This is a genomic window from Bradyrhizobium sp. HKCCYLRH2060 (assembly GCF_051168135.1).
Classification (GTDB): Bacteria; Pseudomonadota; Alphaproteobacteria; order Rhizobiales; family Xanthobacteraceae; genus Bradyrhizobium.
The window spans coordinates 113177-226817 of sequence record NZ_JBNPUK010000005.1 but is presented as its reverse complement, the minus strand read 5'-3'; the positions used below and the strand labels follow the sequence as shown (position 1 = coordinate 226817).

The 113641-nt window shown below is 66.2% G+C and carries 101 protein-coding genes and 2 tRNA genes (2 of these 103 cut by a window edge); 56 read left to right on the top strand and 47 right to left on the bottom strand.

Annotation, left to right across the window (positions count from 1 at the left end):
- Positions 1-2315, bottom strand: partial view of a sensor histidine kinase gene (locus tag ACQR10_RS13575; protein WP_316217922.1) — the 5' portion only. Its footprint begins 1015 nt before the window's first position; only the first 2315 of its 3330 coding nucleotides appear in the window; the start codon lies at positions 2313-2315; its stop codon lies beyond the left edge, outside the window.
- Between the two features lie 332 nt (positions 2316-2647).
- Between ACQR10_RS13575 and ACQR10_RS13570 the strand changes: the two genes are divergently transcribed.
- The 5 genes from ACQR10_RS13570 (at position 2648) to ACQR10_RS13550 (ending at position 5611) form a co-directional block, all read left to right on the top strand.
- A complete protein-coding gene (locus tag ACQR10_RS13570) occupies positions 2648-3028 on the top strand; it encodes a phasin (protein WP_316217921.1) in 381 nt (126 codons plus the stop codon).
- A 204-nt stretch (positions 3029-3232) separates the two neighbouring features.
- Entirely contained in the window at positions 3233-3667 is a 435-nt protein-coding gene (locus tag ACQR10_RS13565) for a phasin (protein ID WP_315802633.1), read from the top strand.
- A 262-nt stretch (positions 3668-3929) separates the two neighbouring features.
- A tRNA-His gene (locus tag ACQR10_RS13560) sits at positions 3930-4006 on the top strand.
- Between the two features lie 299 nt (positions 4007-4305).
- Complete coding sequence (locus ACQR10_RS13555; RefSeq protein ID WP_315802634.1) at positions 4306-4659, top strand: hypothetical protein; 354 nt, start codon at positions 4306-4308, stop codon at positions 4657-4659.
- A gap of 274 nt (positions 4660-4933) precedes the next feature.
- A complete protein-coding gene (locus tag ACQR10_RS13550; protein ID WP_231327589.1) occupies positions 4934-5611 on the top strand; it encodes a ParA family protein in 678 nt (225 codons plus the stop codon).
- Positions 5612-5722: 111 nt separating this feature from the next.
- Here the strand turns inward: ACQR10_RS13550 and ACQR10_RS13545 are convergent, their stop codons facing one another.
- The 4 genes from ACQR10_RS13545 to trxB all read right to left on the bottom strand — a co-directional run bounded on the left by ACQR10_RS13545 (position 5723) and on the right by trxB (position 9329).
- Positions 5723-5893, bottom strand: coding sequence for a hypothetical protein (locus ACQR10_RS13545; RefSeq protein ID WP_315802635.1), 171 nt, complete (start codon positions 5891-5893; stop codon positions 5723-5725).
- A gap of 169 nt (positions 5894-6062) precedes the next feature.
- The gene (gene dapA / locus ACQR10_RS13540) at positions 6063-6986 is read right to left on the bottom strand and encodes a 4-hydroxy-tetrahydrodipicolinate synthase (RefSeq protein ID WP_315802636.1); all 924 of its coding nucleotides are present in this window, start codon (positions 6984-6986) and stop codon (positions 6063-6065) included.
- A 446-nt stretch (positions 6987-7432) separates the two neighbouring features.
- Positions 7433-8356, bottom strand: coding sequence for a LysR family transcriptional regulator (locus ACQR10_RS13535; RefSeq protein WP_315717522.1), 924 nt, complete (start codon positions 8354-8356; stop codon positions 7433-7435).
- Positions 8357-8363: 7 nt separating this feature from the next.
- Entirely contained in the window at positions 8364-9329 is a 966-nt protein-coding gene (gene trxB / locus ACQR10_RS13530) for a thioredoxin-disulfide reductase (RefSeq protein ID WP_315802637.1), read from the bottom strand.
- Positions 9330-9617: 288 nt separating this feature from the next.
- Between trxB and ACQR10_RS13525 the strand changes: the two genes are divergently transcribed.
- A complete protein-coding gene (locus ACQR10_RS13525; RefSeq protein ID WP_015664493.1) occupies positions 9618-10097 on the top strand; it encodes an Lrp/AsnC family transcriptional regulator in 480 nt (159 codons plus the stop codon).
- Between the two features lie 126 nt (positions 10098-10223).
- On the opposite strand, the gene ACQR10_RS13520 is transcribed toward ACQR10_RS13525, so the two are convergent.
- From ACQR10_RS13520 to ACQR10_RS13500, 5 genes are all read right to left on the bottom strand, one after another.
- Positions 10224-10628, bottom strand: coding sequence for a DoxX family protein (locus tag ACQR10_RS13520; RefSeq protein ID WP_315802638.1), 405 nt, complete (start codon positions 10626-10628; stop codon positions 10224-10226).
- 248 nt (positions 10629-10876) lie between these two features.
- Positions 10877-11353 carry a transcription elongation factor GreA gene (greA, locus tag ACQR10_RS13515; RefSeq protein ID WP_315717519.1) on the bottom strand — a complete coding sequence of 159 codons (477 nt, stop codon included), beginning with the start codon at positions 11351-11353 and terminating at the stop codon, positions 10877-10879.
- 207 nt (positions 11354-11560) lie between these two features.
- Positions 11561-15025: a carbamoyl-phosphate synthase large subunit gene (carB, locus tag ACQR10_RS13510; protein WP_315802639.1), complete on the bottom strand. Its 3465-nt coding sequence runs from the start codon at positions 15023-15025 to the stop codon at positions 11561-11563.
- 234 nt (positions 15026-15259) lie between these two features.
- Positions 15260-15336 (bottom strand) — tRNA-OTHER (locus tag ACQR10_RS13505).
- Positions 15337-15443: 107 nt separating this feature from the next.
- Positions 15444-16148: a class I SAM-dependent methyltransferase gene (locus ACQR10_RS13500; protein ID WP_315802640.1), complete on the bottom strand. Its 705-nt coding sequence runs from the start codon at positions 16146-16148 to the stop codon at positions 15444-15446.
- Positions 16149-16256: 108 nt separating this feature from the next.
- On the opposite strand from ACQR10_RS13500, the gene ACQR10_RS13495 reads away from it, so the two are divergent.
- On the top strand, positions 16257-16784 hold the full coding sequence (locus tag ACQR10_RS13495) for a Dps family protein (protein ID WP_316217920.1): 528 nt from the start codon (positions 16257-16259) through the stop codon (positions 16782-16784).
- Positions 16785-16856: 72 nt separating this feature from the next.
- Here the strand turns inward: ACQR10_RS13495 and ACQR10_RS13490 are convergent, their stop codons facing one another.
- From ACQR10_RS13490 to ACQR10_RS13475, 4 genes are all read right to left on the bottom strand, one after another.
- Complete coding sequence (locus ACQR10_RS13490; protein WP_316217919.1) at positions 16857-17651, bottom strand: sulfite exporter TauE/SafE family protein; 795 nt, start codon at positions 17649-17651, stop codon at positions 16857-16859.
- A gap of 104 nt (positions 17652-17755) precedes the next feature.
- On the bottom strand, positions 17756-18649 hold the full coding sequence (locus tag ACQR10_RS13485; RefSeq protein WP_316179745.1) for an MBL fold metallo-hydrolase: 894 nt from the start codon (positions 18647-18649) through the stop codon (positions 17756-17758).
- Positions 18650-18660: 11 nt separating this feature from the next.
- The gene (locus ACQR10_RS13480; protein WP_316179743.1) at positions 18661-19128 is read right to left on the bottom strand and encodes a DUF6691 family protein; all 468 of its coding nucleotides are present in this window, start codon (positions 19126-19128) and stop codon (positions 18661-18663) included.
- 6 nt (positions 19129-19134) lie between these two features.
- Positions 19135-19683 (bottom strand): YeeE/YedE family protein, encoded by a 549-nt coding sequence (locus ACQR10_RS13475; RefSeq protein WP_316179742.1) that lies wholly within the window; start codon positions 19681-19683, stop codon positions 19135-19137.
- Here ACQR10_RS13475 and ACQR10_RS13470 point away from each other — a divergent pair.
- Positions 19646-19972, top strand: coding sequence for an ArsR/SmtB family transcription factor (locus tag ACQR10_RS13470; protein WP_315802866.1), 327 nt, complete (start codon positions 19646-19648; stop codon positions 19970-19972). The two genes, ACQR10_RS13475 and ACQR10_RS13470, sit on opposite strands and share 38 nt — an antisense overlap.
- On the opposite strand, the gene ACQR10_RS13465 is transcribed toward ACQR10_RS13470, so the two are convergent.
- From ACQR10_RS13465 to carA, 3 genes are all read right to left on the bottom strand, one after another.
- Positions 19973-20515 (bottom strand): cupin domain-containing protein, encoded by a 543-nt coding sequence (locus tag ACQR10_RS13465; protein ID WP_316217918.1) that lies wholly within the window; start codon positions 20513-20515, stop codon positions 19973-19975. It lies immediately after the preceding gene.
- A gap of 63 nt (positions 20516-20578) precedes the next feature.
- Positions 20579-21070, bottom strand: coding sequence for a PaaI family thioesterase (locus ACQR10_RS13460; RefSeq protein WP_316179739.1), 492 nt, complete (start codon positions 21068-21070; stop codon positions 20579-20581).
- A gap of 147 nt (positions 21071-21217) precedes the next feature.
- Positions 21218-22414, bottom strand: coding sequence for a glutamine-hydrolyzing carbamoyl-phosphate synthase small subunit (gene carA / locus ACQR10_RS13455; protein ID WP_316179737.1), 1197 nt, complete (start codon positions 22412-22414; stop codon positions 21218-21220).
- A gap of 205 nt (positions 22415-22619) precedes the next feature.
- Between carA and ACQR10_RS13450 the strand changes: the two genes are divergently transcribed.
- The 4 genes from ACQR10_RS13450 (at position 22620) to ACQR10_RS13435 (ending at position 26488) form a co-directional block, all read left to right on the top strand.
- Positions 22620-23075: a GatB/YqeY domain-containing protein gene (locus ACQR10_RS13450; RefSeq protein ID WP_316217917.1), complete on the top strand. Its 456-nt coding sequence runs from the start codon at positions 22620-22622 to the stop codon at positions 23073-23075.
- A gap of 138 nt (positions 23076-23213) precedes the next feature.
- Entirely contained in the window at positions 23214-24821 is a 1608-nt protein-coding gene (locus ACQR10_RS13445) for an acyl-CoA synthetase (RefSeq protein WP_434911973.1), read from the top strand.
- A 355-nt stretch (positions 24822-25176) separates the two neighbouring features.
- Entirely contained in the window at positions 25177-25953 is a 777-nt protein-coding gene (locus ACQR10_RS13440) for a DUF2189 domain-containing protein (RefSeq protein WP_316179733.1), read from the top strand.
- A 112-nt stretch (positions 25954-26065) separates the two neighbouring features.
- A complete protein-coding gene (locus ACQR10_RS13435; protein ID WP_315802649.1) occupies positions 26066-26488 on the top strand; it encodes a hypothetical protein in 423 nt (140 codons plus the stop codon).
- A 13-nt stretch (positions 26489-26501) separates the two neighbouring features.
- Here the strand turns inward: ACQR10_RS13435 and ACQR10_RS13430 are convergent, their stop codons facing one another.
- Positions 26502-27041, bottom strand: coding sequence for an SRPBCC family protein (locus ACQR10_RS13430; protein WP_315802650.1), 540 nt, complete (start codon positions 27039-27041; stop codon positions 26502-26504).
- Positions 27034-27348: an ArsR/SmtB family transcription factor gene (locus tag ACQR10_RS13425; RefSeq protein ID WP_316179731.1), complete on the bottom strand. Its 315-nt coding sequence runs from the start codon at positions 27346-27348 to the stop codon at positions 27034-27036. Before ACQR10_RS13425 ends, ACQR10_RS13430 begins: the two co-directional genes overlap by 8 nt.
- Before the next feature lie 142 nt (positions 27349-27490).
- On the opposite strand from ACQR10_RS13425, the gene ACQR10_RS13420 reads away from it, so the two are divergent.
- Complete coding sequence (locus ACQR10_RS13420) at positions 27491-28111, top strand: LysE family translocator (RefSeq protein WP_315802652.1); 621 nt, start codon at positions 27491-27493, stop codon at positions 28109-28111.
- A gap of 59 nt (positions 28112-28170) precedes the next feature.
- Here ACQR10_RS13420 and ACQR10_RS13415 read toward each other — a convergent pair whose 3' ends face one another.
- On the bottom strand, positions 28171-29007 hold the full coding sequence (locus ACQR10_RS13415; protein WP_316217914.1) for a PhzF family phenazine biosynthesis protein: 837 nt from the start codon (positions 29005-29007) through the stop codon (positions 28171-28173).
- 25 nt (positions 29008-29032) lie between these two features.
- Positions 29033-29236: a hypothetical protein gene (locus tag ACQR10_RS13410; RefSeq protein WP_315802654.1), complete on the bottom strand. Its 204-nt coding sequence runs from the start codon at positions 29234-29236 to the stop codon at positions 29033-29035.
- Positions 29237-29262: 26 nt separating this feature from the next.
- On the opposite strand from ACQR10_RS13410, the gene ACQR10_RS13405 reads away from it, so the two are divergent.
- Positions 29263-30672, top strand: a complete 1410-nt coding sequence (locus ACQR10_RS13405; protein WP_316217913.1) for a PLP-dependent aminotransferase family protein — start codon at positions 29263-29265, stop codon at positions 30670-30672.
- A gap of 4 nt (positions 30673-30676) precedes the next feature.
- On the opposite strand, the gene ACQR10_RS13400 is transcribed toward ACQR10_RS13405, so the two are convergent.
- Positions 30677-31480 carry an N-formylglutamate amidohydrolase gene (locus tag ACQR10_RS13400; RefSeq protein ID WP_315802656.1) on the bottom strand — a complete coding sequence of 268 codons (804 nt, stop codon included), beginning with the start codon at positions 31478-31480 and terminating at the stop codon, positions 30677-30679.
- 250 nt (positions 31481-31730) lie between these two features.
- On the opposite strand from ACQR10_RS13400, the gene ACQR10_RS13395 reads away from it, so the two are divergent.
- From ACQR10_RS13395 to rpoD, 4 genes are all read left to right on the top strand, one after another.
- Complete coding sequence (locus ACQR10_RS13395; RefSeq protein ID WP_315802657.1) at positions 31731-32555, top strand: transglutaminase-like domain-containing protein; 825 nt, start codon at positions 31731-31733, stop codon at positions 32553-32555.
- 37 nt (positions 32556-32592) lie between these two features.
- Positions 32593-33003: a gamma-glutamylcyclotransferase family protein gene (locus ACQR10_RS13390; RefSeq protein ID WP_315802658.1), complete on the top strand. Its 411-nt coding sequence runs from the start codon at positions 32593-32595 to the stop codon at positions 33001-33003.
- Between the two features lie 167 nt (positions 33004-33170).
- Positions 33171-35177 carry a DNA primase gene (gene dnaG / locus ACQR10_RS13385; protein WP_434911972.1) on the top strand — a complete coding sequence of 669 codons (2007 nt, stop codon included), beginning with the start codon at positions 33171-33173 and terminating at the stop codon, positions 35175-35177.
- A gap of 428 nt (positions 35178-35605) precedes the next feature.
- On the top strand, positions 35606-37714 hold the full coding sequence (gene rpoD / locus ACQR10_RS13380) for an RNA polymerase sigma factor RpoD (protein WP_315802660.1): 2109 nt from the start codon (positions 35606-35608) through the stop codon (positions 37712-37714).
- A gap of 121 nt (positions 37715-37835) precedes the next feature.
- Here the strand turns inward: rpoD and ACQR10_RS13375 are convergent, their stop codons facing one another.
- The gene (locus ACQR10_RS13375; protein ID WP_410051448.1) at positions 37836-38084 is read right to left on the bottom strand and encodes a DUF6881 domain-containing protein; all 249 of its coding nucleotides are present in this window, start codon (positions 38082-38084) and stop codon (positions 37836-37838) included.
- Between the two features lie 181 nt (positions 38085-38265).
- Here ACQR10_RS13375 and ACQR10_RS13370 point away from each other — a divergent pair, with 181 nt between their 5' ends.
- From ACQR10_RS13370 to ACQR10_RS13360, 3 genes are all read left to right on the top strand, one after another.
- Positions 38266-38388, top strand: coding sequence for a hypothetical protein (locus ACQR10_RS13370; RefSeq protein ID WP_315802661.1), 123 nt, complete (start codon positions 38266-38268; stop codon positions 38386-38388).
- Positions 38389-38429: 41 nt separating this feature from the next.
- Positions 38430-40613: a tetratricopeptide repeat protein gene (locus ACQR10_RS13365; protein ID WP_434911971.1), complete on the top strand. Its 2184-nt coding sequence runs from the start codon at positions 38430-38432 to the stop codon at positions 40611-40613.
- Between the two features lie 405 nt (positions 40614-41018).
- Positions 41019-41954 carry a DUF817 domain-containing protein gene (locus ACQR10_RS13360; protein WP_434911970.1) on the top strand — a complete coding sequence of 312 codons (936 nt, stop codon included), beginning with the start codon at positions 41019-41021 and terminating at the stop codon, positions 41952-41954.
- Between the two features lie 147 nt (positions 41955-42101).
- Here ACQR10_RS13360 and ACQR10_RS13355 read toward each other — a convergent pair whose 3' ends face one another.
- Complete coding sequence (locus ACQR10_RS13355; protein ID WP_316217907.1) at positions 42102-42338, bottom strand: hypothetical protein; 237 nt, start codon at positions 42336-42338, stop codon at positions 42102-42104.
- 207 nt (positions 42339-42545) lie between these two features.
- On the opposite strand from ACQR10_RS13355, the gene ACQR10_RS13350 reads away from it, so the two are divergent.
- Positions 42546-42920: a thiol-disulfide oxidoreductase DCC family protein gene (locus ACQR10_RS13350; RefSeq protein ID WP_315802867.1), complete on the top strand. Its 375-nt coding sequence runs from the start codon at positions 42546-42548 to the stop codon at positions 42918-42920.
- A 98-nt stretch (positions 42921-43018) separates the two neighbouring features.
- On the opposite strand, the gene ACQR10_RS13345 is transcribed toward ACQR10_RS13350, so the two are convergent.
- The 3 genes from ACQR10_RS13345 to ACQR10_RS13335 all read right to left on the bottom strand — a co-directional run bounded on the left by ACQR10_RS13345 (position 43019) and on the right by ACQR10_RS13335 (position 45039).
- On the bottom strand, positions 43019-43339 hold the full coding sequence (locus ACQR10_RS13345; protein WP_316217906.1) for a hypothetical protein: 321 nt from the start codon (positions 43337-43339) through the stop codon (positions 43019-43021).
- Positions 43340-43495: 156 nt separating this feature from the next.
- On the bottom strand, positions 43496-44011 hold the full coding sequence (locus ACQR10_RS13340) for a hypothetical protein (RefSeq protein ID WP_316179714.1): 516 nt from the start codon (positions 44009-44011) through the stop codon (positions 43496-43498).
- Between the two features lie 83 nt (positions 44012-44094).
- Complete coding sequence (locus ACQR10_RS13335; protein ID WP_316217976.1) at positions 44095-45039, bottom strand: OmpA family protein; 945 nt, start codon at positions 45037-45039, stop codon at positions 44095-44097.
- A 278-nt stretch (positions 45040-45317) separates the two neighbouring features.
- On the opposite strand from ACQR10_RS13335, the gene ACQR10_RS13330 reads away from it, so the two are divergent.
- The 5 genes from ACQR10_RS13330 to ACQR10_RS13310 all read left to right on the top strand — a co-directional run bounded on the left by ACQR10_RS13330 (position 45318) and on the right by ACQR10_RS13310 (position 53398).
- Entirely contained in the window at positions 45318-46124 is an 807-nt protein-coding gene (locus tag ACQR10_RS13330) for a lytic murein transglycosylase (RefSeq protein ID WP_316217905.1), read from the top strand.
- 76 nt (positions 46125-46200) lie between these two features.
- Positions 46201-49854 carry a trifunctional transcriptional regulator/proline dehydrogenase/L-glutamate gamma-semialdehyde dehydrogenase gene (gene putA / locus ACQR10_RS13325; RefSeq protein ID WP_316217904.1) on the top strand — a complete coding sequence of 1218 codons (3654 nt, stop codon included), beginning with the start codon at positions 46201-46203 and terminating at the stop codon, positions 49852-49854.
- Between the two features lie 120 nt (positions 49855-49974).
- Positions 49975-51222: a metal-dependent hydrolase family protein gene (locus ACQR10_RS13320; RefSeq protein WP_316217902.1), complete on the top strand. Its 1248-nt coding sequence runs from the start codon at positions 49975-49977 to the stop codon at positions 51220-51222.
- Positions 51223-52254: 1032 nt separating this feature from the next.
- A complete protein-coding gene (locus tag ACQR10_RS13315) occupies positions 52255-52944 on the top strand; it encodes a hypothetical protein (RefSeq protein ID WP_316217223.1) in 690 nt (229 codons plus the stop codon).
- Positions 52945-53116: 172 nt separating this feature from the next.
- Positions 53117-53398, top strand: coding sequence for a hypothetical protein (locus ACQR10_RS13310; protein WP_315802670.1), 282 nt, complete (start codon positions 53117-53119; stop codon positions 53396-53398).
- Between the two features lie 172 nt (positions 53399-53570).
- Here the strand turns inward: ACQR10_RS13310 and ACQR10_RS13305 are convergent, their stop codons facing one another.
- Both ACQR10_RS13305 and ACQR10_RS13300 read right to left on the bottom strand, forming a co-directional pair.
- A complete protein-coding gene (locus ACQR10_RS13305; RefSeq protein WP_316217222.1) occupies positions 53571-56723 on the bottom strand; it encodes an efflux RND transporter permease subunit in 3153 nt (1050 codons plus the stop codon).
- Complete coding sequence (locus tag ACQR10_RS13300; RefSeq protein WP_316217221.1) at positions 56716-57723, bottom strand: efflux RND transporter periplasmic adaptor subunit; 1008 nt, start codon at positions 57721-57723, stop codon at positions 56716-56718. Before ACQR10_RS13300 ends, ACQR10_RS13305 begins: the two co-directional genes overlap by 8 nt.
- Before the next feature lie 767 nt (positions 57724-58490).
- On the opposite strand from ACQR10_RS13300, the gene ACQR10_RS13295 reads away from it, so the two are divergent.
- From ACQR10_RS13295 to ACQR10_RS13265, 7 genes are all read left to right on the top strand, one after another.
- Entirely contained in the window at positions 58491-63776 is a 5286-nt protein-coding gene (locus tag ACQR10_RS13295) for an AAA family ATPase (RefSeq protein ID WP_316217220.1), read from the top strand.
- A gap of 32 nt (positions 63777-63808) precedes the next feature.
- Positions 63809-65266, top strand: a complete 1458-nt coding sequence (locus ACQR10_RS13290) for a formylglycine-generating enzyme family protein (RefSeq protein ID WP_316217219.1) — start codon at positions 63809-63811, stop codon at positions 65264-65266.
- A gap of 9 nt (positions 65267-65275) precedes the next feature.
- Complete coding sequence (locus ACQR10_RS13285) at positions 65276-65884, top strand: DUF4399 domain-containing protein (RefSeq protein WP_316217218.1); 609 nt, start codon at positions 65276-65278, stop codon at positions 65882-65884.
- Between the two features lie 1074 nt (positions 65885-66958).
- Positions 66959-67237 (top strand): PepSY domain-containing protein, encoded by a 279-nt coding sequence (locus ACQR10_RS13280; RefSeq protein WP_315802676.1) that lies wholly within the window; start codon positions 66959-66961, stop codon positions 67235-67237.
- A 10-nt stretch (positions 67238-67247) separates the two neighbouring features.
- Entirely contained in the window at positions 67248-68021 is a 774-nt protein-coding gene (locus tag ACQR10_RS13275; RefSeq protein ID WP_316217229.1) for a cytochrome b/b6 domain-containing protein, read from the top strand.
- Positions 68022-68636: 615 nt separating this feature from the next.
- Positions 68637-68978 (top strand): cupredoxin domain-containing protein, encoded by a 342-nt coding sequence (locus tag ACQR10_RS13270; RefSeq protein WP_316217217.1) that lies wholly within the window; start codon positions 68637-68639, stop codon positions 68976-68978.
- 96 nt (positions 68979-69074) lie between these two features.
- Complete coding sequence (locus ACQR10_RS13265; RefSeq protein WP_316217216.1) at positions 69075-70931, top strand: outer membrane beta-barrel protein; 1857 nt, start codon at positions 69075-69077, stop codon at positions 70929-70931.
- A gap of 278 nt (positions 70932-71209) precedes the next feature.
- On the opposite strand, the gene ACQR10_RS13260 is transcribed toward ACQR10_RS13265, so the two are convergent.
- From ACQR10_RS13260 to ACQR10_RS13230, 7 genes are all read right to left on the bottom strand, one after another.
- The gene (locus ACQR10_RS13260; protein ID WP_315802679.1) at positions 71210-71998 is read right to left on the bottom strand and encodes an energy transducer TonB; all 789 of its coding nucleotides are present in this window, start codon (positions 71996-71998) and stop codon (positions 71210-71212) included.
- A gap of 26 nt (positions 71999-72024) precedes the next feature.
- Positions 72025-72474, bottom strand: a complete 450-nt coding sequence (gene exbD, locus ACQR10_RS13255; protein WP_315736414.1) for a TonB system transport protein ExbD — start codon at positions 72472-72474, stop codon at positions 72025-72027.
- 4 nt (positions 72475-72478) lie between these two features.
- Entirely contained in the window at positions 72479-73525 is a 1047-nt protein-coding gene (exbB, locus tag ACQR10_RS13250; RefSeq protein WP_316217215.1) for a tonB-system energizer ExbB, read from the bottom strand.
- Positions 73526-74481: 956 nt separating this feature from the next.
- Entirely contained in the window at positions 74482-75171 is a 690-nt protein-coding gene (locus ACQR10_RS13245; RefSeq protein ID WP_434839619.1) for a Fe2+-dependent dioxygenase, read from the bottom strand.
- A gap of 40 nt (positions 75172-75211) precedes the next feature.
- Positions 75212-77743, bottom strand: coding sequence for a TonB-dependent receptor (locus tag ACQR10_RS13240; protein ID WP_316217213.1), 2532 nt, complete (start codon positions 77741-77743; stop codon positions 75212-75214).
- 399 nt (positions 77744-78142) lie between these two features.
- Positions 78143-80536, bottom strand: a complete 2394-nt coding sequence (locus tag ACQR10_RS13235; protein ID WP_316217212.1) for a TonB-dependent receptor — start codon at positions 80534-80536, stop codon at positions 78143-78145.
- Between the two features lie 271 nt (positions 80537-80807).
- A complete protein-coding gene (locus tag ACQR10_RS13230) occupies positions 80808-81926 on the bottom strand; it encodes a ring-opening amidohydrolase (protein ID WP_316217211.1) in 1119 nt (372 codons plus the stop codon).
- 120 nt (positions 81927-82046) lie between these two features.
- On the opposite strand from ACQR10_RS13230, the gene ACQR10_RS13225 reads away from it, so the two are divergent.
- The 4 genes from ACQR10_RS13225 (at position 82047) to ACQR10_RS13210 (ending at position 85919) form a co-directional block, all read left to right on the top strand.
- On the top strand, positions 82047-82850 hold the full coding sequence (locus ACQR10_RS13225; RefSeq protein WP_316217210.1) for an MBL fold metallo-hydrolase: 804 nt from the start codon (positions 82047-82049) through the stop codon (positions 82848-82850).
- Between the two features lie 220 nt (positions 82851-83070).
- Positions 83071-84675: a hypothetical protein gene (locus ACQR10_RS13220; protein WP_316217209.1), complete on the top strand. Its 1605-nt coding sequence runs from the start codon at positions 83071-83073 to the stop codon at positions 84673-84675.
- A gap of 119 nt (positions 84676-84794) precedes the next feature.
- Positions 84795-85283 (top strand): DUF427 domain-containing protein, encoded by a 489-nt coding sequence (locus ACQR10_RS13215; protein ID WP_316217208.1) that lies wholly within the window; start codon positions 84795-84797, stop codon positions 85281-85283.
- A 153-nt stretch (positions 85284-85436) separates the two neighbouring features.
- Positions 85437-85919, top strand: a complete 483-nt coding sequence (locus ACQR10_RS13210) for a hypothetical protein (RefSeq protein WP_316217207.1) — start codon at positions 85437-85439, stop codon at positions 85917-85919.
- Between the two features lie 707 nt (positions 85920-86626).
- Here the strand turns inward: ACQR10_RS13210 and ACQR10_RS13205 are convergent.
- From ACQR10_RS13205 to ACQR10_RS13185, 5 genes are all read right to left on the bottom strand, one after another.
- Positions 86627-87037: a hypothetical protein gene (locus ACQR10_RS13205; protein ID WP_315802690.1), complete on the bottom strand. Its 411-nt coding sequence runs from the start codon at positions 87035-87037 to the stop codon at positions 86627-86629.
- 126 nt (positions 87038-87163) lie between these two features.
- Positions 87164-87814 carry an Mpo1-like protein gene (locus ACQR10_RS13200; RefSeq protein ID WP_315802691.1) on the bottom strand — a complete coding sequence of 217 codons (651 nt, stop codon included), beginning with the start codon at positions 87812-87814 and terminating at the stop codon, positions 87164-87166.
- A gap of 247 nt (positions 87815-88061) precedes the next feature.
- A complete protein-coding gene (locus ACQR10_RS13195) occupies positions 88062-88256 on the bottom strand; it encodes a DUF2783 domain-containing protein (RefSeq protein WP_315802692.1) in 195 nt (64 codons plus the stop codon).
- Positions 88253-89890, bottom strand: a complete 1638-nt coding sequence (locus ACQR10_RS13190; protein WP_316217206.1) for an FAD-dependent oxidoreductase — start codon at positions 89888-89890, stop codon at positions 88253-88255. The genes ACQR10_RS13195 and ACQR10_RS13190 overlap by 4 nt, the downstream gene beginning before the upstream one ends.
- A 51-nt stretch (positions 89891-89941) precedes the next feature.
- The gene (locus tag ACQR10_RS13185; protein ID WP_315802694.1) at positions 89942-90484 is read right to left on the bottom strand and encodes a VOC family protein; all 543 of its coding nucleotides are present in this window, start codon (positions 90482-90484) and stop codon (positions 89942-89944) included.
- Between the two features lie 139 nt (positions 90485-90623).
- On the opposite strand from ACQR10_RS13185, the gene ACQR10_RS13180 reads away from it, so the two are divergent.
- Positions 90624-91142: a MarR family winged helix-turn-helix transcriptional regulator gene (locus ACQR10_RS13180; RefSeq protein ID WP_316217205.1), complete on the top strand. Its 519-nt coding sequence runs from the start codon at positions 90624-90626 to the stop codon at positions 91140-91142.
- A 68-nt stretch (positions 91143-91210) separates the two neighbouring features.
- The gene (gene htpG / locus ACQR10_RS13175) at positions 91211-93082 is read left to right on the top strand and encodes a molecular chaperone HtpG (RefSeq protein WP_316217204.1); all 1872 of its coding nucleotides are present in this window, start codon (positions 91211-91213) and stop codon (positions 93080-93082) included.
- 24 nt (positions 93083-93106) lie between these two features.
- On the opposite strand, the gene ACQR10_RS13170 is transcribed toward htpG, so the two are convergent.
- Positions 93107-94087 carry a Bug family tripartite tricarboxylate transporter substrate binding protein gene (locus ACQR10_RS13170; protein WP_316217203.1) on the bottom strand — a complete coding sequence of 327 codons (981 nt, stop codon included), beginning with the start codon at positions 94085-94087 and terminating at the stop codon, positions 93107-93109.
- 174 nt (positions 94088-94261) lie between these two features.
- Between ACQR10_RS13170 and ACQR10_RS13165 the strand changes: the two genes are divergently transcribed.
- The 5 genes from ACQR10_RS13165 (at position 94262) to ACQR10_RS13145 (ending at position 100932) form a co-directional block, all read left to right on the top strand.
- On the top strand, positions 94262-96067 hold the full coding sequence (locus ACQR10_RS13165; protein WP_316217202.1) for a long-chain-acyl-CoA synthetase: 1806 nt from the start codon (positions 94262-94264) through the stop codon (positions 96065-96067).
- A gap of 127 nt (positions 96068-96194) precedes the next feature.
- Positions 96195-96440: an acyl carrier protein gene (locus ACQR10_RS13160; protein ID WP_315802699.1), complete on the top strand. Its 246-nt coding sequence runs from the start codon at positions 96195-96197 to the stop codon at positions 96438-96440.
- On the top strand, positions 96427-97815 hold the full coding sequence (locus ACQR10_RS13155; RefSeq protein ID WP_316217201.1) for a class I adenylate-forming enzyme family protein: 1389 nt from the start codon (positions 96427-96429) through the stop codon (positions 97813-97815). The genes ACQR10_RS13160 and ACQR10_RS13155 overlap by 14 nt, the downstream gene beginning before the upstream one ends.
- Positions 97808-98539 carry an SDR family NAD(P)-dependent oxidoreductase gene (locus ACQR10_RS13150; RefSeq protein WP_316179664.1) on the top strand — a complete coding sequence of 244 codons (732 nt, stop codon included), beginning with the start codon at positions 97808-97810 and terminating at the stop codon, positions 98537-98539. The genes ACQR10_RS13155 and ACQR10_RS13150 overlap by 8 nt, the downstream gene beginning before the upstream one ends.
- 98 nt (positions 98540-98637) lie before the next feature.
- Entirely contained in the window at positions 98638-100932 is a 2295-nt protein-coding gene (locus tag ACQR10_RS13145; RefSeq protein WP_315802702.1) for a heavy metal translocating P-type ATPase, read from the top strand.
- A gap of 10 nt (positions 100933-100942) precedes the next feature.
- Here the strand turns inward: ACQR10_RS13145 and ACQR10_RS13140 are convergent, their stop codons facing one another.
- Positions 100943-101350 carry a hypothetical protein gene (locus ACQR10_RS13140; protein ID WP_315802703.1) on the bottom strand — a complete coding sequence of 136 codons (408 nt, stop codon included), beginning with the start codon at positions 101348-101350 and terminating at the stop codon, positions 100943-100945.
- A gap of 157 nt (positions 101351-101507) precedes the next feature.
- Between ACQR10_RS13140 and ACQR10_RS13135 the strand changes: the two genes are divergently transcribed.
- Positions 101508-102224, top strand: coding sequence for an MgtC/SapB family protein (locus ACQR10_RS13135; protein ID WP_315802704.1), 717 nt, complete (start codon positions 101508-101510; stop codon positions 102222-102224).
- A gap of 203 nt (positions 102225-102427) precedes the next feature.
- On the opposite strand, the gene ACQR10_RS13130 is transcribed toward ACQR10_RS13135, so the two are convergent.
- Positions 102428-103228: an RMD1 family protein gene (locus ACQR10_RS13130; RefSeq protein WP_315802705.1), complete on the bottom strand. Its 801-nt coding sequence runs from the start codon at positions 103226-103228 to the stop codon at positions 102428-102430.
- Between the two features lie 155 nt (positions 103229-103383).
- Between ACQR10_RS13130 and ACQR10_RS13125 the strand changes: the two genes are divergently transcribed.
- Positions 103384-104532 (top strand): DUF3095 domain-containing protein, encoded by a 1149-nt coding sequence (locus tag ACQR10_RS13125; protein WP_316217200.1) that lies wholly within the window; start codon positions 103384-103386, stop codon positions 104530-104532.
- Positions 104533-104539: 7 nt separating this feature from the next.
- Here the strand turns inward: ACQR10_RS13125 and ACQR10_RS13120 are convergent, their stop codons facing one another.
- Positions 104540-104974 carry a DUF2147 domain-containing protein gene (locus ACQR10_RS13120; RefSeq protein ID WP_315802707.1) on the bottom strand — a complete coding sequence of 145 codons (435 nt, stop codon included), beginning with the start codon at positions 104972-104974 and terminating at the stop codon, positions 104540-104542.
- 402 nt (positions 104975-105376) lie between these two features.
- The gene (locus ACQR10_RS13115) at positions 105377-105910 is read right to left on the bottom strand and encodes a GNAT family N-acetyltransferase (RefSeq protein WP_316217199.1); all 534 of its coding nucleotides are present in this window, start codon (positions 105908-105910) and stop codon (positions 105377-105379) included.
- Positions 105911-106015: 105 nt separating this feature from the next.
- Here ACQR10_RS13115 and ACQR10_RS13110 point away from each other — a divergent pair, with 105 nt between their 5' ends.
- The 9 genes from ACQR10_RS13110 to ACQR10_RS13070 all read left to right on the top strand — a co-directional run bounded on the left by ACQR10_RS13110 (position 106016) and on the right by ACQR10_RS13070 (position 112783).
- Positions 106016-106615 (top strand): superoxide dismutase, encoded by a 600-nt coding sequence (locus ACQR10_RS13110; protein WP_315801788.1) that lies wholly within the window; start codon positions 106016-106018, stop codon positions 106613-106615.
- A 175-nt stretch (positions 106616-106790) separates the two neighbouring features.
- Entirely contained in the window at positions 106791-107177 is a 387-nt protein-coding gene (gene crcB, locus ACQR10_RS13105; RefSeq protein ID WP_315801789.1) for a fluoride efflux transporter CrcB, read from the top strand.
- A 330-nt stretch (positions 107178-107507) separates the two neighbouring features.
- Positions 107508-107729: a hypothetical protein gene (locus ACQR10_RS13100; RefSeq protein WP_315801790.1), complete on the top strand. Its 222-nt coding sequence runs from the start codon at positions 107508-107510 to the stop codon at positions 107727-107729.
- Between the two features lie 2 nt (positions 107730-107731).
- Entirely contained in the window at positions 107732-108490 is a 759-nt protein-coding gene (locus ACQR10_RS13095; RefSeq protein ID WP_315801791.1) for a metal ABC transporter ATP-binding protein, read from the top strand.
- Complete coding sequence (locus tag ACQR10_RS13090) at positions 108487-109359, top strand: metal ABC transporter permease (RefSeq protein ID WP_316217197.1); 873 nt, start codon at positions 108487-108489, stop codon at positions 109357-109359. Before ACQR10_RS13095 ends, ACQR10_RS13090 begins: the two co-directional genes overlap by 4 nt.
- An 11-nt stretch (positions 109360-109370) precedes the next feature.
- Positions 109371-110240, top strand: coding sequence for a metal ABC transporter substrate-binding protein (locus ACQR10_RS13085; RefSeq protein ID WP_315801792.1), 870 nt, complete (start codon positions 109371-109373; stop codon positions 110238-110240).
- A 69-nt stretch (positions 110241-110309) separates the two neighbouring features.
- Complete coding sequence (locus ACQR10_RS13080; RefSeq protein ID WP_410051432.1) at positions 110310-111350, top strand: CobW family GTP-binding protein; 1041 nt, start codon at positions 110310-110312, stop codon at positions 111348-111350.
- Positions 111350-112369, top strand: a complete 1020-nt coding sequence (locus ACQR10_RS13075; RefSeq protein WP_316217195.1) for a WD40 repeat domain-containing protein — start codon at positions 111350-111352, stop codon at positions 112367-112369. Before ACQR10_RS13080 ends, ACQR10_RS13075 begins: the two co-directional genes overlap by 1 nt.
- Before the next feature lie 105 nt (positions 112370-112474).
- Positions 112475-112783 (top strand): hypothetical protein, encoded by a 309-nt coding sequence (locus tag ACQR10_RS13070; RefSeq protein ID WP_316217194.1) that lies wholly within the window; start codon positions 112475-112477, stop codon positions 112781-112783.
- 302 nt (positions 112784-113085) lie between these two features.
- Here ACQR10_RS13070 and ACQR10_RS13065 read toward each other — a convergent pair whose 3' ends face one another.
- Positions 113086-113641: the end of a homospermidine synthase gene (locus tag ACQR10_RS13065; RefSeq protein WP_316217193.1), read on the bottom strand. The gene runs 869 nt beyond the window's last position; 556 of the gene's 1425 nt are visible here — the last part of the coding sequence; the start codon falls outside the window, past its right edge — the gene reads right to left on this strand; it ends in the stop codon at positions 113086-113088.

Here is a 113641-nt window from a genome sequence, read left to right as displayed (position 1 = left end):
AGCGCCTCGGCGCTGCGGTTGCAGGCGTGGATGTTGCCGCCGGCGTCGAACATCAGGATGCCCTCGGCGGTGACGTCGAGGATCGCCGCCAGATCTTCGGCTTCGGCGTGGCCCGCAGCCGGAGGCGGGGCGACGACCAGCGCGGCGGGGGCCGGGGCCGGCATCGGTGCCACGTCGGTCGTCGAAATCGCAGCCGCAGGGCCGGGCAACGGAGCGAAGATCAGGGCATGCGCGCTATCGCCGTCCCAGGTGATCGTGAACAGGCGGGCTTCCGCCTTCACCTCCTCGCTGGAGGAGCCGTCGGCGGCCGAGATCGTGACGGGAGTGCCGGCCTCGGACTTGTTGGGTGCAGATGACACGCCCGGCTCGACATAGAGCGCATCGAGCCCGCCGGCCTGCTCCAAGGCCGCAAGGTCGGCGTAGCCCATCTGCTTGAAGAAGGCCGGGTTACCGTAGAGCAGGCGGTCGAGCCGGTAGATCAGCATGCCCGTGGGCAGCAGGTCGAGCAGGATGCGGTCGCGCTGGCTGTCGCCCTGGGCCGGCGGCTCCTCGGGTATGAGCCATTCGGTGTGCAGCTCCGCGCCTTGATCGGGCGCCGTCTCCGTCGCCGACGGAGCCTGCTGCGGCGGCGGGACGAGCGGATCGCTCATTCGCGATCCCGGCTCGGGCACCACGCCCTGGACGTCCGCGGGCGCGTTGCGGATCTCACCTTCGAGGCGGGCCGACAGCTGGCGCGCGAGCTCATGAAACGCACTGTTCTCCACCGGCGTGAGCACAGGATGCTTGGACTCGCCCGGAGCGCGGAACGGGACCACGTTCCCGGTCGTTTCGAGCCCGATGCCCTCGATGTGGTGTACGTCCGGCGCAATGGAAGCCTCACGCGATGACGCAGTGACGTTGTCCTGCTGCGGCGGCACATCTGCGGCCCGCACATGGTCGGATTGGGCAAGCTCGGTTTCGTCGGCGTCCGGAACATCGGTCGCGGCTGCTTCGGTCGATGCGGGGCGACGCAGTGCGGCCAGCCGGTCCAGGGCGTCGAGGTCGCGACAGACACCGAAGCCGCGATAGCCGGCATGGGTCCTGTCCTCCGCCAGGACGGGCAGTCCCGACAATTCGACCGCAAGCCGCTCGCCCTCGGCGGGCCAGCTGACGACGAGCCCGCTCCAGGTCTCTTTCGTTTCGATCGCGGCACCGACCCGCCCGTCGGGATCGAGGCCTAGCGATGCAGCGAGCTCATGCCAGGGACGGCCGAGCTCGGCGGCGCCGTGCCGCCCGATCAGGTGGGTGAATTCATCGGAGCCGATCGAGAACCGTCCCTCGGCATCCATCTGCCAGGAAAATCGGAGCGGATGGCGACGGCCGACTAAAGGCTCCGCCGCGCCGGATTTGGCAGGATGCGCGTGATCTTCCGTTTGCGGCGCCGGCGCCTTGAACAGATCAGCTTCGGCCGGATCGTCGATCAGCAGGAACTCGGCCGGCGCGTCGTTCGACAGCGCGGGGGATTCGTCGTCGGTTTGGCGTTCAGTCATTGCATCCATCGGAAGAGGAGGCGAAGTCACGACCGCGGGCCCAGCGGCAACATCCACGGGGGCTGATGATGCCGGGGCGGCATCTGCGGTTGGCTCAGGTATTGGCGCCGAGCCCGGCGCCTCGATCTCGTCGGCAGGGGCCGGCATCGGGACGGCCACCAGCCCGACCTGATTGCCGCTGCCAATGCGGTAGAGCGCTGCGCGCTCCGTGCCGAACGTCACCTCGGCCATGCCATCGGCCAGCGCCGCCCTGCGTATCTCGACGAAATCCGGCTCGGTCAGGTCGCGCATGCCGAACAGGCGCCGTCCGGCTGAACTAATGCCGGCGAACTGGCCGTCCTGGGTGAATGCGATCAGCGCATGCTCGCTCGTCTCCGCCAGCCGCTTCAGGCGATCCGCCAGTGGGAAGCTACGTCCACCCCCGTCAGTGCTGGTGATCAGCACCGCGCGCGTGCCATCGGGCAGGTCGATCCTGGCGCAGCCGCAGGTCGCGAGCGTGCCGAGCGGCGCGCCGAAACCACGTAGACGTTCCAGCCGCAAAGCGCCGGTCTCGGGCAGCCGCCGTCCCAATTGAGCGACCTGGCGGCGATGCGCGTCGGCGGGGCCGAACGTTTTCGCGATCAGCGCCGCTGCGCTTGTCGCACCGAGGGCGCGCGCACCGGCCGCGTTGGCCCACAGCACACGGCCGCCATCGGCCGACCATAGCCAGGCCGGCAGACTGCCGGCGGCGTGGACGGCCAGCCGGGGGTCGCTGAGGGCCTGCAATTCGAGATCGGCGTGGGTCATGGGCGACGACGGCGAACGGCTCTTGTGATGTTGATCGGCCGTGGATGACCGGCGGCCGGAACTGGAAGCGTTAAGAATTCGTTACTATCGCGCGTTTTGAGGGCCGAGGTCCACGGCGGGGCCGCACTCCTGTCCTGCTAAAGCTTGGATAACCTTAATGTGTTCCTCGTGAGCCCCCCGGGCTCGGAATCGCGGCGAAACCGGCATGGACCGTTGCAATCTCGGCTCTCGATAGCACGATGATACCCTGGACTGGCTCGGGGCCGCTCAGCAGCGGGAAAGCTGCTGAGAGACGAGGGCGCAGCCAATCGGGACTTCAGAAGGAGGAAAGCATGACTGACGATGGACGACGATTCGAGATTCCGAAAGACGTGCGGGCAATGGCGGAGGCGGGCTTCGACCAGGCACGTCAGACGTTTGAGAAGTTTCTGGCCGGAGCGGAGGCGACGGCCGGCTCGCTCGAACAGCGCGGTGCGACAGTGCGGGCCGGAACCAAGGACATCGGCTCCAAGGTCTTGTCCTACGCGGAAAAGAACGTCCAGTCGTCGCTCGACTACGCCCAATCGCTGGTCCACGCCAAGGACCTGCCCGAGGTGCTGCGGCTGCACAGCGAATTCGTTCAGGGCCAGATGCGATCGCTCGCCGAACAGGCAAGCGAAGTCGGCCAGGCCATCGGCAAGGCCGCGATCGACGCAACCAAGCCCAAGGCCTGATCAGACATGCCTCGATCCCCCTTTTTCTGGAAGCGGGCGCGGCAACAGTTTCTGATAGTGGAATTTCCGTTGCGTTGCACAAAAGCGCCACGATATAGCTCTACGCGAGGTTGTTACCTCCCAGGGGCGGTTCCTCTGCGTGATCCGAAGTGACTTCCCGATTGCCGGGCCGGTCCAGTCTCAATGTTTCGAAGGATGCATGCCATGACCAATGCCACCGATCCTTTCTCCGCGTCGATCATTCCGTTCGAGGTTCCCGAACAGGTACGCGCGCTCGCCGAAAAAGGCGTGTCGCAGGCCCGCGAGAACTACGCCAAGTTCAAGGACGCTGCGGAAACCCACAATTCGGCCATCGAGGCCTTCTTCGCCAACGCCAGCAAGGGCGCCGGCGTCTACTCGTCGAAGGTCATGGAATTCACGAAGGCCAATACCACCGCGTCGCTCGACTTCGCCCAGGAGCTGTTCGGTGTGAAGTCGCCGTCGGAGGCGATGGAGCTGTGGACCGGTTTCGCGCGCAAGCAGTTCGAGACCTTCACCGCCCAGGCCAAGGAGCTCGGCGAGCTCGGCCAGAAGGTTGCGGCCGAGACGGTCGAGCCGATCAAGGAAAGCGCCACCAAGCTGTTCAAGACGGCGGCCTGAGGCAGCCTCAAGTCTCGCCAGGTGCGCGATGCGGCCGCGCGCCGGCATGGACGGCGGGTAGATCCAGAACCCGGGCGCGTTGCGGCCGGGTTCGATGCTTTCTGGGCTCCCCGCTTGAACGGGGGCTCACTCGGGCCGAAACGGCGTCAAAAAACGCAGTCATGGCAGGGGACTTTATCCGTTCTCGGCCTTGCCAAATTCGCCCGTTGCACCTAGTTTCCGGCCCGTTCGGACGCCCCTCGCGGGCAGTCCCATGGCGGATGCAGTTGTAGCTCAGTTGGTTAGAGCGCCTGTCTGTGGAACAGGAGGTCGGTGGTTCGAGCCCACCCAACTGTACCATGGCCGGGACCATCGCTGGGCCGTTCGCAAGCTCACCTCTATCCGTGCTCCGCGTCCCATTGATCGTGCGCCGTGATTGGTCGCCCGTCGCGACCTCTCGCGCATGGCTGTGGCCGGGGCGTGGCCGCAGAGCTTTGCCCGCGGAAGCCTGAGCCCGGTCTCCGTATTTCGACGGATATATCGCCGGGCGTGCGCTCGCTTGCGGTTTGCCGCGCCGGATCGGTAGCACGGCGTGGCACTGTTGCTTGCGAATCCGGTCTCCTTCAATCACACTTTGCGGCAACGAGGGGGAGGGGACGATGAGAGGGATTGATCTCGATCCACGCATCTCTGCCGTACTGATCGTAATGGCCGCGCTGTTAGTCCCCGTAACCGCACGGGCCTATACCGCCGAGCAGGAGCAGGCATGCACAGGCGATGCGTTCCGGCTTTGTAGTTCCGACATTCCCGACGTCGATCGTGTCACCGCCTGCATGGTTCGCCGCAAGGCCGAGCTGTCGCCGTCATGCCGCGCCCAATTCGGGCCGCCAGAGCGCCAGGCAGCGTCATCTGGCCGTGCGGAACGGCCGATGAGCATTCGTCCTGTCACCAGGAAGCCGGTCACTGCGCGCGCTGGCAAATCGAAGAAGTCGACGCGACCAGACGCGACCTGAGCGATGCCGATTGCCGCCTTTGGCGGCACTCGGCATGACCGCAGTCTTCGGACGCACACCTCGATGCGCAGCCTCAACATGTAAATGCGATGGGGCATGACCGGATGTTGTCGAACATCGCCGCCTGATCTGCTGTTTTGCCTGCTTTGGTGTGACTCAAAAACCAATGCGTTTCGGCAATCAGGAGTTACGTCTTATCAATCGCTAAATTTATCTTCCGCGAATCAGTCCGCTGATTCATTTTCGCTGCCGGGGTCAATCTGGAGGCCAAGGTATGAACGTTATTGTTTTCGCATCGCGTAAGGGCGGTTCAGGCAAGAGCACCCTGGCCGCCCATCTCGCTGCGCAGATCAAGTCGAGCAAGTCTTGTCTGCTCATCGATGCCGACCCTCAGGGGTCGCTCACGCTTTGGCACAAGCTGCGCGGCACCAACGAGCCGCCGATCAAGACGGCCGTGAACTCGGTGAGCGCGATCGTGTCCGCCGCCCGCCGCGACGGCGTCGAGTGGGTGCTGATCGATACGCCGCCGACCATCTCGGCCGTCGTCGAGGATGCGATCAAGAACGCGACGATGGTGATCATCCCGGCCCGCCCCGGCGTGTTCGACGTCAACGCGGTGCAGGAGACGATCCAGACCTGCCGCGCCGCGCGCAAGCCCTACGCGGTCGTTCTCAATGGCGCGCCAGCGCGCCGCGACGATGCCGAAAGTCCGATCGTCACCATCGCCCGCGAAGCGCTGGCGAAGTTCAAGGCCCCGGTGTGGGGCGGCCAGATCACCAACCGCGCCGATCTGCTGATGGCGCTGGGCCAGGGTGAAGGCGTGCGCGAATATTATGCGGAGGGCCGTGCTGCGGCCGAGATCGCACGCCTCTGGGCTGCGATCGAGCGTTCGGTGCGGGCTATTCGCGGTACTGTGTCGGCCAACGGCGCCATGCACAAGCAGGCGGCCTGATCGCGGCATCAGATGGGGCATCGACGCGCGGTCCTCCGCGCGTTTTTTGCGTCGGGTCACAAGCTCTCGCGTGAGTGCCGAATTCGCGCCGCGCGAGAGGGCTTGGCGAGGTCAGGCAACCATCAGGAAATAGAAGGCGATTGCCGGCGTCAGGGTCAGGATCACGGACCAGATCCCGACCGCCCAGAGAATGTCTTCGACGCTGAAACCCTGATGCTCAGGGTATGGATGATCCTGCAAAGCCACGACGTCCTCGCGCTCTTTGACGTTTTCAACATCCATAGCGGAACATCTTTAAACACGAGGTTGCGGACTGCGCCGCTTTTGATCGCGTTTGTTAGCTCGGATTAACCACGGAGATTCTGCTCCGGCTCCACAGCGGTGGCGCGGCTCTGCCTGGCCTTTCCGATCGGGAAGGCCAGGCAGAGCCGGCGAATAGGTCGGGGCGTGCTCAGGCAACGCGGTTCTGCGTGGTCGTCGGCTGGCGCCGCTCGATCTGCTGATCCAGCCGTGCGGCCAGCTCAGCGCCAACCTCCACCATTGGCAGCCGTACTTCGGGGCTCGCAATGACGCCGGTGCGCGCCAGCCAGTACTTGGCCGGTGCGGGGCTCGGCTCGGTGAACAGCAGTCGCGTGAGATGCTCGACCAGCGCCCAGCACGCTGCTGCCGCGTCGTGACGGCCGGCCTTCACGTGCTGCAGGATTGCGGCAAACGTCTCGGTCTCCAGATGTGCCGAGAGCAGGATGGCGCCGTCGGCACCGGCCTGCAGCGCATCGAAGCTCTGGGCGTCTTCGCCCGTCAGGATATGAAACCCTGCGCGCCGACGCGTGATCAGGTCGCGCGTCTGCGTGCGGTTGGCGCAGCAATCCTTGAGGCCAGCGATAGCGGGATGCTCGGCGAGCTGCAGCAATGTCTCGTTGTCGAGGCCAACCGCCGAGCGATAGGGAATGTTGTAGAGCACGATCGGATGGGCGGTGCGGTCGGCCAACGCGGTGAAATGCGCCAGCAGGCCGCGCTGCGACGGACGCACGTAAGGCGGACTCGAGATCAGATAGAAGTCGATCGGCCATGACGCGGTTCGGTCGAGCGCTTCGATCACCTCGGCCGTCGCCACGCCGCCGACACCGAGACAGATCGGCAGCGGCCGGCCGATGGTGTCGAGCTCGTCCCGGACCACGCTGATCAGACGGGCGCGCTCGTCCCATGACAGCGCCAGTCCTTCGCCTGACGTGGCACCGAGCACCAGTCCATCGATCGGCTTGGCGGCGTAGTGCCGAACCAGATTGCGTAAGGATGGTTCGTCGAGCGCGCCATCGCGGAACGGCGTGATCAGGGGCAGCCAGAGGCCCTGCAGTCGGGTCGTAACGTTGGTCATGGTCCATCTCCTTGGGTGGCAGGAGCCGGCGACGGGACACGCAAAAAAGCCCCGTCCTCGCGGCGGGGCTGGTGATGCGGCGGTGAATTCGAGAGATTCTAGCGCGCGCGTCCACATGTCCCCGGGAGGGGAGCTTTTTTCGACAACAACTTGGCGTGCGAAGACGTGGACATGCGATCTAGATGCGCGGTGCAGGCGATGCTGTCAACGCCGCATCGGGCACGACACGGAAACATTCGGCAAAAAAATAGCCGGGCCCAAATGAGCCCGGCTGGAGGTATTGGCCAAAGAGGCCGACACAATCACCTTCCAAGAGGGATTTCTGAGCGCTCGCGCCACTGGAGGAGGGGGACAATGCGCAACGCCAACGCTCAGCACATACTCACTATGGGCTCTCACATGGCGTCGCAGCAACCATGCAAGCCGCATGTCAGACATGCACAATGTCACGCCGGCCAGCGCTGCGCTTTGCTCACGACGAAGTCACGGAACACTTGAACGCGTGCGACCGTCTTCAATTCCTCGGGATAGACGAAGTAGGTGTCGAGCTGGATCGAATCCGACTCTCCGAACAATTGCACGAGACGGCTGTTTTCCTCGACGAGGTAGTCCGGCAGCGCGGCGATGCCGAGCCCTTGCTGGCAGGCGCGGACCAGGCCGAGAATGTTGTTGACCCTGAAATAGGCCTCGCGCGGACCGGATCCGTTGCGGCCGGCATCGACCAGCCAGCTGCGGTTCTGCAGATGCGGGGCGACCTGGCCGTCGGCCAGCATGATAATGCGATGATCATCGAGCTCGTCGAGGGTGCGCGGCGTACCGAAGCGCTTGACGTATTCCGGCGAGCAATAGGCGTGGAAGCTGATCGCGAACAGCTTGCGCTGGATCAGATCGGGCTGGGTCGGCTTGCGGGTACGGATCGCCACGTCGGCCTCGCGCATCGACAGATCGAGCTCCTCGTCGGTGACGATCAGCGAGATCCGGATCTCCGGATAGAGCGCGGTGAATTCCCCGAGCCGCGGGATCAGCCAGTTGATGCCGACGCCCGGGGTTGTCGTGATCTTCAGATCGCCGCTCGGCCGCTCGCGGCTGTCGGTCAGCTTGGCGCGCGCCGCCTGCAATTGCATGAAGACGTCATGCGCGGTCCGGAACAGCAGGTCGCCCTGCTCGGTAAGGATCAGCCCGCGGGCGTGACGGTGGAACAGCGAGACTGCGAGCTCCTGCTCGAGCGCACTGACTTGGCGCGACACCGCCGATTGCGACAGCCCGAGCTGCTCCCCGGCATGCGTGAAGCTGCCTGCTTCCGCCGCTGCGTGAAACACCTTCAGCTTGTCCCAATCCATATCCGTAAATCCATCCCGTGATCGTGGCATCGTCAGTTCATTCCGCCGCGGCGCGTTCGCTCGCGGCGTGGGCGAGGAAGCGTTCGGCTTCGAGGGCAGCCATGCAGCCCATGCCGGCGGCGGTGATCGCCTGCCGATAGGTTTCATCGGCGACGTCGCCGGCGGCAAACACGCCGGGAACGGAGGTCGCGGTCGAGCCCGGCACCACCTCGACGTAACCGGACGGTTTCAATTTGAGCTGACCGGCGACCAGCTCCGTGGCCGGCGCATGGCCGATCGCGACGAACACGCCGTCGGCGGGCAGCTCGGTGAGCGCGCCGGTCTTGACGTTCTTCAGCCTGACATGCGTGACCTTGGATGGCGAGCTCGCGCCGCAGATCTCATCCAGGGCGCTGTCCCAGACGACCTTGATCTTGGGATGCTTGAACAGCCGCTCCTGCAGGATGCGCTCGGCGCGGAAATGGTCGCGCCGGTGCACGACGGTGACGGCCGACGCGAAATTGGTCAGGAACAGCGCTTCCTCGACCGCGGTGTTGCCGCCGCCGACGACGATGACCTCCTTGCCGCGATAGAAGAAGCCGTCGCAGGTCGCGCAGGCCGAGACGCCGAAGCCCTTGAACGTCTCCTCCGACGGCAGCCCGAGCCAGCGCGCCTGGGCGCCGGTCGCCAGAATGACGGTCTCGGCGAGGTAGACGTCACCGGAATCGCAGGTCAGGCGGAACGGACGCTGACCCAGCTCGAGCTTGGTCACGAGGTCGGTCTTGATCTGGGCGCCGACATGCGTCGCCTGCTTCTCCATCTGCTCCATCAGCCAGGGACCCTGGATGACGTCGGCAAAGCCCGGATAGTTCTCCACGTCGGTGGTGATGGTGAGCTGCCCGCCGGGCTGGATGCCCTGGATCAGCACCGGCTCCAGCATAGCTCGTGCCGCGTAGATCGCCGCCGTATAGCCGGCAGGGCCGGAACCGATGATGACGACTTTGGCATGGATCGGAGCTTGCATGTGACCGAAGACTCGCTGGAAGAGGGAGAATTGACGACGCAGCGAGCGGAATGCGCAAAAGAAACGCCCCGAAGCCCCATCGAAAATGTCAAATCCAAGTCTAAGCCATCTGGCAAGCTATGCAAGAATTGCAACGCATCTCGGCGAATTTTCCCTTCACGACCCGGTCAACGGGGGAAATCTAAAGTAATAAAATTGCGCAAATTGACCAGCCTGCGCTAAGAGAGTTGCCCATCGTCCCCCTGCGCCCCTGCGCCTCCTCCTATCCCGCCAGAGCCCACAATCCCCGTGTCCAAGAATCTTGATGAGATCGATCTCAAAATCCTGAGCGAAATCCAGGCCGATGGCAGGATCACCAATGTCGAGCTCGCCAAGCGGGTCGGCATCTCGCCGCCGCCTTGCCTGCGCCGGGTCAGGACCCTGGAGGAGGAAGGCTACATCACCGGCTACCGGGGCCTGCTCGACCCGCGCAAGCTCGGCTTCGATGTGACCGTGTTCGCCTCGGTCCACCTATCCAGCCAGGCGGACGCCGACCTGAAGGCGTTCGAAGAGTTCGTGCGGTCCGAGCCGCTGGTGCGGGAATGCTGGATGCTGTCCGGTGAGGTGGACTTCATCCTGAAATGCGTGGCACCGGACATGGCAACGTTCCAGGAGTTCGTGACGCATCTGACGGCGGCGCCCCATGTGCGCAACGTCAGGACCTCGCTGGTGCTGCATAACTCCAAATACGAGGCGGCCGTGCCGCTCGAGGTCAAGGGACGGAGCTAGGCCTCGAGGGTCATTCCGGGCCAGCCCCGCAGGGGCTGAACCCGGAATCTCGAGATGGCGTCGATAAGCTCTGGATTTCGGGTTCGATGCTGTCGCATCGCCCCGGAATGACAGTGGAGCGAGTGATCAGCTCTTCTTCCGCAGCAGCGCGTCCAGGCTGATCGGGCCGCCGCCGGCCGTCGCCAGATACAGGCAGGAGAAGCAGAACGCGATCGCCGCGGTGCCGTTGTTCAGGAGCGGCAGCCATACCGGCTCACCTGTCTTGAACATGTGGCCCATGAAGTAGGCGAAGGCCATCTCGCCAGCCAGGATGAATGCGACGGGCCGCGTGAGCAGACCGACCATCAGCAACGCGCCGAGCACCAGCTCGATCATGCCGGCCGTGTAGATCAGCGGCGGAATGTTGGCGAAGTACGGGATGACAGGAAACTTGAAGATCTTGGCCACGCCGTATTGAAACAACAGCAGGCCGGTGATGAAGCGAAACAGGCTGAGTGCAGCCGGTTGCCATTTCGAGAGCATCTGCTCCATGTGTGATCGTCCCCCAACAGAAAACCATGATGCGACGATGGCCGGTTCGGTCGTTGCCGCCCCGGCTCGTCGGCCGCAGATTTAGCTGATTACCGCAACTGCGTCACCGGCATGCGTCATGACATGCGATGAATTGGGCGTGTACTGCCGAAGTGGCGGCCTTCCGCTGCCCTGCAACCACCGGGAACGACGAAGGGCCGCGCCTTGGCGCAGCCCTTCGATTCGCTCCGGCGGGACGTTGCCCTGTCTCAGCGCCACTCGACCTTGGCGATCTCGTAGGACTTGGCGCCGCCGGGCGCCATGACCTCGACGGTGGTGCCCATCTTCTTGCCGATCAGTGCGCGCGCCAGCGGCGAGGTGATCGAGATCTTGCCCTTCTTGGCGTCCGCCTCGACCTCGCCGACGATCTGCCAGACCGTCTTCTTCTCGGTGTCCTCGTCGATCAGGGTCACCGTCGCGCCGAACTTGATCGTGTCGCCGGAGAGCTTGGTCACATCGATGATGTCGGCGCGCGCGAGCTTGTCCTCAAGCTCGGCGATGCGGCCCTCGTTGTGAGACTGCTCTTCCTTTGCGGCGTGATATTCCGCGTTCTCGGACAGGTCGCCATGCGAACGCGCTTCCGCGATATGTTCGATGATGCGCGGACGGTCCACCGATTGGCGCTGCTTGAGCTCGTTCTCCAACGCGGCGTAGCCCATCGAAGTCATGGGAACCTTTTCCACCATCTCTTCTCGTCCTTCAGTCGTGCGGGCGGGGGCGCGCACGATCAGCATCTTCAGAATAGGCCTTTGCGGCTCAAAGCAAAGCCTGAAGGCCCGGCAAGACCGTCCCGTCAAAGGCCGGTACAACATCGAACGGGGCGGCGAGTTCCTGAAAGCTTCTATTGCCGATTGTTGCCAACCGCTTAGCGGGCGTTCGCCCGCGCGCTGCGATTAGTTTTCGGAAAAGTAACTCTGCAGGGTGCGGACCTCAAGGTCTCCCCCGAGATAGGCACGGATGCCTTGCGCGGCCGCCACGGCACCCGAAAGAGTGGTGTAATACGGCACTTTATGCAAGAGGGCAGCGCGCCGCAGCGAGCGGCTGTCAGCCAGCGCCTGCGGGCCTTCGGTGGTGTTGAAGACCAGCTGGATGTCGCCATTGGTGATGGCGTCCACGATGTGCGGCCGTCCCTCCAGCACCTTGTTGATCTTCTCGGTCGGCACGCCCTGGTCGGTCAGGAAACGCTGGGTGCCGGACGTCGCCACCACCTTGAAGCCGAGTTCGTGGAGCATCCGCACCACCTCCGTGATGCGCGCCTTGTCGCTTTCACGCACCGACACGAACACCGTGCCTTTGCGCGGCACGCGTGTGCCGCCCCCAAGCTGGCTCTTGGCGAACGCCACGGCGAACGAGCGGTCGATGCCCATCACCTCGCCGGTGGAGCGCATCTCCGGGCCGAGCACGGTGTCGACGCCGGGGAAGCGGGCGAACGGGAAGACCGATTCCTTGACCCCGACATGCTTGAGCGCGCGCTTTGTCAGCCCGAAATCGGCGAGCTTCTCGCCCGCCATGATCCGGGCCGCGATCTTGGCGACCGGCGTGCCAACCACCTTGGCGACGAAGGGCACCGTGCGCGAGGCGCGCGGGTTGACCTCGAGCACGTAGATCGTGCCGTCCTTGATCGCATATTGCACGTTCATCAGGCCGACGACGTCGAGCCCGAGCGCCAGCTCGCGGGTCTGCCGCTCCAGCTCGGCGATGGTCGCCTCGTCGAGCGAATGCGGCGGCAGCGAGCAGGCGGAGTCGCCGGAATGGATACCGGCCTCCTCGATGTGCTCCATGATGCCGACGATGAAGGTGTCCTTGCCGTCGGACAGGCAGTCCACATCGATCTCGGTGGCGTCGGACAGGTAGCGATCGAACAGCAGCGGGTTCTTGCCCAGCACCGTGTTGATCTGGCCGGTCTTGTCGTTGGGATAGCGCGCCTTGACGTCGGCCGGCACCAGCTCCGGCAGGGTGCCGAGCAGGTAGTCGCTGAGCTGGTTGTCCTCGCGGATGATCTGCATCGCGCGGCCGCCGAGCACATAGGACGGACGCACCACCAGCGGCAGGCCGAGATCGGCCGCCACCAGGCGCGCCTGCTCGACCGAGTAGGCGATGCCGTTCTTCGGCTGCTTCAGATGCAGCTTGTCGAGGATGCGCTTGAAGCGGTCGCGGTCCTCGGCCAGGTCGATGGCCTCAGGCGAGGTGCCGAGGATCGGTACCTCGGCGGCTTCGAGCGCGCGCGCGAGCTTCAGCGGCGTCTGGCCGCCGAACTGCACGATGACGCCATGCACGGTGCCGTTCTTGCGCTCGGTGGCGATGATCTCGAGCACGTCCTCGGCCGTCAGCGGCTCGAAATACAGCCGGTCGGCGGTGTCGTAGTCGGTCGAGACCGTCTCCGGATTGCAGTTGACCATGATGGTCTCGTAGCCGGCATCGGCCAGCGCGAAACAGGCATGGCAGCAGCAATAGTCGAACTCGATGCCCTGGCCGATCCGGTTCGGGCCGCCGCCGAGAATGATGACCTTCTTCTTGTCCGACGGCGCGCTCTCGTCGCCGAGTCGGCCTGCAAACGGCGTCTCATAGCTCGAATACATGTAGGCGGTCGGCGAAGCGAACTCCGCCGCGCAAGTGTCGATTCGCTTGAACGCTGGACGGACGCCGAGCGCCTGCCGCTTGGCGGCGACCTCGGCTTCGGTGGTGTTGGCGAGCACCGCGAGCCGCGCGTCGGAGAAGCCCATCGCCTTCAGCGTGCGCATGCCGCTCGCGTTCGGCGGCAGGCCGTGGCGGCGGACCTTGTCCTCCATCTCGACGATTCCACGCATCTGCGCCAGGAACCAGGGATCGATCTTGCAGGAGTTGAAGATGTCCTCGTCCGACCAGCCGAGGCGCATCGCCTGGGCGACCTGGAGCAGGCGGTTCGGGGTCGGCGTGCCCAGGGCGGCGCGGATCGCATTCTTGTCGTCGCCGCGGCCGAGCCCCTCGATGTCGATCTCGTCGAGGCCGGTGAGACCGGTCTCGAGACCGCGCAGCGCCTTCTGCAGGCTCTCCTGGAAGGTGCGGCCGATCGCCATGACTTCGCCGACCGACTTCATCGAGGTGGTCAGCGTGGTCGACGCGCCCGGGAATTTCTCGAAGGCGAACCGCGGAATCTTGGTGACGACGTAGTCGATGGTCGGCTCGAACGACGCCGGGGTCGCGCCGCCGGTGATGTCGTTGGCGATCTCGTCCAGCGTGTAGCCGACCGCGAGCTTGGCCGCGACCTTGGCGATCGGGAAGCCGGTGGCCTTCGAGGCCAAGGCCGAGGAGCGCGACACGCGCGGGTTCATCTCGATCACGACCATGCGGCCGTCGGCCGGGTTGACGCCGAACTGCACATTGGAGCCGCCGGTCTCGACGCCGATCTCGCGCAGCACCGCCAGCGAGGCGTCGCGCATGATCTGATATTCCTTGTCGGTCAAGGTCAGCGCCGGCGCCACCGTGATCGAGTCGCCGGTGTGCACGCCCATCGGATCGAGGTTCTCGATCGAGCAGACGATGATGCAGTTGTCCTTCTTGTCGCGGACGACCTCCATCTCGTACTCCTTCCACCCGAGCACCGATTCCTCGATCAGCACTTCGTTGGTGGGGGAGGCGTCGAGACCGCGCTCGATGATGTCGAGATATTCTTCCTTGTTGTAGGCGATGCCGCCGCCGGTGCCGCCCATGGTGAAGGAGGGACGGATGATCGCGGGCAGGCCGATCTCGGACAGCGCCATCAGCGCCTGTCCCAGCGCATGCTCCTGATAGCGCTTGCGGCGCTCGTTCTCGCCGAGCGTCCATTGCCGGTCGAGCTCGTCGCGCGCGGCGCCCGACAGCGTCTCGCGCTCGGCCAGATATTTGTCGCGATATTGTTTCTTCAGCGCCGACGCATTGGCGAGCCGCGACTTCGGCGTCTGCAGCCCGATCTTCTCCATCGCGTTGCGGAAGAGCTGGCGGTCCTCGGCCTTGTCGATCGCGTCAGCCGTGGCGCCGATCATCTCGACATCGAACTTCTCCAGCGTCCCCTGCCGGCGCAGCGACAGCGCGCAGTTCAGCGCGGTCTGCCCGCCCATGGTCGGCAGCAGTGCGAAGCCGCCGGGGATGATGTGGCGTTCCTTCTCGATGATCTTGGCGACGATCTCCGGCGTGATCGGCTCGATATAGGTCGCATCGGCCAATTCCGGATCGGTCATGATCGTGGCCGGATTGGAATTGACGAGGACGACGCGATAGCCCTCCTCCTTCAGCGCCTTCACCGCCTGCGTACCGGAATAGTCGAATTCGCAGGCCTGGCCGATCACGATCGGACCGGCGCCAATGATCAGGATGGTCGAGATGTCGGTTCGTTTCGGCATTCAAGCTCACGGGCAAGAAACGGCAGAGAATTGGGCACAAAAAAAGGGCGCGCGTGCTGCGCGTCCCCGAAGGCCAAGGGCCAAGGCGCGACCAGTGCTCGCGCGCGAGCGGTCTTTAGACCAGTTTCCTCTGAGCGAAAAGGGTTTTGGCCCGAAATCAACGGTCAAATTGGCCGGAGCTGGCGGAAGGGCGGCGGATGGCTCGCAGAGCCGAAGCCGCGCAGCGGCGAAGGCTGGAGGCCCGGCCTGGACTTGAACCAGGTTCAAGAGCGTTGCACCGCTCTTCGCGTCGTAGCTTCCGCCACCGGGCCGGGAATGATCTTACCTCTCACGGCCGCGTGAGCCAGCCCGTGTTTCAGTTAACCCTAATCCGGTTGCTCGATGTTGGGCCAGCGCGCGGGCTGGTCGGCTCGGCCGGTCACGCGGTTCCCGTCACCGGCTGCGCCACGAAGGTCATGCGCCAGGGATTGTGGCCGATATTCTTCGGCGCTCGGACAGCGCTGAGGCCGGCCTTCTTCAGCCGCGCCAGGATCTCGGCCTCGCTGTAGCGCTGCAGGCCGACCTTCGTCCGCAGCTGCCGGTAATCGGACAGGGCAGTGGCGACCAGCCCGACCATGGCATCCTTGAGGAAGCCGTCCCGTGCGGCGAACATCAGCAGCGCGAGCACGTCGCGGCCCATGCCAACGTCCGGGCGCAGGACGTCGCCGAGGACGAACTTTCCGGACGGCTTCAGCAGCCGCCTGATCACGGCCAGGGCTGCGTCGAATTCCGCCTCGCTCATGTACTGTGCCACGGAGTTCATGACGACGAGGTCGATCGAGCCTTCCTGCATGTTGCGCAGCTCGTCCAGCGAGCGCACGCGGATCTTGGTGTTGGGGGCGAAACGCGCGATCAGCCGGCCGCGCACGCCCGGCGCCGGCTCGGCCAGGATCAGCGTCATGCAGGCGTCGGCGACCTTGGCGGCCGATAAGGCTTCTCCGCAGGAATAGTCGAGAACGACCGCGTCGGGCGAGGGGATATAGCCGACGATGTCGCGCGCAATCGCCTGGAAGTGCAGGTCGCGATGCAGCTTGCTCGCATAGATCGTGTGCGTGGAATCGTAATAGTCGATCCAGTCGTCCATGGCGGGTTCCGGCAAACACAGTTCCTTGATGGGAACTTGGGGGGTCAGCGAGCGTTAACGGGTCCGATCACCCGTGTCCATCGCTGCTTCTAACAGGAAGGCTGACCCGTGAGTAAAGCAAAGACCGACAAGACCGCCCCCGAGCTCGATACCCCGACCGATCTGTCGCCGGACGCCGTGAACAAGATTTCGACGGCGTTGAACACGCTGCTTGCCGATGCGTTCGCGCTTTACCTTAAGACCAAGAATTTCCACTGGCACGTCAGCGGCCGGCACTTCCATGACTATCACCTGATGCTCGACGAGCAGTCGGACGCGATCTTCGCCACAACGGACCAGCTCGCCGAGCGAGTTCGCAAGCTCGGCGGTACCACGGTCAAGTCGATCGGCCAGATCAGCAAGCTGCAGACCATCAAGGACAACAACGAGGAGTATGTGCCGCCGCGCGAGATGTTGCGGGAGTTGATGCAGGACAACAAGCACATGGCGGCCGCGATGCGCAAGGCGCACGAGCTGTGCGACGACAATGACGATCCGGCCACCGCGGGATTGCTGGAGACCTTCATCGACGAGACAGAGCGCCGCACCTGGTTCTTGTTCGAAGCCAGCCGCCAGGAAGGCAGCAACGCGGCATAAGCGGGCCCGCGTCGAGTTGAGGTCCGGGCGCGCTGCGAGCACGTGGTGCGCCCGTCCAGTCTCGATGCCGCGCTATGTGGAGTGGCCGAGTGCCGACCAGCTCCGGTAGATCATGTAAGCCGCCACCACGAACACCACACTGGCAAACACCTTGTTCAGGGTGCCGCGCGTGCCGGACAGGCGAGCGGCCAGCTTGGCACCGACCAGGCCACCGGCGATGCCGGCGACGAGAAAGGTCGCCGCCAGTGCCCAGTCGACCAGCCCCGACAGCGCGTAGTTCGCCGCGGTCGTCAGTCCGAACGCCGTGACGGACACGAGCGAGGAGCCGATCGCGTAGAGGATCGGCATGCCTGTCGCAAACATCAGAGCCGGAACGATCAGGAAGCCGCCGCCGATGCCGAAGAAGCCGGACAGCGTTCCCGTGCCGAAGCCGAATGCCACTAGCGGCAAAAGATTGTCGCGCGAAAGCTTGACGTCCAGCTGGCTGTTCGTGCCGCGCTTGCGCAGCATCAAGAGTCCGATCACGATCATGACCAGGGCGAACAGCAGCAGCAGCTTCTGACCGTCGACCATCTTGCCGAGCGTCGAGCCAGCGAAGGCGCCGACCACGCCCGTTGCAGCAAACACCAGCGCACAAGGCCATTTGACGTTGCCGGAGCGGGCATGATTGGCGAGATTGGCCGCCGCGTTGATCGCCACGGCGACCGCGCTCGTGCCGATCGCGACGTGGGGATTGCCGACGCCTACCAGATACACCATGAGCGGCACGGCCAGCACCGATCCGCCCCCGCCGATCAGGCCGAGCGTGAATCCGACGAAAGAGCCGGACAGCGAGCCGAGCGCAAGCTCGGCAGCGGACAAGGTCATCCTGCGATGCTCCAGAGTGGCGTGCCGCGCCGGTGCCCGGCCGCTGCCAAATGGGAAAGCCGAGCCGCGACGTCTGCCGCGTGCTCGGTGGGGCGAGGGGTGTCTTAGAGTGCGTTGAGCGGCACTTTCAGGAAGCGCCGGCCGTCCTGATCGGGCGTCGGCAGCCGTCCCGCCTTCATGTTCACCTGCAGGGAGGGGATGATCAGTCTGGGCATGTCCAAGGTGCGGTCGCGCGCCTCGCGGGCGGCAACGAACTGATCCTCGGTGATGCCGTCGCGGACGTGGATGTTGTTCGCGCGCTGCTCGGCCACCGTCGTTTCCCAGCGGATGTCGCGGCCGTTTGGACCGTAGTCGTGGCACATGAACAGCCGCGTCGCGTCAGGCAGGTCCAGCACGCGGCGGATCGAGCGATACAGCGTGCGCGCATCGCCGCCAGGAAAGTCGGCCCGTGCCGAGCCGCCATCCGGCATGAACAGCGTGTCGCCGACGAAGGCGGCGTCTCCGATCACATGGGTCATGCAGGCCGGCGTGTGACCCGGCGTATGCATGGCGAAGGCGGTCATTGCGCCGATCCGGTAGCTGTCGCCATCATGGAACAGGCGGTCGAACTGGCTGCCGTCGCGCTGAAACTCGGTGCCTTCGTTGAAGATCTTGCCGAAGGTCTCCTGCACCATCCTGATGTTGGCGCCGATGCCGATCCTGCCGCCCAGCCGGGACTGGATGTAGGGCGCAGCCGACAGATGGTCGGCATGGACATGAGTCTCGATCAGCCAGTCCAGTTGCCAGCCGCGATCCTCGATCCGGCGGATGATCTTGTCGGCCGAATGCGGCGCGATGCGCCCCGAGGCATAGTCGATGTCCATGACTGAATCGATCACGGCGCAGGCCCGCGAGCCTGGGTCCTTGACCACGTAGCTGACGGTGTTGGTGGCGGGGTCGAAGAACGGTGTGACCTCGGGTTTCACCGACAGGTCGACCGGATGTGGCATGCCGGGCATTCAATCCTTCCTCATTCTGAAGTGACCGCGGCGAGCGAGGGCCGGCGGCGCGAGAGCATGCGGGCTGCGGCCATTCCGATCATCATGGCCGTGACGAACAGGACGACGGCAGGCGAGCCGTAGCCGAGCGCCACGAAGGCCGGGCCCGGGCAGATGCCGGCGAGGCCCCAGCCGATGCCGAAGATCGCAGGGCCGGTTGCGATCCGCCAATCCAGCATCTGCGAGGATGGCAGGTGAAATTGGTCACCGAGGACGGGACGCCGGCGCCGGAAAACCAATCGGAAGCCGGCGAAGGTGACCCCGACCGCTCCAGCCATCACCAGGATCAGGCTCGGATCCCAGCCGCCGGAGCGGATCGCGGCGAAATCGAGGAAGTCGAGCACCTTCTCCGGATTGGACATGCCCGAGAGCAGCAGCCCGAGGCCGAAGACGAGGCCGACGATGAACTGGATGAAGATGAACTGGATGAAGATGATCATGGCGCCTCACAGCACGTGGCGAACGAGGAAGGTGGTCGCGACCGCGGTGGCCATGAACACCAGCGTGGCGACGATCGAGCGCGGCGACAGGCTGGCGATGCCGCAGACGCCATGACCCGAGGTGCAGCCGTTGCCCCAGACCGCCCCGAAGCCGACCAGCAGCCCGGCTGCAACCATATCGATCGGACCGACCTCCAGCTTCAGCGGCGGCAGGCTCCCGCTGACGATGCGGACTGCAAGGGCGGCCGCGACCAGGCCGCCTATGAAGGCGAGCCGGCCAGCGAGGGCGCTGTCCCAGGGCGGCAACAGCCGCGCGGCAATGCCGCTGACGCCGGCGATGCGGCCGGTCAGGCCCATCAGCATGACGGCTGCAGCGCCGATGAGGGCGCCGCCTGCGAGCGCCGTAACCGCTGTATACTCCGTGATCATATCGTCCTTGATTCCCTCGTCAGGGGCATGTTGCAATCGGCTATCATGTGCATTATTGCATATATACGAAAATGAAGAAGTAACAATGATGACAACACAGGCCAGGCGCAAAACCCGTGAGGCCATGGTGGCGGCGCTCGACGTCAAGGCGGAGGAGGCGGCGGGCCTGCTCGCTGCCATGGCGAATTCGAAGCGCCTCATGGTGCTCTGCAACCTCATCGACGGCGAGCGCGCGGTCGGCGATCTCGCCGAGCAGGTCGGGTTGCGACAGGCGGCGCTGTCGCAGCATCTCGCCAAGATGCGCGCGCTCGATCTCGTCGCTACCCGGCGCGATGGCCAGACCATCTACTATCGGCTGGCGAGCCGCGAGGTCCGCGAGATCCTGCAGACACTGTATCGGCTGTATTGCGCCTGATCAGCGCGCCTGGTGCCACAGGCGCGTCAGTGGGCCGCCCGCACCGAGAACGGGATCGGTCGCGGGCAGCGGCACCGCCGGGATCGTCTTCAGGGCGCGCGCGTGGTTCTCCGGCGTCGGCCGCGTGATCTGCATCTTTGGTCCGGGCGGATAGGCGCCGACGATGCAGAAATCGCTGCTGGCGGAGATGCATTGATGTCCGGTGCCCGCCGGCAGGATGGCGAAGTCGCCTGGCCGAAGCTCCAGTTCCCGACCGCGGTCGCCGCCGAAGCGGACCCGCGCCGTTCCGCTGGCGACGCCCAGCGCCTCATGCACGGTCGCATGATAGTGCAGATAGTCGTGGACTCCGTTGCGCCACATGTCGCCCCAGCCATTGGCGGCGAACATGCGCTCGATGTCGGCCGCCGGATCGGTGCTATCCAGATCGATGACGGCCTCGTAGACCAGGAACGGCAGCGGATTGTTGGGCACCAGGCCGTCGTCCGTGAATACGATGCCGAGCGGTTCGCTTGTCTTGACGCGTGGCGAGGGGGCGGCAGGCATGGCGACCTCGGAAAAAGATGAACCTCACCCCCATCAACCGGCCTGCGTGGCCGCCGTTCCAGTTCACGCCTTGGGCAGTTCGAACACCAGGCAAGTCGTAGTGGCGTGCGCCAGCAGGCGCCCTTGCGAATCGGCGATGCGTGCCTCGGCCGTCGCGGCGCGGCGTCCGAACGACAGCGTCCTGCCCTCCGTTCTCACGATGCCGGTGGCCTCGGTCATGGCCTTGATGAAAGAGACCTTGAATTCAAGCGTGGTGTAACCGCTGCCCTGCGGGCACATCGTGTGGACGGCGAGCCCCATCGCGGAATCCAGCAGGATCGCGGCGTAGCCGCCGTGCACCGAGCCGATCGGATTGTAGTGCCGCAAGGCCGGAACGCTGTGCATGACGACCTGGCCGGGCTCGGCGCTGCAGTCAAACGGCGCGACGGTCTGCATGATCGGCGGCTGCGGCAAAGTCCCGGCAAAGATGCCGCGCACGAAATCGAGCCCGGGCATCGACGCCAGCACCGCCAGCGGCACCACGCCGAATTCACCGCGCAAATCCGTCTCGCTCATGTTGTCGACCTCCAAGGTATGACATCTATCATATAAATGCTGTGCGAAAAGATCGAGGGCAATACCGACGCAGGCGATCACATGATTGCGGACAGAAAAATGCCCGGGACCAGCCCGGGCATTTCGAATTGTCTGGAGTCACCGGCCTCAGGCTGCGCTGCGCTTCTTCTCGCGCATCAGCTCGGCAAAGCGTTGAAACAGATAGTGCGAGTCGCGCGGGCCGGGCGAAGCTTCCGGGTGATACTGCACCGAGAACACCGGCTTGCCCTCGAGCTGGATGCCGCAATTCGAGCCGTCGAACAGCGAGATGTGGGTCTGCGTCGCGCCCGATGGCAGCGTATCCTGGTCGACAGCGAAGCCATGGTTCATCGAGGTGATCTCGACCTTGCCGGTGGTCTCGTCCTTGACCGGATGATTGGCGCCGTGATGGCCCTGATGCATCTTCTTGGTCTTGGCGCCGACCGCAAGTCCGAGCATTTGATGGCCGAGGCAGATGCCGAAGGTTGGCGTGCCCGACGAAATCACCTGCTGAATGACCGGCACGGCATATTTGCCGGTCGCCGCGGGATCGCCCGGTCCGTTCGACAGGAACACGCCGTCCGGCTTCATCGCCAGGATGTCCTCGGCCGGCGTCGTCGCCGGCACCACCGTCACCTTGCAGCCGACGCCGGCGAGCAGGCGCAGGATGTTGCGCTTGATGCCGTAGTCGATCGCGACGACGTTGAACTCCGGCTTGGTCTGCTGGCCGAAGCCCTCGTTCCACACCCAGGGGGTCTCGTCCCAGGTGAAGCGCTGGGCGGAAGTCACCATCGGCACGAGGTCCATGCCCTCCAGGCCCGGCCACTCCCGCGCTTCCTTCTTCAGGGCGTCGAGGTCGAAATGGCCGTCCCTGGCATGCGCGATCACGGCGTTCGGCATGCCCTTGGAGCGGATCAGCGCGGTCAGCGCCCTTGTGTCGATGCCGGACAGCCCGATGATCCCGCGCGCGCGCAGCCACTGGTCGAGATGGCGCGTGGCGCGGTAGTTCGATGGGTCGGTGATCGCCGTGCGCAGGATCACCCCGCGCGCGCCCGGCGTCGCCGCCATGTTCACCGTCTCGATATCCTCGTCGTTGGTGCCGACATTGCCGATATGCGGGAAGGTGAAGGTGATGAGCTGGCCGGCATAGGACGGATCGGTCAGGATCTCCTCGTAGCCGGTCATTGCGGTGTTGAAGCAGACCTCGCCCACCGCGTGGCCCTCGGCGCCGAGGCCGTAGCCTTCCAGCACCGTTCCATCGGCGAGCACGAGGAGCGCGGTCGGTTTATGGTCCGGCCAGGCGGCGTCAGTATCGATGTGTGTCATGAGGCCTCTACATAGTGCCCCTGACATAGTGCCCCTGGCGCGCGGCGTCAAAGCGGGAAGCGAGCGATTCACACGCGATTTCGGTCAATTTGCACGGAGAATGGCCTGGTTTACGAGTGAACGGCCGGAACGTATGCGGAACCGAGTTGTCTCGCCGGGACGAACCGCCTAGACCAGCCGCAACGGAATTCGAGAGGGCAAGATCATGCTGCGCGACGACATCAACAATGCGGTCAAGGAGGCGATGAAGGCCAAGGACGAGCGCAAGCTGTCCACCCTGCGCATGGTCAACTCGACCTTGAAGAACGCCGACATCGCCGCGCGCGGCGAAGGCAAGCCGCCCTTGACCGACGCCGACGTGCTCGCGGTGCTGCAGAAGATGATCAAGCAGCGTCAGGAATCGGTCGAGCTGTATGAAAAGGGCGGCCGCGCCGAGCTCGCCGCCGGCGAGCGCGAGGAAATCGCGGTCATCTCGGCCTATCTGCCGAAGCAGATGAGCGACGACGAGGTGAAGACCGCCATCTCCGCTGCGGTCACTGAAACCGGTGCCGCCGGCATGAAGGACATGGGCAAAGTCATTGCCGTGCTGAAGGCCAAGTATACGGGCCAGATGGACTTTGCGAAGGCCAGTGCGCTGGTGAAGGCGGCGTTGACAGGCTGAGCCGACTGCGCGCAATCAAGCAAGATTGCCTCCACACCGTCATGCCCGGGCTTGTCCCGGGCATCCACGTCCTTAAGACTGTCACGAGCAGAAAGACGTGGATGGCCGGGACAAGCCCGGCCATGACGGAGAAAAACAGTGCTCAAGGAAACGTCCGACTACGACCAGCTTTATCGCGACTTCCGCTGGCAAATCCCGGCGCAGTTCAACATCGCGGTCGCGACCTGCGATCGCCACGCCGACGGCTCGGACCGCCTCGCGCTGATCGTCGTCGAGGAGGACGGCGCCGCCCGGCGCGTCTCGTTCGATGAGCTGCGCGACTATTCCTGCCGCTTCGCCAACGTATTGAAGGCCGATGGTCTCGCGCAGGGCGACCGCGTCGCGGTGTTCCTGTCGCAGTCGCTGGAGCTGCCGATCGTCCATTTGGCGGCGTTTCGCGCCGGTCTCGTCTCGGTGCCGCTGTTCACGCTGTTCGGCGAGGACGCGCTGCAATTCCGGCTGCAGAACTCCGGCGCCAAGGTCGTCGTCACCGACACCACGGGCTTTGCGAAGCTTGCGCGCATTCGCGACCATCTGCCGGAGCTCAAGACGATCTATGTCACTGACGGCGACGGCCTCGGCGCCCGGCCATTCTGGCCGGCGCTGGAGCGCGCCTCGGATCAATTCCCGACCGTCGCCACGTCAAGCGACGACCCTGCCATCATCATTTACACCTCGGGCACGACCGGTAACCCGAAGGGCGCGCTGCACGCCCATCGCGTGCTGCTCGGACATCTGCCCAATGTCGAGATGGTGCACGGCTTCCTGCCGAAGCCGGGCGACGTCATGTGGACGCCGGCGGACTGGGCCTGGATCGGCGGCCTGTTCGACGCGCTGTTTCCGGCCTGGTATCACGCGGTGCCGGTGGTGGGATATCGCGCGAAGAAATTCGAGCCGCAGGCCGCAATGCAACTGATGGCGGACTACGCCGTCCGCAACGTGTTCCTGCCGCCGACGGCGCTGAAGTTGATGCGCCAGGCCAACGTCAAGCACGAGGGGGTCCGGCTGCGCAGCATCCTCACCGGCGGCGAGTCGCTCGGCGCCGAGCTGCTCGACTGGGTGCGCGCGACTTTCGGCATCGATGCGCACGAGATCTACGGCCAGACCGAGTGCAATCTCGTGGTCGGCAACAATGCAAAGCTGTTTTCGATCCGGCCGGGCTCGATGGGCAAGGCGACGCCCGGCTTCCAGGTTCTGATCGTCAACGACAAGGGCGAGGAGCTGCCGCGCGGCGAGAGGGGCATCATCGGCGTGCGCCAGCCCAACCCCTGCACCATGATAGAATATTGGCGCAATCCGGAGGCGACGCGGAAGAAGTTCGCGGGCGACGTGCTGCTGACCGGCGATCTCGGCACCCAGGATGACGACGGCTATTTCTGGTATGCGAGCCGCGAGGACGACGTCATCACGTCGGCCGGGTATCGCATCGGCCCGGCGGAAATCGAGGACACGCTGCTCAAGCATCCGGCGGTCGCGCTGGCGGCCGTCGTGGGCATTCCCGACCCGGTGCGCACCGAGGCCATCAAGGCGTGGATCGTGCTGCGGCCCGGCTTCGTTGCAAATGACACGCTATCGCGAGAGATCCAGGACTTCGTCAAGGTGAAGCTCGCCGCGCATGAATACCCCCGCCACGTTGAATTCACCGACACCCTGCCGATGACGGCGACCGGCAAGGTGCTGCGGCGGGAGTTGAGGGCGCGGGGGTAGGGGCGGCGGTCCGACCGCCTTTTCGTCGGTAGTCGCTGAGATGTAAAGTAAGGTGGCGCGGCACGCTCGGTGCACCTCGCCCCGCTTGCGGGGAAGGTCGGATTGCATCGTCAGATGCAATCCGGGTGAGGGGGGACAGGTCTCGCCACGGACACTTCCCGTGCGTTTGCCCCTTACCCCAACCCCCACCCCGTAAGAACGGGAGAGGGAGCATACCGTCCGTGCTGTGAGAGCTTCATCGTCGGACGAGATGTGAAGGTCACGCCCTTATCCTCTGCCTACAAGTTGAAATTGAAATCCCCGCCCTCCCGCTGTTAGCATCGGTGCAAAGAACAACAGTCTGGAGGGTACGCCGATGACCGCATCCGTCTCGGGACGATCCGATCCCGTGGTGCGCCGCATCACCACGGCCGATATTGCCGAGGCCTTGACGCAAGGCCTCCGCGATTTTCAGGCTCAGCCCATGTTCGGCCTTGCTTTCGGGCTGATCTACGTGCTCGGCGGCATCAGCATCGTGCTGTGCGTCACCGCCTTCGGCATGGTCTACTTGGCCTATCCGCTGGCCGCGGGGTTTGCGCTGATTGGCCCGTTCGTCGCGATCGGTCTCTATGAGGTCAGCCGCCGCCGCGAACTCGGCCAGCCGATGTCCTATGGCGGGATCTGGCGCACGATCACTTCGCGCGGCGAGATCGGCTGGATGGCGTTCGTGACGCTATTCTTCTTCATCATCTGGATGTACCAGGTGCGCCTCCTGATCGCGCTGCTGCTCGGGCTCAATGCCTCTTTCTCCAGCATCAGGGAGTTCATGACCGTGGTGCTGACGACCAACGAAGGTCTGCTCTTCCTCGCGATCGGCAATCTCGACGGCGCCGCCCTGTCGCTGGTGCTGTTCTCGCTCACGGTCGTGTCGTTTCCGCTGCTGCTGGAGCGCGACGTCGATTTCGTGACGGCGATGATCACCAGCGTGCGCGCGGTCGTGACCAGTCCCGGCCCGATGATCGGCTGGGCCGCCGTCATCACCGTGCTGCTGATCATCTCGGCATTGCCGTACTTCCTGGGACTGCTGGTCACCGTGCCGGTGCTGGGCCATGCGACCTGGCATCTGTACCGCCGGATCGTAGCTCCGGCGTAAGGCAAGGGCGAGCCGCGACGAAGGTTCGATGGAGCATGGACGCCCTCGAACGGGCTCGTTTCGAAACGCGGCTCGCCGGTGGTCCTTCCGGCGCCAATATCGGAGGAGAATGATGCCGGACAACATCGCGTTGTTTGCCACGATCGTCTTGTTGCTGCCAATGTTCTATCTGCTGCTGGCCGCGCCGGCCTTTCTGCTGGTGCGGCTCGACATCGTGCCGGTCACCCGGCTCCTGCGCGGCATGTTCGACTCCTACTTCGTGGCGCTTTCGATCGCTGGTGGCATCGGCGCGCTGGTCGTTCTGGCCGACGGTCGCCCCGTTCTGGGGCTGGGCATTGGCCTGATCGCGGCGTTCGCGCTGCTCTCGCGCCGCTGGTTTCTGCGGCAGATGGACGCGCGCATCCGCGACAGGGATTCCGGCGATGCGACGGCCGTGCGTCGGCTGCGCCGGTTACATTGGGGTGGCATGCTGAGCAATGCGGTCCAGGTCGGCGTTGTTCTCGCCAGCATCCCACAGATCGCTGCGGTATCGTAGCAGGCCTTGTCGTTCAAGGCACTGCAATCCCCATCGCCTTCAGGGCCGCCAGCATGCGCGTCGGCGGCGTCATCTTCACCGCGAGCGGCTTGCCGGTCTCGAGCACGCTCTTGAGGCTCGACAGGATGGCCGGCCAGCCCTGGCGCCCGCCGGACAGGATGTCGTCGGAGAGCGGCCGCTCATGCGCTTCGGTCATCGTGAGACGGACGGCGTCGCCAGCCGGTTCGATCTCGTAGGTCACGAGCGTGCGGCCCAGTGCGTCGACGAGGCCCGGCCAGTTGACATCCCACGTGACCGTCAGCCGGTACGGCGGCTCGCAGACGATCACCTGGCCGCTGATGTGCTCGGAGCCGTCGGGCGCGCGCACGATGAAGGCGCCGCCCGCCTTCAGCTCGGCTTCAATCGCGAAGCCGAAGAAATATTGCCGGCTGAACTCGGCCGAGGTCAGCGCCTGCCACACCTTCTCCGGCGTCGCCGCGATGTAGATCGTGTACACCGTCTCCGGCTTGAAGTGCGCAAGATCGACGGCGTGGGTCTCCTTCGGCTCAGTCATCCCGTTCCTCCAATCGCTTCTTCAATTCACCGAGCGCGACGAGCTTGGCGCGCTCGAATTTCCTGATCCAGCGGTCGCCGATCTGGTGGATCGGCACCGGATTGAGGAAGTGCAGCTTCTCGCGGCCGTGCCGGAGCGTCGTGACCAGATTGGCCGCTTCCAGAATCGCCAGGTGCTTGGTCACCGCCTGCCGCGTCATGGCGAGGCCGTCGCAGAGTTCGGTCAAGGTCTGGCCGTTCCGCGCATGAAGCCTGTCGAGCAGCGCCCGCCGCGACGCATCCGCCAGCGCCTTGAAGACGTCGTCCATTTGATGAAGAATAGGCAACCAAAAGGTTGCGTGTCAAGCGGAGCGCTGCAAGTTGTTCGACTTGGAATACGTCGAGATGTTGCAGCTTCCCTCTGCCGACATGCCGTGCATTAGTGACATCTCATCCACATCGAGGCGCCTCATGTCCCTGCAAGTCTATATCGCCTTCGTTGCCGCCTGCATCGGGCTTGCGCTGCTGCCCGGTCCCGTCGTGACGCTGCTGATCGCCAACGGTCTGCGTCACGGAACCCGTGCCGCGTTGATCAATATCGCCGGCGTGCAGACCGGGCTTGCGATCGCGATCGGCATCGTCGCTGTCGGCCTGACATCGCTGATGGCGACCATGGGCTATTGGTTCGAATGGGTGCGGCTGATCGGCGCGGCCTATCTGGTGTGGCTCGGCATTCAGCTCATCCGCTCGCCGATCGAGGGGATCTCGGCGGGCGAGGAGCCGCCTCCGCCGCCGCGCGGCGGCTTCTTCCTGCAGGGCTTGCTGGTGCTGCTGTCGAACCCGAAGGTGATGGTGTTCTTCGGGGCGTTCCTGCCGCAGTTCATGGACATGGGCCGGGATCACGTGCCGCAGGTCGGATTGCTCGGCGTCACCTTCATGGTGATCGCGGGTCTCACCGACGCGATCTATGCGCTGCTCGCGGGCCGTGCGCGAAAACTGTTCTCGGCCAGGCGGACCCGGCTGGTGTCGCGCATCTCCGGCGGCTTCATGATCGGGGGCGGGGTCTGGCTGGCGCTGACGCGGGCGCGGTGAGCCCGCATTGAGTTTAGCGCCTGCTCTCACCCCGGAGAGCCCGGGGGGGGCCGCCGGCGTTACAGGCTGATCGTCCCCTTCATCACCGGCGCGACGTCGCCGCCGATCCAGATCGTGTCGCCGTCTTGCGCGACATGGACGCGGCCGGCGCGGCCGAGCACGGTGCCCTGGGACGCAACATATTGCTTCGGAGCAATTCCGGCTCCGATCAGCCATTGCGCCAGGCTTGCATTGAGGCTGCCCGTCACCGGGTCCTCGCCGCCGCCCCACATGAAGCCGCGGACCTCATAGTCGGCATCCGTGCCATCCTGCGCTCGATCCCATGGCGCGACCACGCCGATCGGCTGTTGCGGCAGCGCCGCCGGATTGAAGCGGATGTCGAGCAGCGCGCGGCGCGAGTCGAGGAGCACGCCGATCCAGCCCGGGCCGTTGTCGACCCACTGCACGGCGCGCATCGCGCTCGATTGGATGCCGAGCGCTGCTGCGATCCTGCTGGTCAGTTCGGCATCGACTTGGCCGGAGCGCCTGAGCGGCGGGGCTGCGAAGGCGAGCCGCTCTCCGTCGCGCCTGATGCGCACGAGGCCCGCGCCGCATTCCTGCACCACGTGTTCGCCCTTCGGCCGGCCGCCGAGCGCGAGCCATACGTGGCACGAGCCGAGCGTCGGATGGCCTGCAAAAGGCAGCTCGCGCTGCGGGGTGAAGATGCGCACGCGATAATCAGCGCCCGGATCCTGGGCACGCGACAGGAAGGTGGTCTCGGACAGGTTGGTCCAGTTGGCGATCGCCCGCATCGCCGTATCGTCAAGGCCGTCGGCCTCGGCGATCACGGCAAGCGGGTTGCCCTTGAAGGCCACCTTGGAGAACACGTCGACTTGATGGAACGGAAGCGTCGGCATTTCGGTGTCCTCCTCGACGTCGTTGTCAGTCGCGCCAGAACGGCTTGTTGGCCTCTTCCTGGACGATCGCCGGATCAAGGCCGCAGTCGCGCATCTGGTCGCGATCCAGCATTGCCAGTTCGGACCGCCAGAACAGGCGCTGCAGCCAGAGTTGCGGCACCCCGAGCAAATTGCTCTTTCCGTGGGCAACTTGCGGAGTTGCCCAACGCTGCGCCAGGGAATATGCCATGAGTCACCTATTGCTCTTCAATTGCGTTGTTCGAAGAGCAATCGCGCCATACATATCTCGGTGCAATCGAAACATTGCTCTCGGTACAATATAGCATGAATGCTTCGTATACGGCCCTGGTCGACGACATCGCCGAGGACATCGCCAACGGCAGGCTGAAGGCCGGTGACCGGCTGCCGCCGCAGCGCCAGTTCGCCTATGAGCGGGGAATTGCCGCATCCACGGCAGCCCGCGTCTATGCCGAATTATTGCGCAGGGGCCTGGTCGTGGGCGAGGTTGGGCGCGGCACCTTCGTCGCGGGTGAGGCGGTGCCGGTGCCACCCTCGCTGCGGCTGGAGCCGTTCGACGGCCGCATCGATCTCGAATTCAATTTTCCGACCCTGCCGGATCAGGCGGCCCTGATCGCGAAGTCGCTGGCCGCGTGGCAGCGGCCGGAGAAGCTGGCGCCGGTGCTGGCGCCGATCACGCAGCGTCGGCTGGCCGAGGCCGGGCGCACCGCCGCGGCCTTCTTCGCCAGCGAGCGCTGGCGCCCGCGCGCGGAGAATTTCGTCTTCGCCGGCAGCGGGCGGCAGTCGCTTGCCGCGGCGATCTCGGCGCTGGTGCCGGTCGGCGGCCGGCTCGGCGTCGAGGCCGTGACCTATCCAATGATCAAGGGCATTGCGGCGCGGCTCGGCGTGACCCTGGTGCCGCTCGCGATGGACGGCGAGGGCATCCGTCCGGAGGCGCTGACCAAGGCGCATCGCAGCAGCGCGCTCAACGCGATCTACATCCAGCCGGTGATGCAGAATCCGCTCGGCCTGACGATGAGCGAGGCGAGGCGCGAGGAGATCGTGCGTCTGGTGCGCAAGCACGAGCTGATGATCATCGAGGATCTGGTCTACGGCTTCCTCAGCGATCAGGTCTCGCTGGCGACGCAGGCCGAGGAGCGTGTCGTCGTGGTCGACAGCCTTGCCAAGCGGCTCGCGCCGGGGATTGCCGTCGGCTTTCTCTACGTGCCGGCAAGCATGCGCGAAAAATTCGCCGCCACGGTGCGCACCGGGGCCTGGTCGGTGACGTCGCTGGCGCTGGCCGCCGGCATGGGGCTGCTCGCCGACGGCACGGCGGCCGAGATCACCAGGCGCAAGCGCGCCGATGCGCTGGTGCGCCAGGCGATCGTCGCCGAGTGCCTCGCCGGCCATCACATCGAGGCCGATCCGCGCTCCTACCATGTCTGGCTGCACCTGCCGGAGGGCTGGCGCGCCGAAGCCTTGACGGCCGCAGCAGCCCGTGCCGGCATCGCGATCACCCCGGCGAGCGCCTTTGCGGTGGCGCACGGTCATTCACCGAACGCGGTAAGGCTCGCGCTCGGCCTGCCAAGCCACGAGGATCTGCGCACAGCTCTGTGGCGGCTTGCCGGATTGCTGTCGCATCACGACGCCTCCGACATGACGGAGTAGCAGGCTACGCGAGGCCCTTGCTGCGCAGCTCGGCCTCGATCTCGCCGAGAATGCGGATCAGCCGCTCGGCCCAGCGCTGCTGGCCCTCGGGCTCGGCGATTTCGTTCTGACGAATCTCGATGCCGGAATTGATCAGCCCGCGCGCCTCGCCATGCACGGGGATGGTGTAGTCGGTGCCGTCGCCGACCGCATAGGGCTGATTGTCGCCCACCACGAGATCGGGCTCGGCCCGCAGCGCCTTCAACAGCAGCGGCGGCAGCACACGGTCGTGCTGATACAGCGTGCCGATGTGCCAGGGCCGCCCGATGCCGGCATAGACGGGCGTGAAGCTGTGCAGCGAGACGAGGATGGTCGGCCGCCCCGCGACCTTGCGCGCATCGAGCACCGCGGTGATGCGGTCGTGATAGGGATCGAAGATGGCGCGCCGCCGCAGCTCGGCGTCCTCATGCGTCAGGCCCTCATTGCCGGGGATCGTGGTGCGCTCGCTGATCATCGGAATCGCGTTCGGCGCCTTCGGCGAGCGGTTGCAGTCGATCACCAGCCGCGAATAGCGCTGCGCGATCAGATGCGCATCTAGCGCGCGCGACACGGCCTCCGCCACGCCGGCGATGCCGATGTCCCAGGCGATGTGCCGCTCCAGTTCGCTCTCGTCGAGGCCGAGATTACCGAGTGCCCGCGGCAGCAGGCGGCCGTAATGATCGCAGGTGAAGACCAGCGCGGAGGCGCCATCCTGGTTCTGCTCGTAGACCGGCGGAACTTCGTCGCCCTGAAGGAGTCTTTTCGTATCGGTCGCGCGCGGCTGATTCATGATCACGTTCGTTGCTCATTCAGGCGGCATGACGATCTGCAATTGAGCAGGGGCCAATCTGGATCGGATCGCCGAAAACCGCGATGATGATTCGATGACGATGCCGATCCCGCGAGGCGATCACAAGGCCTGATATGGCCGGACCCGATCGGTTCTGTGGGTGGCGTTCGCGTCAGGCCGTCAGCGCCGCCGAGCCGCGTGCTGAGACCATCGAACACGCCGAGAGCCGCGCGTGCGGAAGAGGGGACTGATGGAGATCAAGGTCGGGTTCGAGATCGCCTACGCCGCGCCCGCGGCGACGCCGATGGTGATCATGCTGTCGATCCATCCCTCGCGCCGCCAGGACATCGTTGGCGCCGAGACCATCGTCGCCGAGCCGGGCGTGCCGATCAGCTTCTACCGCGACAGCTTCGACAACATCTGCGGCCGCCTGGTGGCGCCGAGCGGCGGTGTCACCTTCCACGGCAGCGCCATCGTGCGTGATACGGGCTTGCCCGATCTCGTCGAGCCCGCCGCGCAGCAACTGCCGATCGACCAGCTGCCGGACGATCTGCTGCTGTATCTGATGCCGAGTCGCTATTGCGAGACCGACAAGCTGACCGACGTCGCCTGGTCGCTGTTCGGCAGCGTGCCGGCGGGCTGGGCGCGCGTGCAGGCGATCTGCGACTTCGTCCACGATCATGTCAGCTTCGGCTATGAGCATGCGCATCACATGAAGTCGGCACACGACGTCTATCAGCAGCGCACCGGCGTCTGCCGCGACTTCGCGCATCTGGCGCTGACCCTGTGCCGCTGCATGGGCATCCCGGCGCGCTATTGCACCGGCTACATGGGCGACATCGGCATTCCGCCGGAGCCCTATCCGATGGATTTCTCAGGCTGGTTTCAGGCCTATCTCTCGGGCGAGTGGTACACGTTCGACGCCCGCCACAACGTGCCGCGCATCGGCCGCATCCTGATGGCCACGGGGCGCGATGCCGCCGACGTCGCACTGTCGACCTCGTTCGGCCGGATGACGCTGACCAAATTCCACGTCGTCAGCGACGAGATCGTGGCGGCCCGCGGCGTGGCGTGAAGCTGGCCTCGCCGCGCGAGGCCGGCTATGCAGGGCGATGACCTCCGACACGACATCCGATCTCCTGTTCGTCTACGGCACCTTGATGCGTGGCTTCGACCATCCGATGGCGCGGTTGCTGTCGGCCAACGCCGATTTCGTCGCCGAGGCCAGTTGCCGCGGCCGGCTGTACCGGATCCAGCATTATCCCGGCCTCGTGCTCTCGGATGACGCCGTGGATGCCGTCCATGGCGAGCTGTTCCGGCTGCGCCAGCCCGAGCCCATGCTGCGCGAGTTCGACATGTACGAGGCCTGTGGCGAGGGCTTCGCGCAGCCGACCGAGTACCTGCGTCAGCGCCTCAGCGTCACGCTGGCCGACGGCTCGGCCCGCGAGGCCTGGACCTATGTCTACAACTGGCCGGTCGACGAGGCCGCCCGCATCGCCTCGGGGCGCTTTCTGGCGCCTTGATCCCCTCTCTCCTCCCGTCATTCCGCGGCGCGCCCTGCGGTCGCCCCGGAATGACTGAAGGAGAGAGCAGGGCCTGTGAATAGCCCGGACAAGGGCGAGGAAGTTCACATTTCGTACACGGGTGCCTATATGCGTAAGTCCATCAACACAGGACCACCGCCTCACCCATGGCTCGCTTCACGCCGGAATTTCTCGATGAGCTGCGCGCCCGGCTTCCGGTCTCGGACGTCGTCGGCAAGCGCGTGAAGCTCAAGAAGGCGGGGCGGGAGTGGAAGGGGCTGTCGCCGTTCCAGCAGGAGAAGACGCCGTCCTTCTACGTCAACGACCAGAAGGGTTTTTATCACGACTTCTCCTCCGGCAAGCATGGCAACATCTTCGACTTCGTGATGGAGACTGAGGGCTGCTCGTTCCCTGAGGCGGTCGAGCGGCTGGCGGGGATCGCCGGCCTGGCCTTGCCCGCGGTGACGCCCGACGCGGCGCGCCAGGAGCGGCAGCGCAAGACGCTGTATGACGTGATGGAGCTGGCGGCGAAGTTCTTTTCTGACACGCTGGCGTCCCGTCATGGCGCGCGCGCCCGTGGCTATCTTGCCGATCGCGCGATCCTGCCGCAGACGCAGCTCCAATTCCGGCTTGGCTACGCGCCGCCGGATCGGTTCGGCTTGAAGGAATATCTTGGCGCCCAGGGCGTGCCGGTGGCCGACATGGTCGAGGCGGGATTGCTGGTCGGCGGCGACGACATTCCCGTGCCGTACGACCGCTTCCGCGACCGCGTGATGTTTCCGATCACCGATCTCCGTGGACGCGTCATCGCCTTCGGCGGCCGCGCGCTGCAGAAGGACGTGCCTGCGAAATACCTGAACTCGCCGGAGACGCCGCTCTTCCACAAGGGCGACAACCTCTACAACCTGCCGAGCGCTCGTCAGGCCGCGCATAACGGCGCGCCGATGATCGTGGTCGAGGGCTATGTCGACGTCATCGCGCTGGTGGCGGCCGGCTTTGCCGGCGCCGTGGCGCCGCTCGGCACCGCACTGACCGAGAGCCAGCTTTCGTTGATCTGGAAGATGGTGGACGAACCGATCCTCTGCTTCGACGGCGACCGCGCCGGCCAAAAGGCAGCCTATCGTGCCGCGGACCTTGCTTTGCCGCATCTCAAGCCCGGCAAGAGTCTCCGCTTCGCGCTGCTGCCGGAGGGACAGGATCCCGACGATCTCGTCCGCTCCGGCGGCCGCGGCGCGGTCGAGGAGGTGCTCAAGGTCGCAAAACCTCTCGCCGAGGTGATCTGGTCGCGCGAGATCGAGGGCGGCAGCTTCAACACCCCGGAGCGCCGCGCCGCGCTGGAGGCGCGGATCGGTCAGCTCACCGGCGGCATCGCCGACGAGGTGGTACGGCGCTACTACAAGCAGGATCTCAGCGACCGGCTGTACCGGGCGTTCGCGCCGGACGGTGGCCGGGGCTTTGGCCGCGGCTACGGTGCCGAATCAGGACGGCGGTTTGGCCCCCGCAGTCCCGGTTCCGGACAGCCGGGGCGGTTATCCACAGGGGGCGGCCGCCGCGGCGGCGCGCCATCCACAGGACCCGCGATGGCCCGCGGACCCTACCAGGCGGCGAGCCCCCAGCTCGCCATGAGCCCGATCATGCGCGGCCAGCGCTCGGCGATCTCGCGCCGGGAGGCGCTGATCCTGCAGTGCCTGATCAACCACCCCTGGATCCTGCACGACCACCTCGAGGAGGTCGCAGCCCTCGAACTGGCCCATCCCGAGGCGCACAAGCTCCGCGCCGCGATCATCGCGGCCTTCGCCCACGACCACCACTATTCGCCGGACCCGGACGAGCAGGCCGAGAAGATGCGGGCCGACCTGGAGAAGTCAGGCTTTTCCGAGCTTCTTCAACGGGTTGAGCGGGCAATCACGACCGCTGCGGTGTGGGCGGCGAAGCCCGGCGCGGCGCGCGATGACGTTCTTGCGACCTGGCACCAGCTCGTTGCCTTGCATCGGCAATGGCACTCCTTACTTAGGGAATTGAAGGATGCCGAGCTTGCCTTGGGCGAGGAGCCGAGCGAGCCGAACATGGGCTGGTTGAGGGACGTGAAGGCCAGGATGGCCGAGATGGACGGCACCGAAGCGCTGATCGAAGGCTTCGGGGAACTGTCCGGTCGCACCAACCGCAACGTGTAGACCGGATGCCCGGCGCCCTGTCGCGAACTGAGCACATTTCGACCCGGTCCGCTTGCGCGGTCTCAGGTCCGCGCGAAAAGACTCGCCAAATCCATGGTTTGGCTGCAAAAACAGGGTTAATCGAAGTTTAAGAGGTCCGGGGCATTTTCTGCAGCAGATGGGTTGGTTTCGCTGTCGGACACCGCGCCTGCATGTTGGGCGCCGGATTCGATTGCAAAACCGGTATCGCTTTTGCAAGAAACGCGCGCCGGTCCGAAAACGGGACGACACCAGCGTAGGACGACACGAGCGAGGGACTTCAGGGGGTGGCGACGTTGAATGTGCGCCGCCCTTTCCGCGTCGAGAACAGTTTGAGTAGAGCAGGCGGGCGCCGCGATGCCAAGGGCGAAGATGCCACGGGCGGAGCGGGCGCGTTTCGGGAGCAATGAATGGCCACGAAGGCAAAGACGCTGCAGGTGAAGGACAAGGAAAAGGACGACAAGGCCGCGGACGCTCCTGAGAAGGACGCCGCCGATGCGCCTTCGCCGTTGCTCGACCTGTCGGACGCCGCCGTCAAGAAGATGATCAAGCAGGCCAAGAAGCGCGGCTTCGTGACCTTTGATCAGCTCAACGAGGTCCTGCCTTCCGACACCACCTCGCCGGAACAGATCGAAGACATCATGTCGATGCTATCAGACATGGGCATCAACGTGACCGAGGCCGAGGAGGCCGACGAGTCCGACGAGAAGGACGACGGCGAGGACGAGACCGACAACGAGCTCGTCGAGATCACCCAGAAGGCCGTCACCGAGGTCAAGAAGTCGGAGCCCGGCGAGCGCACCGATGATCCCGTGCGCATGTATCTGCGCGAGATGGGCACCGTCGAGCTCTTGTCGCGCGAGGGCGAGATCGCGATCGCCAAGCGCATCGAGGCCGGCCGCGAGGCGATGATCGCGGGCCTCTGCGAGAGCCCGCTGACCTTCCAGGCCATCATCATCTGGCGTGACGAGCTCAACGAAGGCAAGATCTTCCTTCGCGACATCATCGATCTCGAAGCCACTTATGCCGGCCCGGAAGCCAAGGGCGGCATGAATCCGCAGATCGCCGCGCCCGTGAATGGCGAGGGCGCTCCGGCCGAGGGCGGCGACGTCCAGGCCGCGGTCGCGCCGCCGGCCGCCCCGCAGCAGCCGACCCCGTTCCGTGCCGCGCCGAACGGCGCGCCCGCCGAGGAGAAGGATCCCGGCGAGGCGGCGGCCGAAGCCGACATGGACGACGACGAGTTCGAGAACCAGATGTCGCTCGCCGCCATCGAGGCCGAGCTGAAGCCGAAGGTGGTCGAGACCTTCGACAAGATCGCGTCCGAGTACAAGAAGCTGCGCCGCCTGCAGGAGCAGGACATCGCCAACCAGCTGCAGAGCGAGTCGCTGTCGCCGTCGCAGGAGCGCAAGTACAAGAAGCTCAAGGACGAGATCATCGTCGAGGTGAAGTCGCTGCGCCTCAACCAGGCCCGCATCGACAGCCTCGTCGAGCAGCTCTACGACATCAACAAGAAGCTGGTCTCGTTCGAGAGCCGGCTGATGCGGCTTGCCGATTCCCACGGCGTCGCGCGCGAAGACTTCCTGCGCAACTACCAGGGCTCCGAACTCGATCCGCGCTGGCTCAACCGCGTCTCCAAGCTCTCCGCCAAAGGCTGGAAGAACTTCGTCCATTACGAGAAGGACCGCATCAAGGACCTGCGCCAGGAGGTGCAGGCCATGGCCGCGCTCACCGGTCTCGAGATCGGCGAATTCCGCAAGATCGTGCATTCGGTGCAGAAGGGCGAGCGCGAGGCCCGTCAGGCCAAGAAGGAGATGGTGGAAGCCAACCTCCGTCTCGTGATCTCGATCGCCAAGAAGTACACCAACCGCGGCCTGCAGTTCCTCGACCTGATCCAGGAAGGCAACATCGGCCTGATGAAGGCGGTCGACAAGTTCGAGTACCGCCGCGGCTACAAGTTCTCGACCTACGCCACCTGGTGGATCCGGCAGGCGATCACCCGCTCGATCGCCGACCAGGCCCGCACCATCCGCATCCCCGTGCACATGATCGAGACGATCAACAAGATCGTCCGCACCTCGCGCCAGATGCTGAACGAGATCGGCCGCGAGCCGACCCCGGAGGAGCTCGCCGAGAAGCTCGGCATGCCCCTGGAGAAGGTGCGCAAGGTCCTCAAGATCGCCAAGGAGCCGCTCTCGCTTGAAACCCCCGTCGGCGACGAGGAGGATAGCCACCTCGGCGACTTCATCGAGGACAAGAACGCCATCCTGCCGATCGACGCCGCCATCCAGTCGAACCTGCGCGAAACCACGACGCGGGTGCTGGCCTCTTTGACGCCGCGCGAGGAGCGCGTGCTCCGCATGCGCTTCGGCATCGGCATGAACACCGACCACACGCTGGAAGAGGTCGGCCAGCAGTTCTCGGTGACCAGAGAGCGCATCCGCCAGATCGAGGCCAAGGCGCTGCGCAAGCTGAAGCATCCGTCGCGGTCAAGGAAGCTGCGGTCGTTCCTGGACAACTAATCACTGCATCAGTCGTCATTGCCGGGCTTGACCCGGCAATCCATCAAGGGACAACGGCGGACCGAGAGGTTCGCCGTTTTAGTTTGTGATCCATGTAAGCCAGGCAATTTGTCGACGTGACCTAACGCGCACGCCTGGCGCTCCAACGGCGCTCGAACTCTTCCTTCGAAATCTCTTCCGCCACGAATTGAGGATCCTGCCCGATCTCGTCGATGGGAGGAACAGCTATCTTCCCGAGCCGCGTCCGATCTGTCGCCTCGGTCGCGGTTGCGAAGCCGATGCTGCCGTCCCGAAAGATCTCCAGCTTTCGCGTCTCGAAGCGCTCGCCGTCGAGTTCGCTCCAGCGTTTTGCAAACCCTGGCGGCGACAGTGATGCGTAGGGTGGGCAAAGGCACGTGCACGGTGTCGAGATTGGCGACGGTGTCGTGCGCCGTGCCTACCGCGGCAGGCGGCCAATTGTGGGCACGCGCCGCCTTCGGCGGCGCGTGCCCACCGTACGCATTAAGTTGGTACTCTGACGGCGATGGACGTGACGCGCTGCGGAAGGACCAATGACGGCATTCACCCAGCAAATTCCCGCAGAAAACATGGTTAATGAATTGTTTACGCTTGTCATCGAAGGTTCGGCGGGCGACCGAATGACGCCTGCATTCCGGCACTCTGCCCCGTCGTGACAGAACTTGGCGATGGCGGCTGATCCCTGGACGTTTTCAGCATGCAGCCAGCCTTGCGGAAAGGCGATGAGATCGCCGACCTGTTCGCCCGGGCGAGTGCGTTTCACCGCTCCGGCGATCTGGCCAAGGCTCAGGCCGGCTACAAGAAAATCCTCAAGAAGCGGCCGAACCATTTCGGCGCGCTCTATATGTTTGGACTGTCCGAGCACCAGAGCAACAATTCAGAGGCGGCGGAGCGCCTTCTGAAGCGGGCGGTGCTGGCAGACCCGCAAAACGTTGCGGCGAGATATGCGCGGGCCGTCGTCCTGTCCGCGCTCCAGCGCGACGACGAAGCGCTGACCTGCTTCGACGATCTCCTGGCCTTGAAACCGGATTTCTTCGAGGCGCAGCTGGAACGCGGCAAGCTGTTGTCGCGCCTCCAGCGCTTCGCGGAGGCGGTCGTCAGTTTCGACAACGCCCTCCGGATCAATCCGCAGCACCTCGACGTGTTGATGAACAAGGGCGAAGCGCTGCACTATCTCGGCCGGTTCGCCGATGCGATCGCATGCTACGACCAGCTTCTCGCGGCGAAACCCACGCATCTGGCCGCCATCATCAATCGAGGCTGCGCGTTCAAGGATCTGCGTCGATCCGATGAGGCGATCGCCGAATTCAACCGGGCGCTGGCCCTTGCGCCCGACGACACCACGGCGCTGATCAATCGCGGCGAGACGTTCCTCCAGCTCAAGCGTAACGACGACGCGCTCGCTGATTTCGACCGGGTGATCGCGCTCGATCCGCAATTCACCCTGGGCTGGCTCGGCCGCGCCAACGTCCTGATGCTCAACAAGCGGGTGAGCGAGGCGCTGGAGGCCTGCCAGCGCGCCGTTACGATCGAGCCGAACTCCGCGAAAGCGCTGAGCCAGATCGGTCAATGTCATGCGCTGATGGGCGATGCAGAGGCGGCTGTCGCACTTTTCGATCGGGCGCTCGCGATCGACCCGGCCGACGAAGTCGCACTGGCGAACCGCATCTTCTCGTTGGATTTCTGCGATGTCGGCTATGCGGAGCACCAGGCCGTCCGATCGGAGTGGTGGCGCCGGATCGGATCCAGGATCGCAGAGAGGCATCCGCCTGATCATACCAATGATCTTGACCCTCACCGACGGATCGTCGTGGGATATGTGTCGGGCGACTTCAAGGAGCATTCCGCCGCCCGCACGATCCGGCCCGTGCTGCAGAACCACGACAAATCGCAGGTCGGGGTGATCTGCTATTCGAACTCACCGGTCCAGGACGAGATCACCGAGACGTTCCGGGCGGCTGCTGATCGATGGCACGACGTGATGCAATGGTCCGACGATCAGCTCACGGATTGCATCCGGTCCGACCGGGTCGACATTCTCGTCGACCTGTCCGGACACTCCCGCGGCAATCGGCTGGCCACCTTCGCGCGCAAGCCGGCCCCCATCCAGGTCACCGCCTGGGGCCATGCGACCGGCACGGGCTTGGCGACGATGGACTACCTGTTCGGCGATCCGGTCATGGCGCCGCTCGAGGTGCGTCACCTGTTCACGGAGCAGGTCTATGATCTGCCGTGCCTGATCATCATCGAGCCGCCGCCGGCGGGGCTGCGCAGCCTCGAGGCGCCCGTGACGTCCAACGGCCATGTGACCTATGGCGCGTTTACCAGGGCGAACCGATTATCGAGCGCCGTCCTCGACGTCTGGGCCCGCATCCTGCGCGCCGATGTAAGCGCCCGGCTGCTGGTCAAGGACTATCTGCTTGGCGATGCTGCGATCCAGGCCCGGCTGCTGGCTGACTTCGCCGCGCGCGGCATCGCGCCGGATCGCATCGACCTGATGGGGCCGACCTCTCGCGACGAGCATCTGGCCGCCCACCGGCTCATCGACATCTGGCTCGATCCATTTCCCAATGGCGGCGGCGTCTCGGCCTGGGAAGCCCTGCACATGGGCGTGCCGGTCGTGTCGAAGCTCGGCAACGGGATGTGCAGCCGGGCCGGCGGCGCGATCCTGACGGCGATCGGCATGGCCGACTGGGTCGCGACGACCGATGATCAGTATGTGGACATCGCTTTGCGGTCGACGCCGGACCGGCTCAGGATGATCCGTCACCAGCTTCCCGACCTCATCGCCGCACGTTGTGGTCCGGCCATCTACACCAGGGCCGTCGAAGCGGCCTATCGCGAGATGTGGCAGACCTATTGCCGCGGTCGACAGACCTAACAAGAAACAGTCATCGAGAAGCGGGAAGCCAAACGATCGTGCCGCAGGCGCAGCGGCGGTGACTGCGCCCTCGCCCCTTGTGGGAGAGGGCATGTAGGACAGTGCAACGACCTCGGTCGGGTGAGGGGTCTATCTCCCCGAGTTGCGCTCGCGGACAGAACCCCTCACCCAACCGAGCCCGCGGCTCCGCCAGCGCTGCCCTCTCCCACACGGGGCGAGGGCACTGCATCGCGCGGCGGTGGGGAGGTTGCAGGAAGGTTTGGAAGGTGGCGTCGAGGTGCCGGGGGCCGACAAGGCCTCTTGTCCGCAGATGTCCGTGCCCTTGCCGCAAGAGGCTGAACTTTGCGCAGACGGCGTGGGGCGATCGACTGCTAGGGATTGGCGTCTCACCGGACGCGGACTCCCATGCACGACAACGAGGTTTCATCGGCCGCAGCGCAGTCCAGTGCCGCCGCCATCTGGCCGCCCCTGCGCCGCTTCATCGCCGCGGAGGCCCGCCTCGCGGCGCGTGCGGCCGAAACGCCGTGGACTGCCTTCCTCTATGAATTAAGTCGCTTCGGCGTGAAGCAGGGCTGGGTCTGCCTGTTCGGCGGCATCGCGCTGGCATTGATGCTTGTGACATGGCGGTTCTATCCGGCCGATGCGCCGCTGGCCCGGTACGACTTTCTCTTCCTCTGCATGCTCGCCGTCCAGGCCGCGCTACTCGCGGCAAAACTCGAGACCTTTGAGGAGGCCAAGGTCATCCTGGTCTATCACCTTGTCGGGACAGCGATGGAGCTGTTCAAGACCGCGACCGGCTCGTGGATCTATCCCGAGCCGAGCCTGATCCGCCTGGGTGGCGTGCCGCTGTTCTCCGGCTTCATGTATTCCTGCATCGGCAGCTATCTCTGCCGCGTCTGGCGGCTGTTCGATTTCCGCTTCACCGGCCATCCGTCGCGGCGCTGGCTGGTCGGGCTGAGCGCTGCGATCTATCTCAACTTCTTCACCGACCATTACAGGCTCGATCTGAGGCTCGTGCTGTTCGGCTGGGCCGCGCTGCTGTTTGCGCCGGCGACCGTCCACTTCAAGGTCTGGCGCGTGCACCGCTCGATGCCGCTGCTGCTCGGGCTGATCCTGGTGTCGCTGTTCATCTGGCTGTCGGAGAATATCGGCACGCTGTCGCGCACCTGGATCTATCCGGCGCAGGCCCAAGGCTGGGCCATGGTGTCGGTCACCAAGCTCGGCTCGTGGTTCCTGCTGCTGATCATCAGCTACACGCTGGTCAGCCTGATCAATCGGCCGCAGGAGATGGACACCCGGGAAAGCGTGCTGTTGCCGGAGCGACAGAAGCAAGCCGCATAGCGCCCTGCCGTAGGGTGGGCAAAGGCGCCTGCACGGTGTTGGGGCTGGCGCAGGTATCGCGTGCCGTGCCCACCGCGTTTCGCGGCAGGCACCTGATGGTGGGCACGCGCTGCGCGCTTTGCCCACCCTACGGCAGCGGGGCTTTCGCTACTTCTTCTTCGCGCCGACCCGCTCCAGCGACTTGATCGCCAGCGGCGGGCGGCCGGACTTTTCGGCGATGTCGCGGTCCTGCTCCATGATGAAGCCGCGGGCCGGCTCGTCGCCGTCGAGGCCGCCGAGCAGCTCGGCCGGCACCCGCCGGTTGGAGCGCTGCGAGCCGTCCTCATAGGTGACGTTGAAGAAGGCGAATTCGCCTTTGGGGTTGGTGCCGGGTTTCTTTGCCATGGTCGGCGGTCTACGGCGGCGGGGCCGGTCCGGTCAATGCAGGAAAATGCTTATCCGCTGCCCGAATTTGACTTTTCCGTCATATGATTTTCGTGGAATCGGAGGAGTGGCCGGGCACGGCCGCGTCCTCTCGAAAACTCCTCGAATTTGCCGGATGACAATGCGTTCATCGCGGCCCCGAACCCGCGGCGAATTCCCGACATGTCGATGCCCCAACTCACCGTCTGGTACAACACGCGCTGCCCGGTCTGCGACGCCGGCATCGACTGGCAGCGCAACAAGCTGCTGGCGCTGGTCAGGTCGGGGCGGGTCGCGTTCAGGGACATCAATGAAGAGCCGGAGGCGCTCGCCGCATTCGGCGCCGATGTCGACGCCGTCCGCCGCCGCCTGCACGCGACCGACGAGGAGGGGCAGTTGATCACCGGCGCCGACGTCGCGCTCTTGCTGTGGGCGCTGACGCCCGGCGAGGGCTGGCTCGCCAAGCTGTTCGGCAACCGTCTGGTGCGGCCACTGACGCGGTTCGGCTACGACCGGTTCGCCGATGTGCTGTTCGCCTGGAACAGGCGGAAGGGGCATTGGTGAGGGCGGACGGACGCTTGCCATGTCGCCACAACGGCGGTGCGCTCCCCTCCCCCTTGCGGGGAGGGGAGCGCACCTCCATTGCGGCAGAGATTTCAAGCTTATCGCCTCCGCACCTTCACCCGCGCATGCACCCGTGTGCCGCCGCGCGGCTCGTCGTCATCGTCGCCGCGGCCGAGCGCCATGATCGCGGTGCCCATCGCGGTCGAGCCGAAGGTGACGAAGAACGAGCCGAGCAGCAGGCCGATGGCGACGCCGGGCGAGCGATCGGAGAAGATCAGGTGGCGCAGGCCGAAAGGGTCGAGCGCCAGCAGGCCGCCGACCAGCACCACGGCCATGCCGAGGCCGAGCGCGAGGTTGATCGCGAGCAGGCGGAACAGTGGGATCTGAAGCAGTCTGCGTCGTCGCTGGCCTGGCGGCATCGGCGATCTCCCGCGGATCGTGAACGACCTCGACATGGTAGCACCGGCCGCAACGGGCTCAAGGCCGGAGCCGTCTGGCAGGAACATGGCTGACGCGCCATCGCGGCGCGCCGTTTCTGGACGATGGCGCGCCGGGCAGGCCGCGCGCCGATGACCTCACGCCGCCTCGCCCTCGGCCACGCCATGCTGCTTGGCGATCACGCTCTGCCAGACGCTGGCGATCGCGCGCTGGGTCTCCGGCGCGATCAGGCAATGGCCCTCGGGATCGAAGCCGCAGAACCGCACGGACGGATCGTGCCTCGTCTCGATCAGCGCCTTGTTGATCATGTCCAGCGAGGCCATCACCTGGCCGATGTTCTGCAGCCGCGTGTGATGCAGGATGTCGATCAGGCGGAACATCATCACCGGCGGCTGGCCGAGTGCGATGCCCGGGCGGCCGAACTCGAAGAACACGTTCACGGCCGGCAGCACGCCCTGGATCTGCGCCAGGATCTTGGCCGCATCGTCGGCCGAGCAGGCCACGAGGTGCGCGCCCGGCTCCGGCAGGGCGGGCGGTGCCGAGGGGGCCTCCGGCCCGAGCCCGAGCCCCGACAGCACCTGGTGCTCGATCCAGCGCCGCACCTCCGGTGGCGCCGAGCGAATCTGGTCGGCGGTCAACGTAATTCCGATCATGGCGTCGTCTCCAGTTTGGCCGCGGAGCTTAGGGAGCCACGATGGCACTGTCTTGACGAGGATCAAGCGGGTTGCGCGCCGTCTCAGGGCGCCACCAGCTCGACGCGCCGGTTGAGCGCGCGGCCTGCATCGGTCGCGTTGCTGCCAACCGGAGCGAGCAGGCCGACGCCCGCGGTGCGCAGCCGCGCCGGCGCGATGCGATAGCTCCGCGCCAGCTCGGCGGCGACCGCCTCGGCGCGCCGCCGCGACAGATCGAGATTGTAGTCGTAGCTGCCCTGATTGTCGGTGTGGCCGACGATGAAGACGCTGAGCTGCGGCTGGCCGGCGAGCAACTGCGCGATCTGCTCCAGCGTCGGCCGGCTCTCCGGCTTCATCGTCGCCTTGTCGGTATCGAAATAGATGCCGTAGAGCGCGATGTGGCCCTTGTCGCCGAGGCCCTTCGCCATCTCGGCGGCGCTCACCATCTTGTTCTCCATCGCGCCGAGCTCGGCGATGGTGAGCTGGGCGTAGATCTGCTGGTTGTTCTGGCTGACCAGCACGCTGGCATAGGTCTCGCGTCCGCCTGCCGCCTTGTGGCCGGCGACATAGCGATAATCGAAGCCGTCGACCCACATCTGCGGCACCGGCAGCGCGTCGATCGCTTCGGTGAACGGGATGGCGCCGCAGGCATCGGTGTCGCAGGCGAGGAGCGGCTCGAAGCCGGCCTTGGCGAGCTGGTTCTCGAAATTGCGCGACACTTCAAGGATCGAGGGACCGGGCGCGGTGCGATAGGCGATTCTGACGATGCGGCCTTCCGGGCGCCGCTCGTCGGTCGCCTTGCCATCCTTGAACGGCGCCGCCTGCATGCGCGCCGCATCGAAATCCTTGGCGACATAGCCGGTGATCACGCTGCCGGCGAAACGGCCGATGCCTGGATAATCCTTGGCTCCCGCGATGTCGCCGGGCTGGGCGGCTGCAGGCGCCAGCGTGTGACAGAGCAGAGCCGCGAACAGCGCGAGCTGCGTCAGTGCGCCGAGTCGGAACGTCATTCTCATGGGGAACCTCTCCAGGCAAAGGGCGGGCAAAGCGGGCTAACGCGTGTGGCCTCCAGAGGGCGCTCGATCGGCGCGCGCAAGGAATGCGACCTCGACGCAGGCGCGCTTTGCATATGTGGCGGGGAGGCCGCGTTGCGTTCAAAGGAGGCGAAGGCGCAATGCAGATCGGGCGCGATCCCTGCCGGCTGGCCTGCCGCCGCCAAATCGGGCATGGTGACGGCGCTTGGCGCCGCCTGTCCTCATCACGCTCTCATGCAGGGACCTTTCTTCTCATGCTCGTTGTCCGATCCCTCGTAGTTGTTGCGATCCTCTCATTTGCTTCTCCTGCCCTGGCCGCGCGCTGCGGCGGCGACTTCAATACCTTCATCACGAGCTTCTCGGCGGAGGCGCAGGGCGCTGGCGTCTCGGGCGGCACGATCAGCCAGGCGCTGTCGGGCGTGACGCTCGATCCGGCCGTGCTCGCCTTCGACCGCCGCCAGCGCTACACCTTCAACAAGAGCTTCGAGCAGTACGTCTCGACCCGCGTCGGCGCGGGCCGCATCAATGGCGGCCGCGCCATGCTGCAGCGGCACGCGGCACTGCTGTCGCGGATCGAGCAGCAATATGGCGTGCCCCGACAGATCCTGGTCGCGATCTGGGGGCTGGAGACCGATTTCGGCAAGGGCGACATGGGCAAGCTGCCGGTGATCCGCACGCTCGCCACGCTGGCGCATGATTGTCGCCGCACCGAGCTGTTCCAGGGCGAGCTGCTGGCGGCGCTGAAGATCGTCCAGCGCGGCGATCTCACCTTGCGCGACCTGATCGGCGCCTTCGCCGGCGAGATCGGCCAGACCCAGTTCCTGCCGTCGTCCTACATCAAATACGGCGTCGATTTCGACGGCGACGGCCGCGTCGACCTGCGCCACTCCACCGCCGACGTGCTGGCCTCGACCGCCAACCTGCTGCACAGCAACGGCTTCAAGATGGGCGCGCCCTACGACGAGGGCTCGGCGAATTTCGAAGCCATGCGCGAGTGGAACAGGGCGGTGATCTACCGCAAGACCATCGGCTACTACGCCGATCAGCTGATCGGGCGGTAGCGCGATCCGTCGCTCGCGGCCTGCGCTCAGGCCGGAGGCATGGCGAGTGGACGGGGACCGATTGAGGAGACAGGTCATGTCGCAGCCGCCGCCACGACCGTTCGCGGCGTTCGATGCCCAGGTCCAGCGCCAGAGCGGGCTGCGCGCTGCGATCACCTCGGCCTATCGCCGCGCCGAGCCGGACTGCATCGCGCCGCTGCTCGATCTCGCCGCGCTCCCGGAGGCGTCGTCGGCGCGGGCCGCCGGTCTGGCGCGGGATCTCGTCCTGCGTCTGCGCGGCAAGGCGCAATCCGGCGGCGTCGAGGGACTGATCCAGGAATATTCGCTGTCGAGCCAGGAGGGCGTGGCGCTGATGTGCCTGGCCGAGGCGCTGCTGCGGATCCCGGACACAGCGACGCGCGATGCGCTGATCCGCGACAAGATCGCGACCGGCGATTGGCGCGCCCATATCGGGCACAGCCCGTCGCTGCTGGTGAACGCCGCGACCTGGGGCCTCATCGTCACCGGCACGCTGACGGCCGCCGCGAGCGAGGACAGCCTGGCGTCGGCATTGACGCGGCTCATTGCCCGCGGCGGCGAGCCGATCATCCGCAGGGGCGTGACGCTCGCCATGCGCCTGCTGGGCGAGCAGTTCGTGGCAGGGCAAACCATCGATGAGGCGCTGTCGAACGGCCGGCGGTGGGAAGCGCAGGGCTTCCGCTATTCCTACGATATGCTGGGCGAGGCGGCGACGACGGCGGGCGACGCCGCGCGCTATTTCGCCGCCTATGAGATGGCGATCCACGCGATCGGGAGGCATGCGGCCGGCGCCGGCATCTACGACGGGCCAGGCATCTCGATCAAGCTCTCGGCGCTGCATCCGCGTTACCTCAGCATCAAGCGCGACCGCGTCATGAGCGAGCTGCTGCCGCGGCTGAAGCAGCTGGTGCTGCTGGCGCGGGGATACGACATCGGCCTCAACATCGACGCAGAGGAAGCCGATCGTCTCGATTTGTCGCTTGATCTGCTCGAGGCGCTCTGCGTCGATCCGGACCTCGCCGGCTGGAACGGCATCGGCTTCGTCATCCAGGCCTATCAGAAGCGCTGCGCCTTTGTCGTCGATTGGCTCATCGACCTCGCCCGGCGCACGCAGCGCCGGCTGATGGTGCGCCTCGTCAAGGGCGCCTATTGGGACAGCGAGATCAAGCGCGCGCAGGTCGATGGTCTCCAGGACTTTCCGGTCTTCACGCGCAAGCACCATACCGACGTGTCGTACCTTGCCTGCGCCCGCAAACTCCTGGGCGCGCCCGACGCCGTGTTCCCGCAGTTCGCGACGCATAATGCGCGGACGCTGGCATCGATCGTGGAGATGGCCGGCCCCAATTACGAGCGCGGCCAGTATGAATTCCAGTGCCTGCACGGCATGGGCGAGCCGCTCTACGAGGAAGTTGTCGGACCCGCACGGCTCGGCCGCCCCTGCCGCATCTACGCGCCGGTCGGCTCGCATGAGACGCTGCTGGCCTATCTGGTGCGCCGGCTGCTGGAGAACGGCGCCAACACCTCCTTCGTCAATCGCATCGCCGATCCCGCGGTGTCTGTCGACGAACTGATTGCGGACCCCGTCGCTATCGTTGGCGCGTCCGAACGCCCGGGCTCGCCGCACGACAAGATCAGGCGTCCGCCCGTGCTGTTCGGCCCGGGCCGCGTGAACTCGGCCGGATTCGATCTTTCCGATCAGCGCGCGCTGGCGCGTCTCGGCGAAGGCCTGGTCGCGAGCGCGAGCCGCGATTGGAAGGCTGCGGCGCCCGGAGCGACGACCAGCGAAGGCGCGCGCCTCATTCGCAATCCCGCCGATCGCCGTAACGTCGTCGGCGCGGCCAGGGACGCCGCGCCTGCCGAGATCGAGGCGGCGCTGTCGCGCGCGGCGAACGCCGCGCCGGCCTGGGCCGCGACCAGCCCGCGCGTGCGCGCCGCATGCCTGCGTGCTGCGGCCGAAACGATGGAGGCGCGTCGCCTCGTCCTCATCGGCTTGATCGTCCGCGAGGCCGGCAAGACCTTTGCGAACGCCGTCGGCGAGGTGCGCGAAGCCGTCGATTTCCTGCGCTATTATGCGAGCGAGATCGAAGCGCTGCCCGACGGCGACATTCCCAGGCCGCTGGGTCCCGTGGTCTGCATCAGCCCGTGGAATTTTCCGCTCGCGATCTTCACCGGCCAGATCGTAGCCGCACTCGCGGCCGGCAATCCGGTGCTGGCGAAACCTGCCGAGGAGACGCCGCTGATCGCCGCCGAGGCGGTTCGCATCATCAACGCGGCCGGCGTGCCGGCCGATGTCCTGCAATTGCTGCCGGGTGATGGTCGCGTCGGCGCGGCGCTGGTGGCCGACCCCCGAATCCAGGCCGTGATGTTCACGGGATCGACCGACGTCGCGCGGCTGATCCAGAAACAGCTTGCCGAGCGCCTCACCGTTTATGGACAGCCCGTGCCGCTGATCGCCGAGACCGGCGGCCAGAACGCCCTGATCGTGGATTCCTCGGCGCTCGCCGAGCAGGTTGTCGGCGATATCATCGCTTCCGCTTTTGACTCCGCTGGCCAGCGCTGCTCGGCGCTGCGCATCCTCTGCCTGCAGGCGGACGTCGCCGACCGCATCCTGTCGATGCTGCGCGGCGCGCTGCGCGAGCTTGAACTCGGCAATCCCGCGTCGTTGTCGGTCGATGTCGGCCCGGTCATCAGCGGCGAGGCCCGCGACACGCTCGATGCGCATGTCGCCACGATGCAGGCGCGCGGCCATGCCGTGGAGCGGCTGCCGCTGCCACCGCAGGCGGCGCACGGCACGTTCGTCGCGCCGACCATCATCGAAATCAGCAACATCTTCGATGTCGAGCGCGAGGTGTTCGGCCCCGTCCTCCACGTCCTGCGCTACCGCCGCGAGCAGCTCGTTGACCTCGTCGACGCGATCAACCTGACCGGTTATGGCCTGACCTTCGGTATCCATTCGCGGATCACGGAGACGATTGCCCGTGCCTCGAGCCGCAGCGCCGCCGGCAACATCTATGTCAACCGCAATGTCATCGGCGCGGTCGTCGGCGTGCAGCCGTTCGGCGGCTCCGGCCTGTCGGGGACCGGGCCGAAGGCCGGCGGTCCGCTGTATCTGCGCCGGCTGTTCGCGATGCCGCCGCGCCAGCGGCTCATGGCGTCGCAGTCTGACGCGGTCTTGCGCTCTTACCTCGACGGGTTGCGGGCCAGCGGACATGCCGCGGCGGCGCTGGCGTGCGAGGCGCATGGGCCCCAGGTGCTGGCCGGGCTCGAGATCGAGTTGCCAGGACCCGTTGGCGAACAGAACATCTATCGCATCACCGCGCGCGGCGTCGTCGCTGCACTGGCGCGAAGCGAGCAGGCGTTGCTGGTCCAGATCGGCGTCATTCTGATGACCGGCAACGACGCGTTCGTCGAACGCGCGAATCCCGCTGCTGCCGTGTTGGGACCGCTCACCAGCCGGCTGCGCGGCCGCCTGCGGATCGTCGACAGCTGGCGGGCTCTCCGCGATCTGCAGGCCGTGCTTTCCGATGGCGCGGCGGATGAATTGATCGCGCTCGGCCGCGACCTCGCAACGCGCCCCGGACCGATCGTCCCGCTCGTCACGCCGCGCGCCAGCGACGGCTGCTACGATCTCGACCGGCTGGTTACCGAGGTCAGTCTTTCCACCAACACCGCGGCCGCCGGCGGCAATGCCAGCCTGATGTCGATCGGCTGAGAAGACAGGTATTCCGTCCCGGGCTGGCTCGAGGCCCCAGGACAGGATAGGGGAGAACACCGTCATCGTCGGCCCGCTCCGCCCGCTGACGCACGCTTCGCTCCGATCGAGGACACCTTGATGTCGACCATCCTGTTCAAGAATGCCGCTCTGCTCGACCCGCTGCAGCCCGACCTGTTCGAGGGGCAGCACGTCCTGGTCGAAGGCAACCTGATCAAGGAAGTGTCTGACAAGCCGCTGCAGACCAGCGTCGACCAGACCATCGATCTCCAAGGCAAGACGCTGATGCCGGGGCTGATCGACCTGCACGTCCATGCGATCGCGGTCGAGCTCAATCTTGCCCAGCAAGTGCAGATGCCGAACGTGCTGGTGACCCTGCGCTCGGCGCTGCTGCTCAAGGGCATGCTGCGGCGGGGCTTTACGACGGTGCGTGACGCCGGCGGCGCCGGCTATCCGCTGAAGCAGGCCGTCGACACCGGCCTCACCGAGGGCCCGCGGCTGTTCGTCTCCGGCCGTGCGCTCAGCCAGACCGGCGGCCATGGCGACATGCGGGCGCGGACGGATTTCCTCTCCGACAATGCGCCTTGTCCGTGCTGCGTGCGCGTCGGCGCGCTGGCCCGCGTGGCCGACGGCGTCGATGCCGTGCGCAAGGCGGTGCGCGAGGAGCTGCAGATGGGTGCCGACCAGATCAAGATCATGGCGTCCGGCGGCGTGGCCTCGCCGACCGATCCCGTCGGCGCGTTCGGCTATTCGGAGGACGAGATCCGCGCCATCGTCGCCGAGGCCCGCGCGCGGCAGACCTACGTCCTGGCGCATGCCTACACGGCGGAGGCCATCGCCCGCGCCGTCCATTGCGGCGTGCGGACCATCGAGCATGGTAATCTGGTCGACCTTCCGACGGCGCGGCTGATGGCGGAGAAGGGTGTCTATGTCATCCCGACGCTCGTCACCTATGAGGCGCTCGCCAATGAGGGCGCGCAGTATGGCCTGCCGCCGGAGAGCGTCGCCAAGATCGCCGATGTCCGCGATGCCGGCCTGCGCTCGCTCGGCATCTATCGCGAGGCCGGCGTCAAGATGGGCTATGGCAGCGACCTCCTCGGACCGTCGCAGCGCCTGCAGAGCGATGAATTCCGGATCCGCGCCGAGATCCTTGGTTCCCGCGAGGTCATCGCCAGCGCGACCGTGATCGGCGCCGAGGTGCTGGGCATGCAGGGCAAGCTCGGCCGCATCGTGGCCGGCGCCTTCGCCGACCTGCTCGTGGTCGAGGGCAATCCGCTGCGCGACGTCTCGTGTCTGCTCGGCCAGGGCGATCACATTCCGCTGGTGATGAAGGCCGGCAAGGTGCACATCGACCGGCTGAACGCCTGAGGCAACTCGGCGCCGAAATCCACCGGGCCAACGGTCGACAGTCCCAGCGTTGTGCGCGCTGTCATGCGGGACGTCCATCGTCTCTCCACCGCCTCGACGCTGCGGGCGCCGACATCTGCGATGAGTGCTTCTTAGAACGCAGTCATTCGGCCTCGCGGCGCTACGTGCGTCCGAGTTGTGCGGGTCGTTTCGCCCTCATCGACGAAGAGGGCGCAGGGAATGCCGGGAGCTGGCCGCCCCCATGGCCCGCCTGCGAAAAAAAATGCAGGCGGCAGGTACCACAGGTTCAGCCGAGACATCCCGGCATTCCCCGCGCGATGGTTGGGCGGCTTATACGTCCTCTCCCCGGGGACCGGCTGTCTTGCCCCCGTCACGAACGGATCATCGTCACCGTCCGCTTGGCCTCAGCACCGGGAGGCCAGGACCCTACGATTTCGCCGGCGCATCGGGCTCGTTCGTCCGCACGATTGCTCGCGCTGCGATCCAATGCACCCACCGCATCCCGCACCCACGTCTCGTGACGATCGCGAAGCGCCCCTCATGGCGGGACGGGATGCGCATAGTCAATCATGATTTTCTGAAAAACGAAAGTGGAATATTTTTCGTGGGAGGACTGGACAAGGGTGATGTGCTTGAGGCGGTGAGCAAAATCAGATTTTGGGCGCATCGCATCAGAGGTTGTCTTGCCGGTCGTGCGCGCCCGGCTCCGGGCCCGCACGAGTCTCGAGAAGCATATCCGCCCAAGCCCAGCCGGCCGACGTCTTTGGCGGCGGCCGGAAGGTCCGAGAAGGGCGAGTAACGGAAATGACAGGGAGGGCCGATGTCGGGGAGTGCAAAAAGGAGAAAAGCCATGGGTCCGGCAACCAAGCGGCCCAAGCCGCGTGCCGACACACGGCGCGGCTCCTCTAGCTGCCGCCTCCGAGTCGCCTTTTGAGCCTTTTTGGTGCCAGCCTAGTTTGATCGAATAGCGCAATAGCGCCAGCCACCAAAGCGCTTAATATCTCCCCGAGATATAGCTAGTGGGGAGTTCTTATGTGGCCATTTTCGGAAATGTCGCTCTCAACTGCCTCCTTCATTGGCACAATTGCCAACTGGGGGTTGCTTATTAGTCTTCTTGGTGGAGTGCTCTCTACGTTCGTGATCGTGAAGGCCACGGACGTGAAAGAAGAGCACTGGGCCGAGGACAGGCGGCGCTCTGACGAGCGCATCGCGGAGGTGGAAAGCCAGTCTGAACAGTTGCGAAAAGATACCGCGTTGGCCACCGCTCGCGCGGCCGAAGCCGAGCTGAAGCTCGCTGAATTCCGGAGAGGCAGAACAGTCGGGCCATCTGAGGCCGATAAGATTGTAGCTGCGCTAGAGCCGTTCGCTGGAGTAAAGTTTGATATTGGCCACGCTCCAACAGGACGTGAACAATGGGATTTCCTTTGGTTGCTTGAACCTGTGTTTCCGAAGGCAGGTTGGGTTTTTGTGGACTGGGACGGCCCGCAGAAATTCTCAAAACTCAACTGGACCATGACGTGGCATTTCTACGGCGTGGCCAACGTTTTAAATGTATCTATCGAATTGACGCCAGAGCATCGCAGCGAATTATTGCCGGCAGCCACAGCACTAGCCAAGGTGCTGAATGACATCGGTATTGTTGCACAAGTGGAAGCCGCTCCTATTAGCGGGGCGAGCGCCAACGCAGATGCCATCCATAGCCTAGTGGGCGAAAAGAGATAGTGCGGAATTGCTCAACGCCTTCGAGTGTTACTCGCATCCACTCGCCGCAGGCAAAAGCTAAAGGAACTCCCCGCCACGTTCCACTAGAAATCGTACTCGCGCCGAGATCGCCCGGATCGACAGGCGCGGCCATTACACTTAAACTTTGGCACACCTTATCGAGGAGGCATCCATGCCGAAAGAGCAAAAGACGCTCGCCGAACTCGACGACATCGTTCACAAGCACATCGAGCGAAACCATCGCGGGCCGCTAGGCGGAGCGCAATTCTTGAAGATCGTACCGGTCGAGGGTAACCCCGACCGCACCTGGCGCATCGCCCACGGCGGCCAGGCTGGCGGATTCGGCGTGGCCCTCGACGAGGCCGAGGCAGAGCTCGTCAAGCTCTACGATCTAGTCCGTCATACCGCCGGTGGGTATCAGACCCAAGTAACAAATCAGCCGGATCGGTACTAACGTCCGAGAAAGGCTGAATGCGGACGCCGGTCATTCGGTCGCGAAGGTCTGCGGTTGGCCAGTGTACAAGCTCGTCAACACGAGTCGGAAGTCAATCGTCTTCATCCGGCCCGCACGGTGAAGCGTCGAGCAGCCACGTGCGGCGAACGTCGCGGACGTCTAACGCCCACGATCAGTTCGCCGTGACATCTCCGCGGGTCTGCAGACCGCTCGCAAACCGCCCGAAGCGCAGCGCCAGGGTCGGTAGCACCAGCAGGTTCAGCGCCATCGACGTCAACAGGCCGCCGAGGATGACGATCGCCATTGGTCCCTCGATCTCGCGGCCCGGCTCGCCGGCGCCGAGCGCGAGCGGCAGCAGGCCGAGGCCGGTCACCAGCGAGGTCATCAGGATCGGCACCAGGCGGTCGGCGGCGCCGGCGATCGCGGTCTCCAGAGTCCAGGCACGGCCTTCGGCGATGACCAGATGCTCGTAATGCGAGATCATCAGGATCGAGTTGCGCAGCGCGATTCCGAACAGCGTCACGAAGCCCACCATCGAGCCAAGCGACAGCACGCCGCCGGTCAGCGCGACCGCGATGACGCCGCCGACGAAGGCGAACGGCAGGTTGATCAGCACCAGCACCAGGTTGCGCCAGTGCCCGGTGACGAACGACAGCAGCAGCACGATGCCGATCGTCGCCAGCAGCGAGTTCACCAGCAGGTCGCGGCGTGATTTGGCCTGCGCCTCGGCCGCGCCGGTGAACTCGACATGGGCGCCCGGCGGCAGCTTCACCTCCTTGGCGATCTTCCGCTTGGCCGCGGCCACGAAAGATTCGAGATCACGCTCGGCCACGTTGGCGGTCACGGTCTGGACGCGCTGCCCATTGCGATGAAGCACGACGTAGCGCCCCGCGGTGCCATAGACGTCCGCGACCTGCTTCAGGAGGATGTAGGCGCCGCTCGGCGTCCGGATCGGCATGTTGCCGATCTCGGTCGGGCGTGCCGTCGCATCCGGGTCCAGCTTGACGATGACGTTGAAGACGACGTTGCCTTCATAGGCCTGGCCGACCACGTCGCCCTGATAGGCGGTGCGGATCAGCTCCAGCACCTCGACCGCGTCCAGGCCCCAGGATTGCAGATCGGTCGGGCGCAGGGTCACGTTGACCTGCGGCATGCCCGGCGGCGACTGCTGCTGGATGTCGATCGCGCCCCAGACCTCGCCGAGCTCGCGCGCGATGTCGCGCGCCGCGCGCTCGAGATCGTCGAGATCGGGGCCGAACACGTTGATGACCACGGCGGCGTTGAAGCCGGACAGCGTCTCCTCGATGCGCTCGGTCAGGTAGGTCTTGATCGACAGGTTGATGCCGGCGAAGTTGGCGAGCGCGGCACGGATGCGCTGCTGCGCCAGCTCCTGCTGGTCGCCTGACAGCCCCGGCTTCAGGTCGACCTCGATCTCGCTCGAATGCGTGCCCGCGGTATCGACGCCGGCTTCGGCGCGGCCGGCATGCTGCGCCACGCTGCGGACCTCGGGGACACCCTTCAGGGCCTCGGCGATCAGCGTGCCCAGCCGCAGCGATTCGTCGAGCGAGGTCCCCGGCAGTGTCGAGACGTGGAGGATCAGGTGGCCCTCCTTCAGGTCGGGCAGGAAAGTGCCGCCGAAGAACGGCACCAGGCTTGCGCCGCCGGCGGTCACCAGCACGGCCGTCAGCATGACCGACTTGGGAAACCGGCCGAGCCGCCGCAACAGCGTCTCGTAGTGGCGGCGCGACCAGCGCACCAGTGGCGGCTCGCGTTGCTCTCGCGGCGTGCGACCGGCCAGCAGCAGCATCGACAGCGCGGGTGTGACCGTCAGCGCGACGATCAGCGAGGCCACCACCGCGAGGATATAGGCGATGCCGAGCGGCCCGAACAGCCGGCCGGCGAGGCCCGGCAGCGCAAGGATCGGCACGAACACCAGCAGCACGGCGAAGGTCGCATAGGCGACCGCGCTGCGCACCTCGAGCATGGCATCGTAGACCACGCGCGCTTCGCTGCGCGGCGACGGCAGGCCGCGGTTCTCGCGCAGCCGGCGCACCACGTTCTCGACCCCGATCACGGCATCGTCGACGACCTCGCCGATCGCGATGGCGAGGCCGCCGAGGGTCATCGTGTCCAGGCTCTGTCCCATCCACTGCAGGGCCAGCACGGCCGAGAACAGCGACAGCGGGATCGCGGTGCAACTGATGACGGAGGTGCGCCAATCGTAGAGGAACAGGAACAGCACGATGATGACCAGGGCGCCGCCGATCAGCAGGGCGAACAGCACGTTCTCCGTCGCCGCATCGATGAAGGTCGCCGGGCGGAACAGATCGGCGTGCAGCTTGACCTTCTCGCTGTCGAGCGCCGGCCGCAGATCCCGCAGCGCGGCCTCGACGCGCGCCGCGACGTTGCGCGTGTTGGCGCCGAATTGCTGGCTGATCATCATCATGATGCCGGGCCGGCCGTTGATCAGCGCGCCTCCGATCGGCGGCTCCGGCGCGTTCACGACCGTCGCGACGTCGCCGAGCACCACGCTGGCGCCGCCCTGGTGCAGCAGGACCGTACGCGCCAACTGCTCGGGTGTGAGCGACTGGCCCTGCGTCTGCAGGATGACCCGCTGGTTGGCGGTGTCGACGAAGCCGGCGCCGCGCACGCCGGTGGCCTTGCGCGCGGCGGCGACGACGTCGTTCATGCCGACGCCGAAGCGGACCAGATCGTCGGATCGCACCTGCACCTGCAGCGACCGGATGTCACGGCCATAGGTCGTGACCTGCGCGACGCCCGCGACCGCCAGCAGCCGCCGGCTCACGGTCCAGTCGGCGATCGTGCGCAGATCCATCAGCGAGCGCTGCTCGGAGGTCAGCCCGATCGCCAGCACGGTGCCGGCCGCCGGCACCAGCGGCGTCATCGATGGCACCCGCACGCCCTGTGGCAGGCTGCCGGCGACGACCGCGAGTCGCTCGGTCACCAGTTGCCGCGCGCGGTAGACCTCGGTGCCGGGCTGGAAAATGACCGAGATGACGGACAGGCCCTGGATCGACGACGACCTCATGCTCTCGACGCCGGCCAGGCCGTTGATCGCGGTTTCGATCGGCTGCGTGACCAGCACCTCGACCTGTTCCGGACTGAGCCCGGGGGCCTCGGTCTGGATCGAGACCTGTGGCGGCGCAAATTCGGGAAACACCGCGTAGTTGGCGCTGCCCAGCGAGAAGATGCCATAGCCGAGAATGGTGCAGGCCAGCGCCAGCACGATGCCGCGAAAGCGGATGGCAAACGAGATCAGCGCCGCCTGGGGGCCGGCCGCGGCGCCGCGAGCGCCGTCAATCATCGTCGCCGCCGCCGCGCAGCTCGCTCTTGGCCTCCTCCGACAACAGCACCTGCGCGCCGCGCAGGACGATCTCGGAGCCCGACGGAATGTCTTGCACGACATAGTCGTCGTCGGACACCGGCTGATCGGTGCGGATCGGGTGGCGCTTGAAGATCTCGGGACCGGCGCGCAGATAGACCCATGAGCGGCCCTGCCATTGCACGATCGCGGTGTCCTCGACGAAGACGCCGTCGAACGACTTGCCCGAGGGTACGTAGGCGATGGTGTTCATCCCCGGCAGCAGCCCGCTGTCGCCGGCGGCGACGAAGTAATAGCTCACGCCCTGGATGCGCGGATCCGTTCGCGGCGCAGCCGACAGATAGCGCAGATCGATGTTGACGCTGCGGGTCGGCGCCTGCGCCAGCGCACCGCGCGGCGGCGCGGCCAGAGTCACGCCGGGCGGCAGCGTGACCTGCACCAGCAACTGCTCGCGTTCGATCAGTTGCACGACCTGCGGCGAGCGCTCGATGATGCCTTTGCCGATGACGGCGCCCCATTCCTGCCGCGCCGTCGCCATCAAGGTCTTCACTTGCGATTCCGCCGCGGCCAGGGAGGCTTGATCGGTCCGGAAGGTGCCCTCCGCCGCCTCGGCATCCTTGCGCGGCATCGCCGCCGACTGCACGAGGTCGCGGGCGCGCTCGAATGCGAGCCTTGCGACGTCGAGCTTCGCTTGCGCCGTCTGCAGCTGCGCCTGGGCATTGGCGTAGTTGTTGGTCAGGTCGGTGAGCCTGGCGACGTCCAGCACCGTGCCGTAGGCGCGAAACTGTTCGGGATGGGATTCCGCCGCCAGGACGGCGGTCTGGAGCCCGATCTGCTTTTGTTGCGTTGCGGAAAGCTTGACCGACGCAGGTTCGCGCTCGGCCGTACCGGCAGTCTGCGCCTGCGCGCGCGACGGCAGCGAAACCAGCGTGAACAGCACGGCACCGCATGCGGCCGCAGCCCTCGTCCGTTGCCTCACCATGCAGTCCCGGCCCCATCGATCGGGAAACGTCTGGACGACGTCGATGTCATTGCAACAACAGCTACTTCAGCTTCGAGGGTGTTTCAAGCAGCGTCGGCTGCAGAGCCATCGCATGGGATCCGGCGACATCCCCGGGCTTCTTTGGCGGGCCATCGTGGGGGGCACGGCGACGCCGTTTCGGTCGGATGCAATCACCGTATTCGGGGAGGGAACGACGCGGTGCCATGCACGCTGGCGCCAATGCTTGTGGCGCCGCCCCCCTGCAAGCGAGCCGCATACGCGGCGGGCTCGTGGTCGAACATGGACCGCAGCCGTGCTGCGGCGTGGACATCGGGCGTTCGGCATGCGTCTCGATATTTCTTCTTGAGCGTTAGAAGTATTCTTAGACACATTCCAGCGTATTCGTCCGCAACCCAAGCTTGTTGTCGGCCACGCGCGCGACGCTACACAAAAAGCCAAGACTAACAAACTTCTTAGCTAAGATTTTCCTCATCGAATGACCCGGGATTTTTTCCCGATTCTCCGACGGGAGCGAGAATCGTCACATTCATCTACCTGTCGGGTCATTGATGTGACCTCACTTCGCCATACCCCTCCGCAACGAGTCGGGAGTTCCGTCGACGTTGCAGCGAGGCAAGCTTGTCCACTCTGAACCCACTCTCCGATCGCCCGGCGCTCCGTGATCATGCGCAGGGCCATCCTTGTCGGTCAGCCTCTCGCCGAGCTCGCGCCGACGTTGCGGCCGACTTCAGAGAAGGATCTGCGCGATGAGCCAGCTGGTGAATGTGCGGCCCAACGAGGCCGGCGCGGGCGATCGCAAGGCGCAGAGCAGTGCAGCCGATCACGGCATGCGGCTGCTTGGTGCTATCGGCGCGGCAGCCCTGGAGCCGCAGTCGCCGACCGACGCCTGGGCGTCCTCGACGAGCGAAGCACTCGGCATGGGATCGGCCGTCGAGCCGTTGCAGCACGTGCTCGGCAGTCTGACCGAGATCATTCGTGCCGAGGGCTCCCCGGCGGAGCGTCAGCCGGATCATCCATTCGCCGACGATCATGGCTTCGCGCTCGACCAGGAGGAGCTGGCGGGCCTGCCGGGCGTGGTGATCAATACCTTCGATGTCGACGGTCCGGTGTGGCTCGCCGTCGAGGCGCTTGCCGCGACGGAGCCGCCTGCCATCGACTACGATCTCAAGACCTGGGTCGAGCCGTCGTCCGATCCCGACCGTCGTCCATCGCCGCACGAGAGCATCGTGGTCACGGTCGATGAGATCGAGAAGAACCGCCTCACCTTTGCCCGCCACGCGCGGCCTGAGGATTTTTCGCCGGCCCCGGAGCTGGGCGCCTGGACTGGACGGCTGCGCCTGGAGCAGCGTCCTGACCTCGTGCAGCGGATCGAGCGCTATATCAGCGGGCCATGGACCGCCTGGGCCGACACCGAGCGCATGCGCCGCCGGACCATGTCGATCCACCAGCGGCTGCGCGACATGGCGGCCACGGCCGGCGCCGATCAGGTCATGGAGGTCATGTGGGGCGTCGCGCTGTCGTCTTGGCGGCAGGGCGGGCGGGAATTCGAGTTGCCGCTGTTCGAGCGCGCGGTCGAGATCGAGATCATCGCGCGCCCGGATGCCGAGGTCAGGGTCCGGCCGCGCTTCGTCGGCGCAACCGTCAATTTGAGGGCGCTCGATGCCGTGGCGCCGGACGCCGCGCTTGCCGTGCGCGACAAGCCGGATCGCCTGGTCGAGGCGCTGGAGCAGCGCGCAGAGCTGTCGCCGTTCACGCCGATCGGGACCGATCAGATCCTGAGCGCCGCAGGCGTGCAATCCGGTCACAGGACGTCGCGCGATCCCGTGTCGTCGGACGGCACGCCGGCCATGGAGGCCGCCATCGCGGCGGGACGCTGGGTCATATCCGCGCGGCGGCGGCCGGAGAGCCTCGCCCTGCGCGACATCGACAGTCTCAAGACCGCGATCGAGCATGCGCCGCAGAGTGAGTGCTGCCTGTCGGGAGCCGTGAACGCGCTGCTCTCGCAGCCGGATGGACGTGGCCACGCCAATGCGCGGCGGCACCTGTCCGGCATCGTCGGGGGCCCCATCGACATTGCGCCTGCGCCAAAGCCTGCCGCGGTCGAGCAGGGTGATCTGTTCTTCCCGCTGCCGGCTGTCGCGGAGGATGTCGAGGTCGTGCGCGAGCTGTCGCGGTCGGATGGCCTGATGGTCCAGTCTGTCGCACGCGACGATCGGATCGCGGCGCTCGTCAACGTCGTCTGCCATCACCTCGCGCTCGGCTCGCGCGTCCTCGTCGTGTCCAGGGACGAGGCTGCACTTTCCCTGCTGCATCAGAAGCTGCCGCCGGCCATTCGCGAGCTGACCGTCAGCTCGACCGGCTCCGACAAGGACGTGCTCAGGAAGGCCGAAGCCCTGGCCGGCCGGCTGCAATCGATCCTGGACACGCCGAATCTGCGCGATCAGGTCGGTCAGATCGGCCGGCTCGAACGCGACATCATCTCGAAGCGCACGCAGATCGCATCGCTCGACGACGAGATCGCCGAGATCGTCCAGCGCAACCTGCGGCTCGCCGGCGGCTTGCCGGAGCTGCCGTTCGATCTGTTCAAGGCGCTGATCGGCGAACAGGAGGCGCATGCCTGGTTCACCGACCGGCCGAAGCGCCTGCTCGCGGCCACCGACCCGCTCGTCACGGCGGTCGACAAGGCACGCGAGGCGCGGCTGCGGCTTGCCGGTGATCTCAAGCACATCGATGTCGAGTTGCCAGAGCTCGCGGCGCTTCCCGACACTGCCGCGATCCTGCGTCTGCACGCGGAGCTGCAGCACCAGGCAGGGCTGACGTCGGACGCAGGCCGCGACGAGGATCTCGCGCTCGACGCCATCGCGACCTTCGGGCTCGACGCAACCAACCGCCTGGCGGCCGATCTCGATGCGCTGGTGGCCGGCCATCGCGCCATCGCGGAGGCGCCCTGGCTCGCGCGTCTGTCGCCGCTCGGCACCACCAAGGCCGACGAGCCCGTGGCTCTCGACAAGGTCGTGGGCTGGGCGCGTGATGCGTCGTTCCAGCTGTCCCGAAGCGCCGAATTCACGAGGCGTCAGGTGCAGGCGCCGGTCGAGGCGTTCACCAGGAGGGATGCGATTCGCGTGGTCGAACGGCTTGCGGCCGGCGAGAAGCCGTTCGCGCGGTTCTCGCCGTCGCGCCGCGCGCTGAAGGCCGCCGTCGAGGCCATCACGGTGGACGGGGCCGCGCCGTCGAAGCCGGCGGATTGGCAATATGTCGGGCGCTTCCTGCTGTGGCGTCACGACCTGCATGCGTTGCGCGCGCGCTGGACGTCGATCGCAACGCAGATCGATGCACCCGCGCTTCAACTGGAATCGGCGCGCGCGTTCGATGACCTCGAGCACATCGTCAGGAGCGTCGAGGCCGCCGTCGTGACGGCCGCGCTCGCCGTCCGCAACGTGGCCGATGCCTGCTCCAAGCTGTCGATGCCGGACGGCGACGTCAGGGCGATGCTGGCCGATGCACAGCGGCTGGCCGCGTTCGGCGCGGCGATCCGGACCGTCATGACGCGCGTATCGGGACCGCTGGTCGAGCTCGCTCGCCTGGGCGAGTTGTTCGCCCGGGCGGGAGAACTCGCCGTCTCTGTTCAGGATGACGTGCTGTCGCGGGTCGGTGACGCCGAGACGGAGCCCCAGGAGCTCGAAACGCGGTGGACAGGCATTCTCGCAACCATGGAGAAGATCCGCGAGGCCGGCCCGGACTACGAACTCGTCAGGACCGCCTGCCGGATGGCGACTGCAGCGGGCGCGCCGAGTCTGGCGCAGCGACTGCGGTCCGCGCCGGCCGCGGGCGAGGCGAAGGATGCGACGACGCTCGCGGAATGGGTGGCGGCGTGGAATTGGGCCGTGCTGATGCGGATCGAAAGTCCGGAGGAGCGGCAGCTGCTGCATGACCTCGCGGCTCAGCGCGCGCGGCTTGAGACGCGCTCGCTCGCTCTGTTCGAAGCGGTGATCGGTGCCCGCATGTCGCTGGCCATCGCGCAGAATGCGGGCGGCGCCGTCAGGCAAGCGGTGAAGCGGTTCAGGGACTCGATGCAGAAGATGGCGTCGGCCTGCTCCGGTCCGACCGCGCGCCGGCTTCGGTTTGCCGCGCGCAGGTCTCTGGACGGCTGGCTCGAGGAGATTCCTTGTCACGTGATGCCGGCCTGGCGTGTCGCCGAGTTGCTGCCGGCCCGGATCGGCACCTTCGATCTTCTGGTCGTCGACCACGCCTCGCGCTCCGATCTGCGCGAACTGACGGCGATGCTGCGGGCCCGTAAGGTTCTGATCTGCGACGCGCGTCACGACGACGGGACCTTGGTCGAAGCCGGCCGCAACGATACTGTTGTCAAACGCACCGAGACGACCGCGCTGCGTAGCCTGCCGCCGGCGCTGCGGCGGCTGCTGATGCCGGGTGCCTCGCTGCGCGATCTCGCCGCGATCCTCTTTCCCGATCGCATGATCGAGCTGCGTGCGCGCCCTGCCGGCGTCGAGGCGGCCTCGGTCACAGCTCAGCTGCTGCCCGCCGATACGTCCAGATCGGCCGATGCACCAGCCGCCGAGCTGCCGCGGCCGGCCCGCGCGGCTGTGCCGGCGCCGAAGCAGCGGCCGCAGCCGCGGCAGGTCATCACGACGCACTCGCTCGAAGAGGAGATCGCCACTGTCGCGAAATATCTCTCGATGGCGCGCCGCTCGGGGACGGACATCGTCACGTCTGCCGCGGGCAAGCCGAGCGCGCCCGCGATAGCGCAGCGTGCCGAGAGCCGCGCGGCTGCGCCCAAGCCCTCGCCGGAGATTCGCGTTCTGCGCCGGCGTCCGCCGCGCGAGCCGGCCGCGGACATCGTGACGCCGGCTTCGGCTCCGCCCGAGCTTCCGGCCGTCGAGGAGCCGGCCACGGTCGAGCCGACCCAACCGCGCGCGACCATCGTCGCCGAAGCGCCGATCATTGTCGCCGATCGGCTCGCGGTGCCGCAGCGCCCTGGCGAAAGCAAGGTGGTCACAGCAGAGATCGACGCGAAGCCCACGAGCGCCGCGTCGGCAGAGCCCGTGAAGACAGGCGTCGTTGCGACATCCGCTGCGGCAGCGGCTTCTGCCACCACTGAGCCTGCCGCCGCTGCCGCGGCTCCAGCCTCTGTTGCGGAGTCCGTAACGCCGGCGGCAGAGATCAAGATTCACCCTTCTCTCGTCGAGATGGCGTTCAAGGCGACGGAGAACGCCGCGGCACCACGCCGCCGCCTGCCGAGCCGGCGCGTGATGGCAGTTGCCGCGGCCGGGCTGCTGGCGATCGTCGGTGCGGCGGTGTCCTGGGAGCGCGCGTCGGAATGGATCCAGCCGGCCCTGAGCGGTGCGACGGCAGCGTCCGCGCTGCCGAGCGAACCGGGCGCCCGCAAGGTCAATGCGGAGCGGATCGCGCCGGAGGCCAAGCCGGCGATCGCCGCTGCGGCCGAGGAGCATGCCACGGTCGGCATGAGCGTGCCGGTCAGCACACCGGCGCAGGCGTTCCTCTATCACGAAGATCCGCAGGATCCGAAGGGCAAGCGCTATCCTGGCAAGGTCACCTGGTCGATCGAGCAGAGCAGGGGTCCGCGACTCGATGCGGCGCCGGCGATCAAGGGGGAGATCGAGATCGAGAACGGCACCAAGGCCACGATCTCGCTGCGGCGGAACGCCGACATGGAGATGCCGGCGAGCCACATCATGGAGCTCAAGTTCGACTGGCCGGATCAGTCGGTGAGCGGCCTGACCAGCCTGAGGGGCATCGGCCTGAAGGGCGAGGAGGCCGAGCGCGGGACGGCGCTGGTGACCCAGACCGCCCGCGTGACGCCGAAGTACTTCATGGTCGCGCTGTCCGCCAACGAGGTCGACACCAAGCGCAACCTGCTGCTTCTCAAGGGCAAGCAGTGGTTCGACATTCCGATCGTCTACGAGGGCGGCAACCGGGCGCTGCTGTCGATCGAGAAGGGATCCGACGGCGACCGCGTGTTCAAGGACGTGTTCGCCAGCTGGGGTCAGTAACGGGGTTGGCGGGCATCACGAGCGAGGACAGCATGAGCGAGAGTTCAGCGTTGCAATGGCTGCGGGCTCCCAAGCTCGCCGAGGATGCGCTGCCGGAGGATTCCCGCGCGGTGGCTTGCCGGCGCTGCGGCCGCACGGTGCAGGTCTCGCTCAGCCCGATGCGTCCGCCGAGCTTCCTGCGCGTCGAGGATCAGGTCGAGTGTCCCGAGGTGCAGGAGCGTTGGACCGGCAAGAGCGAAGGCGGGCTGCTGCTGATGATGTGCGGCGCGCTCGAGCAGTCGCTCGATGCCGAATGGGAGACCGCAGAGCCGGAGAGTGCGGCTCGACGAGAAGCTGCGCCAGTCTCTCCGGTGCGCCCGTCGCTTGCGCCGGCGGCGTCCGGTCCGGACAGATGGGACGACGGCAGCGACGATGATCAGGAGGAGACGGGTGAGGGCGGCCGGCTGAACGTCCTCCTCGCACCGGCTCAAGGAAGTCGCAAGAAGCTGATCCGCGGAGCGCTCGGCGTCGGGGTCCTCGGCATCGTCTTCCTCGGCGGCGTGCTGCTGCCGTTACGCGAGATCAGGCTGCTGATTCAGGCGCCGCCTGGGTCAGGATCATCGAGCTCGCAGCAGGAGGCGCAGTCCGCCGCGCCGCTGCCTCCGCCGCGCCGGATCCTGCTGGAAGCCGCCAGCGCGCCCCAGGACGTTGCGCGACCGCCGTCCAGCGCCTTCATCGCGCCGCGTCAGCCGGCTCCTGCACTCGAGGCAACGCTGGCGCGATCATCCGGCACCGCGGCGATCCCGCCGGCGCCGGACGCCGAGCCGAAGCTGCGCGTGCCCGAGCTGGTTGCGATCGCCGGCGGCAGTTTTGCGATGGGCGGCGACGACGAGTCCGAGCAGCCGTCGCATCAGGTCAGCGTGCGACCGTTCTCGCTCGGCAAGCATCCCGTGACGATCGGCGAGTGGAAGCAGTGTGTCGCGGCGGCAAGCTGCGCCGACATCGCGGCCGGTGCGGATGATCGTCCGGTCACCAACCTGAGCTACGACGACACGCAGGCCTATCTCGCCTGGCTGTCGAAGGCGACCGGCAAGGCGTTCCGGCTGCCGACCGAGGCCGAGTGGGAATATGCCGCGCGCGGCGGCCAGCGAACCCGCTATTGGTGGGGCGATCGCATGCGCCCGGGGATGGCCAGTTGCAAGGGCTGCAACGGCACGGGGGACGCCGAGACGGATCAGCCGCCGAAGATCGGCAGCGTCCAGGCCAATCCTTACGGCCTGTTCGACATGGGCGGCGGCGTCGGCCAGTGGGTGGCCGACAACTGGCACAAGAACTACAGGGGCGCGCCGGCGGATGGATCGGCCTGGCTCGAGGAGGGCAGCTATGCCCGCGTCATCCGCTCGGGATCATGGAAGAACGGCGCGGCCGATGCGCGGGCCGGCAGTCGCGATCGCTATGACGGCCGCATCCGGCATCCGACGCTGGGTTTCCGCGTTGCGCTCTCACCATAGGGGATCTGCATGCTGCCGATGTCTGCGCGACTCCACTTCATCCTGATCGCGTCGCTCGTGCTCGCGCCGTCATTGGCGCCAGCCAAGGGAACGAAGGCCGCGAAGGATGCCCGCGTCTATTTCATCTCTCCTGCGGATGGGGAGACGGTGACCGGGCCCTTTATCGCTCGCTTCGGACTGCGCAACATGGGCGTCACCCATGCGGGCGACGATTTCGCCGGCAGTGGCCATCATCATCTTCTCGTCGACGTCGACGAGACGATGCAGGCCGGCGAGGAGATTCCGCGTGACAAGAAACACGTTCATTACGCAGCGGGGGAGACCGAGGCGCGGATCGAATTGTCGCCCGGCAAGCACACGCTGCAGCTCGTGCTGGGTGACACCAGGCATCTCAACTTCGATCCGCCGGTGATCTCCGAGAAGATCATGATCACGGTGAGCAAGCCGAACGGAGGCGAGCAGGAGGCGCGCGCGACACGCGGCGTCACCGCCCGAAACCGACCGCAGATCCGATCCGTGCCGGCAGAGCCGCCGGCCCAGCCCGAGCCGTCGCCGGAGATGACGAAGTCCCCCGAGAGCTCTGACTTCATCAGCCGCGTCTTCTCCGGGACGAAGTGACGACCTCTCCATTCCCAACCAGGGCTATCGCATATGAAGATCTGAGTGTTTCGCTGCGCTGCCTCCACGTCGTCATGCCCGGGCTCCGTCCCGGGCATCCACGTCCTTCCCAGGATGCCGAACGACGTGGATGGCCGGGACGGAGCCCGGGCATGACGGTGTGGAAGGAGCCGACCTCAAACTTGTATCGTCAAGTGCGATAGCCCTGATTCCCAACGGCCGGGCGCGTGATGCGCGTCGGCTTGCGCGCGACCGTGGGACGCAAGCTCGGTCGCTCCGCGAGGATCCATCGCTGAGGGCGGCGCCTGTCGCGCGATGGCGGCAAGGACGATCCGCCATCCGGCAACGGCCGCTCGTCCGGACGCGCGTCCATGGCAGATCCCGGCGCAAGCGGGGACGTCGTTGCCGAGGCATCCGAGACGTCGTTTTCCTGCAGCGACTCGCCATCCTGGTCGGCAGTCCGTGTCGGCAAGAGTATCGCCCGCGTCCAGGATCAGGATGGCCTTGCCGTTGTCCGCACGGATGTGCGTCTGACGGCCGCTAGATCCGTTCGCAAGCAGCCGCATCGTCATCGTCCACCACCGATCTCGATCTGGTCGTGCGAACGATCGCGATGCTCAGAAAATTTTTCTGAGGCTTAAGGTCGCAGCCTTGTAGCTGTCGGTTCCTTTCTCGCCTCACCATGGTCACAGCGGCAATCGGGCGGGAGTGTGGTCCCGCACGCCGCGCCGGCCACGCCTTGTGCGGGAGCAAAGCGCATACGCCTCACGACGATGCTGCTACATCCTTGCGAATCAATATCAGTTGCAACGCGCAGGGAACCCGGCACGGGGTCGAGTCCTGAAGAGATCAGTAGCCTGCCGACATGGTTCGATCCTGACTGGACCGCATGTGAGTTCGCATCTCAGCGACATTGCGGCCGGATGCGGAACGTTTCGAGCCGCGCCTGCGTGGTCGAGGCCATCCACCGCGGACGATGACGTCCAAGTTTCGTTGAAATCTCCCTCCCCTTTGTAGTCCGCGCATCGAGCGCTGTTGGCGCCGATGGCGCAGTCTTCGAGGAGGAATTTCATAATGAAGGTCATCAAACTGTTAGGCGTGGTCTTGGCGGCGGGTCTGGCGTCGGGCTCCGCGGCGCTCGCCGACGGCTACAAGGATTGCACCAGGCTCGACAAGGCGTCGTGGAAGACGACCGCCGAAGCCGAGGCGAAGGCGAAGGCCGCGGGCTACGAGGTTCGGCAGACCAAGATCGAGGGCACCTGCTACGAGGTTTACGGTGTCAAGGGCGGCAAGCTCTATGAGCTGTTTTACAGCCCCGAGGACCTCGCGCTGAAGCACACCAAGGCGAAGTGATCTGATGGTCATGCGTGACGCAGGCCAGGCGCAGCGGAGCGTCGCCTCCCCGACGCCGGCGAACTCACGTCCGGGGACCGTGGCGGTCTGGGATCTTCCGCTGCGCGTCTGGCACTGGTCGCTCGCGGCCTTCGTGCTCGTCGCCTGCGTCACGCCCAACACCTTCGATCGCCTGCACCGCCTCGCGGGCTATGCCGTCATCGGTCTTCTCGCCTTCAGGCTGATCTGGGGGCTGATCGGCAGCCGTCATTCGCTGTTCGCGCGGATCAGCCTCAAGCTGCGGGCGGCGCCTCAGTATATCGTGGGCATGCTGCGCGGAGAGACGGGACGCTATCTCGGGCTGAACCCGGCGGGGGCCGCGATGCTGGTCGTGATGCTCGCGCTTCTGATCGTCTCGACCATCAGCGGCGTCATGCAGGTCTCGGTCCGGTTCTTCGGCGTCGGCTGGATCGAGCAGGCGCATGCGCTGTCGTCCAATGCCATCATCGCCCTGATCGCCGTGCATGTGCTCGGCACGGTGTGGATGAGCTTGCTGCAGCGGGAGAACCTGATGCGCGCGATGGTCACGGGACGCAAGCGCGTGCCGGGCATCATGCGCGCCGCGCCGGCGCGCAGCGTCGCACGCCAGAGCCCGGAGCCCGAGCCCGTGGCGGACGAGGAGCAAATATCCGTCGTCCCCGATCTGCCGCCCCTGCGCGTGAATCCGGCGCCCGGCGCCGCGAAGCCTGCGCGTATGCCGCGATCCCTCAGCGTTCACGACAGGCGGCTGGGGGTCGGCAGATGAGACGGCGGGCATCGGTCGTGTGCGCTCGCCGGCGATATGGGCGAGCAGGCCCGCGCCTGATTTCATTTCTGGTGCGCGCGAGGCTCGTCCGCACACGGCTCGAGCTGGATGGGCGCACACGCATATTGCGGTCCATGCCGCATGAGACCAGTGCGAGCGCGTTCCTTCGTGCATCTCGCTCGTACTCGTCTCGATGAGCCGGTGCATGAGAATCATGCAGGTGCTGTACGCAGCGTAAGCGGTCGATCGTGAGCCTCGTGTGGTTCGCGGCGTGCGCGACGGCGCTGCATGACCTGTCGTGTCTCATATCAGCACAGCTGCGAACTCAGGTGATCGTGCTGCTCCCGACCGCGGAGACCGCTGATGTTCGTCATTGTCATTCGGCGCGCATCGGCGATGCTCGAGCCGACGCGTCTGCGCGGCGCCTCGACGCCGCACAACTAATAAATCCGCGCGCTTTGTCGCACACAACGATGTTGTCAAATTTCGACACGGCAAATTGCCGCATTCGGGACTTCATAGTCGTTCTATGAAGTGTCGGAGGCTCGTCGAAACAGGTGAGCGCTGGAAGACGGTTCGGCACATTCGGGTGAATTCGGGACAGGGACATACATCATGAATCTCTTTGACAAGGGACAGGCAGCAGGAGTCGCCGTGCTGTTGATCGCGGCGTTCGCGCTGCCGGCAGCGGCGGCTGAGACGACCATCGAGATATCGGTCAAGGACAACAAGTTTCAGCCGGCGGAGATGAAGGCGCCGGCCGACACGCCGATCGTGTTCAAGGTCAAGAATCTGGATGGCGCGCCGGTCGAGTTCGAGAGCGAGCCTCTGGAGTTCGAAACGGTGATCAAGCCGAACATGGAAGGCGTCGTGAAGGTCAAGGCGCAGAAGCCGGGACGCTACGAATTCTTCGACGATTTCCATCAGGGCAACAAGGGCGCGCTGATCATCGAGTGATCCGGCCTTGGGCGCCGTGATGCCGTGATGCCGGAATGCGTCACGCCGCGGGCGCCGCGCTTCGCAGGTTGCCGAACTCGACGGAGACGAGGCTCTTTGGAACGGGCAGCACGACAGACGGTCGCTTCCAGACGTGGCATCGGTCGCGACGTCTCACGGTGCCAGGAGGAGACGGTGGCGATCACCGTGCTGCTCGTGACGCTGCTTGGAGCCGCGCCGTCGTCCGCTGAGACCGTCGTTCCGGGCAGCCAGGTGAGAGCCTATGCAGATCCCGGAGCCTCCGACGGGGGGCCGGTGGTAGTCGTGCCCAATCGCCGCCGGCAGCCGGCGCGGCCTGCCAACGGCAACGGACCGCTGGTCATTCCGCAGGTGATCGTTTCGCCTGGTGGCGTCGAGCCGGAGCCCAAGGCGGCCACCCAGGTGGACGAGGCTCCACCGCCGCGGCCGCGATCTCCGGTCGATGCCGGAGCGGGCGCGCTTCCGCAGGCCGCGCGCCGCGAGCCGGCGCCGCGCCTGGCGCCTGTCCGCAATGGCTTCTTCGGCACACCGTCAGCCGGCCTTCTGGTCGGTGGCTGCCTGTCGACGCCGGGCCGGTTGTCGGTCACCAACGTCCCTAACCGCTGCCTGGACGCGCTGGCGTTCGCCGTCAGTCCGCCGCCGGCGACGCGCGGCGTGCTGCCGCGCAATCTGCCGCCGATTCCGCGACAGGATGCACAGCCGATTCCGCCCGTTCTGGCCGACAAGCCGAAGATGCGGCTGCCGCCGGTGAACAAGGGGCAGAAGCCGCAGGATCAGCCGCAGCCGCCGATGATGGAGGAAGACCCCTATGAGCCCAAGGGTATCACGGTGGGAAACTTCATCCTGAAGCCTGCGTTCGAAATGTCCTCAGGCTTCGACAGCAATCCCGGCCGTGTGCCGCAGGGCAGGGGCTCGGCCTTCGTCAGCGTTGCGCCGGTCCTGCTCGTGCGCTCTCAGTTCGAGCGGCATCTGCTCAACGCCGATGTGCGCGTCGGCTACATCGACTATGCAAAGCTCCGGCAGCTCAGCAGGCCTACCGTCGACGCCAAGGTGAATGGGCGCTACGACATCACCGATACGTTTGCGCTCAACGGCGAGGGCCACGTTGCCGTCGATGCCGATGATCCCGGCACGCCGCGCTTCGCCGGCCGGTTCGCCAGGATTCCGCTGGCCTCCACCGTCGGCGGCTCCGCCGGCGTCACCAAGCGGTTCGAGGAGGTCGAGGTCTCGACCAAGGCCGCCATCGACCGCGTCGCGTTCCAGAACGCGCCGCTCGTCGACGGCCAGATCGTCAGCAATGCCGACCGCAACTTCGTCCAATACGGCTCGCAGAGCCGCATCACCTACAATCTGACGCCGGAGATCCGTCCCTTCGTCGACGTCGCCGTCGATCGCCGCGTTCACGACATCGCGGTCGATGCCGAAGGCTTCCGCCGCGACTCCACCGGGACGGCCGTCGAGGCCGGCGTGACATTCAACTACGCCGACAAGCTGACCGGCGACGTCGCCGTCGGCTACCTGACGCGCCGCTACCAGGATCCGATGCTCAAGCCGGTCAACGGCTTCATTGCCGACGCCAATCTGACATGGCAGTTCGCCAAGGAGACGGCGATCGCGCTGGGGGCCAAGTCGCAGGTGGTGGAGATCACCGAGCCCGGCATTTCCGGCGTGCTCAAGCGCGACGTCACCGTCGGCGTCGAGCATCAGTTCGAGCCCTGGCTCATCGGCACGTTCCTCGCCGGCTATGGCGAGGACGCGTTCACCGGAACGACGCGCGTCGACAACCGCTACCTGGTCGAGCTCGGCATGCTCTACAAGTTCTCACGCCTGCTGCAGCTCAGGGCCAGCGTCCGGCGCGAGGAGACGCGCTCCAACTTCCGCGAAAACAACCTGTCGGCGACCGTGGTGCAGGTCGGGGCACGGGTGCAGTACTGATCGGCAGCCCGGCACGCACCCGCGCGCGGCATCTGTGGTCTTCTGAGGACGTGCCTGGAGATCGCGCTTCTTGTCGTGACGCAGCCAACAGTCATCCTCCGGGCAAGGCCGCAAGCCTGGAAGCCGGAGTTTCTCGCTCTGGCTTCGCCGTGTAGTATAGCTCCCCTGCAACGGGTGGACGCGCAGCGGGAGTGCCCGGCTCCAGTCTCCAAAATGAAATGCAGCGCCCACGACGTGAGCGCTGCCAGGTCCGGATCTGCGCGGCAGTCCGGCCGCGACTATTTCTTCTGATTGAAGTTCACGTCGAGGCTGAAGCTGAACTGATCGTCCGTCAGTCCGGACGGCGGTGCAGGCACAGGGTCGGAGCGGCGGATCATCGCCAGCGCGGCATCATCGAACATCGAGTCGCCGCACGACTGCATGACGGACGCGGACACCACCTTGCCGGCCCGGCTCAGCACCAGCGCCACCTTGACCGTGCCATTGTGCTTCTTGCCTTCCGGATAGCGCTTGTGCAGCTCGAAATAGGCGCTGATCTTGCGGCCCCAATCGTTGGTCAGCTTCTGCTTGTCCTTGCCCATTCCCGGATTGGGGGCCTTGGCCGTCTCGGCCGGCGGCGCGGCCTCGTCCAGCGCCTTGCGGGCCGATTCCTCCTGCGCGGCAGATGCGACCGACGCCTCGGCCTGCTGGGTCGCCTGCTGCTGTTCCTCCTTCTCCGGCTTCTTGGGTTCGTTCTGCGTGACGACCCGATCGGCCTCCTCCTCGGTTTCGGTCGGCTTGTCCTTGACGGCGTCGGACTCCTTGACTTCGGCGGTCTGCTGCATCTGCTCCGGCGCAGCTTCGGCCGCGTCGCTGTCGGGACCCGGCGGAAGATCGTTGTCCTCGACCTGGGGCGAGGCTATCTCGAGCGCGAATTCGGCGCCGGCCGCGCCGAGGCCGCCGTCCACGTCATTGCCGCTGAGATGGACGACCGCGAGCGCGGCGCCGCCACCGTGCAACATGAGGGCGCCGATCGCGGCTGAGATCCACAAGCGGCGCGACGCTCCCTGATACTTGTGTTCGACCATTCTTCAGTTCCGTCGTTTCACTGGTTTCAATGTGCAGCCTGGGCGGCGGCCTGTGAGACGCCTTCGACAGTCACGAGCTTGATCTTCGGATAGCCGCCGGTCCGCAGCAGCTCCATCACGTCCATCAGCTCTCCATACGCCACGCCCCGGTCGGCGCGCAGGAAGATGAACTTGTCCTTCGCTGCCTCGGGGATGTGTTCGAGGGTGCTCACCAGGCTCGCCCGTTTCACCTGCTCCTCGCCGACGAACAGTGTCAGATCCGGCTTGATGCTGACATAGATCGGCTTGTCCGGCTTCTTCTGCGGCGTGGCCGTCGATGTCGGGAGATCGACAGGCACGTCGACCGTCGACAGGGGTGCCGCCACCATGAAGATGATCAGCAGCACCAGGATCACGTCGATGAAGGGCGTGACGTTGATGTCACTGGTCTCGCCGAGATCATCGTCGCCATCGCCTTCCGAGAGAGAAACGGCCATGGAGCTACTCCGCTGCCAGCGCCATCGGAGGCGCTGAGTGGACGTGGATCGGCTCGAAGCGCTCGCCGTGATGGCTGCTGTGGTGGCTCTGGCCGCGATCGAGATCGCGCGACAACATCCGGGCGGTGGCGCCGGAGGACCGGTTCACGAGCTCCATGTAGCCTTTCGTCACCCGCGTGAAGTGATTGTAGATGATCACGGCCGGGATCGCGGCGACGAGGCCGATGGCGGTTGCGAGCAGCGCTTCGGCGATGCCGGGCGCGACGACGGCGAGGTTGGTGGTCTGCGACTTCGAGATGCCGATGAAGCTGTTCATGATGCCCCAGACCGTGCCGAACAGGCCGACAAAGGGCGAGATCGAGCCGATCGTGGCGAGCAGGCCCATGCCGGTCCGGCAACGCCGGCCCTCGGCACGCACGATCTCGGAGAAGCTCGACGCAGCGCGCTCGTTGACGCCGTGAGACGGCAGCTCGGACGACATCCTGATTTCGTGCATGGCGGCATCGATCAGGGTCGTCAGCACGTTCTGCCGTGATCCCAGCGCGAGCTTGGCTTCCGACAGCCAGCGTACGTCATCGACCTTGCGCAGCGCGCTGCTCAGCTTCCGGCGCAGGATGGAGAACTCGATGGTCTTGGCGATGAAGACGGTCCAGGTCGCGAGCGAGGCGAGCGCGAGCCCCATCATGACCGACTTCACGAGAATGTCGGCGGCCAGGAACATCGACCATGGCGACAGATCATGCGGAACGTGAGCTGACGGCTGCGCGCCGCCTTGCGCCGGCTTCTCTGCCTGGTCCTTCGCCTTGTCGCCCGCTGCCGCGTCAGTCACGGCTTCGGCCGCCGTCGACGGTTGGGTGTCGGTCGTTGCGGCCGCCGGCGGCTGGCTCGGTGCCGCGGCTTGCGGCGTGGTAGCAGACGGAGCCGGCGCAGCCGTCGGTGCGACGCCGCTGGTCGTCGGAGCCGCGGGCGCAGGCGCCGCGACCTGCGGCGCGGCCTGGGCAACGGCCGGCGCCGTGGATGCCTGTCCCGTCGTCACCGGCTTCGGTGCCATGCTCTGAGCCGGAGCCGCATGCGCAGCGGGAGTCGACGCGCCGGCCGCGGTGTTGACGGGCGCAACTGCAGGCGCCTGCGCGGTGGCGGCTGTCGTCGGAGTCTGAGCGGCTTTCGCTCCGGTCGCATTCGCTGGATTTGATGCTGTGGTCTGCGGCGCTGTTGCAGCCTGGCCAGGTCTCGGCGATGTGGCCGGCTGCTCGGCATGCGCCATGGCGCCGGCCGAAACCGCTGCGATCACCGCTCCTACTTGAAGAACGATCCTGAACATGTTGCTGAACACCCCTTGGTAGTTAACCGCTCCGTAATGTTTCCAGTCCTAACCCGGCTGTTTTGAGACGCCGCGTTGACTCAAAGCGGGAACATCGACGCCGGCAGTTGCCGCCGTGGGTGCGATGCCAAACGAAAAATCGAATCGTGCGACCTGCGTAACAGCCCGCGATGGCGTGCATCGCGTCTTAACTCCCTGAAAGTCCTGCTGTGAGGCGGATGCGCCTTGCGCAGCGTCGCCAATGCGGCTGCCTGTCACGCAAATGCCGCCGTTCGGTCTTCCATCAATTCTAATTAGTCGGTGCGGGCGTGATGGGCCCGTTCGGCCGGTGAGAGCACTTGTGCGTGCATCTGTGATGCCGTCCGACAAGCCGGAAGGCCTCGGGACCGAATCATAGTGCTGCTGAGATCGGCACGGTTCGAAAGATAGCGTGCGCCGCGCGACTCTCGTTTCGTCGTGATCAACGTCGATGTTGGCCGCAAGGGAATGGCGGTAGTTCGCGAAACGCACAATCTCTCCGGCATAGCTGCCGAATGTGAGCTCGGATGGCGGTCCATCGCGAGCGCGCCGAGAACAGTGCTGCAGCGAGCGGTCGCCATCCAAACGAATGAGCCGGGCTGCACCTCGTGCAACCCGGCTCAAAGGCGATCGAACTCAACGTGATCGGCGCGATTGGGGACGGAAGTTCAGTTCTCCGCCCAGTAGCGGATCAGGTTGTGATAAAGGCCGGTCAGCCGCACCATTTCCGGATCGTCGCGCCCCATCCGCTGCGACAAACCCTGGATCGTCGTATCGAGATCGAAGATCATGCTGCGCGCGAGGGGATCGCGGATCATGCTCTGCAGCCAGAAGAACGAGGCGACGCGGACGCCGCGCGTCACTGGCGTGACCATGTGCAGGCTCGAGGCGGGGTACAGCACGAGGTCGCCGGCGGGCAGCTTCACCTCGTGCGAGCCGTACAGATCCTCGATCACCAGCTCGCCGCCGTCGTAGTCCTCCGGCTCGGAGAGGAACAGCGTGACCGAGAGGTCGGTGCGAATGCGCAGGCCGGTGAGCTTGTCGCCGCGCACCGCGTTGTCGACGTGGATGCCGAAATGGTGGCCCGACTGCGCGCTGTAGCGGTTGAACAGCGGCGGAAAGATCTGCTGCGGGATCGCGGCGGCGAGAAAGCGCGGATTGGCGGTCATCGCCGAGATGATGCGGTGGCCGAGCTTGCGCGCCACCTCGCTGTCGGGCGGCAACTGCTCGTTGCGCTTGACCATGGCCGACTGGGCGCCGGCCGTCGAGCGGCCGTCCTCCCAGTCGCTGGAGTCCATGATGCGGCGGAAATCCGCCACATCGTCTTTGCTCAGAATTCCGGGGACACAGATCAGCATGAACTCATCACTTGATGTATGCCCCGGCTTGGGTGTGCGATCAGAACCGTCCTGACAGGACGATCGATGCGCTTCGTCCCGGACCGACGAGCACGAACGGGGTGGCACTCTGATAGAGAGCGTCGTAGTAGAGCTTGTCGAAGATGTTGGCAACGAACAGCTTCGCCGTCCAGTTCTTGTCGAGCTTGGCTTCCGCGAACGCGTCGAAGCGCCAGTAGCTCGGCAGCTCGGTGCCCTGGTTCGCCGCCAGCCAGGTGCCGCCGAAGATCTTCGAGCGGTACACCGCCTGGCCGCCGATCTCCCAGGTGTCGTTGATCTGGTACTTCGTCAGCAGGCTGAACGACTGGTGCGCGGTGTTGGCGAGCTGCAGGCCGACATTGCTGGTGAACAGCGCGGTGTTGGCCGGCGGGATGTTCGACTTCGTCACCTCCGACTGCATCAGCACGATGCCGCCGAAGATGCTCCATTTGTCGGTCAGCTTGCCGCCCGCCTGCAGATCGATGCCGCGGATGCGGTAGGCGGCACCGGCCGAGAGACACGGCACGGAGCCGACGGTGCCTGCCGGATACGGGCAGTCCGCGGTGGCCTGCGCGGCGCTGGTGATGTTGCGCGACTCGCGGGCATTCTCCTTCTCGGTCTGGAACAAGGCGCCCGTGACCAGCAGGCGGCCGTCGAGCAGCTCCCATTTGGTGCCGATCTCGATCGAGGTGTTCTTCTCCGGCCCGAAGATCTGGTTGGCGCCGCCATTGGTCACCGCCGACAGGCCGCCATATTGCGGGCTGAGACCGTCGAACTCGGCGCCGACCGGGTTCGACGACGTGGCATAGGCCGCATAGAAGCTGGCGTAGGGCACCGGCTTCAACGTCATGCCGACGTTGAAGTTCGGCATGCCGCTGGAGGCCGCGGTCGAGCCCGGCGTGTTGGCGACGCCGTTGACCGTCCCGAAGCCATCGACCCGAACGTCGTATTTGTCATAGCGCACGCCGCCGTTGAGGATGACGAGATCGCGGTAGTTGACGCTGTCCAGGGCGTAGACGCTCGCCGAGTCGATCTTCACGTTCGTCGGGAATTGTCCCAGCGACGGAATGCCGAACGGCAGGTTGGTGAACTGCGGGTTGAACACGCTCACGCCCGACAGCGAACCGCTGCCGGCGAACGCGAGACCTTGCTGCTCGGAGGTCAGGCCGGTGTAGCTGTTGATGAGCGCCTTTTCCTGCGAGACCTCGAGGCCGGCGAGCATGGTATGCCTGAAGTTGCCGGTGTCGAACTTGTAGGTCGCCTCGAGCTGGTTGGCGAGCACGTCGGTCTGCTGGAAGCGGCTCTGCGGATTGGCCCGGATCGTCGAGTTCGAGAGAGGATTGGTGAGCGTCGGGCCTTCCGGCAGAGTGCCGATATAGTTCAGGGTCGAGCGCGATACCCGGAACTTGTCGGAGATCGTCAGGTCAGGGGTGACCTTCACCTCGGCATTGAGCGTGCCGATGTCCTGTCCGACGCGCGAGAAGTCGCGGTTGACGAAGCCGTACCAGGCGTTGCGCGGAGCGCCGACCTCGGGGAACGGCGCGCCGGCGGTGAGCGTGCTCGGCCGATAATACGGTACGCCGAAGTCCGGACGTCCCGTCACCTCGTTGTGGATGTAGTTGGCGGACAGCGTCACGGTGTCGAGCGGCGTCCACTTGGTGGCGATGAAGCCGCCGTTGCGGTTGTCGGTGACGTAGTCGCGGCCCGCGACGCCGGCATCCTGGAACAGGCCGCCGACGCGCGCGGCGAAGGTCGGCGTGATCTTCTGGTTGACGTCGATCACCACGCGCTTGGTGCGGTCGGTGCCGAGCGTGGTGTCCATGTTGTAGAAGCTGTTCTCGGTCGTGGCCTGCTTGGTCACGATGTTGATGGCGCCGCCGGTGGTGCCGCGGCCGGCGAACGAGGAGTTCGGGCCGCGCAGGATCTCGACCTGCTCGGTGAAGAAGTTCTCGCGCACGGAGACGCCGGCGTCACGCACGCCGTCGATGAAGACGTCGTTGCGGGCGTCGAAGCCGCGGATGAAGAAGCGGTCGCCGAACGCGTTGCCGCCTTCGCCGGTGCCGAGCGTCACGCCGGCGGTGGAAAGCACGGCGGATTTGAGGCTGGTGGAGTTCTTGTCGGCCAGGATCTCCTTGCTCAGCACCGTCACCGTCTTCGGCGTGTTGAGCAGCTTCTCCGGAAACTTGCCGGAGGCCTGCAGCCGCTCGCCCTTGTAGTCGGAGGCGGGGCTGGAATAGGGGTTGCGGTCGGGCGGCAGATTGCTCTTCGGCGCCGCGGCCTGCTGCTGCTGTTGCTGGCGGGCGGCGCGGCGCATCGCGTCGCGGGCGCGGACCTGGTCCGCGGTCGGACGCGAGGCGGCCGGCTTGGGACGCGCGACCGGGGCTTCGACGTTGACGGACGGCAGCGGCGCCTGCTGGGCTTCGGCACTGGAGAACGAGGCAACCGCGATCAGGCTCGCGACTGCCGAGACTTTCACACCGGAAATCTCGGGAGATGGCTCCCACTCGTGCCCGCTTGCCCCTCGCAAGCTCCTTGGAAAGATTGCCTTACCCATACTCGACCACCCCATTCGTTACGCAAAACTCTGACTTGGGTTCGTTTGAACGCCCGCAACCGGCGCGTGCCTGTTGCGAATGCAAGTCAAGAAGCGGGGGAAAGCGGTCCAAAGCTGGTTCCGCCGGTGGCCGGAATGCGAAAAGTTTCCATCCATTTCTGAAAATGAGAGTTGTTCGCAAAGTGTCGCGTCACGGCAACACTTGAAACCTCCTGGTTGAGCTGATCTCCGTCATTCAATTGCTGATGGGAGAATTGGCCGGCCTTCACCCCGTCCCGCGAGGTAAATCGTGCGCTTGATGATCACTTCGGCGATCTTCGGTTCGAGCTGCTTCCCGCCGCATCGCGAGATGCGGCGGGAATCTGGCGAATCTGTTTCCCGACCGGGACGCGCGCGGCCTTAGAACTTCGCCGTCGTGATCAGGTAGAACGCACGGCCGGGAGCGACCTGGGTGAACGGCACGTTGCTGCGGTAGAAGGTGTCGTAATAGAGCTGGTTGGTGAGGTTCTGGGCATAGACCTTCATGCTCCAGTTCTTGTCGATCTGCTTCTCCACGAAGGCATCGAACCGCCAGTAGCTCGGCAGCTCGTTGCCGGTGTTGGCCGCGAACGTGCCGCCGAACACTTTCGAGCGGTAGACGGCCTGGCCGCCGATCTCCCAGCCGTCGTCGAACTTGTACTTGGTCAGCACGCTCAGCGACTGGTGCGCGATGTTGGCGAGCTGCAGTCCGGTATTGGACGCGACGCCGCTCTGCGTCACCTTGGACTGCATCAGCACCAGGCCGCCGAAGATGCTCCAGCGGTCGGTGAGCTTGCCTTCCGCCTCGATGTCGATGCCCTGGATGCGGTAGGCGGCGCCGGAGGTCAAAAGCCCGTTGACGGTCTCGCGGGCGTTCTCCTTCACCGTCTGGAACAGCGCGCCGGTCACCAGCAGATGGCGGTCGACCAGCTCCCATTTGGTGCCGATCTCGGCGCCCTTGTTGCGCTCCGGCCCGAGGATGATGGTGCTGTTCGGCGGAATGCCGCCGTAGTCGGTCGCGGTGCCGTCGAGCTCGGAGCCGAACGGATTGGCGGAGGTCGCATAGGCGGCATAGAGGCTGCCGATCGGCAGCGGCTTGTAGACGAGGCCGAGATTGTAGTTGATCAGGTCGGAATCGACGGTCGCCGAGGCGGTGTTGTTCGACGAGCGCATCGCATAGCCGTCATAGCGCAGGCCGCCGGTGAGGATGATGGTGTCGCGCCAGTTCGCGGTGTCGATCACATAGGCGCTCTTGCTGTCGACATCGTAGCGAGTCGGATTACCGGTCAGGAACGGCACGGTCGTGAACGGCAGGTTGGTGTAGGCGGGGCTGAACATGTTCTGGTTCTGCAAGCCCCCGCCGGTGGTGCCCTGCGAGCCGAACGCCTCCGAGGTCAGTCCGGCATAGCGGTCGATCGAGATGTTCTCCTTGGAGAACTCGGTGCCGACCACCGTGGTGTGCTTGACCGGCCCGGTGTCGTATTTGAACGTGAGGTCGTTCTGGTTGGCCCAGTTGTCGACGGTCTGATAGCGGCTCTGCGCGCTGGCGTTGAAGAACCATTTGGTCGGATCGGGGTTCGCCGTTCCCGCCACGCTCGCATTCGGCAGGGTGCCGATGTAGTTCAGCTCGGAATGCTCGCCGCGCAGCTTGCTGGTGAAGGTGATGGCGTCGTTGAGCTTGAGCTCGCCCGCCAGCGTGCCGAAATCCTGCCGCGCCGCCTGGAAGTCGCGGTTGAGGAAGCCGTACCAATTGTTGCGCGGGATGCCGGCCGAGGTCGCCGGAATGTTGCCCTGCTTGTAGAACGGCACGCCGAAGTCCGGATAGCCGGAGAGGTCGGTGTGGACGTAGTTGGTCGTGACCTTCAGCGAGTCCGTCGGAGTCCACTTGGTTGAGATGAAGCCGCCCCAGCGGTCGTCGGTGACGTGGTCGCGTCCCGCGACATTGGCGTCCTGGAACAGGCCGCCGGTGCGCACCGAGAAGGTCGGCGAGATCGTCTGGTTGACGTCGAGCGTCACGCGCTTGGTCTGGTCGGTGCCGAGGGTCGACTCCGCGTTGGTGAAATTGCGGTCGCCGGCCTGCTTGGTGATGATGTTGATGGCACCTCCCGCGGTGCCGCGGCCGGCATAGGCCGAGGCGGGACCGCGCAGGATCTCGACCTGCTCGGTGAAGAAGTTCTCGCGCACCGACACGGCGGGATCGCGGATGCCGTCGATGAAGATGTCGTTGCGGGCATCGAAGCCGCGGATGAAGAAGCGGTCGCCGAACGCGTTGCCGCCTTCGCCCGAGCCGAGCGTGACGCCCGCGGTCGAGCGGCCGACCTCCTTCAGCGTGGTGACGTGCTTGTCCTCCAGCACCTCCTTGCTCATCACGGTGATGGTCTTCGGCGTGTTCACCAGCTTCTCGGTGAACTTGCCGGAGGCGACGCGGTCGACCTTGTAGGGCGCGGCCGCGTCCGCATAGGGGTTGGCGTCGGGCGGCGTCTGCGGACCGGTCTGAGCCGGCGGCTGCTGCGGCTGGCGGGCCGCGCGGCGCAGCGCGCTGCGGGCGCGGACCTGGTCGGCTGACGGCCGCGATGGCGCCGGCCTGGCGCGGGCGGCCGGCGCCTCGACGGTGACGGAGGGCAGGGGCGCCTGCTGCGCCTCGGCGCCGGAGAACGAGGCGACGGCGATCAGCCCCGCGACCGCCGATACCTTGACCCCCGCTACGTCAGCGGAGGCATCGCCTCGAAGCGCGGTGCCCCCGCGCAAGCTTGCTGGAAAGACGGCTCGACCCATACTCAACCACCCCAATGGCTACTCAAGGACAAATCTTGTTCGTGGATTCGCCATCAGGATCACTCCTGTTGCGAACGCCTCTCAACAAGTCCTCGAAATTCGACCAAAACGGGTTGCGCTGGTGGCCCGCCTGGGATGATCGTACCTAATGCATGTGATAATCAGTCGCAGGTAAGGGTCTGTTGGTTATTCGTTACCGGTCGCGCCCAAACTCCCGCGAGGTCTCCGCAAACCGCGGGAGCGACGCCTGCCGGATCTCGATACCGCCGATCTAGCCGCGCGCGACGATCACCGCGACCGGCCCGCCGCCGTCAGGGCCCTGGTGTTCGGCGCCGCCCGAGACGAACAGGTCGGTGAAGCCGAACAGCCCGGCCAGCGCGCCGCCGACGAAAGCGCGGGCATGGCGGGTGGAGGAGACGTCGCTGTCGTCCAGCATGGTATGCCGCTGGCCGCGCAGCCGGCCGCTCTGCGCCGCCTCCGCCTTGGCGAGCACCGCGGCGATGCGGCTGCGGTCGGCCGCCGGCACCTGGCCCGTCACGTTCAGGCCGAGCCGGGCGAGCGCCTGCCGCGCCGGCTCGATGTCGATGGCATCGCCCATGACGGCATGATCGATCGCGAGCGGCCCGCTCCACTTGGCCGACATGCCGGCCACCATGATCTCGTGGTCGAGCAGCTCGACGCCGCCCGAGGTGGCCGCGCGTCCGCTGTAGCGCGAGACATCGGCGCAGATCGTCGCATCGGAGAGATCGCCGGCTGCGAGCTCGCCGAGCGCGACGGCGACCCCGAGCGCCGAGGCGCCGCGCGAAAAGCCCATCGACTTCAGCGTATCGCGCACGGCGGTGCGCTGTCCCCGGGCCTCGACCGCCTCGATGCGCTCCATCGTCAGCAGCGGGCATTTCACCTGCACGTAATGGACGTCGGCGGGATCGCCGATGCCGGCGTCGGCCATTGCCGCGCGCACGCCGGCGGCCACGAGCTCGACCTGCTGCATGCGGCCGAGATGCTCGCCCGCCAGCACCGGCGTGCGCGCGCGCCCCAGCGCCAGCGATGTCGGGACATCGCGTGGCTTCGCGGCATCGCCGCCGTCGCGTGCCTCGAACACGATCATGTGCGGCGACAATGCGCCCTCGGTGCCGCCGGACATCACCATCGCGATCTGCTGCACGGCGTCCGCCGCGAGATATCGGCCGAGCAGCGCCTCCAGCGAGCGCACGGCGAAAGCGCGGGTGAAGTCGTTGACGCAGCCATTGCCCTCGGTCTTGCCGAGAATGGCGACGATCCCTGCGGGATCGATCGCCCCTTGCGCGATTCCGGCCTCGAGCGCGCCGACATCGTCCGGGCTCCGCATCGGCAGGCGGTGAACGTAGGCGCGGCGCAGCCGGGTCGGCATGTCGAGAACTCCTCTGGTGCGGTCCGGCGACACTAGGCAATCACGAAGCCGCGCGCGACGGTGTTCCGAGATGGGCCGCATGCTATCCTTGGCATTCCTAACCCGGACGACCGGTGATCCATGCCTCTCTGGACCTGCTTTCAATGCGGCGCGCAGTTTCCCGATACGCCAGCACCGCCCGGCCATTGCGTCGTCTGCGAGGACGAGCGGCAATATGTGAACTGGAAGGGACAGAGCTTCCTCAGCCGCGACGACCTCGCCGAACGGCATCAGGTCGCCTGGCGCGAGGATGACGGCCTCACCGGCCTTGCTCTGGAGCCGGGCTTCGCGATCGGTCAGCGCGCGCTGCTCGTTCCCGAGCCGGACGGCTGCGTGATGTGGGACTGCATTCCGCTGGCGACGGATGCGGCCATTGCCCATGTCCGCTCGCTGGGCGGGCTGAAGGCCATCGCCGTGTCGCATCCGCACTATTATGGCGCGGTCGCCGATTGGAGCGCCGCGTTCGGCAATGCGCCGGTCTATCTGCACGGCGACGACGCGGCCTTCGTCACCCGTCCGCATCCTGCGATCGTGCCGTGGACCGGCGACCGCCTCGCGCTCTCGGACGAAATCGTGCTGCTGCGGACCGGCGGGCATTTCGCCGGCGCCACCATCCTGCATTGGCGGAAGGGAGCCGAGGGCAGGGGCGCGCTGTTGACCGGCGACATCGCCATGGTGGCGATGGATCGCCGCCATGTCAGCTTCATGTACTCCTATCCGAACTACATCCCGCTCGGCGCCGCCGCCGTGCGCCGCATCGCCGATGCGGTCGCGCCGCTCGCCTTCGATCGCATCTACGGCGCCTGGTGGCAGAAGAACGTCGCCGACGATGCCAAGGCGGCGTTCGATCGCTCGGTGCGGCGCTATCTCCAGGCGATCGCTTGAGCCGACGGTTTCGCGGAATCCCCGTAAAGTAACGGGGCATTAGGCACAACCAGAAGGTTGCCTCAGGACATCTTGCAGTCTTTGGTCGGATGGTATCGAAGTATCCCGGGCGGAATGGGGTACCTCAATGCATTTGCCATCGTGCTCGCCGGCGACTGGCGCCATCGCGCCGGCCAGCCTCCTCGTGCATTCAGACTTTCGATCAGTCCCCCATCCTCCCGTGTCCGCCTCCAGCGCCGGCGAGCTGCCCTGGCGCTGGATCCTGCTGGCGCTGGTGCTCGCCATCGTGCTCGCGGTGCCGTTTCTGTTGGTCGATGTCCCGCCGGTGCTCGACTATCCGAACCACCTCGCGCGGCTGTTCGTGCTGGCGCATCCCGACGATCCCGTGCTGTCGCAGATGTACGCGCCGAACTGGCGCATCCTGCCCAATCTCGGCATGGACGTGATCGGCGTCGCGCTGCTGCGCATCACCGGCGTTCATGTCGGCGGCCGCATCCTGCTCGCGCTCAGCCTGTTCGCGCCACTCATCGGGGTCATCGCCTATCACCGCGCGGTGTTCGGCCGGCTGTCCTTATGGCCGCTGGCGGCCGGCATCGTCGCCTATGACGGCGTCTTCCTGCTCGGCTTCATGAATTTCCAGCTCTCGCTCGGTCTTGCCCTCGGCGGCGCCGCCGGCTGGGTGGCGCTGCGCCGTCGGGGCGGCTGGCTGCCGGCGATCGCCTGGGGGGCCATCACTGCGTCGGCTGCCTTCCTCTGCCACATCTTCGGCTTGCTGTTCTTCGCGGTCCTGATCGGCGCCGGAGAGGCCGATCGGCTGTGGCGGCTGCGCCGGTCGGCGGTCCTGACGCGGGAGCTGGCGGTCGCGGCCTGTGCGCTCGGACTCACGCTCAGCCCGGCCGTGCTGCTCTATGGGCTCTGTCCGCTGGGCGAGGGAGGGTTGCAACTCGGCGACTGGGACGGACCGCCGAAGCTGTGGCGCATCATGACGCCGTTCCTGACCACCAGCGCCGAGCTGACGATCATCACGACCGTCGTGGTGATGTCGGTGCTGGTTCTCGTCCGGCGCCAGCTCGTCATCGCGCCGGGCATTCCGCTGGCGCTGGCGGCGCTGTTCACGGCCTTCGTCGCGGCGCCCTGGACGGCGCTGGGAGGAACGCTGATCGACATGCGCTTTGCCGCGATGGGCGGCCTGCTGCTGTTCGCCGGCCTGCATCCGGTCGTGTCCGGCAGGAAGGCGGCGCTCGTCGGCATCGTCCTCGCAGGGCTGATGCTGGTTCGGACCGCGGATATCGCATCGGCCTGGATCGATCACCGGGTCGACCTCGCCGAACTGCGCGCGGCGATCGCGCATGTGCAGCCCGGCGCGCGCGTCATCGCCGCGCATGGCCACGAGCAGCCCGTCTCCAGCCGGCGCGAGCGCATCCTGCCCGGCTTCCGTTATGTCGATTCCCATATGGCGGCGCTGCTCGTGATCGAGCGGCGGGCGTTCTGGCCGCTGATGTTCGCCCATCCGAACCAGCAGCCCGTCACGGTGCGTCCCTCTTTCGCGCGTCTCGCGCAGCCGCTGGCCGAGCCCGCCGCGTGGCGCTGGCTGCAGCCGGACACGCCGCCCGCCGACGTGTTGCCGCTCGCGCGCTATCTGGCCGGCTGGCGCTCGAACTTCGATGCTGTCCTGCTGCTCGACCCGCCGGTCCCGGAGCAGCCGGTCGCCGGCCTCTCGCCGCTCTATCTCGGTAGCTACATCCAACTGTTCCGCATCGGGCTGCACAACGGCAAAACCGCGCAGGAGCCTGGGCCCGCTCCGCCGGCGGCTTCACCGTCGTGAAGCCGGAACGACAGCCGCCGCTCCCCATCAATCTACGGTGATCCTCTGCCTCCCTTGGGCCGTTGCCTTGCGCTGGCCGGTCGCTACGCGCGGCGGCGGCGCCATGACGGAGAAGGGACATGCAGCGCATCGTGCCGGGGCCGGGACAGGAATCGGTGTGGGACTATCCGCGGCCGCCGCGGCTGGAGCGCTGCACGGCGCGGCTGCGCGTCGCATTCGCCGGCGTCACCATCGCCGACACGCAGGACGGCTATCGCGTGCTCGAGACCAGCCATCCGCCCGTCTACTACATCCCATCGCAGGATGTCGCGATGCAGTGGCTGCGGCGCGCGCCTGGCCAGTCGTTCTGCGAGTTCAAGGGCGTCGCCAGCTATTGGACCGTGGAGGTCGATGGCCGCCGGTCCGAGCAGGCGGCGTGGAGCTATGAGCAGCCGACGCCCGCCTTCGCGCCGATCGCGGGCCATCTGGCATTCTATGCTTCCCGCGTCGACGCCTGCTTCGTCGGTGACGAGCGCGTTGCCGCGCAAGAGGGCGATTTCTACGGCGGCTGGATCACCTCTCCTGTCGTCGGACCGTTCAAGGGCGGGCCGGGTACGCGGCACTGGTAGAGCCAGGCGCTCGTCCCGATGCGTGATCCGATGTCCGGTCTTGATCGTATGGATGACGGGTGACGGCAGCCCGCGCATGCAGCGTGGCTTGACCTGGCAGGGCAGCGATCCCTGCCGGACGAGATCTCATCTTCACGACGCCGGGGGAATGCCATGCGACGGTTGATGAAGTTCCTGCACACGATGGGCGCGATCGGCATGATGGGCGCGATGGCCTGCCTCGTCGTGCTGCTCGGCCTGATCCCGCAGCCGTCGGTGTCGCTGTCGCATTATGCCGAGATGCGCGCGGCGATGGGCGCCATCGTGCGCTACGTGTTCTTTCCCTCGCTCGGCCTGACCCTGATCGCCGGACTGCTCGCGATCGCGATCAACCGCGCGCTGCACAGCGCCGGCTGGGCGCTTGCCAAGCTGGCCTCCGGCATCCTGGTCTTCGAATGGGGTTTTGCCGCCGTGCAGGGTCCGATGCAGGAGGCGGCCGAGGAGGCCGCCCGCGCCGTCGCCGGCCAGATCGACCCGGCGACGCTTGCGCCCAACTTCGGCAGCGAGCAGGGCGCCATCTGGGTCATGCTCGGCGTCGCCACCGTGAACGTGATCCTGGGCGTCTGGCGTCCGAAATTTACGAATCTGCCGGATTGATTGACCCCAGCGTTCCGCGTTGCAGCACGCCAGCGTTTTCCGCCGACACTACCGCTCTCTCCTCTCCCCTCCCCGCAAGGGGAAGGGGAGCGCACCGCCGCAGACCGATCGCTCTGCGGATTTCGCGAAATTCCTCTTGCTATTTTTCAGAAATCATGTTTATGTCGCTCCATCCCGCCTCGTGCAGAGGGACGTACGCGTCGTCACGAACGTGGAGGTGGGCTGCGATGGACGTGACGGCGGCGCCAGACGAGCGCTCGCGGTCACGGACGGCGAAGTCGTGTGGTCCTGGCCTCTCGACGCTGAGGTCAAGTCCGCTTTCGATGCTGTGACGGCTCGGGGCGGGCGATGGGGGCAAGAACGCCGATCCCCAGGGAGAGCACGAAGGACACCGTTAAAACCGATCGCGCGGGGGAGGCCGGTTGTCAGGCCCGACCTGTGGTGACTGCCGCCTGCTTTCTTGTTGCAGGCGGGCCATGGGCCGCGGTCAGCACCCGGCCTTCCCCGCGCCCTCTCGTCGAGAGGGCTGACGGCCGCATCACCCGGGTACCGATCGTGCCGCGGGATCGCGAGCACGCATGCAAGATCACATGTTCAGGATGACATCAGGGGGCGGGCGCGCAGCCTTCGACGACGCGCATTGTCTTCAGCCGGTCATGCCCGACGTCAGCGCCGCCTCGGCGCTGACGCCGGCCATGTCGACGTCTTCAGAGCTGCGTCGCCCGCAGCTCGATCGTGAGCGGCGCGGTCGTCCGCCGGGCGGCCGGGTCGGCCGGCATCTGCAGCACGCGGGCGCGCTGGCCGGTGGCCAGGTCGGTGACCTTGACGATCCGGCCATTGGAGAATTCGAGCGCATCGTGATGTTCGGTCGGCTTGTTGGTGTCGACCTGGCGGAAGCGGGCGAGATGCGCCCCGACCTTGCGGCGGAAGAACAAGCCCTTGATCCGCACGTCGCCCTCGAAGGCGAGTTCGGTGCCTGGACGCAGGCACACCGCGGTCAGCGGATCGTCCTTGGTGCAGAAGCCGCGGGTCTCCGTGCCGGGAAAGCGACAGGAGACCAGCACGTCGGCAGTCTTGGCGTCACGGGAAGCAACAGTATGGAGGCTGTAGTCACACATGGAAAGCTCCTGAAGGCCACCAGCACTAAGCCCGCAACGGCGCAGCAGGAGAGTCGTTCCATGGTGTTGAAGCCCGTCACTCCGACGACGCCCGCCGCGGGACGGTCCCGCGGCGGGAACTCGCGATCAGGTGAGATGCGCGGCTTCTTCGGCCTCGTCCTCGGCGGCGCCCCAATGCGAGGCGTCCTTGATGGTCGGATCGATCAACTCGCCACGCAGCAGCGCCAGCGGCGACTTCCAGTACAGCGCGATGTTGTGGAACGGGTCGGTCAGCACCTTGAAGGCCCAGATCAGGCCGGTCGGGACATCCTGCGTCGCAAACAGCTGGATGACGCGAAACAGACCGCCGCCGATGCCGACCGCGAGCCAGAGCAGGCCGACGTGGCGGACGAAGTCCATCCGGCCGGCCGGCTCGGCGAACAGGCCGAACAGCGTCGGAAACGCGAACAGCGCCACCGGCACCAGGCCCCACACCGTCAGCAGCACGATCTTGCGGGTCTGATTGTAGCCGACCTTGACCGCCTCCTTGTAGTCATTGCTGACGCCGTTGACGTGGTCATAGCCGTTCGGTTCGAAGAAGAAGTGCCCGGTCTGCCGCGTCAGCATCGCGAGCCAGCCGACCAGGCCGGCCATCGCCGGATCCTTGAACAGCAGCGCATAGCACACGAGGAAGATCACGGCGCTGATCAGGTGCAGCGTCTGATTGATCCGGCTCTGATGATAGTAGCGATAGTCGTCGAAGCGCTGCGTCTGCAGCGTCTTGTAGTAGCGCGACATGCGAATCCCCGTGCCAGTGTGGAACGAGGCGAAGACGTAGAGGGCCTCAGTGAAGGTGGCGTGACATTATGATGTTGTCACAATGAAACCGGCCGGGAGCGGATCGGGAGGCGATATGAGCACGAACACGCCAATCCTGTGCCGGCGAGTGAGCCGCCTGCGGGTCTCTTTTCCTGCCAGAGAACGCGCACGCGCGGCTTTGATCGGGATCAAAACCGCGCCGAAAGTCGAACAAGAATTAATGCGGTCAGCCGCCGGGCGACCTCGCCAGCCGGATCGCCTCGCTCAGGATCGCGCGGTCGCCGATATGGTTGGCGAGCAGCAGCACGAGTCTGGCGTTCATGCGCAGGGCCTCGTCCTCGCTGAGGTCGCGCTGGCCACCGATCAGCTCGGCATAGAAGTCGTCGGGATCGCGAATGTTCGGGGTGAGGGTGAGGCTCATGCTGCAAGCTCCTGCTGGGCCGCGGGGCGCCTGCCGCAGGCGCGCCGGACCGCATCCGTGATCGCGTCCCCGTCGAACTGCGGCCAGCGGGCGCTGACATATTGATCGGGGCGGAACAGATAGGTCGTGCCGGGCGAGGCGCCGTATCGTGCCGCGAGCAGGCCCTTGGGATCAGCGAGGTCGCGGCCGACGACGAGCACCCGCGCCGTGATGCCGTCGATGCTGAGCTGCTCGGCGGTGACGGCGTTGTCGAAGGTGACAACCGTGAAGCCCGAGCCGAGGCAGTTCAGGAACCAGCCGGGCTCGCCCGCGATCATCACCGGCGCGTCCGCGGCATTGGTCCCAGGCGTCATCGCGCCGGGGACGCCCCCGCCGTCGGGCGTGTTCAGGGACGATGTGGCATAGGGCGTCGGCGTCGACAGCCGGCCGCTGTTGACCAGCGGCCGCGCAAAAGCGTGATGCTGCGCGAGGTCGAGCACGGCGTCGCGGAAGGTGCGGCTCGCTTTCGTCTTCGGGGTGATGAAATCGGTCGCCCGTGTCGAGTTCAGGATGTTGTCGTCGGCCGCGTAAGCGCGTTCCTCGTGATAGCTGTCGATCAGGCTCTCCGGCGCCTCGCCGCGCAGCACCATTGCCAGCTTCCAGGCGAGGTTGTCGATGTCCTGCACGCCGGTGTTGGCGCCGCGGGCGCCGAACGGCGACACCTGGTGCGCCGCGTCGCCGGCGAACAGCACGCGTCCCCGACGGAAATTGTCGATCCTCCGGCAGGCGAACTGATAGATCGACACCCATTCCAGCTCGAATTCGGCGGTCTCGCCGAGCATCGCCCGGATGCGCGGGATCACGCGCTCGGGCTTCTTCTCCTCGTCCGGATTGGCGTCCCAGCCGAGCTGGAAGTCGATGCGCCAGATGTTGTCCGATTGGCGATGCAGCAGCACCGACTGTCCCGGATGGAACGGCGGGTCGAACCAGAACCAGCGCTCGGTGGGGAAGTCCGCCTTCATCCTGACGTCGGCGATCAGGAAGCGGTCCTGGAAGAACTGGCCGGTGAACTCGGCGCCGACCATCCGGCGGGTGTCGGAATTGGCGCCGTCGCAGGCGATCACCCATTGCGCCTCCATGGTGAAGATGCCGTCGGGCGTCTCCACCGCGAGCTGCGCGCAATCCTCGCTCTGCTTCAGGCTGACGAGGCGATGCTTCCAGCGCAGATCGACCAGCGGGCTCCTGCTGCAGGCGTCGACCAGGATCTCCTCCAGATAGTATTGCTGCAGGTTGATCATCGCCGGCCAGCGATGGTCGGGCTCGGGCAGCAGGTCGAACTGATAGGAGAGCTGGTCGCGGAAGAACACCTTGCCGATGTTCCAGCTCACGCCTTTCTCGACCATCGGCGCGGCGCAGCCGAGCCGGTCCCAGATCTCCAGCGGGCGCTTGGCGTAGCACACCGCGCGGGAGCCGATGCTGACGGTGTCGTTGTCGTCGAGCACGACCACCGGCTGGCCGCGGGCGGCGACATCGAGCGCCGCGGTGAGGCCGATCGGCCCGGCGCCGATCACGACGATCGGATGGCGGCGGGTCTCGCCGCTGCGCTGCTCCGCCGAGCAGACATAGGGAAATCGCGGATAGACATAGTTGCTCATGGCTGCCTCGCCTGGCGCGTTGCGGTCGGGACTGTCGGAACGAGCAATCGCTCAGTCGCTGCCGGCGAATTCCTTCTCGTGCATCCAGGCGGTGTGCCGCGGCGGCTTCCTGGTCGTGGCCCATTCGTCGACCATGGCGTGGGCGACCGACTTCATCCGCGTGATCTGCTCCGGCGTCGCGGTCCAGGCCGCGATCTCCAGCCGGTGGCCGCTCGGATCATGGAAATAGATCGACTTGAAGATGGTGTGGTCGGTGATGCCGACGACGTCGAGACCGGCGGCCTCGGCGCGGGCCTTGGCTTCCTCAAGCTCCTCCATGTCCTTCACCTGGAAGGCGATGTGCTGGGTCCATTCCGGCGTGTTCGGATCGCGCCCCATCGGCGGCGAGTTCGGCAGCTCGAAGAAGGCGAGGATGTTGCCGTTCCCGGCATCGAGGAAGATGTGCATGTAGGGATCTGGCGCCTTGGTCGAGGGCACCTTGTCCTCGGCGATCGCGCCGAGCAGGTCCATGTTGAGGACCTTCTTATAGAACTCGACGGTGGCCTTGGCGTCGACGCAGCGATAGGCGACGTGATGAATCTTCTCGATCTGCACGATGGTCCTCCCATGATCATTGTTGGCAGGATAGTAACGAATGATACGATTGTGTGGCTTTGATCCAGATCAACCCGATTGGGATCGGATTGAGGTCGCCAGGAACGAGCGCCTGGAACGGACGAGGGCAGGGGACGCGATGACGAAGGTGGCCAACGAGACCCGCGGCCGAACGGGTGGAGAGGGGATCGCCGAGCGTGAGCTGAGGTTGCAGCGCTATTTCCCCTACCGGCTGGCCCGGCTCGCCGAGCAGGTGTCGCTGGCGGTGGCGGAGGTCTATGCCGACCGCTTCGCGCTGTCGCGCCAGGAATGGCGGATCCTGGCGGCGCTCGGCGAGCAGCCGCGGCTGCCGACCAAGGAGATCGGCCGGCTGACGACTCTCGACAAGATGAATGTCAGCCGCGCCATGCAGAGCCTGGAGGCCCGCGGCATCGTCAGCCGGAGCCGCGATCCCGCGGACGGCCGCGAGCGGATCGTGGCGTTGACGGCTGCCGGCAGAGGGCTGTACCGCAGGATCGTGCCCCATGCGCTGGCGCGCGAGGCCGATCTGCTGAGCGTGCTTTCGGCCGCCGAGATCGCGACCCTCGACACGGTCATCGACAAGCTGCTCGCGGCCGCCGAACGATCGGTCGACGATCCCCCTGGCCGAAAGGCTTGATCGGTGCCGCCGCCGCGCTATATCGACGGTCTCTCTCCACCCCTGATAGCATGGGCCAACGTACGACGATGACCGACACCGCCACCGTTAGCCATTCCTTCCAGGCCGAAGTCTCCGAGCTGCTCCATCTGATGGTGCATTCGGTCTACTCCGAGACCGACATTTTCCTGCGCGAGCTGATTTCGAACGCCTCGGACGCCTGTGACAAGCTGCGTTACGAGGCGATCGCCAGACCCGATCTGATCGGCGACGGCGAGCCGCCGCAGATCCGCATCATCCCGAACAAGGCCGCTGATACCCTGACCATTGCCGACAGCGGCATCGGCATGGAGCGCCAGGAGCTGATCGACCATCTCGGCACCATCGCCCGCTCCGGCACCAAGGCGTTCGTGCAGAAGCTGGCCGAGGCCAAGGACGGCACCGGCCTGATCGGCCAGTTCGGCGTCGGCTTCTATTCGGCCTTCATGGTCGCCGACCGCATCCAGGTGATCAGCCGCCGCGCCGGCGGCGGCGAGGTCTGGACCTGGACCTCGTCGGGCGGGGCGGGCTTCGAGGTGGCGCCCGCGTCCGAGGAGGATGCCAAGCGGGTTGCGCGCGGCACCGAGATCGTGCTGCACCTCAAGGACGACGCGAAGAAATATCTCGAAACCTATGAGATCGAGCGCATCGTCACCGCCTATTCCGACAACATCCAGTTCCCGATCATGCTGGTGCCGGAGGAGGGCGAGCCGCGCCAGATCAACTCCGCCAGCGCGCTGTGGCAGCGCTCCAAATCCGAGCTGACGCCGGAGGACTACAGCAAGGCCTACAAGTCGATCGCGCATGCGTTCGACGAGCCGGCGATGACGCTGCACTACCGCGCCGAAGGCCGCTATTCCTATGCCGTGCTGCTGTTTGCGCCCTCGACCAAGCCGTTCGACCTGTTCGAGCCGGCGCGCAAGGGCAAGGTCAAGCTCTATGTCCGCCGCGTCTTCATCACCGACGACGCCGACCTGATGCCGGCGTACCTGCGCTTCATCCGCGGCGTGATCGACAGCGAGGACCTGCCGCTCAACCTGTCGCGCGAAATGCTGCAGAACAATCCGCAGCTGGCGCAGATCCGAAAAGCGGTGACGACGCGGGTGATCAGCGAGCTGGAGCAGCTTGCCGACAAGGACGCCGAGAACTTCGACAAGATCTGGGATTCGTTCGGCGCCGTGATCAAGGAGGGCCTGTACGAGGATTTCGAGCGCCGCGACAAGCTGCTGGCGCTGTCGCGCTTCACCACGACATCGGGCGAGCGGCGCTCGCTGAAGCAATATGTCGAGGGCCTCAAGGAGAACCAGACCGAGATCTACTTCCTGGTCGGTGACAGCATCGAGCGGCTGAAGTCCAATCCGCGGCTCGAGGCGGCCAAGGCACGCGGCGTCGAGGTGCTGCTCTTGACCGATCCGGTCGATGCGTTCTGGACCTCGGCGCGGCTCGAATATGACGGCAAGCCGCTGAAGTCGCTGAGCCAGGGCGACATCAACTTCGATCCGATCCCGGTGACGGAGCCGAAGGCCGAGGACGAGGCGCAGCCGGCGGCCGACGAGGCCAACACGATCGCGCTGATCAAGGCGAGCCTCGGCGAGCACGTCACCGACGTGAAGGTCTCGACCCGGCTGACCACCAGCGCGTCCTGCCTGGTGGCCGGTAGCCATGGTCCCGATCGCGAGCTGGAGCGCATCCTGTCGCAGCAGGCGCGCGGGGCGCGCACCAAGCCGATCCTCGAGATCAATCTGCGCCATCCGCTGGTCGTGGCAGTCGCAAAAGCCGCCGCCGACAAGGCCAAGGTCGACGATCTGTCGTTCCTACTGCTCGAGCAGGCGCAGATCCTCGACGGCGAACTGCCGGAGGATCCGGCCGCCTTCGCGGCCCGTCTCAACCGGCTGGTGCTGCAGGGCGTCGCGGGGGCCTGAGGCAGGCAGGCGTGGGCGCGGAGGTCAGTTCTTCGCGCTCACCTGCGGCACCAGCTTGCGCCAGTGCATGATCTCGGCGCGGTAGGTCGCGGTGTAGACGCCGACGTCGCCGGTGAGCGGCGTGGCGCCGACCTCAGCGAACTGCCTGCTGATGTCGGGATCGGCCAGCGCGGCGTTGATCTCGCGGTTGAGCAGCTCGACGATGGCTTTCGGCGTGCCGTGCGGCACGGCGACGCCATAGAAGCCGGAGGTTTCGAACGCCGGCAGGACGTCGGCGACTGGCGGCAGATCGGGGAAGGCGGCGGCGTGCTCGCGCGTCGTGACGGCCAGCGCCCGGACCTTGCCGCTGCGCAGGAGGTCGACCGCGGACGCGGCGTTGTCGAACATGGCGTGGATGTGGCCGGAGGCGAGGTCGGTCAGGGCCGGACCCGAGCCACGATAGTGCACAGTCGACCACGTGAGGCCGCCGAGTGTCCGGAACAGCTCGGCCGACAGCAGCTGGACGGTGCCGGGACCGGCGGAGCCGACGCTGAGCTTGCCCGGGTTGGCCTTGGCATAGGCCAGGAATTCGGGCAGCGTCTTGACAGGCAGCTGCCGGCTGACCAGCAGCAGCAGCGGCATGCGCGCCATGCCGGCGACGGGGATGAGATCGGCGTCGGGCGAGCGGTCGGTCGAGGCGGTGATGACGTTGGCGGTCGAGGTCGCAAGAATCGTATAGCCGTCCGGCGCGGTGCTCGCGACGCTCTTGGTGGCGGTCGCGCCGCCCGCACCCGGCCGGTGATCGAGCACGAAGGGCTGGCCCAGGCGGCGGGTCAGCCGATCGCAGATCAGCAGCGACAGCCGGCCGGTGGCTCCGCCCGGGGCAAACGGAATGACCCAGGTGACGGGCTGAGCCGGATAGGGCGCATCAACTCCGGCGAACGCCGTGGTCGAAGTCATGGCTGCAACACTGCTCCAGACGGCGCAGTGCAGCAATGCGCGTCGTGTCATCGTGTCCTTGGGCATGCCGGCCTTCGTTGGCATGTTCTGGGAGCGGTATGCTAACCGGCATTTCCGAGAACTTCGTAAAGGATCGCATTCGCATCAACAGCCACGCACTCTCGGCCGGTTAACCCTCCCGATTAACGGCTGGTGAGGCCACACCGCCTATAAGCACGCCGAATTGGGGTGAGGGCGTTCATGAACTCCGGGCAGTCGGATCGATCTGTGGAACTCAGCACGGCCTCTCGGAAGCCGTCGGCGGCGAAGATCTGGCTGAAGGCGATCGATCTGACCTCGCGCATCGAGGCAGAGCCGGCGCGGCTGTTCGCCGACGTGGTGGACGACTGGGCTGCGAAGCAGCCCGAACGGCCGGCGCTGGTCTCCGATCGCGAGACGCTGAGCTATTCCGCCCTGTCTGCGCGCATCAACCGATACGCCCGCTGGGCGCTGGCCAACGGCATCGGGCCGGGCCACACGGTCGCCTTGATGATGCCGAGCCGGCCCGACTACTTGGCCGCCTGGCTCGGGATCAGCCGCGTCGGCGGTGTTGTTGCGCTCATCAACGCCAATCTCATCGGACCGTCGCTCGCGCATTGCATCAATGTGGCCCGGCCAATCCATGTGATCGTCTCCAAGGACTTCCACGAAGCCTATACGGAGGTTGCGCCGTTGATCGCGGGCGGGCCGCGTGTCTGGTTTGCCGACGGCGGCGATCTCGACCTCGCGCTCGCCGCGATGGATACGCACGCGCTCGACCCAACCGAGCGCCGCGCCGTGACGATCAACGACCGCGCGCTGCTGATCTACACCTCCGGCACGACGGGCCTGCCCAAGGCCGCCAGCATCAGCCATCGCCGCATCATGAACTGGGGCGGATGGTTTGCCGGCCTCACCGGCGCAGGTCCCGACGATCGCCTCTATGACTGTCTGCCGGTCTATCATTCCGTCGGCGGCATCGTCGCGCCCTGCAGCATGCTGCGCGCCGGGGGAGCCGCGGTGCTCGCCGAGAAATTCTCGGCGCGCAATTTCTGGCGCGACATCGTCCGTCACGATTGCACGCTGCTGCAATATATCGGCGAGCTCTGCCGCTATCTGCTGGCCGCCGCGCCGTCCGATTTCGACCGCGCGCATCGGCTGCGGCTCGCCTGCGGCAACGGCATGCGCGGTGACGTCTGGGAGGCATTCCAGGCGCGTTTCCGCATTCCTCAAGTGCTGGAATTCTATGCCGCGACCGAAGGCAACTTCTCGCTCTACAATGTCGAGAGCAGGGTGGGATCGATCGGGCGCGTGCCGTCGCTGCTCGCGCATCGCTTTCCCGCCGAAATCATCAAGCTGGATGCCGACCAGCGCGCACCCCTGCGCGGAGCCGACGGACGGTGCCTCGTCTGCACGCGCGGCGAGATCGGCGAGGCCATCGGCCGCATCGGTACGGCGGACAAGGGAGGCGGTCGCTTCGAAGGCTATACCGATACGGGCGAGACGGAGAAGAAGATACTGCGCGACGTCTTCGAGAAGGGCGATGCCTGGTTCCGCACCGGTGACCTGATGCGCCAGGACGATCAGGGCTTCTTCTATTTCGTCGATCGTCTCGGCGACACCTTCCGCTGGAAGGGCGAGAACGTCGCGACCAGCGAGGTGAACGAGGCGATCCTGCAATGTCCCGGCGTGTTGGAAGCATCGACCTATGGTGTTGTCGTGCCGGGGACCGATGGGCGCGCCGGGATGGCCGCGCTCGTCGTCGGCGACAGCTTCGATCTCGATCGTCTCTCCGTCGAACTTGCCCGAAGGTTGCCGTCCTACGCGCGGCCGGTGGCGCTCCGCATCACGTCGTCGCTGCAGTCGACTGAAACATTCAAGCAGAAGAAGCAGGAGCTGATGCGCGACGGCTTCGATCCGTCGGTCGTGCACGAGCCGCTCTACGTGCGAGACGCCGGGACAGGTGCATATTACCCGCTCGATCGCGATCTGCATGCGCGGATCCTCGCCGGCGAGGTTCGTTTGTAGGTGATTTTAATCATAGGCCATGATGGGCATTTACCAACGGTCCCGAAACATCGCGGGCCAGTCCGGGTTCCTTCACCTTCTGGCCCTATGGTCGGTTTCATCGTTTGAACAGTGCGCGGATTGGCCCATGTCGGTACGGTTAAGAATCATTGCAGCGATCAAGCAGATTGCGGAAGAACAGAAGGTCAAGCTGCCGCCGCTGACCGACGAGCTGACGTTGCATGAGACCGGCTTCGACTCGCTCGCTTTCGCCATCCTGGTCGCCCGTCTCGAGGACGATCTCGGCGTCGATCCGTTCACCCTGTCCGAGGATGTGACGTTCCCCAACACGATAGGCGACTTCATCGGGGCCTATGAGAATGTCCCCGCGTGAGATCTTCGCCCTTCGCGACCATCTCGGGACCGCGCTGACCGAACGGACGATCTCCGATCCGCGTCACGTCATATCGCTCGCCGAGCTCTCGCGCGGAAGCAGCCTCGGCGGCCGCACCGAAGAGCTCAACGGACGTTCGGTGCTGCTGGCGACCTCCGGCCAGCTCCTCGCCGGCCTTGCGCTGATCGAGATCGATGGCGTCGCACGACGTCTCCTGTTGTGTCCGCCGGATCTCAAGGGCGAGCACCTCGCCAGCATCATTGCCGATGCTGACATCGACGCCATCGTGACTGATGAGGTCCAGCGTTTCGACGCCTGCGGCGTCGATCTCGTGATCGAGGTCGCCCTGCCGCAGCCTTCTGCCGCGGTCGTGCAGACGGTGCGCGCCACCGAATGGCTGATGCTGACATCGGGTACATCGGGCGTGCCAAAGATTGTCGGGCATACGCTGGACGGTCTGTGCGGCGCGATCATCGGCGACCGTCCGGTACCTGGCGAAGCCATGCCGGTGTGGGCGACGTTCTACGACATCCGCCGCTATGGCGGCCTGCAGATCTTCCTGCGCGCCATCGTCGGCGGCGGCTCCATGGTATTGTCGGATCCGGGCGAGGGGCTATCGGACCACGTCGCGCGTCTCAACGCACGCGGCGTTACGCACATGTCCGGAACGCCGTCGCATTGGCGCAAGCTGCTGATGAGTGGGGCAGTGGAAGGCTTCGCGCCGCGCTATGTGCGTCTCTCCGGCGAGATCGCCGACCAGGCCGTGCTCGATGGATTGAAGCTGGCATTCCCCCACGCTTCGATCGGTCATGCCTACGCCTCGACCGAGGCCGGCGTCGGCTTCGCCGTGAATGATGGGCTGGAGGGGTTTCCGGCGACGCTGCTTGGCGAAGGCCGCGGCGCCGTCGACATGAAGGTCGTTGACGGCTCGCTGCGCATTCGCTCCAAGCGCGCCGCGCACGCCTATGTCGGACGCGCTGCGGCCGCCCTGACCGATACGGATGGTTATGTCGATACCGGTGACATGGTCGAGCTGCGCGGCGATCGCTACTACTTCGTCGGGCGCCGCAACGGCATCATCAATGTCGGCGGGCTCAAGGTCCATCCGGAAGAAATCGAGGCCGTGATCAATGGCCATCCCGAGGTGCGGATGTCGCGCGCCAAGTCGCGGCGCAGCCCGATCACCGGCGGCATCGTCGTCGCCGAGGTCGTGCTGACGGCGGATGCCGATCCGGCGCGGACCGAGGCGGTCCGCAATGAGATCCTCGCCGCGTGCCGCGCGCGCCTCGCGCCCCACAAGGTGCCGGCGATGATCCGTGTCGTGCCGGCGCTCGACGTCACACCGGCCGGCAAGCTGGCGCGCGCCGATGCGTAACGTTCTCGTCACCGGCGGCAGCCGCGGCATCGGGCTCGCCATCGCGCGCAGGCTCGCTGGCGCTGGCTATGACGTCGTCACGGTGGCCCGCCGGGAAAGCGAGGAACTGCGCGCTGCGATCGCCGAGTTCAGCGCCAGCAGCGCCGGGATTCATTTCCGCGCCTGTGATCTCAGCGTCGTCGACGAACTTCCGGCCTTCGTGAAGTCGGTCCGCGACGAGTACGGTCCGCTCTACGGTCTCGTCAACAATGCCGGTCTCGGCACCGAAGGGCTGCTGGCGACCATGCACAATTCGGAGATCGAGGCCCTGGTGCGGCTGAACGTTCTGGCACCGATGATCCTGACGAAATATGTCGTTCGCCACATGATGGCCGCGGGCGAGGGGCGGGTGATCAACATCTCCTCGATCATCGCCTCCACCGGCTACAACGGCCTGTCCGTCTACGGCGCGACCAAGGCGGCGGCCAACGGCTTCACGCGCTCGCTGGCGCGCGAGGTCGGCAAGGTCGGCATCACCGTCAACGCGATCGCACCGGGCTTCATCGCCACCGAGCTGACGCAGAGCATGGACGAGGAGCAGCAGCGGCGCATCGCCGGCCGCAGCGCGTTGCGGCGGCTGCCGGAAACGGATGACGTGGCGGCGATGGTTGAATTCCTGCTCGGCGATGGCGGGCGCAATGTCACCGGCACCGTGCTGACGGTCGATGCAGGCAATACCGCCTGAGCCATTTGCGGCGATCGGTCGCTCTCGCCGTTGATTTCGCTCAAGCGTCCGACGGGCGGCAGCAGCGATAGTGCCGGCGCAATCCGGAACCGGTATCCATGTTCGAGCGCATTCTGCGGTGGACCCTCGTCGCGATCGCAATCGCGGGCCTCGCCGCGGGCGGCCTCGCGCATGTGCTCGGTCGCCCCGATCTTGCCGGGATCGCTTTTACGGCCTCGACCGTTCCGGTCATCCTGGGGCTGATCGTCTCGATCGTCCGCGATGTCCTGGCCGGCCGCATCGGCGTCGACGCGATCGCGCTGGTGTCGATGAGCGCGGCGATCATCCTCGGCGAGCCGCTGGCCGGCGCTGTCGTGGCGCTGATGTATTCCGGCGGCAATGTGCTGGAGGACATTGCCGTCGCCCGCGCCGAGCACGATCTGCGCGCGCTGGTCGATCGCGCGCCGCGCGAGGCACATCGCCGCCGTGGCGACCAGATCGACAACGTTCCGATCGCCAGCGTCGCGGTCGGTGATCGCCTGATGGTCCGCGCCGGCGAGATCGTCCCGGTCGATGGCATGGTCGAAGCGACCATCGCGGTCGTCGACGAGTCGGCGCTCACGGGGGAGCCGATCCCGGTGACGAAGACGCGCGGGATGGCGATCCTGTCGGGATCGGTGAATGCCGGCGACACGTTCGAAATGGCGGTCACCGCCACTGCGGGCGAAAGCACCTATGCCGGCATCGTCAAGCTGGTGACGACGGCCCAGACCGCGAAGGCGCCGTTCGTGCGGCTTGCCGACCGCTATGCGCTGATCTTCCTGCCCGTCAGCCTCGCCATCGCGGGGGCCGCCTATCTGGCTTCGGGCGATCTGATCCGGAGTCTTGCCGTGCTGGTGGCGGCAACGCCGTGCCCGCTGATTCTCGCTGCACCCGTCGCTTTCATTGCCGGCGTGGCGCAGGCGGCCCGAAGCGGCATTCTGGTCAAAGGCGGCGGCAAGCTCGAGGCGCTCGCGCGCGCCCATACCGTACTGTTCGACAAGACGGGCACGCTGACCGTCGGCGGCGCGCGGCTGCTGTCGGTCGACGCCGCACCGGGCGAGGACGCCGATGCGGTGCTGCTGCTCTGCGCATCGCTCGAGCAGGCCTCGCACCACGTGGTGGCGCACGCGATCGTTCAGGCCGGCCAGGCGCGCGGGCTGAAGCTGAAGGTGCCCGAACAGGTCAGGGAAACCATGGGCTCGGGCCTCGAAGGTCTGATCGATGGCCGCCCTGTGATGGCCGGCTCGCGCGACCTCGTGCTCGGCAGCCGGACGCCGCCGCCCTGGGCGGCGCGCGCGATCCGCCGGGCGTCGTGGCGGTCGGCGCTGATCGTCTTCGTTGCGATCGAGGGGCGCCCGATCGGGGCGCTGCTGCTGGCGGACGAACTGCGCGCGGATACGCCGCGCGCGATCCGCTGGCTCCGCGAGGCCGGCATCGCGCGCATGGTCATGGTGACCGGGGACCGCGCCGCGGCCGCCCAGGCGATCGGCGCGGCGCTCGACCTCGACGCCGTGCTGGCGGACCGTGTCCCCTCCGACAAGGTGGAGGCGGTCAAGAGCGAGCAGCGGCTGCATCCCACCATCATGGTGGGCGACGGCATCAACGATGCTCCGGCGCTGGCCTCCGCCGACGTCGGCATCGCGCTCGGCGCCCGTGGTGCCAGCGCCTCGTCGGAAGCCGCCGACGTGGTCATTCTCGCCGATCGGCTCGATCGCGTCGGCGAGGCGATCGTGATCGCGCAGCGCGCCCGACGCATCGCCCTGGAGAGCATCTTCGTCGGCATGGGCCTGTCGTTCGTGGCGATGGGGGCCGCGGCCTTCGGCCTGCTGCAGCCGGTGCCTGCGGCCCTGGTCCAGGAAGCCATCGACGTCGCCGTCATCCTCAACGCGCTCCGCGCTCTGTTCCCGGCCGGCCGCAGCAAAGCCGGCCGGATCACGGCCGAAGACGGCCGAGGGCTCAGGCATGATCACCAGGCGCTGCTGCGCGGCCTCGACCGCCTGCGCGCGATCGTCGATGCGCTCGACGAAGCCCCGCCCGACGGCGCCGTGGCGCTGATCATGGAGGCGAACGGCGTGGTGCAGGACAAGGTCGTGGCGCATGAGCGCGACGACGAGGGATCGGTCTATCCGAAGCTTGCGCGGCTCCTGCAGGAGAGCCACGGCCTGTCGGCAATGAGCCGCGCGCATCGCGAGATACTGCATCTGGCGCGCCTGCTCGGCCGGCTGGTCGAGGATCTGCCGTCCGAGCATGTGGACCGCTATCTGATCCGCGATGCGCAACGGGTGATCGAGGCGATCGAGACGCTGGTCCGCATGCACACGGCGCAGGAGGACGACATCTACGAGGCCGTGGTGGCGCGCTCGGCCGCCTGAGCCGTTCGCGTCAGCCTGGATGCCGCGGCAGGTCGATCCGTTCGTTGGCAAATTCCGCAGGACCTTCGATCAGGCGGCGGATCCGCCGCTCGCGCTCCTCGGCGGACAGGCTCGGATCGAGCATCCGATCGATCAGCCGGATCGCATTCTGCTCGATGGCGACGGGATCCCGCGACGTGGGCTGCCCGGCTGCGGCCGGCCGCGATGCATGCAGGCCGATCGTGAGCAACTGGCCGATGGCGTCGGAGCGTGTCATCTGGTGAGCCTCCGCCCAGGCGTCGATCTCGGCGGTGAGCTCCTGGGACAGCTTCACCGCACTCACCGCGTCATGTCCCAGCCGGACGGCCGGGCTGTGATCCCTGCGGACGTCGGAGAATGGCGTCATTTGTTTGCCGGACGTCATCTGCCTGTTGATCATATCAGCCTAAAGTATACGGGAGGGACGGGGATTTGATTTCGATCAAGGACGGCTTAAGAAAGCGGCCTTCTCGCGACGGTTCCGCCGCCGGATGCCACGCGTGCCGCTGCCGCCAGGCGGGCCACGGAGCGTAATACCGTAGACAGTCAGCAAGCCCATGCGATTCCTCCACACCTTCCAGGTCTTCGACTTCCTCGACACGCTCGTGAGCCTGTTCACGGCGTTCGTGCTGGGCACGCTGATCGGCGCCGAGCGGCAATACCGGCAGCGCAGCGCCGGCCTGCGCACCAACGTGCTGGTCGCCGTCGGCGCGGCCGCCTTCGTCGACCTCGGCAACCGCCTCACCGGCGCCGACGGCGCGGTGCGGATCATCGCCTATGTGGTGTCGGGCATCGGCTTCCTCGGCGCCGGCACGATCATGAAGGAGGGCATGAACGTCCGCGGCCTCAACACCGCCGCGACGCTGTGGGCGTCCGCCGCGGTCGGCGCCTGCGCCGGCGCCGACCTGATCGCGCAGTCGGTGGCGCTGACGGTGTTCGTGCTGGCCGGCAACACCTTGCTGCGGCCGCTGGTCAATGCGATCGATCGCATCCCGCTCAATGCACAGACCTCGGAGGCGAACTACGAGATCGTCCTGACCACCGACGGGCTGCGCGCCGCCGAGCTGCGCGAGGCGCTCGACGAGCGGCTGGAGGCGGCCAAATACCCGGTGCGGGAGACCGAGGTTGTCTATCGCTCCGAGGACATCGTCGAGATCATCGCGACGCTGGTGCCGCTCGCGGTCGATACGGTCGATCTCGACCGCGTCGTGTCCGAGCTGGCGAAGCTTGCCGGGGTCCGTCATGCGACTTGGAACGTCAGAGCGCTGGTGTGACGGCATTGGCGGACCAGCATCGCCGCGTCGGCGGCGGGGCGCTCGCCACACCTCGTGGCTGGCTGCCGCCGGCGACGGTCGCAAGCTCCCCACCCACGTCATGGTTCGACATCCCCCAGCATCGCTCATCGCGCCCATGCGAGAGTTCCATGCCGCGTCTGAACCATCGCTGAATGCGATGGCCGCCGGTCGAGGCTCTGCCGTCAATGCCCGCCGCGGGCGAAGATCTCGTAGAAGCCGAGCACGATCTCGCAGGCGATCAGGATGACGACGATGACCTCGAGCCGCAGCGAGCGCTTGGTGTCGATGATGTCGGCGAGCGTGGTCGCCGTCTCCGCGATCACCGCGAGCTTGCGGTTGAGGGTGTCCTCCCGCTCCTTCAGCTCATACTCGTCCTCGAGCCGTGCATAGAGCCGTTCCAGATCGGGCCGGTCCCACAACACGTCCGGCTTCTCGCCGACCGCCACGCGGCCGGAGACGCGGTGCTGCACCAGCAGCGCCTCGCCGAGCAGCTTGAGCATCGCCACCCGGCTCTTCGATGTTCGCCCCAGCAGCGCCAGCTCGCGCGCGAACGGCTCGATCGTGTCGAACACGTTGGCGATCTCGCGCTCGCTGCGGCCGAGCACGACGCTCTTGGCCAGCGCATCGGCGACGATGAGCAGCCGCTCCAGCGACAATTCCTTGACCAGGACCGGGCCGCCGACCGGGATCGGCTCGTCGGATTCGCGCGCGACCTGGACCTTGGCCGTCTCTTCCTCGTGCGGCGCGATCGGGCCGAACAGTCGCGCGCTCAGCCGGTCGAGGAAGTTGATCTCCTCCGCCACCGACAGGCCGATGAAGACGACGACGCCGTAGCGGAAGACCACGGCGATACCCGTCTCGCCGATGCGGACCGCCAGCGGCGTCGCCGACAGCACTTGGCCCTCGAAGCCGGCGGTATTGATGCGGTCCGCGATCTGGAGCGCGCGGGCGGCGAGTTGTGGAACGGGTGAGGTGTCGGCCATGATGGCGATAGGCTAGCACGTCAATGCCGATGGAACGATAACGCGGTGCAATCCGTCAGGCGACACGTCCGCTGCCGAATATCGTTGCCTGAACCCGCTTGACAGGAAAGAACGTAGCTCCTCATTGGACGCGCACCCCGGACGGATGCCTCTCAATGTCGAAGACCAGCGCTGCGGACTACTATGCCTCGATTCCGGTGTTTCGCGGCTTCGCGCGCCTGATGGAGCCGCAGCTCTACCAGCCGGTGCCGGATGACTGGCTGATCGGCACGGCTGACATCGTCGAGTCGACCAAGGCGATCGCCGACAGGCGCTACAAGGCGGTCAACATGGCCGGGGCGGCGGTCATCGCCGCGGTCACCAATGCCTTGGAAGGGCGCGAATTCCCATTCGTGTTCGGGGGCGACGGCGCGAGCTTCGCCGTCAGCCCGGATGACGAAGCGGCCGCGCGCGAGGCCCTTGCCGCGACCGCGACCTGGGTCAGGGAGGATCTCGATCTCGCGATGCGTGTCGCCCTGGTGCCGGTGAGCGCGATCCGCGCGCAGGGCCTCGACGTCCGCGTGGCGCGCTACGGCCCGTCGGCCAACCTGTCCTACGCGATGTTCGCAGGCGGCGGACTGGGCTGGGCCGAGGCCGCGATGAAGCGGGGCGAGTTCGCGATTCCGCCGGCGGCGTCCGGTGCGCAGCCCGATCTGTCCGGGCTGTCGTGCCGGTTCGAGGAGATCCCGGCGGCACGCGGCCTCATCCTGTCGGTGCTGGTGCTGCCGGCCCCCGGCGCCGATGCGCAGGCCTATCGCAAGGTGATCGAGGAGATCATCACCCTGACCGAACGCAGCCCCGATGCCGGGCGGCCGGTGCCGGCCGGCGCGCCGGCGCTGCGATGGCCGCCGCAGGGATTCGGCTACGAAGTCCGCGCCGCGCGCGGACCGCTGTTGTCGCGCTGGGCCCGCGTGCTCGGACGGACGCTGTTCGTCTATGCCGTGATGCGGTTCAACATCAGCATCGGCGGCTTCGTGCCGGATCTCTACAAGCAGCAGGTGGTCGAGAATTCCGACTTCCGCAAATATGACGATGCGCTGCGCATGATCCTCGACTGCACCGACGAGCTCGCGCAGGACCTGGAGCGCCGGCTTGGCGCGGCGGCGTCGCGCGGCATCGTCCGCTGCGGGCTGCATCGCCAGGATGCCGCGATGATGACCTGCTTCACGCCGTCCGCGATCCGGCCGGATCACGTCCACTTCATCGACGGCGCGCGAGGCGGCTACGCGTCGGCTGCGACCGCGTTGAAGGCCGCGGTCGCCTGAGCGCTGATCAGCGCGCGCGGGTCCAGGTCTCGCCGCCGCACAGCGATCCGACGCAGCCTTCCACCTTCAGCGTGTCCGGGCCGGAGACGGAGATGTGGCTGGTGTAGCTCTGGCCGTCATCGGCGTTATAGATCTTGCCGGACCATTTGTTCGGCCCCTCCGCGTGAACGCCTTCGAACAGTTGCAGGCCGATGATCGGGCGGTTGGCAAGCGCGCGATTCGGATTCTTGTTGTCGACGGCCGGCTTGCCGGTGTCGGTGTCCATCGGCTCCTTCAGCCACACGACGGTGCCGCAGAGACCGGCGCCGCATTTGGCGACCTTGATCCTGGCGTCGCCGGCCTGGGTCAGCCAGGTGCCGGTTGGATCATCGGCAGCCAAAGCGGGCTGCGCCATCACGACGGTCGCCAGCGCAAGACCAGCCAAACGCAATTTCCAAATCATCTTACCCCCCGTTGAAGCCGCGTTTCCATAACAGCAAACGGCGCAGTTGCAATCGCAGAGCAGCGGTTGTCCAAAGCGGGATCATCACGATCAGGTGCATCGCCGACGGAACGTCTCAATCCCTTGCTCGGTTGTCTCATGCACTGGAAATGGCTTTGACTGCCGCGACAAACTCCATTGTCGTCCCGGCCTGGTGCGCAATTGCGCACGCGGCGCCGGGACCCATACCACCAGGGAGGGGTTTGAGGCAGACTGGTCATTGGCATTGTGCCCATCACGTCCGCCGCGGCGTATGGGTCCCGGATCGGCGCCGCGACGCGCTGGCGCGCGTCACGGCTTGTCCGGGACGACAGCGGAAGGGAGAACGGATTTACGATTCAAACAAGGGAGGGGAGAACGGAGTCACCACGGCAATCCGCAGAGGTCGATGGTGCCGCGGGTCGGCGCGGTGCGCTTGACGTCGTGGACCAGCGCGGACAGCCGGTCGAAGCGGATGCGGCCCTGCTCGGGCTGCTCGGCGTAGACGTCGCCGTCGAACGGGATGAAGCCTCTCGCCGTGTAGAAGGGGATGCGATCCGCCGCGCAGAACAGCACGGCGTAGTTGATCGAGTCCTCGTGCCGCAGGGTCTGGATCGCCGCGTTCAGTCCCACCGTGGCGAGGCCGCGGTTGCGCATGTCGGGACGCGTCAAAACGCCGCCGATGCCGGCGACATTGACGTTCTGGCCGTTCCACTTCACGAGTCGGCGATAGATGCCGACATGGCACAGCACCTCGCCCCTGTCGTCCTGCACCAGCACCCGCAGGTCGGCATGCGCAAATGTGATACCAGCCCACGGCAAACCGGCGACCACCTCCGGCGGCCAAACCGCGTCGTAAAGCGGCTTGACCAGCGGCCAGGCGGCGTCATCATTCAATACGTCGATCTCGATGCTCATCAAAGCGGCTCGCTTTTTCCAAATTCACGGTGTTTTACGGTGTCGGAACCTTCTATAAGAAGGTCCCGTTAAATCCCGTCTTCCACAAGTTGCGGAACCGCCCCCATGACCTTTACGCTTCCCCCCCTGCCTTACGCCTATGAAGCCCTCGGACCCTACATGTCCAAGGAGACGCTCGAGTACCATCACGACAAGCATCATCAGGCCTATGTGACCAACGGCAACAATGCGATCAAGGGGACCGAATTCGAAGGCAAGTCCCTCGAGGAGATCGTCAAGGGCTCGTTCGGCAAGAACCCCGCCGTCTTCAACAATGCCGGCCAGCATTTCAACCACATCCATTTCTGGTCCTGGATGAAGCCGAATGGCGGTGGCTCCAAGCTGCCCGGCCGGCTCGAGAAGAAGATCGACGAGGATCTCGGCGGCTTCGAGAAGTTCAAGGCCGACTTCGCCGCCGCCGGCGTCGGCCAGTTCGGCTCGGGCTGGTGCTGGCTCTCGGTCAAGAACGGCAAGCTGGAGATCTCCAAGACCCCGAACGGCGAGAACCCGCTGGTGCACGGCGCGACCCCGATCCTCGGCTGCGACGTCTGGGAGCACTCCTACTACATCGACTATCGCAACCGCCGTCCCGACTATCTGAAGGCGTTCGTCGAGAATCTCATCAACTGGGACTACGTCGACGAGCTCTACGGCAAGGCTGTCTGATCGCTTATGATCCACGGAGGAGGGCGGTGAGCTCTAAGCTCGCCGCCCTTTTTCGTGACAGGATATTGACGCGACCGGTCCTTGCAAGCGAAGGCGCGTTTCGGCAAGAATTTTGCTGGTGAGGTGCGGAGGGTAGGGCATCCGTTCTCCGGCGCCGTGTGCAAGGTCAGGTTCTGTGAATCAATTGTTGGGCTATCTTCTCGTCTTCGTCGGCGGTGGCTGCGGCGCCTCGCTCCGGCACGCGATCAACATGGCGAGCGCCCGCGCGCTCGGCACCGATTTTCCGTGGGGCACCTTCATCATCAACATCACTGGCTCCACCGTGATGGGGCTGATCGCCGGCTACCTCGCCTTCAAGGGCGGCGCCTCTCAGCATTGGCGGCTGTTCCTGATGACCGGCATCCTCGGCGGCTACACGACCTTCTCGGCATTCTCGCTCGATACCGCGCTGCTCTATGAGCGCGGCGCACCGGGGCTGGCGGCGTTGTATGTGCTGGGCTCGGTCGGCATCTCCATCGCCGGCCTGTTCGGCGGCCTGGCGCTGGTGCGGGTCTTGAGCTGAGGCATCTTCGGCTCCCGCTGGCGCTAATGGCCCCGGAAACATTCCGGGCCTCATGGTTCGAGACGCGCCTTTCGGCGCTCCTCACCATGAGGGGCAGCTTCGTAGCCAGCGTGGCACGTTGATCGGAAACAGCGTGTTGACGGCGCGAGGGCCGCTGCGATCTGCTCAGTCCAGTCCAGAGTGCGAACCTTCGCTCCTCACCCTGAGGAGCCCGCCGCAGGCGGGCGTCTCGAAGGGCGAGGCCCGCACGAGCGGGCGTCAATGGTGACGGCCTTGCATAGCGCGCCGCCGGTGGACAGGGGTGATGTTATAATGTAACATTATAACGAAATGACCCAGTCCGCGCTCCAGAGCCACGATCACAGCCATGCGCATGGCGCGCACGGGCATGGCCACGGCCACAATCACGCCCACGGTCATGGTCCGGGCGCGCCGCATCCGGCGCAGCCGGCGTCCTGGTCGATCCTGCGGATGCCCGTGACGACACGGCTGGGGGCCGCGATCGCGGCCAGCGCGGTGCTCTGGGTCATCGTCATCATGGCGATGCGGTGAGGATGGCGATGGTGCAGCTGCAGTTCCGGGACGTCACGCTCGGCTATGACCGGCACCCGGCCGTGCATCATCTTTCGGGCGACGTGGCGGAGGGCGCGCTGCTGGCCGTGATCGGTCCCAACGGCGCCGGTAAATCGACCTTGTTCCGCGGCATCGTCGGCCTGTTGAAGCCGCTCGCCGGCAGCATCACGGCCGCCGGCCTCAAGCCGCGCGAGATCGCCTATCTGCCGCAGATCGCCGACATCGACCGCTCTTTCCCGATCTCGGTGTTCGATTTCGTCAGCACCGGACTGTGGCGCAGCACCGGCATGTTCGGCGGCATCGGCGCGGCCGCGCGCGAGAAGATCGCCCGGGCCATCGCCGCCGTCGGCCTCACCGGCTTCGAGGGCCGCGGCATCGGCACGCTGTCGGGCGGCCAGATGCAGCGCATGCTGTTCGCGCGCGTGCTGCTGCAGGATGCCCGCGTGATCGTGCTCGACGAGCCGTTCAACGCGATGGATTCCAAGACCTCGGCCGACCTTCTGCAACTGATCGAGCACTGGCATGGCGAGCGGCGCACCGTGCTGGCGGCGCTGCACGACATGGACATGGTGCGCGCGCATTTCCCGCAGACCCTGCTGCTGGCGCGCGAGGCCGTGGCCTGGGGGCCGACGGCGGAGGTGCTGACAACGGACAATCTCGCGCAGGCGCGCCGGATGTGCGAGGCGTTCGACGACGCCGCCGCGCCCTGCGTGCCCGCGCCAGCCTCCAAGGCGGCATGATGCTGCGCGAGGTGCTGTTCGCTCCGTTCTCGGATTTCGAGTTCATGCGCCGCGCGCTCGCCGCGGTCATCGCGCTGTCGCTCGGCTCCGGACCGATCGGCGTCTTCCTGATGCTCAGGCGCATGAGCCTGGTCGGCGACGCCATGGCGCATGCGATCCTGCCGGGAGCCGCGATCGGCTTCCTGCTGTCGGGGCTCAATCTGTTCGCGATGACGACCGGCGGGCTGATCGCAGGCTTCGCCGTGGCGCTGCTGTCGGGCCTGGTGTCGCGCTCGACCGGGCTGAAGGAGGACGCGTCGCTCGCGACCTTCTACCTGGCGTCGCTGGCGGTCGGCGTCACCATCGTCTCGGTCAAGGGCACCAATATCGATCTGCTGCACGTGCTGTTCGGCAACATCCTGGCGATGGACGATCCGACCCTGCTGATGGTGGCCTTCAATGCCACGCTCACCCTGGTCGTGCTCGCCGTGATCTATCGCCCGCTGGTGGTCGAGAGCGTCGACCCGCTGTTCCTGCGCACCGTCAGCCGCGCCGGCGCGCCGGCGCACCTGATCTTCCTCGGCCTGATCGTGGTCAACCTCGTCAACGGCTTCCAGGCGCTCGGCACCTTGCTCGCGGTCGGCCTGATGATCCTGCCGGCGGGCATCGCCCGGTTCTGGTCGCGCGACGTCACGCCGATGATCTGCATCGCCGTCACCTCCGCGATCGTCTCCGGCTATGTCGGCCTGGTGCTGTCGTTCCAGACCCGCATTCCCTCGGGGCCAGCGATCATCCTGGTCGCGTCGCTCCTCTATCTCGGCTCGGTGCTGTTCGGACGCGTGGGCGGCGTGCTTCCGCAACTGTTTCCGGGACGTCACCTCGAAGCCTGAAGTCCATCCCCATGAAACGTTTGCTGTCCGTCCTCACTCTGCTGCTGTCGCTCGTCGCCCCCGCATCGGCCGAGACCCGGCTGAACGTCGTCACCAGCTTCTCGATCCTCGCCGACTTCGTCCGCCAGGTCGGCGGCGACAAGGTCAGTGTCGCCTCGCTGGTCGGGCCGGACAGCGACGTGCACGTCTACACGCCGACGCCGCATGATGCGAAGGACGTCGGCGCCGCGCGGCTCTTGATCGTCAACGGCCTCGGGCTGGAGGGCTGGCTGCCGCGGCTGCAGCAGGCCTCCGGCAGCAAGGCGCCGATCATCACGGCCACGCAGGGCATCAGGCCGCGCAAGCGCGGCACGGATGCCGATCCGCATGCCTGGCAGTCGGTCGGCAATGCCAAGGTCTACGTACGGAATATCCGCGACGCGCTGGTGGCGGCCGACCCCGCAGACGCGGAGGTCTTCAAGGCCAATGCCGAGCGCTACCTCGCCGAGCTCGATGCGCTCGACCGCGAGGTCCGCGCCGAGATCGACAAGATCCCGGCCGAGCGGCGCAAGGTGATCTCGACCCATGACGCCTTTGGCTATTTCGCCGATGCCTATGGCGTCGCCTTCATCGCCCCGCTCGGCGTCTCCACCGAGACCGAGCCCTCTGCCCGCGACGTCGCCGAGATCATCCGCCAGGTGAAAAAAACAGGGATTCCGGCCGTCTTCCTGGAGAATTTCAACGATGACCGGCTGGTCGGCCGGATCGCCGCCGAGACCGGCGCCAAGATCGGCGGTACGCTGTATTCCGACGCCCTGAGCGATGAAAAGGGCCCCGTTCCCACTTACATTGCCATGGTCAGGCACAATATAAGGGCCTTGACGAGCGCGCTGGTCCGTTAGGGTTTTCAAGCCCTCGCGGCCAGCGCTTTTGAGCCATTTTCGATGCGATCTGAGGTTTTCGGAGTGAGCATGTCCGACGCGAGCAAGACACCAGTGACGGTCCTGACCGGCTATCTCGGGGCGGGCAAGACCACGCTTCTGAACCGCATCCTCTCGGAAGACCACGGCAAGAAGTACGCCGTCATCGTCAACGAATTCGGCGAGATCGGCATCGACAACGATCTCATCGTCGGCGCCGATGAGGAAGTGTTCGAGATGAACAATGGCTGCATCTGCTGCACGGTGCGCGGCGACCTCGTGCGCATCATCTCCGGCCTGATGCGGCGCAAGGGCAAGTTCGACGCCATCATCGTCGAGACCACCGGGCTCGCCGACCCCGCGCCGGTGGCGCAGACCTTCTTCGTCGACGAGGACGTGCAGAAGAACGCCCGGCTCGATGCGGTGGTGACGGTGGCCGACGCGAAGTGGCTGTCGGACCGGCTCAAGGATGCGCCGGAGGCCAAGAACCAGATCGCGTTCGCCGACGTCATCGTGCTCAACAAGACCGATCTCGTCAGCAAGCCGGAGCTCGCCGAGGTCGAGGCGCGCATCCGCGCCATCAACCCCTACGCAAAGCTGCATCGCACCGAGCGCTGCCAGATCGCGATCTCCGATGTGCTGGAGCGCGGCGCGTTCGATCTCGATCGTATCCTGGAGATCGAGCCGCAATTCCTCGAAGCCGGCGACGACCACGATCATCACCATCATGATCACGACCACGGTCATGATCATCACCACCATCACGATCACGGCCTGAAGCACTATCACGACGAGGAGATGCAGTCGCTGTCGCTGCGCTCCGACAAGCCGCTCGATCCGTCGAAGTTCATGCCGTGGCTGCAGAACCTGGTGCAGACCGAGGGCGGCAAGATCCTGCGCTCCAAGGGCATCCTGGCGTTTCAGGACGATGACGACCGCTACGTCTTCCAGGGCGTGCACATGATGCTGGAAGGCGATCATCAGCGGAAGTGGAAGCCGGATGAGGCGCGCCAGAGCCGCGTCGTCTTCATCGGCCGCGAGTTGCCGGAAGACGCCATCCGCGAAGGCTTCGAACGCTGCATCGTGACCTGATGACGTCGTTCGACCAGGGCGGCGAGGCCGCATCCATCGTCTCCGTCACCGACAAGGTGAAGCAGGTCGCGCTCGGCATGGCCGTCACGGCCGTGCACTATCTCGGCGACCGCGCGGTCTTCGTCGGCACCGAGGAGAGCGTCGCGGTTGTCGACGCCGAGGGCGAGATCAGCAAGATCGAGGTATCAGGCGGCGGCATCCTGTCGGCGGTGTCGGACGGATCGCGCATCCTGTTCGGCGGTGATGACGGCAAGGTCTCCGCGCTCGACAAGGCCGGCAGCGTCAGCGTGCTCGCCACCGATCCGAAGCGGCGCTGGATCGACAACGTCGCGGTTCACCCCGATGGGGCGATCGCCTGGTCGGTCGGCAAGACCGCGTTCGTGCGCGCGCCGAAGGGCGAGGAGAAGTCGCTCGAGGTGCCCTCGACCGCGGGCGGACTGGCGTTCGCGCCGAAGGGCCTGCGGCTTGCGATCGCGCATTACAACGGCGCGACCTTGTGGTTTCCGAACATGGCGGGCGAGCCGGAATTCCTCGGCTGGGCCGGCTCGCATCACGCCGTCACCTTCAGCCCGGACAACAAGTTCCTGGTCACGGCGATGCACGAGCCGGCGCTGCATGGCTGGCGGCTGGCCGATTCCCGGCACATGCGCATGACCGGCTACCCGTCGCGGGTCAAGTCGATGTCGTGGGGCAGCGGCGGGCGCTTTCTCGCCACCTCCGGCGCCGACATGGTCATCCTCTGGCCGTTCGTCGGCAAGGACGGCCCGATGGGCAAGGAGCCGGCGATGCTGGCGCCGATGAAGGCCAAGGTCACCGCGGTCGCCTGTCATCCCAAGCAGGACATCCTGGCCTGCGGCTACGAGGACGGCACCGTGCTGATGGTGCGGATGCAGGATGGCGCCGAGATCCTGGTGCGGCGGAACGAGACACCGCCGGTCGTGGCGCTGGGCTGGAATGCCGCGGGAACGTGGCTCGCTTTCTCTGATGAAAGTGGCGAGGCGGGCCTGCTGCGGCTGTAACGGCGCGTTCCAGGGCGGGGATGGGGCGTTGGGGCGCAGGTCCCTATCGGAACCTCGCCCCCTTCCATTCGTTGTTCCGCACATCACATGATGCGGATGACAGCCATGGCCTCGATCAACAGCAAACGGACGTTGCGAAGGGACCTGTGGCTCGCAGGCGGCCTGCTCGGCCTTGGCGCACTGGTGGCGATCATCTCGCTGACCGAGATCAAGGCCAACCATCTCGACCAGGTGGCCCAGGCGACGCCCGAACCGTCGGCGACGCCAGCCGAATCCAAGCCCGGCGGCACCCGCCCGACCACACCGGCGCCCGAGCCGGCGCGCCCGGATATTGAGGCCCAGAAGGAAGGCGCCAAGCCGGCATTGCCGCCGGCGCCTGCCGAGAAGGTCGCGCCGCCGATGGAGAAGAAGTAGCTGGCCGCTGCGAGCTAAGTGCTCGATCATCCGCACTCTGCCTCAACATCGTCATGCCCGGGCTCGTCCCGGGCATCCACGTGTTTCCGGCGGCGCAGGCTTCGTGGATGGCCGGGTCAAGCCCGGCCATGACGGAGGAGAGAGCGGGGCGCGAACGCGGCGACAAATTCCGCCGTCGTCCCGGCGAACGCCGGGACCCATAACCTCAGGGAGTAGTTCGGGGCAGGCTATTAGCTCCACCTCCCGCCACATACCCGTCACGGAGTATGGTCCCGGCTCGAGGCCGGGACGACGGCGAGGGCTTACCGCACCAGGATGTTGCGGAACTGCCAGGGATCGGACGTATCGATGTCCTCCGGGAACAGGCCGGGGCGATCGTTCAGCGGGGTCCAATCGGTGTAGTAGCCCTTGACCGGGCCGAGATACGGCGACTGGATCTCCAGGCAGCGGCGGAAGTCCATCTCGTCGGCCTCGACGATGCCGGCGGTCGGGTTTTCCAGCGCCCACACCATGCCGGCGAGCACCGCCGACGACACCTGCATGCCGGTGGCGTTCTGATAGGGCGCGATGCGGCGGGTTTCCTCGATCGAGAGCTGCGAGCCGTACCAATAGGCGTTCTTGCCGTGGCCGTAGAGCAGCACGCCGAGCTCGTCGATGCCGTCGACGATCTCGTTCTCGTCGAGGATGTGCCACTTCTCCTGCATCTTGCCGGTGGCGCCGAAGATCTCGTGCAGCGACAGCACCGCGTCGTTGGCCGGGTGATAGGCGTAGTGGCAGGTCGGGCGGTACACCACCTTGTCGCCGTCGCGCACGGTGTAATAGTCGGCGATCGAGATCGACTCGTTGTGGGTCACCAGG

Excerpts from the sequence above, each read along its gene's own strand:
- ACQR10_RS13570 (WP_316217921.1), top strand. The coding sequence starts at position 2,648 with ATGACTGACGATGGACGACGATTCGAGATTCCGAAAGACGTGCGGGCA.
- ACQR10_RS13565 (WP_315802633.1), top strand. The coding sequence starts at position 3,233 with ATGACCAATGCCACCGATCCTTTCTCCGCGTCGATCATTCCGTTCGAG.
- ACQR10_RS13555 (WP_315802634.1), top strand. The coding sequence starts at position 4,306 with ATGAGAGGGATTGATCTCGATCCACGCATCTCTGCCGTACTGATCGTA.
- ACQR10_RS13550 (WP_231327589.1), top strand. The coding sequence starts at position 4,934 with ATGAACGTTATTGTTTTCGCATCGCGTAAGGGCGGTTCAGGCAAGAGC.
- ACQR10_RS13545 (WP_315802635.1), bottom strand. The coding sequence starts at position 5,893 with ATGGATGTTGAAAACGTCAAAGAGCGCGAGGACGTCGTGGCTTTGCAG.
- dapA (WP_315802636.1), bottom strand. The coding sequence starts at position 6,986 with ATGACCAACGTTACGACCCGACTGCAGGGCCTCTGGCTGCCCCTGATC.
- ACQR10_RS13535 (WP_315717522.1), bottom strand. The coding sequence starts at position 8,356 with ATGCCACGATCACGGGATGGATTTACGGATATGGATTGGGACAAGCTG.
- trxB (WP_315802637.1), bottom strand. The coding sequence starts at position 9,329 with ATGCAAGCTCCGATCCATGCCAAAGTCGTCATCATCGGTTCCGGCCCT.
- ACQR10_RS13520 (WP_315802638.1), bottom strand. The coding sequence starts at position 10,628 with ATGGAGCAGATGCTCTCGAAATGGCAACCGGCTGCACTCAGCCTGTTT.
- greA (WP_315717519.1), bottom strand. The coding sequence starts at position 11,353 with ATGGTGGAAAAGGTTCCCATGACTTCGATGGGCTACGCCGCGTTGGAG.
- carB (WP_315802639.1), bottom strand. The coding sequence starts at position 15,025 with ATGCCGAAACGAACCGACATCTCGACCATCCTGATCATTGGCGCCGGT.
- ACQR10_RS13500 (WP_315802640.1), bottom strand. The coding sequence starts at position 16,148 with ATGGACGACTGGATCGACTATTACGATTCCACGCACACGATCTATGCG.
- ACQR10_RS13490 (WP_316217919.1), bottom strand. The coding sequence starts at position 17,651 with ATGACCTTGTCCGCTGCCGAGCTTGCGCTCGGCTCGCTGTCCGGCTCT.
- ACQR10_RS13485 (WP_316179745.1), bottom strand. The coding sequence starts at position 18,649 with ATGCCCGGCATGCCACATCCGGTCGACCTGTCGGTGAAACCCGAGGTC.
- ACQR10_RS13480 (WP_316179743.1), bottom strand. The coding sequence starts at position 19,128 with ATGATCATCTTCATCCAGTTCATCTTCATCCAGTTCATCGTCGGCCTC.
- ACQR10_RS13470 (WP_315802866.1), top strand. The coding sequence starts at position 19,646 with ATGACAACACAGGCCAGGCGCAAAACCCGTGAGGCCATGGTGGCGGCG.
- ACQR10_RS13475 (WP_316179742.1), bottom strand. The coding sequence starts at position 19,683 with ATGGCCTCACGGGTTTTGCGCCTGGCCTGTGTTGTCATCATTGTTACT.
- ACQR10_RS13465 (WP_316217918.1), bottom strand. The coding sequence starts at position 20,515 with ATGCCTGCCGCCCCCTCGCCACGCGTCAAGACAAGCGAACCGCTCGGC.
- ACQR10_RS13460 (WP_316179739.1), bottom strand. The coding sequence starts at position 21,070 with ATGAGCGAGACGGATTTGCGCGGTGAATTCGGCGTGGTGCCGCTGGCG.
- carA (WP_316179737.1), bottom strand. The coding sequence starts at position 22,414 with ATGACACACATCGATACTGACGCCGCCTGGCCGGACCATAAACCGACC.
- ACQR10_RS13450 (WP_316217917.1), top strand. The coding sequence starts at position 22,620 with ATGCTGCGCGACGACATCAACAATGCGGTCAAGGAGGCGATGAAGGCC.
- ACQR10_RS13440 (WP_316179733.1), top strand. The coding sequence starts at position 25,177 with ATGACCGCATCCGTCTCGGGACGATCCGATCCCGTGGTGCGCCGCATC.
- ACQR10_RS13435 (WP_315802649.1), top strand. The coding sequence starts at position 26,066 with ATGCCGGACAACATCGCGTTGTTTGCCACGATCGTCTTGTTGCTGCCA.
- ACQR10_RS13430 (WP_315802650.1), bottom strand. The coding sequence starts at position 27,041 with ATGACTGAGCCGAAGGAGACCCACGCCGTCGATCTTGCGCACTTCAAG.
- ACQR10_RS13425 (WP_316179731.1), bottom strand. The coding sequence starts at position 27,348 with ATGGACGACGTCTTCAAGGCGCTGGCGGATGCGTCGCGGCGGGCGCTG.
- ACQR10_RS13420 (WP_315802652.1), top strand. The coding sequence starts at position 27,491 with ATGTCCCTGCAAGTCTATATCGCCTTCGTTGCCGCCTGCATCGGGCTT.
- ACQR10_RS13415 (WP_316217914.1), bottom strand. The coding sequence starts at position 29,007 with ATGCCGACGCTTCCGTTCCATCAAGTCGACGTGTTCTCCAAGGTGGCC.
- ACQR10_RS13410 (WP_315802654.1), bottom strand. The coding sequence starts at position 29,236 with ATGGCATATTCCCTGGCGCAGCGTTGGGCAACTCCGCAAGTTGCCCAC.
- ACQR10_RS13400 (WP_315802656.1), bottom strand. The coding sequence starts at position 31,480 with ATGAATCAGCCGCGCGCGACCGATACGAAAAGACTCCTTCAGGGCGAC.
- ACQR10_RS13395 (WP_315802657.1), top strand. The coding sequence starts at position 31,731 with ATGGAGATCAAGGTCGGGTTCGAGATCGCCTACGCCGCGCCCGCGGCG.
- ACQR10_RS13390 (WP_315802658.1), top strand. The coding sequence starts at position 32,593 with ATGACCTCCGACACGACATCCGATCTCCTGTTCGTCTACGGCACCTTG.
- dnaG (WP_434911972.1), top strand. The coding sequence starts at position 33,171 with ATGGCTCGCTTCACGCCGGAATTTCTCGATGAGCTGCGCGCCCGGCTT.
- rpoD (WP_315802660.1), top strand. The coding sequence starts at position 35,606 with ATGGCCACGAAGGCAAAGACGCTGCAGGTGAAGGACAAGGAAAAGGAC.
- ACQR10_RS13370 (WP_315802661.1), top strand. The coding sequence starts at position 38,266 with ATGACGGCATTCACCCAGCAAATTCCCGCAGAAAACATGGTTAATGAA.
- ACQR10_RS13365 (WP_434911971.1), top strand. The coding sequence starts at position 38,430 with ATGCAGCCAGCCTTGCGGAAAGGCGATGAGATCGCCGACCTGTTCGCC.
- ACQR10_RS13360 (WP_434911970.1), top strand. The coding sequence starts at position 41,019 with ATGCACGACAACGAGGTTTCATCGGCCGCAGCGCAGTCCAGTGCCGCC.
- ACQR10_RS13355 (WP_316217907.1), bottom strand. The coding sequence starts at position 42,338 with ATGGCAAAGAAACCCGGCACCAACCCCAAAGGCGAATTCGCCTTCTTC.
- ACQR10_RS13350 (WP_315802867.1), top strand. The coding sequence starts at position 42,546 with ATGCCCCAACTCACCGTCTGGTACAACACGCGCTGCCCGGTCTGCGAC.
- ACQR10_RS13345 (WP_316217906.1), bottom strand. The coding sequence starts at position 43,339 with ATGCCGCCAGGCCAGCGACGACGCAGACTGCTTCAGATCCCACTGTTC.
- ACQR10_RS13340 (WP_316179714.1), bottom strand. The coding sequence starts at position 44,011 with ATGATCGGAATTACGTTGACCGCCGACCAGATTCGCTCGGCGCCACCG.
- ACQR10_RS13335 (WP_316217976.1), bottom strand. The coding sequence starts at position 45,039 with ATGACGTTCCGACTCGGCGCACTGACGCAGCTCGCGCTGTTCGCGGCT.
- ACQR10_RS13330 (WP_316217905.1), top strand. The coding sequence starts at position 45,318 with ATGCTCGTTGTCCGATCCCTCGTAGTTGTTGCGATCCTCTCATTTGCT.
- putA (WP_316217904.1), top strand. The coding sequence starts at position 46,201 with ATGTCGCAGCCGCCGCCACGACCGTTCGCGGCGTTCGATGCCCAGGTC.
- ACQR10_RS13320 (WP_316217902.1), top strand. The coding sequence starts at position 49,975 with ATGTCGACCATCCTGTTCAAGAATGCCGCTCTGCTCGACCCGCTGCAG.
- ACQR10_RS13315 (WP_316217223.1), top strand. The coding sequence starts at position 52,255 with ATGTGGCCATTTTCGGAAATGTCGCTCTCAACTGCCTCCTTCATTGGC.
- ACQR10_RS13310 (WP_315802670.1), top strand. The coding sequence starts at position 53,117 with ATGCCGAAAGAGCAAAAGACGCTCGCCGAACTCGACGACATCGTTCAC.
- ACQR10_RS13305 (WP_316217222.1), bottom strand. The coding sequence starts at position 56,723 with ATGATTGACGGCGCTCGCGGCGCCGCGGCCGGCCCCCAGGCGGCGCTG.
- ACQR10_RS13300 (WP_316217221.1), bottom strand. The coding sequence starts at position 57,723 with ATGGTGAGGCAACGGACGAGGGCTGCGGCCGCATGCGGTGCCGTGCTG.
- ACQR10_RS13295 (WP_316217220.1), top strand. The coding sequence starts at position 58,491 with ATGAGCCAGCTGGTGAATGTGCGGCCCAACGAGGCCGGCGCGGGCGAT.
- ACQR10_RS13290 (WP_316217219.1), top strand. The coding sequence starts at position 63,809 with ATGAGCGAGAGTTCAGCGTTGCAATGGCTGCGGGCTCCCAAGCTCGCC.
- ACQR10_RS13285 (WP_316217218.1), top strand. The coding sequence starts at position 65,276 with ATGCTGCCGATGTCTGCGCGACTCCACTTCATCCTGATCGCGTCGCTC.
- ACQR10_RS13280 (WP_315802676.1), top strand. The coding sequence starts at position 66,959 with ATGAAGGTCATCAAACTGTTAGGCGTGGTCTTGGCGGCGGGTCTGGCG.
- ACQR10_RS13275 (WP_316217229.1), top strand. The coding sequence starts at position 67,248 with ATGCGTGACGCAGGCCAGGCGCAGCGGAGCGTCGCCTCCCCGACGCCG.
- ACQR10_RS13270 (WP_316217217.1), top strand. The coding sequence starts at position 68,637 with ATGAATCTCTTTGACAAGGGACAGGCAGCAGGAGTCGCCGTGCTGTTG.
- ACQR10_RS13260 (WP_315802679.1), bottom strand. The coding sequence starts at position 71,998 with ATGGTCGAACACAAGTATCAGGGAGCGTCGCGCCGCTTGTGGATCTCA.
- exbD (WP_315736414.1), bottom strand. The coding sequence starts at position 72,474 with ATGGCCGTTTCTCTCTCGGAAGGCGATGGCGACGATGATCTCGGCGAG.
- exbB (WP_316217215.1), bottom strand. The coding sequence starts at position 73,525 with ATGGCACCGAAGCCGGTGACGACGGGACAGGCATCCACGGCGCCGGCC.
- ACQR10_RS13245 (WP_434839619.1), bottom strand. The coding sequence starts at position 75,171 with ATGCTGATCTGTGTCCCCGGAATTCTGAGCAAAGACGATGTGGCGGAT.
- ACQR10_RS13240 (WP_316217213.1), bottom strand. The coding sequence starts at position 77,743 with ATGGGTAAGGCAATCTTTCCAAGGAGCTTGCGAGGGGCAAGCGGGCAC.
- ACQR10_RS13235 (WP_316217212.1), bottom strand. The coding sequence starts at position 80,536 with ATGGGTCGAGCCGTCTTTCCAGCAAGCTTGCGCGGGGGCACCGCGCTT.
- ACQR10_RS13230 (WP_316217211.1), bottom strand. The coding sequence starts at position 81,926 with ATGCCGACCCGGCTGCGCCGCGCCTACGTTCACCGCCTGCCGATGCGG.
- ACQR10_RS13225 (WP_316217210.1), top strand. The coding sequence starts at position 82,047 with ATGCCTCTCTGGACCTGCTTTCAATGCGGCGCGCAGTTTCCCGATACG.
- ACQR10_RS13215 (WP_316217208.1), top strand. The coding sequence starts at position 84,795 with ATGCAGCGCATCGTGCCGGGGCCGGGACAGGAATCGGTGTGGGACTAT.
- ACQR10_RS13210 (WP_316217207.1), top strand. The coding sequence starts at position 85,437 with ATGCGACGGTTGATGAAGTTCCTGCACACGATGGGCGCGATCGGCATG.
- ACQR10_RS13205 (WP_315802690.1), bottom strand. The coding sequence starts at position 87,037 with ATGTGTGACTACAGCCTCCATACTGTTGCTTCCCGTGACGCCAAGACT.
- ACQR10_RS13200 (WP_315802691.1), bottom strand. The coding sequence starts at position 87,814 with ATGTCGCGCTACTACAAGACGCTGCAGACGCAGCGCTTCGACGACTAT.
- ACQR10_RS13195 (WP_315802692.1), bottom strand. The coding sequence starts at position 88,256 with ATGAGCCTCACCCTCACCCCGAACATTCGCGATCCCGACGACTTCTAT.
- ACQR10_RS13190 (WP_316217206.1), bottom strand. The coding sequence starts at position 89,890 with ATGAGCAACTATGTCTATCCGCGATTTCCCTATGTCTGCTCGGCGGAG.
- ACQR10_RS13180 (WP_316217205.1), top strand. The coding sequence starts at position 90,624 with ATGACGAAGGTGGCCAACGAGACCCGCGGCCGAACGGGTGGAGAGGGG.
- htpG (WP_316217204.1), top strand. The coding sequence starts at position 91,211 with ATGACCGACACCGCCACCGTTAGCCATTCCTTCCAGGCCGAAGTCTCC.
- ACQR10_RS13170 (WP_316217203.1), bottom strand. The coding sequence starts at position 94,087 with ATGCCCAAGGACACGATGACACGACGCGCATTGCTGCACTGCGCCGTC.
- ACQR10_RS13165 (WP_316217202.1), top strand. The coding sequence starts at position 94,262 with ATGAACTCCGGGCAGTCGGATCGATCTGTGGAACTCAGCACGGCCTCT.
- ACQR10_RS13160 (WP_315802699.1), top strand. The coding sequence starts at position 96,195 with ATGTCGGTACGGTTAAGAATCATTGCAGCGATCAAGCAGATTGCGGAA.
- ACQR10_RS13155 (WP_316217201.1), top strand. The coding sequence starts at position 96,427 with ATGTCCCCGCGTGAGATCTTCGCCCTTCGCGACCATCTCGGGACCGCG.
- ACQR10_RS13150 (WP_316179664.1), top strand. The coding sequence starts at position 97,808 with ATGCGTAACGTTCTCGTCACCGGCGGCAGCCGCGGCATCGGGCTCGCC.
- ACQR10_RS13145 (WP_315802702.1), top strand. The coding sequence starts at position 98,638 with ATGTTCGAGCGCATTCTGCGGTGGACCCTCGTCGCGATCGCAATCGCG.
- ACQR10_RS13140 (WP_315802703.1), bottom strand. The coding sequence starts at position 101,350 with ATGATCAACAGGCAGATGACGTCCGGCAAACAAATGACGCCATTCTCC.
- ACQR10_RS13135 (WP_315802704.1), top strand. The coding sequence starts at position 101,508 with ATGCGATTCCTCCACACCTTCCAGGTCTTCGACTTCCTCGACACGCTC.
- ACQR10_RS13130 (WP_315802705.1), bottom strand. The coding sequence starts at position 103,228 with ATGGCCGACACCTCACCCGTTCCACAACTCGCCGCCCGCGCGCTCCAG.
- ACQR10_RS13125 (WP_316217200.1), top strand. The coding sequence starts at position 103,384 with ATGTCGAAGACCAGCGCTGCGGACTACTATGCCTCGATTCCGGTGTTT.
- ACQR10_RS13120 (WP_315802707.1), bottom strand. The coding sequence starts at position 104,974 with ATGATTTGGAAATTGCGTTTGGCTGGTCTTGCGCTGGCGACCGTCGTG.
- ACQR10_RS13115 (WP_316217199.1), bottom strand. The coding sequence starts at position 105,910 with ATGAGCATCGAGATCGACGTATTGAATGATGACGCCGCCTGGCCGCTG.
- ACQR10_RS13110 (WP_315801788.1), top strand. The coding sequence starts at position 106,016 with ATGACCTTTACGCTTCCCCCCCTGCCTTACGCCTATGAAGCCCTCGGA.
- ACQR10_RS13100 (WP_315801790.1), top strand. The coding sequence starts at position 107,508 with ATGACCCAGTCCGCGCTCCAGAGCCACGATCACAGCCATGCGCATGGC.
- ACQR10_RS13095 (WP_315801791.1), top strand. The coding sequence starts at position 107,732 with ATGGCGATGGTGCAGCTGCAGTTCCGGGACGTCACGCTCGGCTATGAC.
- ACQR10_RS13090 (WP_316217197.1), top strand. The coding sequence starts at position 108,487 with ATGATGCTGCGCGAGGTGCTGTTCGCTCCGTTCTCGGATTTCGAGTTC.
- ACQR10_RS13085 (WP_315801792.1), top strand. The coding sequence starts at position 109,371 with ATGAAACGTTTGCTGTCCGTCCTCACTCTGCTGCTGTCGCTCGTCGCC.
- ACQR10_RS13080 (WP_410051432.1), top strand. The coding sequence starts at position 110,310 with ATGTCCGACGCGAGCAAGACACCAGTGACGGTCCTGACCGGCTATCTC.
- ACQR10_RS13075 (WP_316217195.1), top strand. The coding sequence starts at position 111,350 with ATGACGTCGTTCGACCAGGGCGGCGAGGCCGCATCCATCGTCTCCGTC.
- ACQR10_RS13070 (WP_316217194.1), top strand. The coding sequence starts at position 112,475 with ATGGCCTCGATCAACAGCAAACGGACGTTGCGAAGGGACCTGTGGCTC.